At 42.6% G+C, this 80,965-nt stretch carries 82 protein-coding genes, 2 pseudogenes and 2 riboswitches (1 of these 86 cut by a window edge); of the genes and pseudogenes, 59 read left to right on the forward strand and 25 right to left on the reverse strand.

Going from position 1 to position 80,965, the window contains the following annotated elements:
* The 5 genes from H9630_RS05110 to H9630_RS05130 all read right to left on the reverse strand — a co-directional run.
* Positions 1-49, reverse strand: the beginning of a protein-coding gene (locus H9630_RS05110; RefSeq protein WP_191714379.1) for a DinB family protein. 455 nt of this gene lie to the left of the window's left edge; only the first 49 of its 504 coding nucleotides appear in the window; the start codon lies at positions 47-49; its stop codon lies beyond the left edge, outside the window.
* 164 nt (positions 50-213) lie between these two features.
* Positions 214-969: an energy-coupling factor transporter transmembrane component T family protein gene (locus H9630_RS05115; protein ID WP_191714380.1), complete on the reverse strand. Its 756-nt coding sequence runs from the start codon at positions 967-969 to the stop codon at positions 214-216.
* A complete protein-coding gene (locus H9630_RS05120) occupies positions 950-2,380 on the reverse strand; it encodes an ABC transporter ATP-binding protein (protein WP_191714381.1) in 1,431 nt (476 codons plus the stop codon). Before H9630_RS05120 ends, H9630_RS05115 begins: the two co-directional genes overlap by 20 nt.
* Entirely contained in the window at positions 2,373-2,954 is a 582-nt protein-coding gene (locus H9630_RS05125) for an ECF transporter S component (protein ID WP_191714382.1), read from the reverse strand. The genes H9630_RS05120 and H9630_RS05125 overlap by 8 nt, the downstream gene beginning before the upstream one ends.
* 1 nt (position 2,955) lies before the next feature.
* A complete protein-coding gene (locus H9630_RS05130) occupies positions 2,956-3,546 on the reverse strand; it encodes a YkoF family thiamine/hydroxymethylpyrimidine-binding protein (protein WP_191714383.1) in 591 nt (196 codons plus the stop codon).
* A gap of 88 nt (positions 3,547-3,634) precedes the next feature.
* Positions 3,635-3,740: riboswitch (TPP riboswitch) on the reverse strand.
* 374 nt (positions 3,741-4,114) lie between these two features.
* Between H9630_RS05130 and H9630_RS05135 the strand changes: the two genes are divergently transcribed.
* Complete coding sequence (locus H9630_RS05135; RefSeq protein ID WP_191714384.1) at positions 4,115-4,831, forward strand: vWA domain-containing protein; 717 nt, start codon at positions 4,115-4,117, stop codon at positions 4,829-4,831.
* Between the two features lie 62 nt (positions 4,832-4,893).
* Here the strand turns inward: H9630_RS05135 and H9630_RS05140 are convergent, their stop codons facing one another.
* The gene (locus H9630_RS05140) at positions 4,894-6,096 is read right to left on the reverse strand and encodes an MFS transporter (protein ID WP_191714385.1); all 1,203 of its coding nucleotides are present in this window, start codon (positions 6,094-6,096) and stop codon (positions 4,894-4,896) included.
* Positions 6,097-6,188: 92 nt separating this feature from the next.
* Positions 6,189-6,288: riboswitch (purine riboswitch) on the reverse strand.
* 271 nt (positions 6,289-6,559) lie between these two features.
* Here H9630_RS05140 and H9630_RS05145 point away from each other — a divergent pair.
* Both H9630_RS05145 and H9630_RS05150 read left to right on the forward strand, forming a co-directional pair.
* Complete coding sequence (locus H9630_RS05145; RefSeq protein WP_301610405.1) at positions 6,560-7,861, forward strand: M48 family metallopeptidase; 1,302 nt, start codon at positions 6,560-6,562, stop codon at positions 7,859-7,861.
* A gap of 96 nt (positions 7,862-7,957) precedes the next feature.
* Complete coding sequence (locus H9630_RS05150) at positions 7,958-8,317, forward strand: hypothetical protein (RefSeq protein WP_191714386.1); 360 nt, start codon at positions 7,958-7,960, stop codon at positions 8,315-8,317.
* An 84-nt stretch (positions 8,318-8,401) separates the two neighbouring features.
* On the opposite strand, the gene H9630_RS05155 is transcribed toward H9630_RS05150, so the two are convergent.
* Positions 8,402-9,097 (reverse strand): FadR/GntR family transcriptional regulator, encoded by a 696-nt coding sequence (locus H9630_RS05155; protein ID WP_191714387.1) that lies wholly within the window; start codon positions 9,095-9,097, stop codon positions 8,402-8,404.
* 189 nt (positions 9,098-9,286) lie between these two features.
* Between H9630_RS05155 and H9630_RS05160 the strand changes: the two genes are divergently transcribed.
* From H9630_RS05160 to H9630_RS05200, 9 genes are all read left to right on the forward strand, one after another.
* Positions 9,287-10,690 (forward strand): FAD-binding oxidoreductase, encoded by a 1,404-nt coding sequence (locus H9630_RS05160; RefSeq protein ID WP_191714388.1) that lies wholly within the window; start codon positions 9,287-9,289, stop codon positions 10,688-10,690.
* The gene (locus tag H9630_RS05165) at positions 10,687-11,670 is read left to right on the forward strand and encodes a bile acid:sodium symporter family protein (protein WP_191714389.1); all 984 of its coding nucleotides are present in this window, start codon (positions 10,687-10,689) and stop codon (positions 11,668-11,670) included. Before H9630_RS05160 ends, H9630_RS05165 begins: the two co-directional genes overlap by 4 nt.
* A gap of 284 nt (positions 11,671-11,954) precedes the next feature.
* Complete coding sequence (locus H9630_RS05170; protein WP_404825526.1) at positions 11,955-12,455, forward strand: hypothetical protein; 501 nt, start codon at positions 11,955-11,957, stop codon at positions 12,453-12,455.
* Position 12,456: 1 nt separating this feature from the next.
* Positions 12,457-14,646, forward strand: coding sequence for a DEAD/DEAH box helicase (locus H9630_RS05175; RefSeq protein WP_191714390.1), 2,190 nt, complete (start codon positions 12,457-12,459; stop codon positions 14,644-14,646).
* A gap of 639 nt (positions 14,647-15,285) precedes the next feature.
* Positions 15,286-15,987 carry a FadR/GntR family transcriptional regulator gene (locus tag H9630_RS05180; RefSeq protein WP_191714391.1) on the forward strand — a complete coding sequence of 234 codons (702 nt, stop codon included), beginning with the start codon at positions 15,286-15,288 and terminating at the stop codon, positions 15,985-15,987.
* A gap of 227 nt (positions 15,988-16,214) precedes the next feature.
* Positions 16,215-17,240, forward strand: coding sequence for a TRAP transporter substrate-binding protein DctP (gene dctP / locus H9630_RS05185; protein WP_191714392.1), 1,026 nt, complete (start codon positions 16,215-16,217; stop codon positions 17,238-17,240).
* Positions 17,241-17,281: 41 nt separating this feature from the next.
* Positions 17,282-17,812 carry a TRAP transporter small permease gene (locus H9630_RS05190; protein ID WP_191714393.1) on the forward strand — a complete coding sequence of 177 codons (531 nt, stop codon included), beginning with the start codon at positions 17,282-17,284 and terminating at the stop codon, positions 17,810-17,812.
* Positions 17,812-19,149 (forward strand): TRAP transporter large permease, encoded by a 1,338-nt coding sequence (locus H9630_RS05195; RefSeq protein ID WP_191714394.1) that lies wholly within the window; start codon positions 17,812-17,814, stop codon positions 19,147-19,149. The genes H9630_RS05190 and H9630_RS05195 overlap by 1 nt, the downstream gene beginning before the upstream one ends.
* Positions 19,150-19,177: 28 nt before the next feature.
* Positions 19,178-20,206, forward strand: coding sequence for an ornithine cyclodeaminase family protein (locus tag H9630_RS05200; RefSeq protein ID WP_191714395.1), 1,029 nt, complete (start codon positions 19,178-19,180; stop codon positions 20,204-20,206).
* 778 nt (positions 20,207-20,984) lie between these two features.
* Here H9630_RS05200 and H9630_RS05205 read toward each other — a convergent pair.
* Positions 20,985-23,189: a dynamin family protein gene (locus tag H9630_RS05205; RefSeq protein ID WP_191714396.1), complete on the reverse strand. Its 2,205-nt coding sequence runs from the start codon at positions 23,187-23,189 to the stop codon at positions 20,985-20,987.
* A gap of 174 nt (positions 23,190-23,363) precedes the next feature.
* On the opposite strand from H9630_RS05205, the gene H9630_RS05210 reads away from it, so the two are divergent.
* Both H9630_RS05210 and H9630_RS05215 read left to right on the forward strand, forming a co-directional pair.
* Positions 23,364-23,768, forward strand: coding sequence for a YkvA family protein (locus tag H9630_RS05210; RefSeq protein WP_191714397.1), 405 nt, complete (start codon positions 23,364-23,366; stop codon positions 23,766-23,768).
* A gap of 242 nt (positions 23,769-24,010) precedes the next feature.
* The gene (locus H9630_RS05215) at positions 24,011-24,301 is read left to right on the forward strand and encodes a hypothetical protein (protein WP_225218341.1); all 291 of its coding nucleotides are present in this window, start codon (positions 24,011-24,013) and stop codon (positions 24,299-24,301) included.
* 296 nt (positions 24,302-24,597) lie between these two features.
* On the opposite strand, the gene H9630_RS05220 is transcribed toward H9630_RS05215, so the two are convergent.
* Positions 24,598-25,239, reverse strand: a complete 642-nt coding sequence (locus tag H9630_RS05220; RefSeq protein WP_191714398.1) for a recombinase family protein — start codon at positions 25,237-25,239, stop codon at positions 24,598-24,600.
* A gap of 10 nt (positions 25,240-25,249) precedes the next feature.
* Here H9630_RS05220 and H9630_RS05225 point away from each other — a divergent pair, with 10 nt between their 5' ends.
* From H9630_RS05225 to H9630_RS05270, 10 genes are all read left to right on the forward strand, one after another.
* Positions 25,250-26,002 carry a hypothetical protein gene (locus H9630_RS05225; RefSeq protein WP_191714399.1) on the forward strand — a complete coding sequence of 251 codons (753 nt, stop codon included), beginning with the start codon at positions 25,250-25,252 and terminating at the stop codon, positions 26,000-26,002.
* Positions 26,003-26,083: 81 nt separating this feature from the next.
* Positions 26,084-26,893, forward strand: coding sequence for a M20/M25/M40 family metallo-hydrolase (locus H9630_RS05230; protein WP_191714400.1), 810 nt, complete (start codon positions 26,084-26,086; stop codon positions 26,891-26,893).
* A 581-nt stretch (positions 26,894-27,474) separates the two neighbouring features.
* On the forward strand, positions 27,475-29,478 hold the full coding sequence (locus H9630_RS05235; RefSeq protein WP_225218342.1) for an AAA family ATPase: 2,004 nt from the start codon (positions 27,475-27,477) through the stop codon (positions 29,476-29,478).
* Positions 29,475-30,506 carry a 5-methylcytosine-specific restriction endonuclease system specificity protein McrC gene (mcrC, locus tag H9630_RS05240; protein WP_191714401.1) on the forward strand — a complete coding sequence of 344 codons (1,032 nt, stop codon included), beginning with the start codon at positions 29,475-29,477 and terminating at the stop codon, positions 30,504-30,506. Before H9630_RS05235 ends, mcrC begins: the two co-directional genes overlap by 4 nt.
* Before the next feature lie 628 nt (positions 30,507-31,134).
* Positions 31,135-31,326, forward strand: coding sequence for a hypothetical protein (locus H9630_RS05245; RefSeq protein WP_191714402.1), 192 nt, complete (start codon positions 31,135-31,137; stop codon positions 31,324-31,326).
* Between the two features lie 31 nt (positions 31,327-31,357).
* Positions 31,358-32,119, forward strand: coding sequence for a uracil-DNA glycosylase family protein (locus H9630_RS05250; RefSeq protein WP_191714403.1), 762 nt, complete (start codon positions 31,358-31,360; stop codon positions 32,117-32,119).
* Between the two features lie 171 nt (positions 32,120-32,290).
* Positions 32,291-33,151, forward strand: coding sequence for a glycerophosphodiester phosphodiesterase (locus tag H9630_RS05255; RefSeq protein WP_191714404.1), 861 nt, complete (start codon positions 32,291-32,293; stop codon positions 33,149-33,151).
* Between the two features lie 323 nt (positions 33,152-33,474).
* Entirely contained in the window at positions 33,475-34,332 is an 858-nt protein-coding gene (locus H9630_RS05260) for an SRPBCC family protein (RefSeq protein WP_191714405.1), read from the forward strand.
* 185 nt (positions 34,333-34,517) lie between these two features.
* Positions 34,518-35,510 (forward strand): aldo/keto reductase, encoded by a 993-nt coding sequence (locus H9630_RS05265; RefSeq protein ID WP_191714406.1) that lies wholly within the window; start codon positions 34,518-34,520, stop codon positions 35,508-35,510.
* A gap of 563 nt (positions 35,511-36,073) precedes the next feature.
* Positions 36,074-37,216: an endo-1,4-beta-xylanase gene (locus H9630_RS05270; protein WP_191714407.1), complete on the forward strand. Its 1,143-nt coding sequence runs from the start codon at positions 36,074-36,076 to the stop codon at positions 37,214-37,216.
* 337 nt (positions 37,217-37,553) lie between these two features.
* On the opposite strand, the gene H9630_RS05275 is transcribed toward H9630_RS05270, so the two are convergent.
* Complete coding sequence (locus tag H9630_RS05275) at positions 37,554-37,760, reverse strand: hypothetical protein (protein ID WP_191714408.1); 207 nt, start codon at positions 37,758-37,760, stop codon at positions 37,554-37,556.
* 273 nt (positions 37,761-38,033) lie between these two features.
* Positions 38,034-38,711, reverse strand: coding sequence for an NAD(P)H-dependent oxidoreductase (locus H9630_RS05280; protein WP_191714409.1), 678 nt, complete (start codon positions 38,709-38,711; stop codon positions 38,034-38,036).
* A 296-nt stretch (positions 38,712-39,007) separates the two neighbouring features.
* Here H9630_RS05280 and H9630_RS05285 point away from each other — a divergent pair, with 296 nt between their 5' ends.
* From H9630_RS05285 to H9630_RS18800, 3 genes are all read left to right on the forward strand, one after another.
* Positions 39,008-40,372, forward strand: coding sequence for a PD40 domain-containing protein (locus H9630_RS05285; RefSeq protein ID WP_191714410.1), 1,365 nt, complete (start codon positions 39,008-39,010; stop codon positions 40,370-40,372).
* Between the two features lie 173 nt (positions 40,373-40,545).
* The gene (locus tag H9630_RS05290; protein ID WP_191714411.1) at positions 40,546-41,025 is read left to right on the forward strand and encodes a hypothetical protein; all 480 of its coding nucleotides are present in this window, start codon (positions 40,546-40,548) and stop codon (positions 41,023-41,025) included.
* A 300-nt stretch (positions 41,026-41,325) separates the two neighbouring features.
* The gene (locus H9630_RS18800) at positions 41,326-41,469 is read left to right on the forward strand and encodes a DUF3953 domain-containing protein (protein WP_225218402.1); all 144 of its coding nucleotides are present in this window, start codon (positions 41,326-41,328) and stop codon (positions 41,467-41,469) included.
* A gap of 84 nt (positions 41,470-41,553) precedes the next feature.
* Here H9630_RS18800 and H9630_RS05300 read toward each other — a convergent pair whose 3' ends face one another.
* Positions 41,554-41,721 carry a hypothetical protein gene (locus tag H9630_RS05300; protein ID WP_191714412.1) on the reverse strand — a complete coding sequence of 56 codons (168 nt, stop codon included), beginning with the start codon at positions 41,719-41,721 and terminating at the stop codon, positions 41,554-41,556.
* Between the two features lie 449 nt (positions 41,722-42,170).
* Here H9630_RS05300 and H9630_RS05305 point away from each other — a divergent pair, with 449 nt between their 5' ends.
* Positions 42,171-42,677 carry an SMI1/KNR4 family protein gene (locus H9630_RS05305; RefSeq protein WP_191714413.1) on the forward strand — a complete coding sequence of 169 codons (507 nt, stop codon included), beginning with the start codon at positions 42,171-42,173 and terminating at the stop codon, positions 42,675-42,677.
* A 55-nt stretch (positions 42,678-42,732) separates the two neighbouring features.
* Here the strand turns inward: H9630_RS05305 and H9630_RS05310 are convergent, their stop codons facing one another.
* The 3 genes from H9630_RS05310 to H9630_RS05320 all read right to left on the reverse strand — a co-directional run bounded on the left by H9630_RS05310 (position 42,733) and on the right by H9630_RS05320 (position 44,481).
* Positions 42,733-43,086: a hypothetical protein gene (locus H9630_RS05310; protein WP_225218404.1), complete on the reverse strand. Its 354-nt coding sequence runs from the start codon at positions 43,084-43,086 to the stop codon at positions 42,733-42,735.
* Positions 43,087-43,301: 215 nt separating this feature from the next.
* Positions 43,302-43,688, reverse strand: a complete 387-nt coding sequence (locus H9630_RS05315; RefSeq protein ID WP_191714415.1) for an RDD family protein — start codon at positions 43,686-43,688, stop codon at positions 43,302-43,304.
* Between the two features lie 100 nt (positions 43,689-43,788).
* Positions 43,789-44,481, reverse strand: coding sequence for an AIM24 family protein (locus tag H9630_RS05320; protein ID WP_191714416.1), 693 nt, complete (start codon positions 44,479-44,481; stop codon positions 43,789-43,791).
* Positions 44,482-44,720: 239 nt separating this feature from the next.
* Between H9630_RS05320 and H9630_RS18905 the strand changes: the two genes are divergently transcribed.
* From H9630_RS18905 to H9630_RS05330, 3 genes and pseudogenes are all read left to right on the forward strand, one after another.
* A complete protein-coding gene (locus H9630_RS18905) occupies positions 44,721-44,945 on the forward strand; it encodes an alpha/beta hydrolase family protein (RefSeq protein ID WP_318247979.1) in 225 nt (74 codons plus the stop codon).
* Positions 44,946-44,957: 12 nt separating this feature from the next.
* Positions 44,958-45,605, forward strand: a pseudogene (locus H9630_RS05325) (proline iminopeptidase-family hydrolase); the annotation flags it as partial.
* Between the two features lie 321 nt (positions 45,606-45,926).
* Complete coding sequence (locus tag H9630_RS05330) at positions 45,927-46,403, forward strand: cupin domain-containing protein (protein WP_191714417.1); 477 nt, start codon at positions 45,927-45,929, stop codon at positions 46,401-46,403.
* A 194-nt stretch (positions 46,404-46,597) separates the two neighbouring features.
* Here the strand turns inward: H9630_RS05330 and H9630_RS05335 are convergent, their stop codons facing one another.
* A complete protein-coding gene (locus H9630_RS05335; RefSeq protein ID WP_191714418.1) occupies positions 46,598-47,053 on the reverse strand; it encodes a GNAT family N-acetyltransferase in 456 nt (151 codons plus the stop codon).
* 215 nt (positions 47,054-47,268) lie between these two features.
* Between H9630_RS05335 and H9630_RS05340 the strand changes: the two genes are divergently transcribed.
* The 4 genes from H9630_RS05340 to H9630_RS05355 all read left to right on the forward strand — a co-directional run bounded on the left by H9630_RS05340 (position 47,269) and on the right by H9630_RS05355 (position 49,801).
* Entirely contained in the window at positions 47,269-48,051 is a 783-nt protein-coding gene (locus H9630_RS05340) for a DUF4240 domain-containing protein (RefSeq protein WP_191714419.1), read from the forward strand.
* Positions 48,052-48,698: 647 nt separating this feature from the next.
* Complete coding sequence (locus tag H9630_RS05345) at positions 48,699-49,100, forward strand: hypothetical protein (RefSeq protein ID WP_191714420.1); 402 nt, start codon at positions 48,699-48,701, stop codon at positions 49,098-49,100.
* 46 nt (positions 49,101-49,146) lie between these two features.
* The gene (locus H9630_RS05350; protein ID WP_191714421.1) at positions 49,147-49,509 is read left to right on the forward strand and encodes a hypothetical protein; all 363 of its coding nucleotides are present in this window, start codon (positions 49,147-49,149) and stop codon (positions 49,507-49,509) included.
* A 136-nt stretch (positions 49,510-49,645) separates the two neighbouring features.
* Positions 49,646-49,801 (forward strand): hypothetical protein, encoded by a 156-nt coding sequence (locus H9630_RS05355; RefSeq protein WP_191714422.1) that lies wholly within the window; start codon positions 49,646-49,648, stop codon positions 49,799-49,801.
* 99 nt (positions 49,802-49,900) lie between these two features.
* Here H9630_RS05355 and H9630_RS05360 read toward each other — a convergent pair whose 3' ends face one another.
* The gene (locus H9630_RS05360; protein ID WP_191714423.1) at positions 49,901-50,635 is read right to left on the reverse strand and encodes a Bax inhibitor-1/YccA family protein; all 735 of its coding nucleotides are present in this window, start codon (positions 50,633-50,635) and stop codon (positions 49,901-49,903) included.
* A gap of 137 nt (positions 50,636-50,772) precedes the next feature.
* The gene (locus H9630_RS05365; protein ID WP_191714424.1) at positions 50,773-51,096 is read right to left on the reverse strand and encodes a hypothetical protein; all 324 of its coding nucleotides are present in this window, start codon (positions 51,094-51,096) and stop codon (positions 50,773-50,775) included.
* A gap of 390 nt (positions 51,097-51,486) precedes the next feature.
* Here H9630_RS05365 and H9630_RS05370 point away from each other — a divergent pair, with 390 nt between their 5' ends.
* Positions 51,487-52,140, forward strand: coding sequence for a hypothetical protein (locus tag H9630_RS05370; RefSeq protein ID WP_191714425.1), 654 nt, complete (start codon positions 51,487-51,489; stop codon positions 52,138-52,140).
* Positions 52,141-52,271: 131 nt separating this feature from the next.
* Here H9630_RS05370 and H9630_RS05375 read toward each other — a convergent pair whose 3' ends face one another.
* Complete coding sequence (locus tag H9630_RS05375) at positions 52,272-53,027, reverse strand: SGNH/GDSL hydrolase family protein (RefSeq protein WP_191714426.1); 756 nt, start codon at positions 53,025-53,027, stop codon at positions 52,272-52,274.
* A 258-nt stretch (positions 53,028-53,285) separates the two neighbouring features.
* Here H9630_RS05375 and H9630_RS05380 point away from each other — a divergent pair, with 258 nt between their 5' ends.
* From H9630_RS05380 to H9630_RS05440, 12 genes are all read left to right on the forward strand, one after another.
* On the forward strand, positions 53,286-54,269 hold the full coding sequence (locus tag H9630_RS05380; RefSeq protein ID WP_191714427.1) for a ketoacyl-ACP synthase III: 984 nt from the start codon (positions 53,286-53,288) through the stop codon (positions 54,267-54,269).
* A gap of 385 nt (positions 54,270-54,654) precedes the next feature.
* Entirely contained in the window at positions 54,655-54,978 is a 324-nt protein-coding gene (locus H9630_RS05385; RefSeq protein WP_191714428.1) for an IDEAL domain-containing protein, read from the forward strand.
* A 186-nt stretch (positions 54,979-55,164) separates the two neighbouring features.
* On the forward strand, positions 55,165-55,536 hold the full coding sequence (locus H9630_RS05390; protein ID WP_191714429.1) for a hypothetical protein: 372 nt from the start codon (positions 55,165-55,167) through the stop codon (positions 55,534-55,536).
* A gap of 92 nt (positions 55,537-55,628) precedes the next feature.
* On the forward strand, positions 55,629-55,991 hold the full coding sequence (locus H9630_RS05395) for a DUF5412 domain-containing protein (protein ID WP_191714430.1): 363 nt from the start codon (positions 55,629-55,631) through the stop codon (positions 55,989-55,991).
* A 363-nt stretch (positions 55,992-56,354) separates the two neighbouring features.
* Positions 56,355-57,383, forward strand: coding sequence for an ABC transporter substrate-binding protein (locus H9630_RS05400; RefSeq protein ID WP_191714431.1), 1,029 nt, complete (start codon positions 56,355-56,357; stop codon positions 57,381-57,383).
* Between the two features lie 36 nt (positions 57,384-57,419).
* A complete protein-coding gene (locus H9630_RS05405) occupies positions 57,420-59,159 on the forward strand; it encodes an ABC transporter permease (protein WP_191714432.1) in 1,740 nt (579 codons plus the stop codon).
* Entirely contained in the window at positions 59,160-60,230 is a 1,071-nt protein-coding gene (locus H9630_RS05410; RefSeq protein ID WP_191714433.1) for an ABC transporter ATP-binding protein, read from the forward strand.
* A gap of 881 nt (positions 60,231-61,111) precedes the next feature.
* Positions 61,112-62,110 carry an ATP-binding cassette domain-containing protein gene (locus H9630_RS05420; RefSeq protein ID WP_191714434.1) on the forward strand — a complete coding sequence of 333 codons (999 nt, stop codon included), beginning with the start codon at positions 61,112-61,114 and terminating at the stop codon, positions 62,108-62,110.
* Positions 62,107-62,961, forward strand: coding sequence for an ABC transporter permease (locus H9630_RS05425; RefSeq protein WP_191714435.1), 855 nt, complete (start codon positions 62,107-62,109; stop codon positions 62,959-62,961). The genes H9630_RS05420 and H9630_RS05425 overlap by 4 nt, the downstream gene beginning before the upstream one ends.
* A gap of 112 nt (positions 62,962-63,073) precedes the next feature.
* Positions 63,074-63,616 carry an NADPH-dependent FMN reductase gene (locus H9630_RS05430; protein ID WP_191714436.1) on the forward strand — a complete coding sequence of 181 codons (543 nt, stop codon included), beginning with the start codon at positions 63,074-63,076 and terminating at the stop codon, positions 63,614-63,616.
* 22 nt (positions 63,617-63,638) lie between these two features.
* The gene (locus H9630_RS05435; protein ID WP_191714437.1) at positions 63,639-64,442 is read left to right on the forward strand and encodes a metallophosphoesterase; all 804 of its coding nucleotides are present in this window, start codon (positions 63,639-63,641) and stop codon (positions 64,440-64,442) included.
* Between the two features lie 81 nt (positions 64,443-64,523).
* Positions 64,524-65,075: a DUF488 domain-containing protein gene (locus tag H9630_RS05440; RefSeq protein ID WP_191714438.1), complete on the forward strand. Its 552-nt coding sequence runs from the start codon at positions 64,524-64,526 to the stop codon at positions 65,073-65,075.
* A 76-nt stretch (positions 65,076-65,151) separates the two neighbouring features.
* Here the strand turns inward: H9630_RS05440 and H9630_RS05445 are convergent, their stop codons facing one another.
* A complete protein-coding gene (locus tag H9630_RS05445; RefSeq protein WP_191714439.1) occupies positions 65,152-66,126 on the reverse strand; it encodes a proline dehydrogenase family protein in 975 nt (324 codons plus the stop codon).
* A 297-nt stretch (positions 66,127-66,423) separates the two neighbouring features.
* Between H9630_RS05445 and H9630_RS05450 the strand changes: the two genes are divergently transcribed.
* Positions 66,424-66,987: a GNAT family N-acetyltransferase gene (locus tag H9630_RS05450; protein WP_191714440.1), complete on the forward strand. Its 564-nt coding sequence runs from the start codon at positions 66,424-66,426 to the stop codon at positions 66,985-66,987.
* A gap of 11 nt (positions 66,988-66,998) precedes the next feature.
* Positions 66,999-67,706: a class I SAM-dependent methyltransferase gene (locus tag H9630_RS05455; protein WP_191714441.1), complete on the forward strand. Its 708-nt coding sequence runs from the start codon at positions 66,999-67,001 to the stop codon at positions 67,704-67,706.
* 52 nt (positions 67,707-67,758) lie between these two features.
* On the opposite strand, the gene H9630_RS05460 is transcribed toward H9630_RS05455, so the two are convergent.
* The 4 genes from H9630_RS05460 to fdhF form a co-directional block, all read right to left on the reverse strand.
* Positions 67,759-67,887: a YhfH family protein gene (locus H9630_RS05460; RefSeq protein ID WP_191714442.1), complete on the reverse strand. Its 129-nt coding sequence runs from the start codon at positions 67,885-67,887 to the stop codon at positions 67,759-67,761.
* Between the two features lie 78 nt (positions 67,888-67,965).
* A complete protein-coding gene (gene aceA, locus H9630_RS05465) occupies positions 67,966-69,258 on the reverse strand; it encodes an isocitrate lyase (protein ID WP_191714443.1) in 1,293 nt (430 codons plus the stop codon).
* A 717-nt stretch (positions 69,259-69,975) separates the two neighbouring features.
* Positions 69,976-70,455: a DUF1641 domain-containing protein gene (locus H9630_RS05470; protein WP_191714444.1), complete on the reverse strand. Its 480-nt coding sequence runs from the start codon at positions 70,453-70,455 to the stop codon at positions 69,976-69,978.
* A gap of 14 nt (positions 70,456-70,469) precedes the next feature.
* Positions 70,470-73,397, reverse strand: a complete 2,928-nt coding sequence (gene fdhF / locus H9630_RS05475; RefSeq protein ID WP_191714445.1) for a formate dehydrogenase subunit alpha — start codon at positions 73,395-73,397, stop codon at positions 70,470-70,472.
* A gap of 343 nt (positions 73,398-73,740) precedes the next feature.
* Between fdhF and H9630_RS05480 the strand changes: the two genes are divergently transcribed.
* The 9 genes from H9630_RS05480 (at position 73,741) to moaA (ending at position 80,756) form a co-directional block, all read left to right on the forward strand.
* A complete protein-coding gene (locus tag H9630_RS05480; RefSeq protein ID WP_191714446.1) occupies positions 73,741-74,124 on the forward strand; it encodes a DUF2294 domain-containing protein in 384 nt (127 codons plus the stop codon).
* A complete protein-coding gene (gene fdhD, locus H9630_RS05485) occupies positions 74,111-74,917 on the forward strand; it encodes a formate dehydrogenase accessory sulfurtransferase FdhD (protein WP_191714447.1) in 807 nt (268 codons plus the stop codon). The genes H9630_RS05480 and fdhD overlap by 14 nt, the downstream gene beginning before the upstream one ends.
* 258 nt (positions 74,918-75,175) lie before the next feature.
* Positions 75,176-76,459: an L-lactate MFS transporter gene (locus H9630_RS05490; protein ID WP_191714448.1), complete on the forward strand. Its 1,284-nt coding sequence runs from the start codon at positions 75,176-75,178 to the stop codon at positions 76,457-76,459.
* A gap of 296 nt (positions 76,460-76,755) precedes the next feature.
* Positions 76,756-78,000, forward strand: coding sequence for a molybdopterin molybdotransferase MoeA (locus H9630_RS05495; protein ID WP_191714449.1), 1,245 nt, complete (start codon positions 76,756-76,758; stop codon positions 77,998-78,000).
* Entirely contained in the window at positions 77,988-78,506 is a 519-nt protein-coding gene (gene mobB / locus H9630_RS05500; protein WP_191714450.1) for a molybdopterin-guanine dinucleotide biosynthesis protein B, read from the forward strand. The genes H9630_RS05495 and mobB overlap by 13 nt, the downstream gene beginning before the upstream one ends.
* Positions 78,493-78,933 carry a molybdenum cofactor biosynthesis protein MoaE gene (locus H9630_RS05505; RefSeq protein WP_191714451.1) on the forward strand — a complete coding sequence of 147 codons (441 nt, stop codon included), beginning with the start codon at positions 78,493-78,495 and terminating at the stop codon, positions 78,931-78,933. The genes mobB and H9630_RS05505 overlap by 14 nt, the downstream gene beginning before the upstream one ends.
* Positions 78,930-79,163 (forward strand): molybdopterin converting factor subunit 1, encoded by a 234-nt coding sequence (moaD, locus tag H9630_RS05510; RefSeq protein ID WP_191714452.1) that lies wholly within the window; start codon positions 78,930-78,932, stop codon positions 79,161-79,163. Before H9630_RS05505 ends, moaD begins: the two co-directional genes overlap by 4 nt.
* Entirely contained in the window at positions 79,160-79,750 is a 591-nt protein-coding gene (locus H9630_RS05515; protein ID WP_191714453.1) for a molybdenum cofactor guanylyltransferase, read from the forward strand. The genes moaD and H9630_RS05515 overlap by 4 nt, the downstream gene beginning before the upstream one ends.
* A complete protein-coding gene (moaA, locus tag H9630_RS05520) occupies positions 79,740-80,756 on the forward strand; it encodes a GTP 3',8-cyclase MoaA (RefSeq protein ID WP_191714454.1) in 1,017 nt (338 codons plus the stop codon). The genes H9630_RS05515 and moaA overlap by 11 nt, the downstream gene beginning before the upstream one ends.
* 113 nt (positions 80,757-80,869) lie before the next feature.
* Here moaA and H9630_RS05525 read toward each other — a convergent pair.
* A pseudogene (locus H9630_RS05525) lies at positions 80,870-80,965 on the reverse strand (citrate/2-methylcitrate synthase); the annotation flags it as partial.

The following is an 80,965-nucleotide window of genomic DNA, read 5'->3' on the forward strand; positions in this document are numbered from 1 at the left end:
CGGCTTCTTTTTGCCATTCATTGATGAAATCCGTTAATGTCACGTACATGCTGAATCCTTCCATTAGCGATAAATTAGCAATCACTGCTTCCACTTAAATTAACACAGCCGGCAGCGTAAGGGAAATAAGTTGCCGCCAAAGTGGTTGCAGTCAAAAAGTGTTTTAATGATGGATTCATAAAGGGATGTCCACTAGTAGAGAACGTGATTATCTCAGCTCAGCCAGCTGCCGCCAATGCAACTGGCGAGCAGAATGACCAAAAAAACTCCGGACATCCATATATCGGTGCGACCGATCCTGACCGGCCGATAATAGGCACTTCTTGGCTCTCCGGTGAAGCCTCTTGCTTCCATGGCAAATGCAGAACGTTCCGCTTTTCGGACAGCGCCTGCAAGCATTGGAATCAAGATGCGGCGCATCTCGAGCAAACGCTGCCAACTGTATTTTTTCATTTCGGCACCACGCAGTCGTTGTGCCTGCTGAATCTGGGTAAATTCGTCTTTCATGACCGGCAGAAACTGATAGCCGACCATGATGCCATATGCCATTTTAGGCGACAGCTTTAGCTGCTGCATCAGGCTCATGATGAATTTCACGGGATCGGTGGTGAATGCAAACAGCAACGACAAAGTGGAAAACGCCATCACACGTAAGGCCAATGACAGCGCACGAGCCCATTGTTCATCCGTCACGTCAATTCCGGCAAATGACCAGATGACAGTCCCGCCTGTGTCTGCACCGAATACCACAGTGGTCCATAAATAGCCGAAAGCGCCGATTGAAAAGGGCAGCATGAACAACAGCCAGAGTTTCCATTTTGTGCGGCTCATCGTCAGCTGCAGGAGGAGAATACCCAACCAAAACAGCAGCGGCGTCCAAGGGTTAAAGAAGAATGCCAGTGCGAGCATCGACACGGTAACAAGGACAAACTTGACGGACGGATTCATGTCATGCAAAAGATTCCGCAAGACGGGACACTCCTTTCGGCGCCAGCAAATGATGCTGTTCCAGCAGCTTATCATTTTGCCAAACATCTTTTGCAGCAAACTTGCCGGTCATTTCACCGTCTTTAATAAGCAGCACCGAATCAGCCAAGCTCGCCGCAAATTCCATGTCATGTGTAATGATCAGAAAAGTTGCCCCTTCTTTGGCGCGCTGGTCAATCAAAGCAAATAGCTCAAGCAACGCAGCTGTATCCTGTCCGGAGGTCGGTTCATCCATCAACAGCACTGGCCGTTTATCCGCGAGCATGGCAGCTATCGCTACGCGCCGTTTTTGCCCATGGCTGATGGCAAATGGATGGGCTTTCTGTATTTCCTCAAGACGCAGACTATCCATCAATTGGGTTAACTCGAACGGAGTGGAGGCCCCAGAAAAAGCGACTTCCTGTTGGACACTTTGGGTCAGAAACAGGTACTCCGGCGATTGAGGTACATAGCCGATGCCATCCGATTCAACCTTTCCGGTCGTCCGTTTGTAGATGCCGCACAGCGATTTTGCCAAAGTGGACTTGCCGCTGCCGTTCGGTCCGGCAATCACCACCACTTCGCCACGGCTGACGGAAAAAGACACCGGTGCAAGCAGTTGCCGATCTTTGATTGTGACAGAAAGCTTTTCTGTCTGTAAGGCCACTTCCGACTGGCAACTGGACTGCCGTTCAGGAAATGAAACCGGCAGCCGCGGTATGAATGGGTGGTCTGCGTCTATAGCGCCATTACAGCCCATTTGAATTTCTCGCCCGAAAAATGTGCCCCAGCTATCGAGACGATGCTCGACCGCAACAATAGTCAGGTTGGACTGCTGCTGAAGTTCTTCCAGCCATTCGACAAATTGTTTGGCAGTATAAGGGTCAAGGTGAGACAAAGGCTCATCAAGCAATAAAACCTCCGGATCCATGATCAATGCGCAAGCGGTTGCCACGCGCTGTTTCATTCCTCCGGATAGAGATTGGATAACGGAATGGCGCAGATGTGAAAGTCCAGTGACTTCCAAAACGGTGGTGATGCGCGGTTCCATCTCAGCAAGCGGTGCATGCAGGTTTTCCAGCGTGAATGCCAGTTCTTCTTCAACGGTCGGCATGCAGAACTGGGAATCAGGATCCTGGAAAACCGTCGCAATGCGGTGATTAATTTCACCTGGCGCATATTCATCCGCAGATTTCCCGAACAAACGGATTTCTCCGTCTACCAGACCATCGCAGTTATCGGGATAGAGGCGATTGAGCAAATACAATAAAGTGCTTTTTCCGCAGCCGCTTGGACCGGAGATGACCAGCCGTTCACCCTGCTCGACTGAAAAGGAAATGCTTGTTAAGGTTTTTTCGTCATCTTCCGGAAAGCGGAAAGAGAGGTCCGTTAAAGAGAAAATCTCTTCAGGCATTCACATCACCTTTTTTCGTGCGTGCAATTGCATAGCCGCGGAGCGAACCGGTCGCAAGCAAGGCATCGCCAATATACTTGCCGCCGATTCCAGCGATAACAGCACCGCTGAGGACACGGATGGTGAACATCAACGCAACGAATGACGGATCCAGTGCCGCATAGCCCGATACGAAATAACCGTAGACAAAGCTGAAGACGGCCGATCCAATACCTGCAAGCATAAGGACAAGGATATTGAAATGCTTATAGCCGGTCAATGCAAACGCGGCTTCAGCACCAAGCCCTTGGATAACGCCTGACAAGATCAGACGGGGACCGACGGCATTGCCGATCAGCACTTCAATGGCAGCAGCCATAGTTTCGGATAAAACCGCAGCACCCGGTCTGCGGATAATGTACATGCAAATGATCGAGACGATGAACCAGATGCCGAACATCCATTCATAGGCAAGGGGGCCAATCAGTGCTGCCCAAATGTTCGCGACGTGGAGAAACAGCAAGTAAACGATGCCAAAGACGACCGCAAACAGGGACATCAAGACGACTTCTTTTAATTTCCATGATTTCAGCATGTTACAGCCCTCCATGAGACGGACTGTTGATGCTCATCGATACCGTCATCACCAAATGGCGATGTTTATCGGAACGGGCGTTGGTGAAGGCCTCTTCGTAAAAAGCGAAGACATCATGGATGTCGCCGTGAATGCCGCTGGCGTAATGCATGGAATCGTTGAAGACGCCTTGTTTTTTGGCACGGTCGACTTCCTGGTAGATGACTGCCATGTAATCCGGATTGTTCATCGGATACAGCGCAAACTGGGAAGACACGTATTGCTTGGTGAAATCGGTATTCAACAATTCATCGTCTTTTTCCAAGTAGACGTCCCCTGATGAATCGCCTGGGCAGCCGATTGAGAAGGTGCCGGACAACGCGACATGCTCACCGGATTTTGCAGTATGCAAAGCTAATGCCTTCGCGACATTGAATACGTGATTCTGTTTGCCGCGAATGACTGTCGAAACGTCATCGGTGTGCATCCAGACGTTTGAAGTGTCCGTTTCGTTCAATGCTCCTTTAATGACTTTGATGAAATCGCCGGTCATCGGATGAAGCGAAAAGCGAAATCCGACAATTGGACTGGTACCGCATTGCAATGGTTCCATATCAACATTCCTCCTAAAAATTTGCACAAAAAAGACCGCATCCGTGAAGATGCAGCCATAATCTACAAATAACCAAAAGGAATTATTTCAGAAATGCGCCGCACTTCCTCACGCAGGTATTATCCTGATCGAGTTATAAGGGATCGAAGCTTGCGCTTGCATCTCAGCCATAATGGGCACCCCTAGTGCAGTAAACGGTATGCGGTTTTTGTGTTCGGGTTGTTCCCGATGGGTTTAGTGTAGAGGAAGTGGTGGAGGATGTAAAGGGGAGATTAGAAAGATGTACTCAGTAGTCATTTAGGTTGGGATTCTGAAATCGCTTCGGTCGCTTTGGGCATGGCTCACGCGTTGAACCAGGAAGAGCACCTGTTTCATCGCTCCGCCCATGGACGTACCGGCGCTTTGAGTGGTAAAGTCAGTTTTTTCGATTATCTAGAGTTATCTCCTCGCTTCTCGATATATATTTTAGTAAAAGAAATAAGTTTAGAAAAAATTTTTCCAATATTTTCTTCTTAAGTTTGCAGATTTTCGTTATACTGGAGTCATTATGACTGTAGGAGGGCATTTGATGAGTACCATTTCCCTTAAAAAGAAAACAGCGAGCATTGTGCTGGAGAAAAAACAATTGACCGGTGTTACGGCTAAAGTCGGCATTGTCTTGGATATTACAGGATCGATGCGAAAGCTGTATCGCGACGGCGTCGTGCAGGAAGTTGTGGAACGGGTGCTGGCAGTAGCGAGCCAATTTGACGATGATGGCGAGCTGGATGTCTGGGTGTATGACAACGAATTTTCCCGTTTGCCGGCAGCGACAGAAGAAATTTTCATGGGCTACGTAGAAAAAAACATCCTGTCCAATGACAGTGTCCACAAGTTCGGGCGAAACGACGAACCGAAAGTCATGAAAGATGTGATTCAGAAATACACGAAAGAAGAACCGAGCGATGTCCCGGTTTTTCTGGTCTTCATCAACGATGGCGGATGCAAAGCCGGCATTAAGAAATTCATTGTGGAATCGTCGACTCAGCCGATCTTTTGGCAATTTATCGGGATCGGGGATTCGAACTTTGATGTCTTGAGAAAACTGGATACGATGGAAGGCCGCTTCGTGGATAACGCGAATTTTTTCCATGTCTCGGACATCGACCAAGTGACGGATGAAGAACTGTACAATCAAATGCTGAATGAATTTCCCGAGTGGCTGAAAGAAGCGAAGGAGAAAGGCATCTTGCGCAAAAAGCGAAAATCGCCTTTGGACTTTATTTTCCCGAATCGAAACAAATGAGTGAAGCCAAAAAAAAACCCGATGAAATCTATTGATTTCATCGGAGATTTTAATTGTCTGTGTTAATTTTGCTCATAACCGGCATTGAATTTCCGGTTGTCAGCTTTTTGAACATCGCGGTTGATTGCCGGGCGCGTCAGCGAAAAGACGGCGCAGGCAAGGGCAATCAAGACGATTACAGCGCCAACCCAAGCGGTGCTTGAGACGGAGCCGGTTTGCGTCAAGGTGAAGCCGCCGATGGCAGAACCCAGCGCAATTCCGATCTGTAAGGCGGAGTTATTGAAGCTTTGCTGAATATCTGATGTGGCAGGGTCGGTTTCAATCAAATAGCTTTGTTGAGGCGGAGCCAAACTCCAGCTCAGTGCTGCCCAAATGACCATCACCGGCAGGAAAATAATCAGCGAGAACGTTGTCAGCGGAAGCAGGAATAAGACAACCGCAAACGCTGAAATAACGATGATGATGCTTTTCTTTGAGCCGATCGAATCGGACATGGTACCACCGATCGCACCGCCGCTCACAGCTGCGATTCCGAACAGCAAGTAGCAAAGGCTGACCCAGAACGAACTGAGCTGCAGGTTGGTCTCCAAAAATGGTGTGAAGTAGGCATAAACGGTATAATGTCCGGCAAGCATGAACATAGTCGCGAGATGAGCGGAGCCGATTTTAGCGCTCGCCACTGCTTTTAACTGCTGTTTGAGCGGGATGGCTGTGCCGCCAGGAATTGGCTGGATGTAATGGGCGATGAGCACCATCGAGCCGACGGACAATGCCGCGATGCCAAGGAAAATCACACGCCAGCCGAAGGCATCTGAAACGAGGATGCCGAGCGGAACCCCAAGAACGAGCGAAGAGCTGATGCCCATGAAAATCAGGCCGATTGCTTTTGCGCGGTAAGGCGGTTCAACGATTTTCGCCGCAATGGTCAACGACAAAACGACAATAAGTGCCGTACTTGCAGCGGTCAATACGCGCGCAATCATCATCCACGTAAAGTCTGGACTGAAAAACGTCAGGATATTTCCAAGGAAAAAGATGAACAAGGAAATCAAATAAACTTTCTTCCGTTCGAATCGGCTGGTCGCCACCAGCAAGACGGGTCCGGCAATGGCGTAGATTAATGCAAATAAGGTGATCAACTGCCCGGCTGAACTCAACGAGACGCCGAACTCTTCGGCGATTGTCGGCAAGATGCCTCCGACAATCAGTTCCACGAGTCCGACTGCAACTGTGGATAATGCTAGGATGTATACTTTCAAATTCATGGGTTCGTACGCTTCCTTTCAAAAATAAAATAGAATAAAAAAATGGCTTAAAGGTCCCATTCAGAAAACACAAAAAAATCCTGATTACAAAAAACGAACAGATCGTTTTCTGTAATCAGGATTTTGCGGTTCCTGGTAGAGACCCTTAAGCCATATTCTTAAGGTTATACAGACGCTTATGAAGTATTTACTTTGAAAATCTTACTACAGACTCCAAAATTCTGCAAGCTATCAGGATAGAAAATCAAATCACAGACAAAAAATACAAACGAAAATCGGTTCTGGCTTTCTGCAAATTTCAGCCAGTCGCTGGTCATTGAATGCAAAAGCGAGTATCAACGATTCGGAAGATTAGATGGCAATTTCACCAAAGAAATAAATTAGATAATTAATAAAATTCGCCGACCATAAATGGGTACGATGTGCTATTATATGTAAGATATTCCAAAATGAGAGGGAGTAAATGATGGACAAGAGCATGATTCAATCGAAAAGGGAAAACGTCTATTTTTTCATCAGTTTATTATTGAGCATTTTTATCTACGCGGCAGCCATTGTGTCCATTATCGGGATTGCAATTGCCATTACGATTTTCATCATCCTGCTTTTCACCAATGCCATCATGCTCGGTTCAATCCGCGGCAATGGCGTCCGGATTCACGAGCGGCAGTTTCCGGATGTCTATGAACGCGTTCAGGTGTTGGCAAAGGAAATGGAACTGAAGAAAGTACCGGATGTCTTTGTCATCCAATCTGAAGGGGCGCTGAATGCGTTCGCCACCCGTTTCTTCGGCCGCGATATGGTCGTTTTGTATTCGGAAGTGTTTGAAATGGCGCGCGAGCAGGGACAGGAAGAACTGGACTTTATCATTGCCCACGAACTGGCCCATGTGAAGCGCCGCCATATCTGGAAAAACCTCTTGATCTTGCCTGCTGGGTTTATTCCGTTTCTCAGCGAAGCGTACAGCCGGTCATGTGAATACACGTGTGACCGTCACGCGGCCTACACGATTCAAAATGCACCAGCCGCAAAACGCGCATTGACGCTTCTTGGAATCGGCAAAAAGACGTATTTGGAAGTGAACGAAGACGCATACCGCGAACAGATCGCTACGGAAACCAACGCCGTTGTCTGGTTGAGTGAAGTACTGTCGACGCATCCGCGTCTGCCAAAACGCATCCAATCCATCGAACAATTCGCTCAAGGAGATTCGAAGTTTTACGAACCGGACCACGGGAAAATCGTGCTTGGCGCGACATTGATGGTCGGAGTTATAGGAGCTGCCTATTTCCTGACCGTTGCTCTTTTTGCAGGAGGGGCATTGGCGTTTTCTCAGTTTTTGCCGGATGTAAATGAAACCTTTATTGAAGACGATTATTCGATTCAAGATGACTTTTCAATTGAAGGCGAGACGCCATTGATGGCTGCGGCATCGATGGGCGATCTCGCGGGTGTCCAAGAAGCGCTTGCGGATGGGGAAGATGTACTCGCCAAGGACTCTGAAGGCACAGATGCTTTGATGTACGCCGTCTATTCAGGTGACACGGCCATCATCAACGCTTTGATCGACGCAGGGGCTGATGTGAACTCGTCCGATAATTACTCAACGGCATTAGGTTCAGCCGTGATGTACGGGGAACATGAATCGGCCTTGCTGTTGCTTGAAAAAGGAGCTGACCCTGCCTTGCCGGGTCCTGATGGTCTGAGTGCGATGGACCATATGGGAGCAGAAAGTGAAGCGGAGTTAGTGGAGATGCTGGAATAAAGAAACCCGCCTTTGCGTGTCTCACGAAAAAGCGTCGATCACTTTAGTGGATCGGCGCTTTTTAGCTGAATCCAACTAGATCAAAGGAGTGTTCCGATGTTCACAGTTCAAAATCTATTCATCGCTGTTTGGGTGATCGGGGGCATCTTATCAGTCATCGGTAACTTTCGAAAAGGCATTATATGGGTCGTTCCCACCTTGGTTTTAACCTTATTCATGCTATTCGGTTTCTGGTACGACTCGCAAGGGGACAGCCATTTCGCGCCAATCACCATGTTGGTCATCCTGTCTGTCAGCTTGTTGGATGATGTCGTCTATTTCGCACTTGGCCGGATGCCTGCCGGGCTATTCAACCGGCCCGAGCCTGCAGAGCCGATTAAAGAATTGATCCGGAGGTTGCTGTCTTTTGCGGTAACCCTGGGACTCATTTTCCTCATCAGCTCATATTTAATGTAATTTCATCAAAAACGCCACCTTCGAAATCAAATGATTTCATAGAAGGTGGCGTTTTTTCGTAACTGGCCAATTGCCTACAATTATTTATGGAGTGTTGAACAATTCCATCCGAATCCGTGAGATATGCTTCTCCATCAGCTGCTTCGCTAAGTCGCTGTTGCCGTCGGCGATGGCAAGGTAGATTTCTTCGTGTTCTTTGAGTGTATCCTGATGCCGGTTTTTATCGGTGAACCGTTGGCTGCGGGTAGCCCTTATATTTTCTTCCATCCGTTTGGCGAGTGTTTCCATCAAATCGATCAAAAGTTGGTTCTTTGCAGCATAAGCGACCTGAAAGTGGAAATCCAAGTCTGCCTGGACGCCCATTTCCGGATCGTCTACGGCGTCAGCCATTTGCGACAGCACATGCCGAATGGCTTTTAGGTTCTGAGAAGTTGCCCGTTGTGCTGCCAGAGAAACCGCTTCCACTTCAAAAGCTCGGCGAAGTTCGAGCATGTCGTCGATCAATTGAGCTTGTGTCTCCTCTATGTGCGTGCGGAGTTCTTTGCCAAGCGTATCGCGTTTGGAAGCAGCGAGGAAACTTCCGCCCCCTTGGCGTATTTCGATAAATCCTTTGCTTTCCAGTCCCTTCAATGCTTCTCTCACTGAATTTCGGCTCACACCGAATAGGCTGGCGAGATCCCGTTCGGAAGGAAGCCGGTCACCGGGATGTAAATTTTGTTCCAAGCAGAGCATGTTTATCTGTTCGACAATCAATTCATAGGTTCGTTTCTTAGGATTCAAAAAGATTCTCTCCCCGCCAGCTTTTTTCTACTTTTCATCATCATACAGAATATTTTTGTAAATGTCTGAACATTTCGTTGTGATTTTCAGAGTATTATGTATAATTAGGTTAATTGGTTGGACCAATTCTTAAAGAAAGTATAAACCTTTCTTTTATTATACTGAATTTTACTAAAGGGGCGATACAGCATGGCAATCGACAATCAGGAAAAGATCCTTGAAAGCTTGAAGCAGCACTTGACACCAGAGCAGATCAGCGTTAATGAAACCGTTAAAGAATTGCATGGGAAAGATGAATCCTATCACAAAATGGAGTTGCCGGACATCGTCGTTTTCCCTGAAAACAAGGAGCAGGTTTCGGAGATTATGAAAATCTCGTCACAGTATCAGATTCCCGTCATCCCATTCGGACTTGGTTCCAGTTTAGAGGGCCATGTCATTCCGCAACGCGGAGGCATCACCATCGATTTTTCATTGATGAACAAAGTCTTGGAAGTTTTTGAAGAGGATTTTCTTGTGACTGTACAGCCGGGTGTAACACGGACCCAGCTCAATAAGGAACTGAAGAAATACGGCTTGTTTTTCACAGTAGATCCAGGAGCGGATGCGACGCTTGGCGGTATGGCCGCCACCAACGCCAGCGGCACCACATCAGTGAAGTACGGAGTTATGCGTGATCAAGTAAGGGATTTGGAAGTGGTATTGGCGGATGGAACCTTTATCCATACCGGCAACAAAGCAGCAAAATCTTCCTCAGGCCTTCACTTGAATGGATTGTTTGTCGGTTCAGAAGGGACGCTCGGCTGTTTTACTGAAATGACACTTCGTGTATACGGCATCCCGGAACACATCACAGCAGCCCGCGCGTCGTTCCCGACGGTTAAAGACGCCGTGGAAGCCGTCGTATCCATTTTACAGGCAGGCATCCCGATTGCCCGCGTCGAACTGGTGGATGAGCAATCCATGGTACAAGTCAACAAATACAACGAAACCGCTTATACAGAGGGGCCAACACTGTTTTTAGAGTTTCATGGAAATGAAGCGGGACTGCGTCAGGACGTGGAATTCATGCAGGAAATCGTCCAAGGGCATGCCTGCATCGAAGTGGCGTTTGAAACGGATACCGCAGCGCGCAACCGCTTATGGGAAGCACGCCATACCTTGGCTTATGCCTATATCCACGGGCATCCAGGCAAAAAAATGATGGTGACGGATGTCTGCCTGCCGATTTCTGAACTGGCAGGAGCGGTCAGCCATGCACGGGAAAATCTGATGGCACTTGAATTGCCAGGGGGCATCGTGGGGCACGTCGGCGACGGCAACTTCCATGCACTCATCATGATGGACATGGACAACCCGGAAGAAGTGGCCAAAGCGCAGGAATTCAATGAACGCATCGTCTTGTATGCACTTGAACGCGGCGGCACATGCACGGGAGAACACGGTGTCGGCATCGGCAAGAAAAAATACCAGCAACAAGAACACGGAGCTGCACTGGACGTCATGGCAAAAATCAAAGCAGCCCTGGATCCGAATAATTTGCTGAACCCTGGAAAAAATATCAATGTCGATCATAAGGAGCTGACCCAATGAAAGTTTTGCAGTCCATTAGTGCAGTCGCCGGAAAATACTTTGCCGTCTGGGTCGTCCTGATTGCGTTGCTGGCCTTTTTCTTCCCAGCCGCGTTCCTGGGCTTCGGCAGCTACATCACCATTTTGCTGGGAGTCGTTATGTTCGGAATGGGCTTGACGCTGAAGCCAGTCGATTTCAAAATCATCTTCAAAAGTCCGCTCCCTGTCGTCATCGGAGTAGCGGCACAATTTTTAATCATGCCGTTTGCAGCATTCGCCATCGCTTATGTATTGAAATTGCCGCCTGAACTGGCTGCGGGACTCGTGCTCCTCGGCTGCGTTCCTGGAGGGACGGCATCGAATGTTATGGTTTATCTTGCTAAAGGAAATCTGGCGTTGTCCGTTGCAATGACGTCATTATCGACTTTGATGGCACCCATCATGACGCCGCTGTTGTTATTGCTGCTGGCAGGCCAATGGCTTCCGGTAGATCCGGTATCGATGTTCCTGTCGATCGTTCAAGTGATCATCATTCCAATTGCGCTGGGCATTCTGGTTCAACGGTTTTTCCCGACAGCATTCGCCAAAAGCGTCACCATCGTACCGCTCATTTCCGTTGCAGCCATTTTAATCATTGTCTCTGCAGTTACAGCAGCCAATGCGCAAAATGTCATCAGTTCAGGATTCATCGTGTTCTTTGCAGTATTCCTGCATAACGGCTTCGGCTTATTGCTGGGCTATCTGACAGCGATGGCGATGGGGCTCAATGAAACAGACCGACGTGCCATTTCACTTGAAGTGGGCATGCAGAATTCCGGCTTGGGCGTCGCTTTAGCCACAGCCCATTTCAGCCCGCTCGCTGCACTTCCAAGTGTCTGGGGCGCAATCTGGCATAATATTTCCGGACCGATTCTTGCGACGATTTGGTCGAAGAAATCGGCTGATAAGAAGGAAGTAGTTGGGGTGGATAGAGGGGTAGAGGTTAAGCCTTGGAAGGTTTGAAAGAGTGTCGGTGAATCATTTATCATATATAGGAAACTATTAGCCGTCCATTTATGGGCGGTTTTTTTGTGGTTGATTTTGGCTAAAGATTAAGAAGGGTGCGTCAAGTCAAAGTTGGTTATTATTGTAATTACATCCTACTCTAGTAAAATGAAAGCTGAAGATAATTATAGATGCGAGCGGAACCATGTTAGGATAAAGAAATGAAGAAACAGAATATAAAACCAATAGGCGCGAGTTCTTAGCAGGCCATATAGAACAGCATATCTAAGTCAGATAGTATCATTTTAGATTTCTTTGCTGGTTCTGGAACAACTGGCCATGCAGTTATGGAAATAAATAAAGAAGATGATGGTCAACGTAACTTTATATTATGCACAAATAATGAAAATAATATTTGCAAAGAAGTCACATATGAGCGTTTAAGAATAATAAATGAAAATGAATTTAAAAATTTAAATTTAAAATACTATCAAATTGATTTTATCCCTACGCAAAACCGATTTTACTATGAATACGCAGATCAACTTCTTGAACGGGTACGCGAGCTGGTTGAATTGGAAAATGCAATTAACTTCACAGACAACAAGGAAATTGCAATCATTTTAAGTGATGAAGAATTAGAAGGATTTATGCAAAATCTTGAAGAAAATAAAGATTACAGAGTAGTATATTTAGGACATAACGTTCTTGCAACTGGTGAACAAGAAAAGGCATTGTTTGAAAATAAAATTAAAATCAACGTTATACCAGATTACTATTTTCAAGAGCTAAGGGGACTATGAGATGGCAAAGTTAGCTGATTTTCAGATAAAGGCGATAGCTAAACTAACAGAAAGCATGAATGACGAAAAGAAAGAAGTTGTATTAAAAAGCCCTACAGGCTCGGGCAAAACAATTATAATTACTCATTTTATGGACGAATACGGAAAAGGGCATTTTAACAATGTCTTTGTATGGTTAACTCCTGGAAAAGGAAATTTAGAAGAACAAAGCAAAGCCAAGATGGATGCTTATATTCATAACAGTTCAACAAAACTTTTATCAGATGTTATGACCTACGGATTTAAAGAAAATGATGCGTGTTTTATCAACTGGGAAAAGTTAACTAAAAAAGGAAATACAGCTCTAAAAGAATCCGAAAGAACTAATTTCTTAGAGCATATTGAACGTGCCCATAGAGAAGGGCTCGAATTTACAATCATTATCGATGAGTCTCATCAAAACGATACTGTAAGAGCTAGTGATCTAATTGAATTATTCAAACCTAAAAAGATAATAAGAACTTCTGCTACACCTAAAAATTATACTAACGCTACTTTGATTGAAGTATCGGAGTCTGATGTAATAGCAGAAGGACTAATTAAGAAAATGCTCATTATTAATGAGAATTTTGGTGGAAACCTTGAAATCGAAAGCCCAGTAAACTTTCTTTTAGATAAAGCTTTAGATAAATTAGATGAATTGAAGTCAGGTTTTGCTGAAAGAAAAGCAATTATAAATCCCTTAATGGTTGTGCAGCTTCCTAATAATAGTGACGCATTATTAGATGAAATTGAAAGATACTTAGCAACCAAACACATTACTTATGAAAATGGATTACTTGCAGTTTGGCTGAGTGATAAAAAACAAAATCTTGAAGAAATTGAAGAGTTAAATGCTAAGCCTACTATCGTGATTATTAAGCAGGCTATTGCTACAGGATGGGACTGCCCGCGAGCCCATATTCTTGTTAAATTAAGAGAAAACACTAGAGAGACATTTGAAATTCAAACTATTGGGCGCATACGGAGAATGCCCGAAGTAAAACATTACGAGAATGATTTATTAGATTCTTGTTATTTGTATACATTTGATGAAAGGTTTACAGAAGGAGTGAAATTGCATTTAGGAAAAGGTGCATTAGATGCTGCAAAATTATTTTTAAAAAATGAGCTCCGAAATATCACTTTAATTACTGAGCACAAAACTGGGGTAGGGGCGCCAAGAGATGCGTCGTTATCGTTAAAAACAATGGAAAATTATTTCAAGGATGAATATGAGTTGACGAAAAAAACAACTCATAATAAAAATAAAATGGAAGCTAAAGGATATAAATTTTCAGAGAATATAATTAAGCAAACTTTCACAGGTCAAGTGCATACTTTGACAGTGGAAGAGTTTGAAAATCTAGAAAAAATTAATTTAGTAGAACCATTAAACACGCATAGACACGGACGGGAGTACCATAATAGGGTAAGTACGTTAGGGGTTCAATTGAGTTTACCCTATGAACAAATGAATACTATTATTAGACGCCTATTTGATAAAAATGTTGAATATAAAAACAAACTTTTGAACTTAGAAACTAAAGAAGTTTATGCATTTGTAATAAATAACTTCTACAGATTAAAAGAAGATTTTAGATCAGCCATGTCTGGTGTTAATATACAAGTTGCGTTAGATCTTAAAGATATTACAGAAAGAGAAATAACTATTCCTAAAGAGTTTTTATTTACTTTTGATGGAAATAATAGAGTGCAACGAGAATACGAAAGTAGCGTATATAAAGGTTATTTATCTTCCGCAGAAATTCGGTCTGATTCCGAAAAAACATTTGAGAAATACTGTAATGATTCTAAAGAGGTTGAATGGGTATATAGAAATGGTGATAAAGGCAATGACTACCTTTCTATTGTTTATCAAGATAATTTCGGTAAACAAAAATCTTTTTATCCCGATTATATACTTTCGAAAAATGGTGAAATTTGGATTGTTGAAACAAAAGGTGGATTTAGCAGAAGTGGAAGTAGCGAAGATATTGATCGTTACTCACCAAAGAAATTTGAAGTGTTAAAAAGATACTTAACTAAACATAATTTAAAAGGAGGATTTGTTAGAAAAGATAAGAGCAACAATGAGTTGTTTATTTGTACTGAAAATTATAAAGATGATATTAAAGACGAATGTTGGACTATATTAAGTGAAATATTGTAGTTATCACTATAAATTCTTAGTTGACCATCAAGAATTATGTGTGCAAGCTGTCGAAGGTGAACAGTATTACTTCCTCGACGTCTCGCTCTTTCAAGGTCAAATGACTTCTTGCGAAATAAAACCATTGTATGGGGAAGAACTTTGAGTTGAAGATAAATTAATAAATAAATAATTTTAACCTATCAAAAACGATGGTTTTTGATAGTACCGAGAAGAAGATGGAAATATTTGTCGCTTTCGGAGCCGATTTGTATCTATTTTAAGTGCTATTTTGCATCGTATATATAATAAAACCTGATTTCCCTTTTGAGTACTAGGGAAATCAGGCTTTTGATGTTCAACAATCGCGCCGGTTATGGAAAACTCTGAGATTGAGCGAAATTAGAGAAATGTCACCGTGTTCATAAACACTTTACAGGCTCTGATGGGTTGATTTTTTGTCCAATAATTCCGGCACATTCTTCCGGTGATGTTTTTGTTGTGTCAACGCCACTTCTATTCTGCATTACACAACTCTCTTTTTTATTAATCTTGCGTACGGTCTTTCCGTTGGTTATGATTAATTGAAGAATATGGACGCAGCACAATCGGGAGAAATTTTATAGGACTTTGCTGAATTTCAATTCTTAGGGGGATAAAATGTATAAACTACCACCACGTAATTCAATCTATCAAGATGTATTGAATGAAATTATAAACTTGATTAAAAATGGGGAATGGACCGCAGGGGATCGAATACCCACTGAAACAGAACTGGCAAGAATATTTCAAGTAAGCAGGAATAGTATCAGGGAAGCCCTGAAGATTTTAGATCATCTGAACATAATTTCTTCTAAAGCTGGCAGTGGTACTCATGTGTCAGAAGAGTCCCATCAAAATATACAAAAGATGGAACTCATTCATACACTGCGGCAGAATAGTACTTACGAGTCCTTGATGGATACACGCTTGATCATTGAGCCGGAGCTTACTTATCGAGCTGCATTGAATGCTACGGAAGAAGATATTAAAAATTTGGAAGGCATCATTGAATTGAGTTTCAATCAAGTTAAGGATGGTACCTACTATACTCCAACAGTTGGCTTTTCATTTCACATGGAACTCGCAAAAATTGCTCATAATGAAATCTTGTGGAAGTTTTTGGAGTCAATCACGCTAGAACTTCTAGGACTTAGAAAAGTAATCATGAACAAACACGATCAACAGGATTTATTAGGTGAGATAGGAGAACATAAAATTATCTTTGATTTTATTAAAGCAGCTGATGCTGAAGGAGCAAAAAAGGCGATGTATAACCACTTGAAGAATGCTCAAAGCTATCTGACTGATACAGAAAAATAATCTTAATCCAATTTAGAGTTAAGCAGGTTCTATGATTAAATCATAGATCCTTTTATTTTGGGCAATTATTTTTGAAACATTTGATTGAATAAAATAAGTTTTCTAAATAATCATTGCAATCTGCTATTAAGGCATTATAATAAATTATAACGATTGTTTAATTGTAGGACAATTGAACAATATTGATGTAAGCGTTTTATTTTCACGGAAAAGGGAGGAGAAATGTTATGCAAAAGAAATGGCTTTTAAGTTTGGTGCTGGTTTTGACGCTATCGATCTTGGCAGCTTGTGGTTCAGGAAGTTCAGCAGGAGGAGATGGGGGCGAAGAAGTTACATGGAAGTTGAACCATATTCGACCTGCTGATACTCGGACAGATAAAAGTGCAAATGAATTTGTAACGAATGTCTTGGATGAAACTGAGGGTAGAGTAAATATTGAGATTTATGATAACTCTCAACTGGGCGACTACCAACTTGTTCAGGAAAGTGTTTCAACAGGTGAGATAGAAATGCAGTTAGCTACATTGGGAACGAACGTGGATCCGTCGCTTCAGGTAGCGATTGCTCCTTACCTTGTGACCAACTGGGAAGAAGCGAAGCAACTTTATAACTCTGAAGATGGAATGCTGAACAACTATCTATCAGAACAACTAGAGAAACAAAACATTAAACTATTAGCTGTTTATCCTCAATATTTCGGTTCTGTATTTTTAGCAAAAGAAGCATTAGATCCTAAAAACCCTAACGTCAGTAAAGACATGAAAATTCGGGTTCCTGCGATGAAGTCTTTCGAGGAGTTTGGGAAGGGTATCGGATTTGTTGTCACGCCACTTCCGGCATCGGAAATGTTTACATCACTTCAAACAGGTGTTGTAGATGGAGTTCTAGGTGGTGGAACGGAACTATATTACAACCAATTAAGTGAACTAGGCGAATACATTTTGCCGATCAATACACATTTCGAAGCGCATTATCTGACAGTGAACAAAGACAAATTCGAAAGTTTGAATGGAGAAGATCAAGAAGCAATCTTGAATGTGGCCAAAGAATTTGAAACAGCAGCCTTTGCTCAAGCAGAAGAAGAGCAGAATAAATATAACGAGCTCATTGAAGAAGAGGGCGTAGAAGTCATCGAATTAACAGACGAAGAAGTTAAAGTATTTGCTGATAAAGTGCGTAAAGATGTATGGCCAATTATTGAAAGTGAATATGGAGAGATTTTCGACGATGTTAAAAAGGAACTAGGAATCTAAAACTAAAAGTTTCTTCAAAGTACAGTTAAGGAAGTGAAGTTTTGAATAAGGGAAATTCGATTTATAAAGGACTGACTTCTAAACTGATATTTATCCAACAAGGTCTGGGCGTTTTTATGATGGTTATGCTTCTCCTCTTAGTGTTTGTCCAAGTCATATTAAGAGCATTCAATGCTCCATTAATGGGCATCGAGGAATTGCTTATTCTTCCGACGATTTGGCTTTATATGCTTGGGTCAGCTAATGCGTCACAAGAAAGATCTCAAATCTCTGTCGATATTCTAGAGGTCTTCATGAAAAACCAAACCGTATTAACAATCATTCATGTGATAAAAAATATTGTCAGTTTGATTATCGGAATTGTATTAACGTACTGGATGTTTAATTTCCTGATGTATTCGTTCGATCTATGGAAACTCAGTCCTCTACTGTCCATGCCGATGTTCTTTATTGAATCAGCTTTGTTTGTGGGGTTGGCTTTAATGACACTGTATACTTTTGTTGATTTGATATTGAGTTTGCGTGATGCAAAAAACTATTTTGGAAATTCTAGAAAGGGGGGGGGGATTTAATGCTTCTATTCATTTTGAACATATTATTACTGCTCGTTCTATTGATTTTAGGAACTCCCCTTCCATTTGCTTTTGGCGGCGCGGTAATCTTTATGATTGTTTTTGCGGACCTCCCGATTATCACGATAACTTTGTGGGGATTCAACCAGATTATCAGCCCTTCCTTATTGGCAGTGCCACTTTTCATTTTGTTTGGTTCTATCGTGAGTGTCAGTGGAATAGCAGACCGTTTACTCCAGTTTGCTAATTTATTCATAGGGAAAATCAAAGGCGCAATAGGAGCGGTTGTAGTTCTGACTTCCGGATTTTTGGGTGCCATCTCCGGAAGTTCGTTTACAGGAATCGCTTCAGTAGGGCAAATAATGATTCCCCGTATGATCCGCCAAGGATACTCTCGAGGATACTCTACAGCACTTGTAAGTGTATCTTCCGTTTTGGGTGCTCTTATTCCCCCGAGTGTCATGATTATCATCTATGGCTGGGCGACAGGAACATCTGTCTTAGGCTCTTTTTTAGCAACCATTGGACCCGGTGTATTACTGATAGTGCTTTTTATCACGATACATATGATTTATACAAAAAAATATTTTTCACAGGGGCATAAGTATAACGAAAGCATTGATGATATCGATGCATCCAAGCAAATGAATTATAAGTTCTTGGGTGAAGCGAACAGCAAATCGAGAATCTTTTTAGCTGCTTTGCCTTCACTGCTTTTACCGGTTGTAATTTTGGGAGGCATATACGGTGGGTATTTCACGCCAACTGAAGCAGCAGCTGTTGCGAGTGTCTTAGGCATCTTTATAGGTATCGCACTTTACCGGGAATTGAAATTTAAAAACCTCATCGGCTTATTTAAAGAATCTACATCTTCTGTCGGCTCAATTATGACGATGATCTTTTTTTCATTGTTACTGGCACAAACCTATGTGCATATGAGAATTCCACAGACGCTAGTGGAGGTATTTGTTGATATCACAGAGAGTAAAATTGTTGTCTTAATAATCGTTACGATTTTCTTGCTATTTGTGGGGATGATTGTAAACGATACCACAGCTATTATTTTGACGGCACCATTACTACTTCCGTTAGTCGTCAGTTATGGAGTGGATCCGATTCACTTCGCTGCCATTATGGCTGTAAACCTCGCGATGGGTGGCATTACTCCACCTTATGCAAGCGTTCTCTATTTTGGCATGAGAGTCGGAAATGCGAAATTCAGTGAAGTGGTAAGACCTACAATTATGTTTATCGTCTTTGGATTTATTCCGGTTATTTTACTTACTGTATTCTTTGAACCTTTATCGATGGCGATACCTAGATGGTTTGGATATTAATAAGCATTATTAGAAGGGAACGATAAAATTGGAACAGACACTATTATTGAATCAAGAAGAGATCAAAGAGCTTGTTACGATGAAAGATGTAGTAAAACTGGTGGACAAAACGTTTCAGGACATGGGAAACGAAAAAACTGTCAACCCTACAAAAGTTTTGTTGGACCTTGGTGAAACAGCAGCATATCCACCATATGAAGGTTTTATGAATGCAATGCCAGCATACATCGGATGGCAAGATATCGCCGGCATTAAGTGGGCTGGTGGACTGTTAGGGAAACGAAAAGAACTGGGTCTGCCATATATCACTTCTATGATCCTGTTGATCAATCCCCAAATCGGGAATTTTGTCAGTGTAATGGATGGAGCATATATCACGAATTTCCGGACAGGGGCTCAGACCGCAAATGCACTGAAGTACATCAAGCGTGGTCAGAAGAGCATCAAAGTTGGGCTTTACGGAGCGGGAATGCAGGGAAGAACACAGACCATGGCACTGTCAGAAGTCTTCGATATCGAAGAACTGATCGTTTACGATATTTATAGGGAAGTGGCAGAGAAATTCAAAGAATCGATGGAGTCTTATGTAAGAGGAAATATCAAGATTGCTAAAGAACCGAGTGAAGTAGCTCAAAATGTGGATGCAATTATTTGTGTCACGCAATCGAAAGATAGCTTCCTCAAGGATGAGTGGGTACAGCCAGGGACGGTTGTTTTCCCTATGGGCTCTTACCAAGAAGTCGAAAACGAATTCATTTTGAATGCTGATCATATTGTTGTCGATCACGTCGAGCAATGTTTACACCGCGGCGTCTTGAAAGACTTGAACGAACAGGGGAAAGTAACTAAGGAACATATCGACGCGACGATTGGAGAGCTTGCCATCGGCGTGAAGACCATTGAAGATTTCCGAAACAAGCGGGTTATTTGTATACCGATTGGTACTGGCGCAATGGATATCAGCGTAGCCAAATTTGCTATGGATGAAGCGAAGAAGAGGAAGATGGGTAAACCGTTCGACTTTTTAGGAACGGGCGAAATAGCCACCCCTCTATAAAAAACAAAAATAATATTGCCAAATCCGAAAATTAAACTTTCTCGAACAGCCAGCGCTGTCAATCCGTACGGAGCGGCCAGTTGGCGGGCAAGGTAGAATCGGATTGAAGTGATGGGCGGATGCCGCTCCTTGCAGGAGACAACCAGTCTTTTGCGTAGGATGAATTTGTGAAGATGCTCTATCCTTTTGAAGAGACTAAATGGAAGACAGTGAACAGAAAAAAGATCAGAAAACACTAATTTCACTGTTTCTGATCCAGTGAATGATAGGGATCGACGCTATGGGTCCGTTTCCGTTCCATCTGAGGCGGTCTTTGCATCCACACTAAGCGAAAAAGCGAGCAATCGCTAACCGCAAAGACTTTCGATCGTAAGCGTTCCACCATTTCGGCCGTCTCTCCATAAAGATCTGCTGGTGACAGTCGGACTGATAACAGAAGAATTTCCGAGCCCGTACATGCAGGGAAACAGGCATTTAACGAAGCAATATTTAACGTAGCAAACTGTCAATAATTTCTTAAACATCTCAAAAAGTTCAGTATGAGCTTAATTTAATATGATACGGCAACATATGAATAAATTTTAATATTTTATGAATCTATATACAATAGTCCAATAAAATTTCAAATAAATCAAAAACGATGATTTTTGAAAAGGCAGAGAAGAAGGTCCAAGACCTCTTTTCTGCCTTTTTATTTGTCTCATAACTATTTTCAAAATCAGTTTTTCATAAACGGTGTGAAGAATGATTTTAACAGCATTCGCCAGTAATTCTTAGGTTAAATTGAGATTTTTAATAATTCCTCAGTGGTTTTAATTAGTTTTTTTAGATCTTTAATCACCAAATCCATGTCTACACCATTCAATTCCAATAATTTTTGTTCATTAATAAGTTGGCTATAGAGAGAATCTTTCAAAGTTTTACTACCAACTTTAAAGCCAAGTATTGTCTCTTTCCAATATTCACTTAATACTTCTTCGTATTTTGAAACTGCATTTGCTTTTTCAAACTGCTTATTTGTAGCTTTAGCTAAGCTTTTTTTCCATCCTACTCCTGAAATGGAGTAAGTAATTATTGCGCCAGTTATCGCCAAACCTATTACTAGGGTAACCGGCCCTCCTATGGCTGAAATTGCAGTTACAGCAGCAGCTCCTCCACCTACGCTGATTCCCATGGCAGAGAGAACTCCAACAGCCTTAGTCACCAATATATATCCCCCCAAATTTCCTAGGGTCGACATATAAAAAGTTAATCCCCCATATGTTGCTGCGCCAGCTAAACCGGAAAAGAAAAGATTCTTAAGATTGTTTTTGTGTTGATTCTCCATTTCAACTGAAGTCTTAACTGTTTTTATTCTAAGATTTAGCGCATTGAAATATTCTTCTGTAAGCAAAAGAACTTTTTTATTTGATTCATCGATAACGTCTTTTAATATCTGGTGAAGTTTATTGTTAACGAACATTATAAATTTTTCTTTGTCTGCTTTCTTATTTTCTAGATCCATAGCATTGATCTGGTCAATTAAGGAGTCTTGATTCATGAACTCATTGATGTTTTTATTTAACTTTAAATGAGTCAGCTCACTCAAGTCATTCACTTGTTCAAGAACTTTATTCATTTGGTCATTAATTAATTTATTGTCATCTCTTAAAGATTCTTCTATTTCTTTAACATGGGCTAGTGCTTCTTTTTTATCGATTTTTTCTCTTTCAATTTCTTCAATTTGGGCTTCTGCTAATTTCGAAAATTCAGTGGCACTGTTTGTAATAAGTTTTTTAGTCTTTAGAGTTATCGTATCGCTAAAGTTCTCAAGAAATGACTTAAAGTCTTCCTCAAATTCGGCTCTCTTTTCTTTAGAATCCTTTGAAAATGTGAACATTCGCTCTCTCACTAATTTATTGTTATTCAAAGGGTTTGAATTCTCGATTCTACTTTCCCAATAACCTTCCGGCAAAATAGAATTAAATCTATCTGCTCCAGCTTCTAAAATTACATTAGTTTCACTAACGTCTTTCACAATTTGTGCTTGAGATGCTACAACATAAAGATTATTTAATGGCGAAAGATTACTACTTTCATCTGTATTGATTGGCGGAATAGAATCTATTACATCTTTAAGATAGGAAAGTTCATTTCCACGCAAAAATCCATTTGTTAAAGAAAGATAGATAACTATATCTGCAATATTTTTGCTTTTCAACGCCTGCATATCATCTTCAATACGATCCCCAGTTCCATAACCTGGTACATCTATTAAGTCGCATAATTCTAGAATTGGGCTATCTAAGTACAAAATAGCTATTGAAGAATCTGAAATAACCTTCTTCCGAGTTCCATATTCCTCTAAGATTTCGTATCCCCCAACTTTAAGAATTTTTGGTTCAATTTCGCTCACAATATCAAATAAGTCTATATTTGTTTCAAAATTTTCGCTTTTCAAAATAACGGTCGTTTTTTCTTCCATATAAGTCGGTCTCTCTTTAATATGCTTAATTAAGATAGGAATGGATGTAGTTGGAGTCCAACTAGCTGGCAATCTCTCTTGGCCCAATAAAGTGTTTATCATTGAACTTTTCCCCACATCTGAACTCCCTAAGAAAACCACGCGAGGCTTTCTCACCAGTGTGTTTAAGGCCGTTTTTAATAAAGACAACTGATCAAAAATTTCAATTTTATAATCGACTTGATTATTTTCAGCAAGGGCATTATCAATGATTGCTGAGGTTTTATTTTTTAATGAAATAACCTCATTCAGTGATTTGTTAAATTGTAATGGTTCTATTACGCTGTTTTGTATATTTAACAAATTATCTATTGGATAACCAGTAGTTTGAGAGATTTTCATTAAGTTCTCTATTGATATTTGGTCGGGTGCCTTTTCCATTCTAGATACAGCATCTTGCCTAAGATCGACTAGTTCAGCAAATTCGGCTTGACTGAGCTTTAGTATTTCTTCTCTAAAATACTTTAAATTTAATAACACTTGGTCACCTCATTCTATTAGATTCTATAATCATATTATCATAATAAATGATTAGTGCATAACCATATATTATAATTATTTTTTGTTATGCGAAAACGCATAAATAGTATTTGACATTTTTTTAAATTATGTTTATGATGGATTTATCAAAAAAAACTAAAGGTGGAATTGATTATGACAACGTTTGAGGGATTTAAAGATGATGAAAAGTTCGAGAAATCCATAAAGAGTTCAGCTAAGCACTTTAATGCAAATGCTTTCTTTTCTAAAATTAGTAAGTCCGTTAAATATCTAAGTACAGAAACTATTTATTACTCCTTCTTATTATTTGAAGTATTTCAAAGTCGCAAAGTATCTCAAGCAGATGCGCTTATTATCGTTGGTGCACTAGGTTATTTAATACTCCCAGTGGATCTCATCCCAGATTTTATCCCCGTAGTCGGTTTTGCGGATGATACAGCCTTAATATTAAAAGCTGTATCGAAAATTCATTCTTCTATAGATGAAGAAGTAAAATTTCTTGCAACTGAAAGGATGAGAAAATTAGGCATTTTCAGAAAAGATTTTAATGAATTATGAAGTTCGAGTTCAAAAATAAAGACAATAATCTTGATGTAAAGGCAGCCAGAAGAGAAAAACGTGCATTAACAGTTTTTATTTTGTAAGGTTCCCTAATAAGAAAAACCTTGAGTACTATAAATAAGATAGCGAAAGAATGGAGGTGAAAGAATGAATAGCGAAGTTTTAAAATCAGTCGTAGTAGAATTTATTAAGTCTATGCAAAATATTACTGAAAAAATGGAAGAGAAGAGGTGACAGTAATGAAAAGTGAAAAACAAAATAATTTTTTAGATAAAGGTTTAAGTTTAGTTCAAAAATATACGTTAGAAAAAGCAGGGGTAGTAATAGGTGCAGGTACAGGCGGTGCTGTTGGCGGCTTCTCAGGTGCAAGTTTAGGAACAGGAATTGGTATGGTCGTAGCTGGCCCATTAGGTGCTGGAATCGGTTTTGGTGTTGGTTCTTTTCTTGGGACAGGAACAGGGGTTGCTGCAGGAGCAGTAAGTGGTAAAAAAATGACTGAAGTTTTTAATAACCAGTTAAAGGAGATCTGAAAATGAAGGAAATGTTTATTAAAGCAGCTGTAGCAGGAGGAAAAGAATTCTTAGATTTGATTCCTAGAATTTTGAATTCATCTAAAAAAAACTGACTTCAGCTCGAACGAAGTCAGTTTTTTGGCCTTTACATAATCTGATGTTCTAATTAATTTTGTAGGAAGAACCTCGTATAATGAGATAGTTTAGTTAATAGAAAGCTATCAGCGTTGTAGAGGTTCGAGGGTTCGTTATATTAATAATTAACTCTCTATAAAATGAGGATGAAAATGTTCTTTTGTTTTCATTGTAAATAATTATTTTTGAGAAGTTTCTTCTATATATATAGTGGAAGCAACTTCTTCTTCGAGTGCTCTTACCAATTTATAAAAACTAGTCTTTTTAACTCCGGCCTCCTGCATCGCCTGGACCGCTGTTAGCTCTTTAACTTTCCATCTTCTATAAACATCTTTAAATTCCTCAGATACAAAAACGGTTGGTCTGCCAAACTGGATGCCATTCTGTAACGCCAGATCAATTCCTTCACGCTGTCGTTTCCGGATGCGTTCCCGTTCCTCTTCTGCCATCCACGAAAGAATCTGCAAAACCAAGTCCGCAATAAATGTTCCCATACTGTCTTTGTATTGTGTTGTATCGAGTAACGGCATATCCAGCACGACAATATCTGCTTCGATGTTTTTCGTCAGGTCATTCCATTCCTGAAGAATCTCTTCTTTGTTTCGGCCAAATCGATCCAACGAGTGGATGTACAAAATGTCTCCTTTTCGGATAATCCGTTTCAGTAATTGATAGTTTGCGCGTTCAAAGTTTTTCCCACTTTGCTTGTCTAAATAAATGTCTCGTTCAGTGATGCCCATTTTCCGCATGGCTTCCAATTGACGACCTTCGTTTTGATCTTTGCTGCTGACACGTATGTAGCCAAATTTACGATTTTCCATAATAAAAGCATTGTCCTTTGATCCAACAAACCCGATTGCTCCATATCGATTGGGTTTTTTATCTTATGAGCAACAGGAATACGCTAAAGCTCTTCAGTACTTTCAGATTTCAATAAATAATATAGATTTAAACAAAAATCTGGCGATGAGTCTTAACGAGCAACAGCTTAAGCGTGCTCATCTTTATTTGACGAATAGTGCGTTAAATGTTGCTCATCGAGCTCGAGCCACACTAGAAAAGCTTCGGGATGCCGAAATAGAGCAGGTGCCTGGATATGAATTTTCAGGCCTCTTTTCAGTGATGAACAATAATGACAATTACTTATGGAACCATGCTTTTTGTAAGAAAACGATTGAAGGCAGGACCACTTGTTCAAAACAAGATTGTGAGGACATATCGATGAATAACCCAAGAGACACGATTATCCTATACTTTGGCGATGTGGAAACCAGTTTGAACTATAATGGACAAGCGGTTTCCTTGAGTAAAGCATTGAGCGATTTGTTGCGTTACTTACTGAATGAAAGCTCAGAAAGTAAGCCTGCTAAAGCGGGGGATGTGAAGCGGTTTTTTGGAAATTTAAGTCTAGATGATGAATTGAAATGGGAGACCTACAGAAGGGCCATCAGTCGCTTAAGGGTGGCTCTGAAAAATGTTTCAATTCCTGAAGTGATTGCTACTGTACCAAATGGTCAAGCTTACTATTATGATGGTTCCAAACCATATATAGTTCTCTACCGTATAGATGAAGAAATTGAATAACCCTTTCTTTTACTGGTTGTGACAATCGTGTCACAGCTTTTTTTGTATGATATAGACAAGAAAAGAAGGGGAGAGGATATTATGGAAAACTGGAACAGCTTTTTGAAAGAACTGGAAGAGTGTCTGGCAATAGATGAGGAGAGCGGTTATGAAGAAACAATTCGTCAGCACGTTGTGGATAGACTAGGTCCTCATTTAGATAACATCACAGTAGACAGGAAAGGAAATGTACTTGCACAGAAAAGCTGCGGAACTGGGGATGGTCCTGTAATCTTATTGAATGCTCATCTGGATAAAGTATATGGATTTGATGAAGGACGAAAAATTTTAAAACAGGGGAAGATTTGGTCAAGCACAGAAGGCATATTAGGAGCGGATGATCGGGCGGGTGTGACGATTTTACTGGAATTAGCAAGGAGAATGGATGAACTCAATTTTAACGGCAAAGTGAAATTCATTTTCACAGTGGAAGAAGAAATCGGACTCATTGGAGCAAGAAATATAGACGCATATTTTCTGAGCGATGTGGATGCTGCTTTTGTAGCGGATCGTCGTGGGGCTGGCGACATAATCACCTCTAGAGGGAGTGGACTGAAATTATGCGACGAAGCGTATGGTAATTGGATAGAAGAAATTGCAACAGGTGCAGGATTGAATGACTGGAAATGTCGGCCAGGAGGCAGCAGTGATACGAAGATATGGGCATCTCATGGAATACAGAGTGTGAATTTGTCTGTAGGTTATCAAAATGAGCATACTTCAGAGGAGTATCTGGACACGGAGGCTTGTTACGAAGCGTTTAAGCTGCTGAGTACAGTCTTAAAGAATGGAGAGAAGCTAAGGAATATACTTCAAATTATAGAAAACAAAGAAGTAATAAATGAACAATGAGGTAAAATGAAGTACTTGTATAGTATTTATAGCATTCTAAATTTTTCTAAATAATAAGGCCGGAGAAAAAGAACACCTTTATCTCCGGCCTTTTACATAAGAAACTATTCGTAAGAGAAGGTAGTTTTGAAAAAAATCTTACTAAGAATTTTTATAGCTTGTTAGCTCACCTCTTAAAAAAATGATTTCTGTTCATCTATTTGTTTGTATGATTTCTATCGAGCAAGGAGCATTCAATCGATGAATAATTATAAGATAAGAAATCCTCTGAATAATTGTCGTGGTTCAAGATAGGGAAATCTGTTCTATAAGTAATTGCTAAAGTCTTTATTAACCTTCAAATTATAAGCATTTTTTATCCTTCTCCTATATAAGTGTTTATAAAATTCTGTTAAAGTTATTTTGAAAAGATAATTTAGAAATAACTGTAAATCATAAGGAGATGTTCAATAATGAGCAATAGCTATTTAAAAACTGAATTCCAAAATTGGATGAGCCTACAAAAGAAATCAAACAATGAACCTTATAAAAATAATACGATTAATGCTTATACTAATTCGATAAGTAGAAGTAGTAAAAAATTGGACCTCCCAGACATTCCGACTACAGATTTGTTCGAAATTACTTCTTTTGAAGAATTCACCACCATACATAACCGGATCCTTTCAGCCCCTAATTTCCGCGAAGTGGATTTAAGTGCTGGCAACAAAGCATATTCTAACGGCATGATACTGTATGCTAAATTCTTAAAGGAACGTGAAGAGCCGTCTACATGGATATTTCAAGGAAATCCTAAATATTACGATGTTGTAGGTGCAGTCAACGATCTTGACCAGATTACATGGGCGGTGAATCAATACCCTAAACAGATAAAAGAAGGTGATGAGGCTTATATTTGGCTGTCAGGGACCGGAGGTGGAATTATTGCTACAGGGACAGTTCTTAACGATCCGGAAACAAGAGAGCCGCTGGATGATCCGTACAGACGCAGTGATCAATTAAATAACGAATCCTATTTGGCAGTAGACATCAAAATTGAGAAAAAATTGACGGATGAGATTATTGAACGAACGTTATTGTTGGCAGATGAACGAACGAAGAAGATGGAAATTTTAGGATATGCAGGAGCAACTAACTTCAGGGTGAAAAGAGAAGCGAACAAAGTGATTAAAAATATAATTGCTGGAAAGTATGAGCATATTCCTGCAACGGACTCTTCCGTAGAAAAAGTGAAGGAAGAAAAGCGCTATTGGATCTATGCGCCGGGTGAAGGGTCACGGTTCTGGAAAGAGTTTTACGCGAAAGGCATTATGGGAATCGGTTGGGAAGAGTTGGGTGATTTGAAGCCTTATGCTACGAAAAACTCGATGAAGGAAAAAATGAAACAAGTGTATGGAGATGAATTTTCCTATAAAAACGCAGGTCATGCGACTTGGCAATTTGCGAACGAAATGAAGATGGGTGATGTAGTCTTTGTAAAGAAAGGTCTATCTAAAATAATTGGGCGAGGGATTGTAGCTACTGACTATTTTTATGATTCGTCCCGTGGGGAATACAATAATATCCGCAAAGTAAAGTGGACACATGAAGGCGAATGGGATCATGAAGGACAGATTGTATTAAAGACACTGACGGATATAACCCCTTATACGGATTATCATAAAAAGCTGGAAAGAATGTTTGATGAGGTTTCCGGAAATAATAACGCGACAGATGAAGAAGTTGAAATACTCTATAGCGAATACACAGAAAAAGATTTTTTATCTGATGTGTATATTAGCGAAGAAAAGTACCGGACATTAAAAAATCTTCTCATTCGAAAGAAGAATATAATACTGCTTGGGGCACCAGGAGTAGGGAAGACGTATGCAGCGGAACGTCTGGCTTATTCGATGATGGGCAAGAAAGACAAGAGTCGTGTACAAGTCGTTCAGTTCCACCAAAGTTATAGCTATGAAGATTTCATTATGGGTTATCGCCCGAGTGAAAACGGCTTTTCTATAGTGAAGGGTCCGTTTTATGAATTCTGCAAAAAAGCGGAACCGGATGACCGGCCGTACTTTTTCATCATTGATGAGATCAACAGGGGTAATTTAAGTAAGATTTTCGGAGAGCTATTGATGTTGATTGAAAATGATAAGCGGGGCAAAGAATTGCGTTTATTGTATGAGGATGAGCAGTTTTCAGTGCCCGAAAACGTCTTTATTATCGGCATGATGAACACAGCCGATCGAAGCCTTGCGATGATTGATTATGCGCTCCGCCGCCGGTTCGCGTTTTTCGAATTCGAACCAGCGTTTGAAAGTTTAGGTTTTAAAGAATATCAAAATGAGGTTGGGAATGAAAAATTTGACAGTTTAATTCAAACCGTGATTGCCATGAACATTGAAATTGCTGACGATGCCGCTCTTGGTTCTGGCTTCCGGATCGGACATAGTTATTTCTCATCTCTTACTGAAATCGATGAACATTGGCTGAAGGAAGTCGTGGAATATGAATTGATTCCCTTAATTACAGAATACTGGTTTGATGAGCCTTCCCAAATCTCGCTATGGAGCAAGAAGCTGCGAGGCGCTATCCAGTGATTCAAATTAAGAATATCTACTATATGCTTTCGTATGCTTACCGGATCTTGCGAGAAGAAGGCTATAAAAGTGTGGAAGGCGAAGATTTCAGTAATATTCACGATCTATTTGCTGCTATTCTAGTACAAGGTGTGGCAAACCAGTGCAAGCGCGGACTTCATAAAGACTATGTCAGTCAAACTCAAACGCTGAAGAGCCTGCGTGGCAAGATTGATTTGACCACTTCGCTGAAAGAGAGCACGCTGGTGAAGAAAAGCATGGTCTGCCATTATGATGAGTTCTCCGAGAATATCTTGCACAATCAAATCATCAAAACAACGATGAACTTGCTGGTCGGGAATAAAAAAGTCAAAGTCGAACACCGAAAAGAACTTCGGAAATTGTTTCTTTATTTCCAAAACGTAGATATGATTGAGCCACATTCAATTGAATGGAAGGCCGTCTCCTATCATCGAAACAACGCGACCTATCAGATGCTGATTAACATTTGTCAGCTGGTGATTAATGGACTGCTGATGAATCCTGAAAATGGCGATTTCAAAATGAAGGAGTATCTGGACGATCAGCAGATGCACCAGCTATATGAGAAGTTCTTGCTAAATTATTTCAAGAAAGAATTTCCCGAGTACTCAGCGAGTGCTGCTTATATTGACTGGAACATCGATGATGGGGGGAAAGAATTTCTTCCGGCGATGAAGACGGACATCACTTTATCGAAGGGTGGGAAAACTTTAATCATCGATGCCAAGTATTACGGCAGCTCTATGCAGTTCAACTCGCTATATAATAGCCGAACGTTGATCTCAGCGAATCTGTATCAAATGTTTGCTTATGTGAAGAACAGAGACCAATCAGGAAGTGGCGATGTTTCGGGGTTAATCCTTTATGCTAAGACTGACGAAGAGATTACACCAGACCAGGATTATCGGATGAGCGGCAATCGGATGGTTGTTAGGACTCTGAATTTGGGTGCAGAATGGTCAGAGATAGTGGGGGAATTGAATAGGATTCCGTTGCTTATGAATTAATGGAATGTTGACAAGAAGCCTATATGGGAGTTTTATGACACCAATTCGAAGATTGGCTATAGCGTACGATTTGCTTATCCACCGAGATTTAGCATAAAAAATAGGACATGAACACGGTTTCCAAATGGTGATGGAATTCGTCTTCATGTCCCTTATTGTATAATTAAATTATGATTTATTATGCGGCTGGAGTCATGAGAGATAATTGAAGATGGATATTGACGAGGATAAGCAATTATTTAGACTACAGCAATTTAAAAGAAGCAGCTAGGCGATATTTTAGAACCAGCTAGGTCGAAGACTGGAACTATATAAGACATAACTTCTTAAAGACCTTGAACGAGAGATCGGATTATCATTACTTAATCAGGAAAAGGAAACAAGAAACTACCTTGCATACTGCTTTCTCCCTAAAAAACAGTATGCTATACTATGGATATAAAAAAGACCGAGTGCTGTTACACTCGGTCAATGCAGTACATGCCGCAAAAGAGCGGCCGGCCAAATCATGAGAATGTTTATCTTAAAGAGTAATCGCCCACAATCCTGCCAGGGAAAGAGCGGTTACTTTTTTTGTTGATGGTAATTGCGATGATTGCTACTACTGCTGTTAAGGCCGCAATGAGGAATGTACCAAATCATATTCATAGCATCGTTAGTTGCCGACTGGTCGAGCATTGATAAGGTTCATGAAGCGACCTATAAACTGATCAACAGCAAGAAGTTCGAAGACAATATCAGTAAGATCAATGAGAGCATTGAAGCTGCAGCTAAAGAACTGGGTTATCAAATTAAAGAGTACAATATGGCAAATGGCTAACAATTAATTCAATAAAAGGAGCATTACATCCATGGCAATCGCAAAATACGCAAAGTTTCAGCAGTACAAAAAATTGATTCAATCCATGCCATCGACCTATACAGAAGAGGCATTGATCGACGAGAAATTTCTTCTTGAACGAGACGATAAGAAAAAGCTGGAGATTTACTACGCTCCTTTTGAATATGTAAACGAAGGGGCGAAAGTCGTCATTGTCGGCATTACGCCTGGCATGCATCAGATGAAAAAGTCCTTTTCTACTGTAATTGAGGCGGCTCGAATAGAAAGTGATAACGAAGAAATTCTTCGCCAAGTGAAGAATAACTCCAGTTTTGAAGGAACTATGAGAAAGAACCTGGTCAAGATGTTGGATGAACTCGGCTTAAATGAGCATCTTGGGTTATTCTCAAGCATTGAGTTGTTTGAAGAGTCTAGCCACCTGGTTCATACGACTTCGGTTCTCGCTTATCCTGTATTTTATAACGGAAAAAATTACAGCGGATCGACACCGAACCTGCTGAAAAATGATATGTTGAAGAAATACATTACGGAAAAATTTGCGACAGAATTGGAAAACCTGCAGGATGCGTTAATCATTCCATTAGGCGTCAACGTTTCGAATGCTCTGCAATATCTGTCGGAACAAGGGCTGGTTGCACCGGGCAATATCCTTTCAGGCTTCCCGCATCCATCGGGCGGCAATGGCCATCGCCATAGACAGTTTGCCGAAAACAAAGCTGTTATGGAAGAAAAGCTGAACAATCATTTTATTCGTGTAAAAGCAGTGAAATAGCCAGCTGAACTATTTATAGGTAAAAGGAAAAGGACTTATGCAAGTCCTTTTTTTCGGCTAAAAAATATTTCCGTTAATTTACATTTACTTAACCTTTCTTAATGCTCTATTCATACCTGCAATACATTCACTGCTTATGCTTGAGTTATCCAATACATAAGGAGTGGTTGAATGAAACGAATCGTTACCCTATTGGCAGCAAGCTTGGCGTTGACAGCATTTACAGGATCAGCACTTGGTGCCGAACAGGGAGAAGCAGGCAAGGTGTTAACCAAACAGCAGCAGCAAAAGATGGTGAATATTGCGCATCGTGGAGCTTCGGGACATGCACCTGAGAATACGATGGAAGCATTTCAAAAAGGCGTTGAAATGAAATCGGACTATATTGAAATTGATGTCCAAATGACAAAGGATGGAGAGCTCATCGTCATTCACGATACGACAGTGGATCGTACAACCAATGGAACGGGCAAAGTCGGCGACTTAACGTTGGAGGAATTTGAGCAGTTGGATGCCGGCAGCTGGTTCAGTGAAGCTTATGCGGGTGAAGAGGTTCCGACTTTTGAAGAAGTGTTGGATGCATTCCGCGGGAAAACGGGCATTTTAATCGAATTGAAGGCACCGGAACTTTATCCGGGAGTGGAAGAGAAAATTGCGGATGCATTGATCGAACGAAATATGAGTAAGCCGAATAACAACAAAATCATCATCCAATCCTTCAATCACGAATCCATGAAAAAATCGAAAGAGCTGTTGCCGAATCTCTCCCATGGCGTTTTGACAGGAGGCAGTTGGGCGAATGTAACCGAAGAGCAATTAGCTCAATTTGCGGCTTACGCTGATTACTTTAATCCAACAATGAACATCGTCACGCACGAATTGGTGAGTGATGTCCATGAAGCGGGGATGGATATTTTTCCGTACACTTCAAGAACGCAAGAACAAGCATGGCGGCTATTCGATTTGAATGTCGATGGAATCATTACTGATTTTCCGGAGCATGTTTATTCTCATCCCGTGAAAAACTCATAATTTAATAAATACACAAAGCACCCCAATCCATAAGAAGCTCAGCTGCCACTTTGAACTTCTTCGACTGGGGTGTTTATTATTCTCGTTAAAGCTTTTCCTTGTTTTCGCATTTCCCTTAAAGAAGTAAGCATGTGAATGATCTTCTCATATTTTATAAATTAGATATGTGTTTTTGAGATAGTAGTCTGTAAATTGTGAATTCTTAGATGTATAATTGAGTATACAGAATGAAATCGGATAATCGTTCAATAGACGATTAAAAATTACTAAAAATGATGTTGTATAAAATCCAGAGGGGGAACTTTGAAAGAAGGGAGAAAATCATGATTAAAATCCGGCTTGAAAGAGATTTTAATGTCGCTCCAGAATTGCTTTGGGAACTTGTGGTTGATCCGGATCATTATCGTTTTTGGACAGAAGCCTTCTCTGAAGGCTCCACCTTTTACGGGGAATGGACAAAGGGCAGCAAGATTCGTTTTGTGGGGGAAGATGAAAATGGGCTGGAAAGTGGAATGATATCGGAAATTGCAGAAAGCCGATGGCCAGAGTTTATTTCAATCAAGCATGTGGGCTTGGTGATGGGGGGCGTCGATGACTATGATTCTCCTACGGCTCGGGAATGGACGCCAGGCCTCGAGAATTATACATTCACCTCAAAGGAAGACGGCACGTGTACTTTTGAAGTAGAACAGGATGTCCCGGAAGAAGAGGCTGAAGAGTTTAAAGCTAACTGGGAAAGTTCTTTTGACCGCATGGCGATTCGGCTCCAAACCAGTGGAGATGTAGGAAAAGTGATCACCCTTCGTGAAAAGTCGAGCCAACGTCCCGAGGAGATTTGGGAAAAGCTTGTCACGCCTGAAAAAGTAAAGTCGTGGAATTACGCCAGCGATGATTGGCATTGTCCGAACGCTGAAAATACATTAGCGATTGGAGGCGAATTCCACTACGAAATGGCTGCTAAGGACGGCAGTGAATCTTTTGATTTTGGGGGCACCTACACAGAAATTGAACCTCCCAAAAAATTGTATTTTGCGTTGGGTGACGGGCGCAAGGTACGGATCGATATCTTTGAGAAGCCTGATGGCTGTTTGATTGAAGAACGCTTTGAAGCCGAACAGCAAAACAATTTGCATCTTCAGCGCCAAGGATGGCAAAGCATTCTGAAAAACTTAGCCGGCTAATGTAAAGCAGATGCACCTTAAAAAAGATCAGTTAACTTTTGGAATGGACCTTGTAAAGCGAAAGCTTACAGGGTCCATTTTAACTGGTGAATTGCTATAGCATTGTCCCAGTTTATCCAATTTCCAGACGGGTAGATACTTATAGATGCATTCACAAAATCTATCTACTAAAGAGGTGCTCACTCATGAAAAACGAAATCATCATAAAAAACAAATTGGGTTTAGGTACAGCGCCGCTCGGCAATATGTTCAGAGCGGTACCGGAAGATGAAGCGATGAAGACAATCCAGTCCGCCTGGGAAGAAGGCATCCGGTATTTTGATACGGCGCCGTTTTACGGAGCTGGATTAGCTGAACTTAGACTTGGAGAAGTGTTGTCTTCCTATAAACGGGATGACTTCCTGTTGAGTTCAAAAGTCGGCCGGATTATACTTGACGAAGAGGAAGAAAAAGAAGGGCTGTTCGAACATGGCCGCAAGAACAAAATACAAACGGATTATACAGAACAAGGGACGCTCCGGTCGATTGAAGACAGCTTGAAACGCCTGAAAACAGATCGCTTGGACATGGTCTTTGTGCATGACCTGTCACCGGATTTTCTTGGGGATGAATGGATTACAAAATTTGACGAAGCACGAAAAGGTGCCTTTAAAGTGCTGGACCGCCTCAGAGATGAAGGGGTCATCAAGGCATGGGGACTCGGTGTCAACACGACAACACCGATCGAAGTGGCGCTTGAGTTGGAGGGGGCCCATCCGGATTTGAGCTTGTCCGCAACGCAGTACACACTGCTTCAGCATGAACGTGCACTTGAGCGAATGATGCGGCTGGCGCTTGAAAAAGAAGGCGGACTTGTCATCGGATCGGCCTTCAACTCCGGTGCCTTGCTCGGAGGAGACTATTTTGATTACCAGGAAATTTCGCCTGACATCCAGAAGAGAGTCAACCACTTTAATGATGTGGCCAATAATCATAATGTGAACTTAAAAGATGCAGCACTTCAATTTTCGACAGCGCATCCGGCAGTGAAGGCAGTAGTAACAGGTTCAACACGGCCAGATCGCATCAAAGAAGACCTGCAAGCGATGAAGGCGGAGATTCCAGCTGCTTTTTGGGAAGAACTTATGGAAACGGGACTCGTTTCTTCTAAAGCGGTTTTGCCGGGAAGTAAGATGTAAATTAAGTGGATGTAGCAGTAGCAAAAAGGTTTCGGTTTAAAAGCCGGAACTTTTTTTTGTGCTTATTTTTAAATTTGTACGCCATATTATTTTTCGGGAAGAGGGAAATTGCGCTTTTTAGAATTTACTATCTAAGAAATAAAATGAATTAAAGGCCGTACTCGGTAAATGAGTACGGCCTTTAATTGAATTTAAATAGGATATTTCTCTAGTTAAGATAGATTCAGATCAAAGATAATGTCAATCACTAGTGGAGAAGAAGAATCTTTAAACAAGCCTGTTTTCCACTCTTGGTATTTTCGTACTATTCAGTCTATATTTTCAGGAGTTTAAATTTAATGTTTCTGTTACTATATAACTCTTTTGAGAATTATGGCTAAAAACTTAGTTTATATAACGTACAAACTAACTGAATATTGCTATAATCATTTTGGGCTTGCAAAGCGGAATATGAAAACGCTTTCTTATAAGTGCTTTGCAGACTTAAAACTTCAGACAGGAGGTAGGATTGGAGATTTCTGATGACCTTTTTTAAAAATTTAATTTTAAAAGGAGAGAAAGAAATGCTGAAAGTTCTACGTAAACCGATGATCACTGGCTTGGCTTTAGCCCTTTTATTACCTGCAGGATTGAACAGTTCCGCTAATGCTGAAGATTCCCTCAAGGCTTTGGACGTTGATCCGATTTATGAACGATACGCCGATTCCTTTGCAATTGGAGCTGCGGTCGAACCTTTTCAGCTTGAAGGTGAAAGCGGGGAAGTGCTGAAGCATCATTACAACAGCATTGTGGCTGAAAACGTCATGAAGCCGATTTCGATTCAACCTGAAGAAGGTAAATTCAACTTTGAAGAAGCAGATAAAATCGTCAAATTCGCGAAAGAAAATAATATGGAGCTTCGTTTCCATACACTGATCTGGCATAGCCAAGTTCCTGAATGGTTCTTCCTGGATGAGAAAGGCAAGCCGATGGTTGATGAAACGGATGTGAAGAAACGTGAGAAAAATAAAAAAATCGTTCTTAAGCGTGTAGAAAAGCACGTGAAAGAAATCGTTAAACGCTATAAAAATGATATCGATTCGTGGGATGTGGTCAATGAAACCATTGATGATGGCGGCGGCCTTCGAGAATCTCAATGGTACCAATTGACAGGAACGGATTATATCAAAGTCGCTTTTGAGACTGCCAGAAGATTTGCCGGCAAAGACGCTAAACTTTATATCAACGATTACAATACTGAAGTAGAACCGAAACGGACAGATTTGTATAACCTGGTGAAAGACTTGTTGGCAGATGGAGTGCCGATCGATGGCGTAGGGCATCAGGGACACATTCAATTAGGCTGGCCTTCCCTTCAGGAAACTGAGGATTCCATCAATATGTTTGCGAGCCTCGGACTGGACAATCAAATCACGGAATTGGATATCAGCCTTTACGGCTGGCCGCCAAGACCGGCTTATCCGACTTACGAAGACATTCCAGAAGAACGTTTCCAAGCGCAGGCAGAACGCTACAATGACTTGTTCGAACTTTATGAAAAACTGGATGACAAAATCAGCAGTGTCACATTCTGGGGCATCGCTGATAATCACACGTGGTTGAATGATCGTGCTGAAGAATACAATGACGGCGTCGGAGTGGACGCACCATTTGTTTTTGGACGCGATTATAAAGTGAAACCCGCTTACTGGGCTATTATGGATTAATAAAAAATTGGCTATTTGAGATTTATAACTGTTTCTAATTTTGAACTGCCTTTCCGTTGTTTAGTACTACAAACAACGGAAAGGCAGTTTTTTATAATATAAAAAATGGGATGCTAAATAGAGGGATACACACCAAGCGGAGTGAAAAGAATGATACAAATTCGACAGCCTATATCAAATCGTTGGAATTGAGAATGGTCAAGCTGAAGCAACAATAAGATATTCTCATTCACACCTAATCAATTATGAACTCCTTAATGGCATTAATCAGTAACCATTCTGCATTGTACTACGGACAGTTTTATATGGTCGGAATAGCAGAGGTCTAGCAGCTAGTTTATTGCTGATCTTTTATGTCCCTTGATTTCCTTTTTGTGTATAAAACATAAATAGCATTCAGAATGAACAATACTATAGCGGATGTTAAGAAGCCGAGTATTCCAGGTACATTAGGACCAGTTATTAAATAGAAAATAGTAGCTAAAACAAAAGCTGTAAAACCAGCCATACTAAGTTTCCATTGAGAATTTTCTATTTTCTCCATACCAGTGCTCACCCTTTCTTATGCAAATAATAGTTCTCTCACAAATGAAGAGCTTTCAATCGTTGAGATAGACCAGTTTCGGACAATACAGATTATTATTAAAATTATTTATTTCAATAGTACCAAACTAATAATTTATAACAAACTCTAAGTGATTATTGTAATTAAACATTTTACGTATCATTGAGTCTACAGGAAGCAAATAATATCCTCGGTCAATAAAAAAGAACTGTAGCATGGTGACTGCAGTTCTCATGGAATGTTCAATGATCATTAATTAATCCACTGCACAATTTCTTTCATGTCTTTTCTTACTCTCGGGAATTTAGGCTCGTCTTCCCGGTAACCAAACGCAACCATAGCCGATACAGCTAAATGGCCATCCTCCAATAAGTTTTCTTCCTCCAGAAGCTTTTGTACTTTATCGTAATGAAACCCTTCAATTGGACAAGAGTCAATTCCTAGGAAAGCGGCGACAGTCATCATGTTGGCAAAAGGAATATAGGTTGATTTTCCAGCCCAATCCAACATTGTACGCTCGTTTACCAGGAGATTTTGTTGGTTTTCTTGGAATTCTTTATACGCTTCTTTGATTTGATCATACATTTCAGCAGGAAGCCCGGCATTAAGCGATTGATTTTTCGCATATTCGGAGTCGTACTTGGTATCCTTGATGGTTCTTGCAAGAATGATCACGAAATGACTTGCGGTGGGAAGAGTGCCTCGTGCACCTGGAGTAATTTCTTTCAGCTTTTCTCTGAATTCCTGGTTTTGAATAATGAGGAATTTCCAAGGCTCATAGCCAACTGAACTTGGCGAAAGTCGGGCTGCCTCCAAGATTAGATTAAAGTCTTCTTCTGAGATTTTTTTTGATGGGTCAAAGGATTTTATAGCCCGTCTAAATTGAAACGCATCCAGAATTTCTTGTCTTTTTATTACTTTTTGTGTCATGTTCAAAAACTTCCTTCTTCGTTGTATTTAGGCAAGCTAGCTTTTATCAGACTTCACATCAATAAAAAATAGGTTGATATTTCCCTTGTTTTGATGAGCTTAGCCTAGTCATCCAGTAATTAAGTATAAAAAATGGAAATGTAACATCTTACACTTAATCAACTGGCGTTGTACGTTAGACACTATAGGAAAGTTCAGTTGTTATCAAACATCGTGTTTATGCATTTTTATGTGAATCTGTTAATATCATCAATTGAACTTTTATTTGAAAGTTTCGTCTTTACTAAAAGGATGAAATGCCAGGAGCGGGAAGTGAACTAATGAAAAATCATCGGAATTTATTGATATCCATAGGCATCGTGGCTGTTCTTTTTGTGGCGGCCATTATCTACACTCTTGTGAGTAACCAAGATCCGTATAAATTTCATTCGGGATTGGGCTCCGGTCTTTCTGTCTCTCCAGATGATGAAACGATTTTGTTTTCCTATTATGACCAAGGAGCAGAAGCAATATTCAAAGGCCGCTTGTCAGACGGGGAAGTAGAGAAAGTGACAGAACCGGTAGACGAGGACCATCGCATGCCGCAATTCTCCCCTAATGGAGAAGACATTCTCTATTTGTCTGCTGGGAATGAAGGTGTTCAGTCTCTTCAGTATATGCGTATTGAATCTGGAAGTGAGCCTTTACAATTAACTGGAATGGATGTGCATGTATCCACCGCTGCTTTTTCACCGGACGGGAAAACCATATATTATGTAGCGATTCCAGCAGAGGATTTTTTAAAGCCAGAAGGTGAAAAGGAAAACGGAGCTGACTTGTTTTCTGTAAATACCGCGTATGGAGAATTTCTTAAATTAACGGATAAAGACGCTTTTGACATGTCTAAACTCTCGGTTTCAGCCGACGGAACCACTCTTTATTACACGGAATTTGACGGGATTCAACAGCTGATAGCCTATTCACTCGATGAGAAGGTTGAAAGTCCTTATTTGCCTCAGTTTCTTAAAGAGGACCTATATGAACCTTATTTCTCGGAAAATCAAGAGTTGTTGGCTTATACTGCTGCATCGGAAGAATCCAAAAAGTCCGGCTCGTTATTTGAATACGAACTTTTTTTGATGGAGACTTCAAACGGAGAAAAGAGGACACTTACGGACTTTCATGCATCAGTGACATCGCCATCGTTTTTTCATCATGAAAACCGGATCGCCTTCTTAATGCAACCGAATTGGCCAGATCAGCCGGAGGTTTATGAAGCAATGGCCGTTGATTTTGACAGCGGTGAGATAGCGCCGCTGACTTTGGAATTTCCTGAATCGAATAACACGTTTCAGCCAGCCGCTATCGCACGATTATTCGTAAACCCGCTAACGGTACCGGGACTTTATATTCTGTTGTTCGGTTTGTTGAGCGTTTACTTTCATTCGGCATTAGACAAAAGATATCTGCCAACTAAAATAAGTGCGGTTCTTACGGCCATTGTTTTCATAGTCAGTTGTTTAATCCTCTTTATGAACCCGTGGGCTGCTATCGGACTATTTGGATTAGCTGCAGTTTTGGCCTTCTGTACAGCACTCGTCTTCACTTTTGCATATGTTTATACTGGATTAACAAGTTCAGAGGATGGGGATAATGAAAAAAGTGAAATCTTGAAGCGGTGAAATCAGGGGCGGGATATCAAAAACTACGGAGAAGCATATTTTAAAAGTTCACTGTCTACCGAAGCTGCCCTTAATCATTGGATGTTATAGCAAGTAAAAAGGAAATGGTATATTACAAAAAAATCCTTTTATGGTAAAGTGAATAGATCCTGTACTAGAAGCGGAGGAGTGACATGACAACTTTAGTCAAGCGGCTCGTGGTTTCAACTTTCGTTGTGCTGCTTGTTTTGCTAAGTGCCTGCACAAATGCCGATACTCAAAAAACACTGATGATTGACCATCCAAATGGTTATGAGGGAGTTCTGGTCTCCGGTGCTACTTCATTAATTGAAACGAGTGGTTACGAAGAGGTACTGGTCAGTGGAGGAGACAAAGCGAATGAGTTGATTGATGCATTGAACGGAAGTGAACTTGTCGAAGCAAGTGAAGATGAACTTGAAAGCAGAACAGCTGACCTGGAAGCACCAGGAAGTTACCGAATGCTGCTTTACAACAAACCAAGCGTCAACAGTACTAGCGAGGATATTTATCCGATCCTATTCTATAAAGATGGAACGATTCAAGTGAACCAAGAAGGAACCTCTTATTTTATCGCCGAACCACCCAAAGATTTGCTGACTAAATTGAAGTCGGATTGGGATATTGTTTTTTAAGAGTAAAAGATTTTTGCAACCAAAATATTCACAGCCCCTTTTTAGTCGGCGTGCCTCCAGATGGGAGGTGCTGTTCATTTAGGGGAAGGGGCATGGATGTATAAGAATATACATAACTTATCTAAGCTCTATAGATGGTTCTAATTCCATCGGTTAAATCAGAAAATTATACATAAAATTTTCCGAAGGAAGGAGGGGGTACCTATTCTAAAAATAAGCAGAATCATCTTCCAAATTGTTGGAGTCGGATTAGCAGCTTATGTGCTATGGAGCCAAAACTTCGAGTTGATGCCATATGTAATGCTGACGTTGGGAATTTTGATGTTGGCAGCGGGATTTGAAAGAATTCAAAAGGATAAAAAAGAGTTTTTTGGATACATGTTTGTCGTGATTTCTTTATTTATTTTCTTTGTATCGGCCCAAGGATTCAACGTAAACTATTAAGAATTTCTCTACAGCAAGAAAGACGCGGGTTGGTGTTCTTTATTTCTAAATTTTAATTTGAAAAGTTTCTTTCGACTATGATCTTTAATTAAAAAAGGTATAAGTGATTAGAGTGAAAATATCTCTGGATACCAAATAGAGAAGCGTTACAACTACAGAAACCGGAACCGCAAACGAAATCAGTTTTGGAAATGAAACTTCGTTGAATTTTGTTTTGATTCTTTCAACGGCAGATGAATATTTGTTCTTCATCCTATCACCTCCAATCTGCATTCATATGTCTAAGTTTTGATGGTAACTACCGGTAATCTTTTAGTTGTTGTTAAGAGAAGAAAAGAAAGGAAGATTATTTTGCTTAAGAGAATGTACTCCGTTCTGTCGGCAATTTGTTTCGCTTTAATAATCTTACCGCTTGCACTTCCTTCTTCTCCAGGAGGCTTTGATCCACTAGTCTTCATCCTAGAGATAAATTTCTACTTGCCGCTGGTATTAAGTGTGGCAGGGATTATACTGGGACTAATCGGACTTAAAGGAAACGTGAGGCTCTACTTGGTTTCGTTTAATGCTTGCGGTCTTGCAATATATATCTTCCTTACTTTTATAGCTTTTTTTGGTTTCAAAGAACCTTAATCTGTCAATAAAATTTACTTATTATCAGTAAAATTTGGTTCTAAAAAAAGTTATAAGAGGGGGAATATATAGTGTCAAAAATTAAAATTACTATAGAAGCTTTAAAAAGCCGATTGGATTCGAACGGCCTTCTGGAAGTTCAACAGGAAGAGGGCTATGTAGACAAAATGAAAGTGGTTTTCAATCCGCCAGCAACCAAAGAGGAACTACAGAAATTGACGTTTGCTGTACCAAAAGACTATGAAGAATTTCTACGGCTGCACAATGGTGGGCTTCTGATTACCCATCCTGAATATGGTGGGGGATTTGAACTTTTTACTGTAGATGAAGTTTTAGAACACAGAGCTATCCCTGGCTATGACTATCCTGATAACTGGTTTCCAATAGCTTATGGATATGATGGCTGTTATTTGATCGTGACGGACAAAATGGTAGGCAATGGCTATCTTTACGTAATGGATACCGGCTACAACTTCGAAGATAATATGTTTATCGGTATGACCTTTGAGGACTGGCTTGAGAAAATTATCATTGCACAAGGAACAAAATTCTGGGAATGGGGATTCATCATTCCGTAACCAATGGATCAAATAGACTCTGAACGACTACCGGTAGTTAAATTAAAACTGAGATTTATTTTAATCTTTGTTGGGATAAGTAGTTGAAATCAGCTTCTTCTAAAAGAGGAAGCTTTTTATCGGTATGTACTTTGACTAATAATTGTTGAACATATTCCTGTATGGCAAGCATATGATAAGGGAAATCAAAGTGGAATTCCTCTTCTACTGGCAAGACCTCCATGACATACGAACAATTGTATTTCATCCCTAGAAGGTCATCATTAAAACTTAAGACGTCCTCATAAGAAGATGCAGACAACTCAAAATCAGAAACTAAATAGATGGAAATTTTATTGCCTTCTTTCGAATTTGCTGATTTTCTTTCATCAATGTATAACAAAAAAGCTGTTCTTTCAGTGTGATTCATTTCAATCTGAAAGAATTCTACTTCGTTCAATCTGAGCAGCCTAATAAATCTGGTATGTAATACTCTCAATTTGCCGCCAACTCCTTCTTATTAACCTGATCAACTTTTTATATAAGTTTTTATAAAATGGATTTAAATTTTCAATTAAAAGATGCTGTCCCTAAAAGTCATTGTTCAAGACTTTTTTGGGACAGCTCTTTTTGTGTTGAGTCATTTCAAACTTCTTTAACCACGGTTTCTGCGTATACATCATGAGGAAATTTTGCTCCGGTAGTATTGTATTTTTTCGGGTTTTTTAAATAGATCAGTGAACTTAAGGTATCCCGGTGAACCATTCGTTTCACAATCTGTTTCGGTGTCAGTTCTTCACCGGATTCACTCAGAATTTGGATGCCCGCTGCTTTTTGTCCAATGGTTTGTCCGCTTTTCCGCATCTGTACATATTCCAACCCATATAGGACCACTGCCGGTGCAACTACCGTTTGGAAAAAACTATTTTTCACTTTCTTTTTTACTGCCTGTTCTACAGCCGCAGAAACTGCTGTGGAAATTGCTGTATCAATCAAAATGCCTTTTACTCTCTTTTTCATTAGCTTGTCCATTCAATTCATCCTTTCTTATCTTACTTTATCGGATTCTTTAATCAGTAATTCCAGTAGAGAAAAAGTTAACCCGCATTTTCGAATGAGAGATAGTGGGGAATCATCCTTGCGGCATTGTATAAACTTCCTCAAAAGGCTGCACCACAACAAAACCATTACCCGAAAACTTCATCTGAACGGATTCACCGCTGCCTCTGCCAAACAGGCTTTTCAGCTGAATGTCTGTGACAAATTCAGGTTCTAGGTTCCCTGACCACGCAACTGTGGCATTCGGATCTGTGAATACGGGTCTGTCAGGCGTCACGAGCAAGGTGAGCGGCTCGTAGTGGGAGGTGAAAGCGACAAGTCCTTTGCCTTCCAGCCGTACATTGAAGAGCCCACCAGCCATCATTCCAGCGACGCGGCGCATGAGTTTGATGTCCCAATCCAGGCCGTCTTGAAAAGCGAGCAGATCATTTCCGTTGATGAAGATGCTTTCGCCTTCCAAATCCAATATGGTGATTTTTTTGCCTCGATCGGCTAGATAAAGTTTGCCGTTCCCGTTCGCCTTCATTAGCTGTGCACCTTCTCCAGTGAAAGCTTTTTTAACGAATTTACCTAGCCCATGTTCAAGCATGCCTTCGCGTTCGAATTTGATGTTTCCTTCATAAGAAATCATTGATCCTGCTTTTGCCCAGACCAGCCCGTTCAGGTTCACTTCCAATAACCGATCCGTCTCCAGCTCAAAAAATTCACGAGCGCTTTCATCTTGCTGTGTGGTTTGTACAAATTGATGGATGGAGTACTTCGACATGACAATTTCTCCTTTCAGTGATTACTAGTATGTACGTTTGAGAAAGAAAATGGTTCCAACGTGAAGAGTGATTGATAGGAATGCTTGAACATATGATGTGAGTTATGCAACAGAATCTAATATCTTAGAAGCCGAATTTGGGCGTCACGGCTCGTTGTTGCTTTTATAAATAAAGGACTTTGTTCGTCTGGAAAAGAATTAGTAGTAGATCAGTAAACCAGAAGAGGAGGTCTGAATAGATGGAAAACGTTAAAGAAGGATTTATCCCGGTTACGGGAGGGAATGTCTGGTACCAGATCAGCGGCAATGGCCCTGGCATCCCGTTATTAGTACTTCACGGTGGACCGGGATCGAAAAGCAGTGACAGTGATCCGCTCCGGCAATTGGGGACAGACCGTCCGATAATCCATTATGATCAGCTGGGATGCGGCAAATCGGATCGCCCTGATGACATGGCTTTATAGACGGTAGAGCGCTATGTGGAAGAGTTGGAACAAGTCATCCAGGAACTTGAACTGAAAGAGTTTCATATACTGGGTCATTCCTGGGGAACCATGCTTTTGGCTGCTTTTTTGTTCAAAAAGCCGAAAGGGGTCCGAAGCGTTATTTTTTCTGGCCCGGCACTAGATGCGCAAAGATGGGAACGGGACCAGCGGGATTATTTAAAGCAATTTCCAAAAGAAGTCCAGGAGACAATTGAAATATGCGAACGAAAACAAACGACCGATTCTCCAGAATACAAGCAGGCGGTAAAGGCATTTTATAAACGCCATATGTGCCGCGTTGAACCCTGGCCAAAAGAGATGGAAGAAGACATGAAAGAGTTAAACCATCAAATTTACAACTTCATGTGGGGAGCGTCTGAGTTCACAGTTACCGGAACGTTAAAAAACTTCGACGCGACTGGGCGCCTGAAGGAGATTGAAATGCCGGCTTTGTTCACATGCGGCTGGTTTGATGAAGCGACGCCTGAAGCAACGGAGCATTATGCCGGGCTGGTTCAAGATGGGGAATTCCATGTGTTTGAAAACAGTTCCCATATGCCGGGAATAGAAGAACCGGAAGCCTATGTAGAGACTGTCCGCGAGTGGCTGAACCGTCAGGAATTGCGGCCGGGAGCGTAAAGAAAAAATCACCCAGCAGAGAGATTCCTGTTGGGTGATTTTTGAATTTACAGACTCACAGACCCTTGCTGGATGCTAGATTTTTGTGAAAAACCGGCGTATAATTCGAGGTGAAAAATAGCTTATACATAGAAGTGGTTGCCGGATTTTACTGGTTGAAAGATACTCTTATTTTTTATTCGTATGATTTGCCGCAGGATCCATGGCTTCGTAGTAGCGGAATCGCCATATGCTTTATGTCCATGGAAAAAGTTCCTTGGTTGGTAATGTGCAGAACTTGCCGCATGCTTTATTTTCCCCTAAAACCGGGAGGTAATGAAAGTGGTACAGCAAATGAATAATGCTTTTTCGTTTGCGCATGGAGAAGGTGATGCCTATTGGTTCAATGGTACTTTGATGGAAGTAAAAGCAACAGGTCAAGAAACAAATGGCGTTTTCAGTTTGATTGAAGGGCTGCTTCCGCCTGGATATGAAACGCCGTTGCATGTCAAAAGCAAGGAAGAAGACATGTATTATGTCCTGGAAGGCGAATTGACATTCACAGTTGGAGACAAAATAATCCAGGGAAAAGCAGGAACGTTCATATTTGTTCCGCGCCACATCAAGCATAAATTCAAAGTGGAAGGGTCTTCCCCCGCGAAAGTGCTGTTCATGTTTACGCCTGCTGGGGTGGAACAGTTTTTCATCGAAATGGGCGTACCGGCCGATAACTATGAATTGCCATCGGGACCGGTAAATTTTGATATGGATAAATTTATGGCAACCGCTCAAAAATACGGCATTGAAGTTATAGGATAAAACAAGGCAAGGCGGTAAGTTCTGCACATTGTCTATAAAGAGAATAGCTTGTGAAATCAAGTAAATATAACCAGTTTTTACGACAGTAACGATCTGGTGCTGAAGATTCGTGAAGTTGGTTCTGATCGTAAAAAATGCATACTGGATAACTCGTTGTTGAAATGAAAAAGGACCTCGAAGGGTCCTTTTTCATTTCAACGGATGATCGTTTTGACAACTGACATTTCTTTGCCAAACCGGACACCCTCATCTACAAATCCTAAACTGGCGTATAGACTATGTGCGCCTTGATTTGCAGGATGGTAACCGACGGCAATCTTTTGCGCCTGCAAGGAACTTACCATGTGGTCAATCATTAAACTGCTTGCCGTTTTGCCGATTCCTTTGTATTGAAACTGCTTATCGATCATAATGCGATAAATCCAATAAGCATCCAGTTCTTCTGGAACGGAATTGTACATCAGAAAGCCAACCATGGTATCGCCATCATAGATAGCTAAGGGCTTTAGTGTGGGCTCGAACTTTGATTGCACAATAGAGACTGCATTGGGCTCCATGAATTGCTTTTGCTCTTCTGCTACTTTCAATTCGCAACAGGTATACCAATTTTCTGCGTCCAGTTGTTTAAGGCTGATAGTTGAGATGCTCATTATTTTCCCCTTTCGGAAAGACGGCAATCGCTTTTTTCTTTACTCAGGAATACAGATATGCATTCATTTTATAGAATACTGCCGGTATCTATTCAAACGAGAGGAAATTGCGTATGGATCTATTATAGCATGCAGACGTTTTTCAACTCTGTCGTTTATTGCCTTATTTCAATGTGCTATGCTGATGTCAATATGAACAAAAGTGAGGGACTCGAGTGGAAAAATCATTGGTCTGCATTACAGCTTACTCCAATAAATTCTGGAAAATAAAAGCTCAAGGCAATTTCTTTATCGTTTCTTATGGAAGAATCGGGACCCGTGGCTCGATCAATACAAAAGAATTTCCTTCAGAAACGCTATGTCTGAAAGAAGCGAACAGACTGATCGAATCGAAGCTTAAAAAAGGCTACCGGGAAAGCGAACAACAGGCAGAAGAAGTTTTGGAGGGTTCAATGACAGAAGACCAATTTTGGACCCTGTTGGAAACAGCTCACCGTAAAGGGGATGACCCGGAAGAACAGATCGAGTGGCTCATTGGAAAATTGGCCAAAAAACCGGTACATGAGATTGTCGGCTTTGATTTCCATTTTAATCAGCAATATGCTAAATCCTACACATCTGATTTATGGGCAGCAGCCTTTATCATTATGGGAGGCTGCTCTGATGATTCCTTTGATTATTTCCGTGCATGGCTGATGTTTCTTGGAAAAGAACCGTATGAGGGAGCTCTTCAAAATCCCGAAAGCATCCTTCCTTACTTGGAAAGGATGGAAGAGGATGTGCCGGAATTTGAAGATTTCCTGTACTGCGCCAGTGCGGCGTTTGAGGAAAAAACCGGAATGGATCAAGACGAATACCTCGATTTGTATTGGAAGGTGTCGGGAGACGTATACGTGCAGCCCGAAATGGAGTTTGATTGGAGAGAAGATGACGGGGAAGGTTTGTTCAAAAAATTTCCGTTGTTGTGGAATGCCTATGGAGAAACTCCTTTAGGTTAAAGAATAGAAGTGATTAAAAACCTTTTCTCGCATTCTAAACGACAAGATTTGGCGGCTAAACAGCATAACCAGCTGCTTGAATTGGAAGAAAGAGGGCAAATTTTAAGAAAAAATTTAGCTTTTTACTTATTTTAGTAAAACATTCTAGAAAGAGTGGTCTTATTGCCAGAAAGCACTCCTGTTTTTAAATGATAACCCGATGGCTCAATAAGAAGCAGAGAAGATGCAGAAATTAATGCGTCTTCTTTTCTTGTTGATTTAAAAAATCCTTATGGATAAAGGATTTTCGATTCAACAAGATGAGGTGGCTTGGTTAGTGGAACGGAAAATGTAGATAAATGAACGGATGAAAAACATGATCCATTTTTATTGAAATACAATTACAGAAAATAAAGAAAGTATATAAAAAAAGCTTTAATGTTTTCTGAATTAAAAGAATTTTCTATAATACTTTACATATTTTATGCTATAGACTAGTCTTAATGTATCGGTAAGGCAAATAAATAACAGGAAATAAGGTGATATTTAGGCAGAAAGTACAATGTTAAATTATACAAAATAATATCAAATTATCTGAATAATGATATTTTTATATTTCAATTTAAGAGTTACGAAAGCATCATAGGGGATGTAAAGGAGTAGTTAGTATGATTATAACAGAGGAACTGGCTGGAACAGCAGAAGCGGTAAGTAAAATTTTGGGTAGCGAAGTGGAGTGCCAAGATGGAACTTACCAACTGAAAACTAAACGGTCGGTTTACGTGAAAAATAGCAAAGTATTGGATGTCAGTTTGTCCTTGGATTTGGATATTTCATTCAGCTTAAGTGATGAAGGACCGGATGGCAGTAACGAAGCGCGTGTTTGTCTGATGCCGGAAGAACTCGCGGCTTTTACGCAAGCGCTGATTGCACATCCCTTATATTTCCCCATCAGCTATTCGCAGCACATGACAATGGAATGCGGAATGTATTGTATCCGCTTGACTTCACAAGAGCCTCCGGAAGTATTTGCGGAACGCCTTGTTGCTGCACTTGATGCACTGGGATAAAAAAGCATTTGCACAGATAAAAATGGATTAAAGGGGAGAAATGGTCATGGAACAGATCGAACAATTTCCTGAACAATCGGTTGGTTATTTTTTTCTGAAATCCAAAGATGTGCACGATGAAAACGGTTGTTCTTTCATTACATTCTTTGCCCGTTTGGCGAAAGAAATCAGATACGAGAAAGAAGGGAAGATACAGGAACAGGTACAGACAGTATGGGTGGATATAGAGGAAGTCATGCTGGAAAAAGCATCACCGAAAGCAAAAGCATTGCCGAATGGCATGCAGCGCTATGAACTCACACCAACTGTCTTCCATAGCCTATATCAAGTATCCCAGCAATGCCCTGAAGAGTTATTTACCATCACACCTTATCACCGGGAATCCAGCAGTGAGAGATATATCCCATGAGTTTAAACGGGGAAACCTCACAGCGGTTAGTATTTTATTTTAGCTTATCCGTAGTCGGATAATGCCCTTTTTGCCCCGTATTAAACAGCTTTGCACGCAATTATTATGTGGAACCATACCAAGGAGGATGAATAGGATGACTGTAATGATGAAGGAAGTAAAAAGAATGGGTAACCCAACTAAATCGTATTTGGAAATTTACAAGGAACATGTAAAGGGCTATAAGGAATACAAAATGCAGAAAGCCGTTCAATCTTCCAAAAAAGAATTGGCTAAAACCGCTTCAAATTAATTCAAGTTCAGCATGTGCATGCAAAAAATACAACCTGAAACCAGACCGGTTTCGGGTTGTATTTGTGTATGAAAAAAACGCCCCGAAGGACGTTTTCTATTATCTGCTTCGTATTTTGGACAGCAAGCGCAGTATTTCCAAGTACAGCCAGACCAATGTCACAAGCAAACCGAAAGCACCATACCATTCAAAATATTTCGGAACCCCTTTATCAGCTGCATTTTCGATAAAGTCAAAATCCAACACCAGGTTCAGCGCGGCGATGATGACGATGACCACGCTGATCGCAATGCCGAGCGGCGTCGCTTCGTGGAGATGAGGGATTTGAAAACCGAAAAACCCGCCGATGAACGAAATCAGGTAAACCAGGAAAATGGCGCCCGTGGCAGCGGCAATGCCGAGGCGGAAATTCTGTGTCACTTTGATGAGTCCCGATTTATAAACAAGCAATAAACTGAACAGCACTCCAATTGTGATCAGGACAGCCTGGAAGACGATGCCGCCGTATTGAGCTTCGTATTGGGCAGACACTGCCCCCAGGAATAATCCTTCCAGCAAAGCGTAAACAGGTGCTGTAAAAGGAGAGATTTTAGGTATGAAGATTGTCACCAATCCAACGATCAAGCCACCGATGGCTCCAACCAGAATCAACGGCAATACACTGTTCGGGCTATTGACGAACTGATTCCAGGAATAGACGAACGTTACCAGCAACAGCAATAATAAAATGAATGTTTTATTGACCGTTCCTTGAATGGTCATTTTTCGGCCAATGTTCGTGTCGTTGAAATTATCGAACGAATCGGCTTTTAAACTCGGGTTTCCACTTCTCAACTCTCTCACCTCGCATATTTTTCGTAGCAGCATTTATTATATCCTTTTCATAAACAGAAATACACGATAAAGAGAAGCGCTAATCAATGATAATTTCTTCAACGCCTCTAACCGTTAAATGGGATAAAACCGATTAGTCAGGCTATAAAATATTCCCGATATGTGAAGAAGGTGAATCCTACTACAAAAATCAAGTACAGGATTGAGCCGATGAAAATATAGGATTTTTCCGGCACATAAGCTTTCTGTTCCATTCGAATGCCCGTTTGCCCTTGAATCGACATGTCCAACCGGCGGCTGGCCATGCCTCCTTTGGATTTGAAAAAATAAATGAGGGCAAGCGCCAGTCCTGCGAAGGGGATAGCCACATCCAGGAAAGCGACGTCAAGCGCAATAGCTGCCAGCCAATTGCCGCCAGCAATCACAAAGATGGTGAAAAAGATGATCAGCGTATTTTTCATGTGTACCTCCAATTTGTATTTTTTGAAATAAATGTTAATCTGCTGCTGATTATTATACGGTGAAAAAGAAAGAAGGTTTCAATAATTTTGGGATTACTTATATAGGAATAGAAAATGGGGTTCTTGTAAAGTAATTCCCGATTTAATCGGAGCAAACTTCACAATATAGGATCAGCAGAAGCAGTAAAGTATTTATTTTATTCTGATAATAGAGAATCTTTTATTGGATATATGTGGTAAAGTAAGAAGGCGACAGCTGACAATGAAATGGTAAATTAAAACTGATTAAGGCTGTAAAGTTGAATGTAATTTGATGTGAATGATATTACTTTCAATTTTCTCAATAGAAACTAGTAGAAGATTTAATATAGTAAGGAGAGGAACTTCACGATGATACAAAGTAAACTCGCACTCATTGGTTCATTTGTTATTTTATGTATCTGCATGTCTTTGTATTTTCCATTTCCGAATAATGTCATGTTGAATGCTCGTACTACGTTTATGTCGTTTCCAATTCGTGACCAAGCTGGATATATTCCACTTGGGATAATGGGGGCCATTTTGTTTATAATCGCTTTAATTTTGTTGTTCAAGGGATTAAAGAAATATCACTTCCGAACAATACTAGTTGTGTTGCTCATATATGCATTTTTGCCGAAACTTTTAATTACGGCTTACCAAGAAACAGTTGCAAGCGGGATTACAGCAATATCATACGATAGCAATGGCAAGTGCAATTTTGAGTCGGTGGGGCAAAAGATAGCGAATGGGGAATGTGAGCTTGTATTGCATAATCGAAGTAATGAAGCTGTGTCATTTGAATTGGAATTTATCGATTCATTTTTTATTGAAGACGGTGTACGAATGGAGTCTCTAATGAATTTAGCGGGTCCGTATAGTATTACAATAGAAGCAAATCGCAAAGAGCCTATTCGATTCAAGGAGTTGCTCGACTTATCAGATGTGCCGAAACATATCGAATCTGGAGAATCATCCGGGATTCATTTTAAGTTGACTGACGGTGAGAAAACACGTACTTTGTAGCAGGCTATAAAAAGTTATAACCTGTTGAAATGGCCAAACTAGCGAGAAATTTATTTCAATGATTCCGTAAATAAAATTCACCCTAAAAAGCAGCAGCCCTTTATCCATGAGGGCTGCTGCTTTTCATTGCATCAATTTTCAACGAAATCAAAACAAAACGCTTCCAAACCGATTTCAGCGAGCACTTCCTGGCCGGCGGCTGTTGGATGGATGTCTTGCGGAAGGACGTATTCCGCCTGATTATTCCCAAAAGCATGATATGCATCAGCCAACTCTACATCATGGAAAGAATTCGCTATTTCAGCGAAAGCAGCATTGATCTGCGGCAAGTATTGATCGGATACCTGGTGCAGCGGATCGGCCACTTGGAACGGGTTATAAATAGTGTACAGAACAATTGGTGCATCTGTCAGCGAGCGTATTTCGTGAATGCTTGCTGCAAGATTGTCAAAAGCATCACTGTTGGCGAGCTTTTGTTGAATGAGTGTTAGAAACAACTCGGAATTTCCGCCACTTTCAGCATTGGCGGCTCTTAAAATTTCCAGAAAATCGTTGCTTCCGATGTTCAAAGTGACGTAGTCAGCGTGATGGACGGCTTTTCGAAATTTCTTATTGCTATCCAAAGCAGTAAGCAAGTCGTCTGTCTGCCATCCCGGAACTCCTAAAATGCGCACCCGCAAATCTGCGTCATCGCCGATAAGATAGGGAAAGGCGACTTCGGCAGGACGATCATTGGTTTCCCCAAGATTGTAGCCGAAAGGAATGGAATCTCCTAGAGCGACAAGAGACTCCTTGCCGTGACCATGATGGCTATCGGCTAAAGCTGTAGGGGTCCCAAGAGCCAAAGCGATTAAAGCAGCAACAAAAATTTTTATCATTTTACTCATAAGGCACCTCCTTTCTTGTTTTTTCGTTCATTATAAACCCGGAAATCTGAATTGTCTGTATTTTTTAATAAAATTTTGTTGGAAAAGATGGAAATTTAAGCACTCACTTTGAATTGCTTTAAATAAGTCAACATAATACTTGCAACTGATGGAATAGAGCTTTCTTGTAATTTAATCGTGAATAAGACCTTATATTAGTACCTAATACTAATAGTTGATGTTAGAATGAGGCGAGGACATCATAAAGGGGCGATTTAAATGAGTATTTCCAAAGCAAGAATTACAGCCATCGGATCATATGTACCTGAGAAGAGGTTGACGAATCACCGGTTAGAAGAATTAGTGGAAACAAACGATGAATGGATTGTCCAACGGACTGGAATAAAGGAACGCCGAATTGCTGCTGATAATGAATTTACCAGTGATATCAGCATCAAAGCAGTTGAAAATTTAAAAGAACGTTATGGAAAATCGCTTGATGACGTCGATATGATTATTGTCTGCACCATGACTCCTGATTTTAAGACGCCGAGTGTGTCTGCTCTCGTGCAGGCAAAGCTGGGGATAAGAAATACCGGCGCCATCGACTTGAATGCAGCTTGCTCCGGATTTGCATACGGACTTCACATGGCCAACGGTTTGATCACGGCTGGACTGAACAAAAAGATTTTAGTGATTGGTGCAGAGACCTTCTCTAAGATCCTCGACTACAGCGATCGTTCGACTTGTATCTTATTTGGAGATGGCGGCGGGGCAGTGCTTGTGGAATTTGATGAAGAAAAGCCGAGCTTTATCGCTTCCCATATGGGAACAAACGGGGAACTGGCCAACAATCTCTACTGTACGGATCTTTCCACCCAGATGTTTGGCAACGAATTGGCGGTAAATGGATTCGTGAATCAAAATGGACGCGAAGTCTACAAATGGGCAGTCAACACCGTTCCTAAAGGGATGAACGCCTTGATGGAAAAAGCACAATTTGAGACAGAGCAAGTGGATTGGTTCGTGCCGCATAGCGCCAATCTCCGCATCATCGAGTCTATCTGCAGCAGAAATGGACTTCCGTTGGAACGGACGATTTACAGTCTGGAGTATTACGGCAACACTTCTGCAGCGTCAATTCCATTGTCTTTGGATAAAGGCTTGCAGGAAGGGAAGATCAAGCCAGATGATAAACTGCTGCTATACGGATTTGGCGGTGGTTTGACGCATGCTGGCATGCTGATCAACTGGTCGATTTAAGTTGAAGGGTTATTAATAAAACGTCATCTTTGAATTCAAAGGTGACGTTTTTATTTTTTTCAAATAGAGCAGAGGTGTCAGGCACCCAAACAATTTTAGGCAATAAATTTTCTCAATTAATGCGAATTTTAGTTATCTCGAAGCTGAGGCATATAAATTGTATTTGCCGTTCTGGAACCGTAGAATTGGGTTTAGCACCAAAGTTCCGCTGAAGTATTCAATGGTAGATTTCAACAACTCGAGCGGATGGCCGAAACGATGCACAGTTTGAAAATCTACGGATTATGTTTGCTTATGGCTCTTTAGGGAAACAAAAGAGTAAACCGTAGGACTGATTTAATTCACTATCAATGATTGATAAATAAAGTAAAGAAGGTGCATAGATATGGGTACGAATAAAACGATTCTAAAAACAAGTGATTGGGTAAAAGGCAAATCCCGCCACGACGAGCTGATTATCGGTTTCATCGATTCCATGAATGTCCTTAAGGAAGCAGTAAACGTTACAGTGGTGGAAAGCGACAACGAAGAAATGATCGGCTTGACCATTCCGATGTCGGTGCACCAAGTAGAAATTATTCCAGAATCCGATACCAAAGATGCCGCGCAATTGGGCTTCCTGATCGATTTAGCATTGGCTACTGACGACAAAGAGTGGTTCCAGGAACTCTCTGCACAATTAAATGCCAAAAAAGAAACAGTGAATTAAGATAAACTCAATGACATCAATAGGAATAGCACCTACTCCTCAAGGGTTCAAAAACCTGCAATTGTGGATTTAGGTGTTATTTTTTATTTGTCTTTTACTAGAAAGGAAACTTCTATCAATGAAAGATATTAGCTTTGAAACTTTATTGTCTACTATTTGTCTAATCGTCTATCAGGGGGTGGATTGATGAAGGGATTATTACTATCGTTCATTTTTAGCATTCTATTTTTGGTCGGGTGTACATCAGAAAACATTAAAAAAGTGGATGTTCATGAAATGGAAAGCTTTTTAGTTACTAAAGAAGATTCGTTGGTTACATATACAGATTCTGAAGCGAACCGAACAATTGTGAAAGCGTTCAAAAAAGCCAAAAAAAAGCCAGGCATAGTCGATATGGCAGATCCAGAATATCAAGTCGATTTTGGAGAGAATTCCTATTATCTTTGGGTAGATGAAAGGCAAGGGACAATAATGGATCTCGATGACACACATACCATCTATAGTCTTTCGGAAAAGTCGTCAAAAGCGGTCTATAAAATAATAGAGGAAGCCCGATAAAACGATTAACGCTCTTACCTCATTATAGAAATTGTAACGGTGGGATTCGAACTTGTGCGGTTGATTAGCGTTATATTTTAGAGGTGATGGGTATGGTGAAAAAGGTATGGATTGTTTTTGGAAGTTTTGCAGTCCTCATTGCATTGGCGGCATATGGTGTCCACTGGGCATTCTTTGATATTCAACGCGTGCCCGAAGGTGAGTATCTGACGGAATCAGTATCGCCTGATGGCCGCTATACAGTGCGTGCGTATAAGACAAATGGCGGCGCTACAGTAGCCTATTCTATTAGAGGCGAATTGGTGTTTAACACTGAAGACAGCAAAACAAAGAACATATACTGGAATTACAAGGAAGACATAGCTGTGATAAATTGGATTGACGACGACACCGTGGACATTAATGGGCACCTCTTGGATGTTCCGGAAGAAAAGTTTGATTTTAGAAATGAATAATAGCATGCCTTTAGCAATTTATAAGGACTTGCAAAAGACTATCAGCTCCGATTTAAAATTGAGGACTTTTAAAATCCTTTTCATATTTCCTTTCACACTGAAAGCATTTTGTTATGCAAACAGAATGTTCCCTCGACTTATATTTGACCTGATCCGCCCGGCAATTTATAGTTGCTATATAAGGCAATAACTAGCAGATATCTTTAACACGCCTAATCAGCTATCTTAAGAAAATCAATTTATTGGAACGAAATAATATTTCTTAATACCAACTTAACAATAGCTTCACAAAACAACTCTATACTTATCGAGAGTCGTACATATCTACTGGAAATCATAATTATCATTCGAGGGGGAAATGACATGAAAAAAATCTTTTTTGGTTCAGCGATATTGTGCTCGGCCGCCTTATTAGCAGCATGCGGAAATGAAGAAGGTGGGACTACGACCGAACCTGCAGAAGGCGGAGCGGGCGTTTCCGGTACCTTGGATTTTTACACTTCACAGCCTGATGCGGATGCACAAGCATTAGTGGATGCTTTTAAAGAGCAGAATCCGGAAGTCGACATCAGCATTTTCCGTTCCGGTACTGAAGAAGTTGTATCGAAAATACAGGCAGAAAACCAGGGCGGCAATATCCAGGCAGATGTGCTGCTGGTTGCCGATTCCGTGACTTTCGAAAATTTTAAAGCAGAAGAGTTGCTGCTTGCTTATGAATCGCCTGAAGCGGAATCCATCGATGAAGCTTTTGTCGATCCGGATGGCATGTATGCAGGGACAAAAGTGATGGCGACCGGTTTGATCGTCAACACCAATGAAGTGACCGAACTTCCTGACAGCTGGAACGCGTTGACGGAGCCGGCAACGAAAGGGCAGGCAGTTATGCCGAGTCCACTATATTCAGGTGCAGCAGCCTATAACCTGGGCGTCATGACGCGACAGGACGGCCTGGGCTGGGAATATTACGAAGCGCTTCGTGCCAATGACATCACCATTACCCAAGGAAATGGAGCAGTATTGGAAAGCGTTGCCACTGGGGATCAGAATTACGGCATCATCGTAGATTATTTGGCGGCTCGCGCCAAAAATGAAGGATCTCCTGTAGAGTTGATTTACCCGTCAGAAGGCGTTCCGGTGATCACTGAGCCGGTGGGCATTATGGCAAACACGGAAAACGAAGAAGCGTCCAAAGCGTTTGTTGATTTCATCCTTTCAGAAGAAGGGCAAACTTTGGCGTCTGAACAAGGCTATACGCCTATCCGCGAAGGCATCGAAGCGCCTGAAGGCTTGAAGACATTGGATGAAATGACCATCCTGGATGCCGAAGCGGTTGAACTATTGGAAACGCGTGATGAAGACAAAGCGAAATTCGGAGAGATTTTCGGCCAGTAAACGACTGCGTGAATTTCGATGTGAGGAGTTACGGATATGACAGTGAAACAGCCAATGGTAGAAGAGAGAAAGAAGAGGGATTCCTCTTTTTCTCTCTTTTTTCAAAAAAAGAATTTGTATAAAATAATCGGCCTGTTGGCCATTTTCGTGTTTTTCCTATTGCCGGTGCTGCGGCTCGTCTGGCTGAGCTTTGTAGAAGACGGCTCAGTGACATGGCAATATTACACCGAAGTCTTAGGGGAGCCTGCAACCTGGAAAACGGTGCAGAACACGTTGATCATTGTAGCAGGCTCGACGGTTCTGGCTTTAGTGCTGGGGGTCTTGTTTTCCTGGATTGTAGCTTATGTCCAACTGAGTGGAAAAAGGGCGATGCAACTTTTTATCTTCCTGCCTTTCATCATCCCTTCCTATATTACGACTCTTGCCTGGACACAATTTTTCAGCGCATCGGGTCCAGTGAATGCAGTTCTGTCGTGGCTGCCGGGAAGTTTGGAAGCCCCAAACCTATACAGCATCGGAGGGATCATCCTGCTCCTTGGGATTTCTCATTATCCGCTGGTGTATTTGTTTACGGTCAATGTGTTCCGGAAAATTCCGCGTGAACTAGAAGAGGCAGCTGCGACTAGCGGCTTGTCGAAAAAACGGGCGTTCCGCAAAGTGGTGCTTCCGCTGGCGCTGCCCGGAATTGCTAGCGGCGGACTCATCGCCTTTTTATCGAATTTGGATAACTTCGGGATTCCGGCGTTTCTCGGGACACCCGCCAATATTCGCGTCTTGAGCACTTATATTTATGAACAAGTGGTCGGATTCGGGCCTTCGGCATTCTCGCGCGCCGCTGTGTTGTCTGTCATTCTTGGCGTTATCGCATTGCTCGGGACTGTCTTGCAGTGGTTCTTGCTGCGCCGCAGCCGCGTCAATGAGACAAACAGAAGCGATTCCACGCCGCGCATTTATTTATCGGCCGGCAAGCAAAAGCTGTTGGAAGCATCCTTATGGATTTTCCTGCTGGTGACGAGTCTGATGCCGCTGATTACAATGGGCGCATTGTCGCTGATTTCCGCTTATGGGGTTCCGTTCAATCTGGAGAATTTGTCCTTGCGAAATTATGAATATGTCTTTTTGACCGATTCCAAACCTTTATCGGCATTGACCAACAGCCTGCAGTTGGCCTTTTTCACGATGCTGATTTGTTTGGTGCTTGGTACTGCGATGGCGTATCTGCGCTTCAAGTACCCGGACTGGAGCACGAAAGCGGCAGAGCTGTTCATGACCATTCCGTTTGCGCTGCCAGGTACAGTGTTTGCCCTGTGCATGATCTTCATGTGGCTGGAGCCGGTGCCAGGTTGGAATCCGGGCATCTACGGCACGGTGTGGATTTTGTTCATCGCTTACGTTGCTCGGTTTTTTGTGCTTCAAGTTAGAGGAAGCTATACGGCATTCCTGCAGATCGATCCATCGATGGAAGAAGCTGCACGGACTTCAGGAGCTGCCGGCTGGGTAAAATGGCGACGGATTTTATTGCCATTGCTGTTTCCTGGCATTCTCAGCGGGGCGCTGCTCGTATTTTTGATGGCGCTCACGGAGTTGACGGTATCCAGTCTATTGTGGTCTTCCGGCTCCGAAACGATCGGCGTCGTAATTTTCGGATATGAACAGGCCGGTTATTCGACATACTCAACAGCCTTTTCGACCGTACTGGTGCTCGGCATACTGATGGGTGGCGCACTGTTTATGTCGGTTGGCAAATTATGGGATAGAAAGGTGCTGAAAAAATAAATGATCAAAGTGGATAATGTATCTAAAAATTATGGTTCATTCACCGCCTTGCATTCGATCGATCTTGAAATTGGAGATGGTGAATTTATTGCGGTGCTCGGGCCCTCGGGTTGCGGAAAAACGACTTTATTGAAGTTATTGGCAGGTTTTATGGGACCAACAGAAGGGACCATTTCCATGGACGACACCTTATTGGCATCGGCTAAGCGCGTCCTACCGCCCGAAAAACGCAACATCGGCATGGTATTCCAATCATTTGCTTTGTGGCCGCATATGACGGTCGCCGAGCACATCAAATTTCCGCTGAGCTACCACCCGAATAAAATCAAAGAAGGCAAAAAAGAGTTGCAGGAGCGCATCAATGAAGTACTGAAACTGGTCGGTCTGAATGCGATGGCTGACCGTTACCCCTCAGAACTGTCAGGTGGCCAGAAGCAGCGCGTGGCACTCGCGCGGGCCATAGCGCCTTTGCCGAATCTATTGCTGATGGATGAACCGTTGAGTGCGCTTGACGTCGAGCTGCGGATGGAAATGCGCAAGGAAATTCAAAAGTTGCATAGGGAGACAAAAGCATCCATCGTCTTTGTCACACATGATCAAGGAGAAGCTTTAGCCATCGCTGACAAAATCGTTGTCATGAACCAGGGGCGGATTGAACAGATTGCGCCACCTGAAATTCTTTACACACGTCCGGAAACGGAATTTGTGGCCACTTTTGTCGGCAAATGCAACCTGGTGAAAGGTCAGTGGCAGAATGCAGGATTTGTTCCGGCCATCGATTCGAAAAATGTTTGGCCAGACCTTGGAGTGGCGGAGAGCTTTAAGGGAAATGGCATTTATCCGGTGCGCCCGGAGCAGTTCCAACTGACGGCAGCAGAACAAGATGGTGTGCAGGGGATCGTTTCTTTTGTCCAGTACCAAGGGCACGAAATCCATTATACGGTGGAAGTCGGTGAAGAAACCTGGACCATTCACGAATCGGTATTTGCATCACGTTTTCAGCCAGGAGATTTTGTCGGCATTTCGTTAAAGAATGCCCCGGTCCAGCAAAAATCTTTAATTACGCGCTGACTTATTTTGGAGCTGAAGTAACCGCTGTCTGCAGTGCGAGAAATGTAGAATTGGTAAAGTCTTTGGGAGCAGATCGAGTTATCGACTGCAACATTCAAAATTTTACTGATTCAAGTGAAACATGCGGTATCATCTTCGATACGATAGGCAAATCAAAGTTTTCGCAATGTAGAAGCACTCTTAAAGAAAAAGGCATCTATCTTTCGTCAGCTGCACGAATGTCCGATTTTGCCCTAATGATTTCGACATCAGCCATGAACAATAAGAGGCTGATAGGCGGCCTAGCACCGATGAGAAAAAAAGATTTGCTCTTTCTGAAGAATTGATTGAAACTTGAAAGATTAAATCAATCATCGATTGAAGCTATCCTTTAGAAAGAATGGCAGAAGCTCATGCGTATGTAGAAAAAGGAAAGAAGAAGTGTGGTAATAACTTTTGAACGTTTTGAACCATTTTAGCCTTACTAGCTATTAATAGAAACCAAAGATCCTATATCGATTTAGAAGCTGAGGAAGCCCAATTCGTGTTTGAACACGATTGGCTTCCTCAGCTTTTTTGCACTGAACAATTAAAAGAAAAGCTATAATTAATTTTTTAAATAAAACTGAGTATTCAATCTTTTAATAAGAACAAACGTTTGGTATAATGAGACGTAGTTAAGGAATGCGATATTTTTAATCAGTAAAAAACCGGTAGTATAATTTTAGATATAAGTACACTCAACTATTACCTGCCATTTCACCTGACAGCCATCTGCCTCTATATTCCAATCAGTCTAACAAGAAATGTAAAGTATTTTCTAGACTTATCTATTGTTGGTGAAGCCTGGAGATTATGATCATTGTTGATCTACCCATCAAATCATAGAAAAGGTGAGGAGTATGTGGGAAGGCGAAAACATTCTACAGAACAATGACTTGGCTATTGAGGCGCAGGGTTTGGTAAAAGTATTCGGGAAAGAGCGTGCAGTCGATGGCGTCGACCTGGCCATTCAGAAAGGAACAGTTTATGGTTTTTTAGGTCCGAATGGAGCAGGCAAAACGACGACTATCCGAATGTTGGCAACGCTCCTTCCTGCAGATGCAGGTAAAGCCCGTATTTTTGGCCATGACTTGGTTTCAGACAGTGCGGCGATCAGGCGCCGAATCAGTCTGACGGGCCAATACGCGTCGATTGACGAGGATTTGACGGGCGTTGAAAACCTGATGCTGATCGCTCGGCTGATGGGGTATACACGGGGGCAAGCTAGAAGCCGGGCAATGGAATTATTGGAAGCTTTCGGATTGGAACGTGCCGCAAAACGCCAGGTGAAAAAGTATTCAGGTGGTATGCGTCGTCGCATCGATATTGCAGCGAGCATCGTAGTGACGCCGGATCTGCTGTTTTTGGATGAACCGACTACAGGACTCGACCCACGCAGCCGCAATCAAGTCTGGGATATCATCCGCGCACTGGTTCGGGCTGGGACGACGGTTTTGCTGACGACGCAGTACCTAGAAGAAGCAGATCAATTGGCAGACCGGATCGGGGTTATCCACAACGGCAAAATTATTGCTGAAGGGACCAGCAATGAGCTGAAGGCATCGGTCGGAAGAGGGACATTAAATGTCCAGTTGGTTAATGCTGAAGACCAGTGGCGTGCACAGGCCATACTGGAAGAAAAGCTGGATGCTGCAGTTCATCTTGGAGCTGATTCCACGTCTTTGACGGCGCAGGCTGATGATTCTGCACGCGTCGCGGAAGCATTAGCTGAATTTGCCGAACAGCGTATCGATGTCAGTGATTTTTCTTTAGGACGCCCCAGCCTTGATGAAGTGTTTTTAACGTTGACAGGTAAGTCTGCAGATCAGCAACATGCTTCTGAGGAGGAGACCTTATGACTGTCCAACTTCAAACAAAAAATTCGATCGGCACAGATTCAAGCATAGACGAGCGTTTGCATCAAGCCATCGCTTCAGGCAAACGCCCAGAGCCGCCGAATGCTTTCGCTTCGACAATGGCGTTTGCTTCGCGCGCCTTGCTGCGGATCAAGCACGTTCCTGAACAGATGTTTGACGTTACCGTTTTTCCGATTATTTTTCTGCTGATGTTTACGTATTTATTTGGTGGAGCCATTGCCGGATCGACCCGTGACTATTTGCAATTCCTTCTGCCCGGCATTTTGGTGATGACAGTTGCCCAAATTACAATGTATACGGGCATAGATTTGAATAACGATATACGAAAAGGGATCTTTGACCGGTTCCGGACCTTGCCGATTTGGCTGCCTTCTGCGTTGATCGGCGCCTTGTTGGTTGATGTCATCCGCTATTCGATGGCTTCTGTCATCATGATCCTTCTAGGGTTGATGCTCGGTTTTCGGCCGGAAGGCGGCCTGATGGGTGTGGCATTTGCCATTGGGCTGGTGCTAATTTTCTCTTTCAGTTTGTCATGGATTTGGACAACTTTCGGGTTGATTGTCCGTTCCGAAAAATCGTTGATGATGATTAGTTTTTTGGTGCTCATGCCGTTGACTTTTGTCAGTAATGTTTTTGTAGAGCCTGAAACCTTGCCGACTTGGCTACAGGGATTCGTAAACAGCAACCCGATTTCCATTTTAGCAACAGCGGTACGTGGATTCATGCATGGAACAGGAACTTGGCAGCAGGTGGCCGGTGTTCTGGTGGTGTCGGCTATCATGACAGCTATTTTTGCCCCGCTCACGATGTATCTATATCGAAATAAGAAATGACACGGAAGCAACACCTGATTATGGAATGCTTTTTCTCTGCCGGTATTGACAGAATAGTCTATACTAAAGGCTGATACGGAGATTTATAAAAGCCGATGAGGAGGAAAAGTAAATGAAAGTTGCAGTAATCGTAGGAAGCGTACGAAAAGATTCATTCAACCGGAAATTAGCGGAGTTTGTAAAAAAACGTTACAACAACAGATTTGACATGGAGATTCTGGATTTGAGTGTCCTGCCTTTGTACAGCCAAGACATTGAAAATAATGAACCGCAGGAAATCACTAATTTCAAGAAGTCGGTCAAAGAAGCGGATGCGGTTCTTTGGGTGACTCCGGAATACAACTCAACCATTCCTGGTGTCCTAGGAAATGCCATCGACTGGCTGTCACGTGTTGATAAAGTGATGATCGGCAAGCCATCCTGGATCATGGGTGCTTCCATGGGAAATTTGGGAACTGTTAAAGCGCAGATGCATTTACGCGATATTCTTTTTGCGCCAGGGCTGCAATCTCCAGTGCTGATCGGCAATGAAATCTATGTCGGGGCGGTCCATACGAAAATGGATGAAGCAGGGAATATCACAGATGAAGCGACTGTGGCTTTTCTGGATACTGTAGTAGATAATTTCGAACAGTGGATGAAATGCTTTAATTAGTCGGCTGTAGGGGGAATGACAAGTGAAGATCGCCATCTTATCTGATATACACGAAGGCTTGAACCGCAAAAGATCTGGCACTGATGTTTTCGGTTTGCTGCAGGAATGGCTGGCCACACATAAGCCGGATGTTTTTATCATCAGTGGCGATATGGCTTCAGGCCCTGAAAAGAGCCTAGCTCTTTTAAATCGATTGCAAAGCGGCTTTCCAAAAACTCAGATTCTTTATGTCCATGGCAACCACGATGTATACCATGAGAATGCCACTGCTGCATATAATATGCTTCTGCAGTTTGCTGGCAATCTCGGCAATGGTCCGGTTCACTTGAACGAAGAGTGGGTCGTAATCGGAGATGGCGGATGGTATGACTATACATTCGGTATCGAAGAGTATACCGCTGAACAGTTTTCTGCCGGGCAATTCAACGATTTCACATGGCCGGATAAAATCCATGCCCATTGGCCGGAGAATGATGTGGCAATCACAGAAAGGTATTTGGCGAAGCTGGAGAATTGGCTCATGGCCAATCAGGAAAAGAACATCATTCTGGTCAGTCATTTTGTGCCGTTAGCCCATTTTGTCCAAGTTAAAAACGACCCTGCCTGGGATTTCTTCAATGCCATGATGGGAAGTAAAGGCATTGGGGAACTGGCTGAAAAATACGGCGTGAAAAAATTGATTTTCGGCCATATTCATACGCGGTATCATGAAGAATACAAAGGCATCGATTGCATCTGCAATCCCCTTGGCTACTATCCGCACGAATGGAAAAACGATTCTGCTGAGGAGGAAATCAATTCAGCGATAAATGTCATCGAAATCTGATGAAGTCTTTGTCCATGTTTACTCCGCTCTTCTCAAAGGAATAGGATAAGCAATACCTAATTGGAGAGGCGGATCAGATTAATGGATATCTACACAATCGGACATTCCAGCCATTCAAAAGAGTTTTTTGACGAGATGCTAAAATCTCGATCTATCGAACTTTTAGCAGATGTTCGGGCATTCCCGGGAAGCCGCAAGTGGCCACAATTCTCAAAAGACGAATTTCCAGTCTGGCTTGAAGCAGAAGGATTCGCATACGAACACTTCCCGAAGCTCGGTGGCAGGCGACGAAAGTCGAAAGACATGGAAGAAGATCGGAATGCAGGCTGGCGCAACCAGTCTTTTCATAACTATGCGGATTACACACTGACAGAAGAATTCCAAGAGGGCATAAAAGAATTATTGCAGAAAGCGGCTGTCAAACGGACGGCGTATTGTTGTTCAGAGCGCCATCCTGCGCGTTGCCACCGTCTGCTGATCAGCAATTATCTGACCGCAAACGGCCATCGCGTCTTGCACATCATCGATGGAAAAAAAGGGGCGGTCGATATTGTTGAGCATGAAGTGGGCATGTGGGGAGCCAAGGCTGTGGTGGATGCCAAAGGTATAGTAACTTATCCAAAAGAGGAATAAACCACAACCAAAAAACCTGCAGACCTTGTGAAGGATCTGCAGGTTTTCTTCTGTCCTGATGGTGGTCTTGATCGTTTTAGAATCTTTTGCTTGTCAGACGGCCAAGTAAAAAGGCTCCAGCAACCACCCCAATGGCAGCATTGGTCTTTTTGGTGAATACCTGCTTCACGACCAGGTTTAAATTCTGTGGGCGCTCTGCCAGTCTTCGCATAAAGTAGCCATACCAGTCTGTACCGAAAGGAATGTACGTGCAGAAATTGTAGCCTTGTTCCGCCAGTTCCAGCTGCATTTCCTTGCGGAAACCATAAAGCATCTGGAATTCGAATTTTTCTTTCGGAATGCTATGGTCAATCACGAATTGTTTTACGTGGTTGATGACATTGTGGTCATGTGTCGCAATGGAAGTGAATTTGCCGTTCAATAGATGATACTCGATCAACTCAATAAAATTGGCATCAATTTCTTCTTTGGTTTGATAGGCAACTGCTTCTGGTTCTTTGTAAGCGCCTTTGACAATGCGCAGGCGGTACTTGCTGTATTTTTGAATGTCTTCCTCGGCTCTGAAGAAATAGGATTGAATCACAGTCCCGATATTGTCATAGTCCTTCGATAATTCCTCCAACAAGTCGAACGATGGCTGCAGGCGCGCATAATTTTCCATATCAAAATTAATGAAAATGTCATAAGCGGACGCTTTTTCGACGATTTCCTTGATATTTTCAAGACAGAAATCGTAATCGATGTCCAACCCAAGCTGTGAAGGTTTTAAGGAAATATGGGCATCCACTTGATGTGCATGGATAGCATCCACAACACCCAAGATTTGTTTTTTTGCGTGTAAAGCTTCTGCTTTGTCGTGGACAAATTCACCCAGATTATCGATGGTGCAGCTGATTCCTTGTGCATTCAGTTCTTTGATGCTGCCCATGGCTTCTTCGATATTGGTTCCAGCGACAACACTATGTGCCCCCAGCTTAAATCCGTAATTTTGTGCTGCTTTATTTAAAAGTTGGTTTTCTGAAAGATGCATAAAGAAATTTTTAACGATCATTTTTATTGCCCCAATCTTCTCTGTATTTTTTACGGAACAAATTAGTGGAAGGAAATCTAAATTATATTTAAAAAAACATCTAGGAGCAAAATAATTTTGCGCTAATAACTATCCCTATCTATAATAATGCAAAATTATGATGCATTTTGCAATCTTTATTTTTTCTATTTTGATATTTATTGAATTTTTCAATCAATAAAGGGACAAATAGTGAAAATTGCAGTGTGCACTTTCAGAAGTAATGGACTTTGGTAAACTGGAATTAGAAGAAAAATCAATAATCAAAGGAGGGTGCGAATGGAAACTGACTATCTCTTTGAAACTCAGCGGCTTGGTTTCAGAAGTTGGAAAACGCAGGATCGGGAACCGTTTGCAGCTATGGCGGCAGATCAAGAAGTGATGCGCTATTTTCCAAAAACCCTGATGAAAGATGAAGCGGACCTTTTAATTGACCGCTTTAACGCACATTTTGAGGATAAAGGGTATACCATGTGGGCCGTGGAACGCAAAGAAGACAGGGCGTTCATTGGATTTATTGGTCTGTTGGAAATCACCATGCCCATCGAAGGACAAGGGGCAGCGGAAATTGGCTGGCGTTTGGACAAGCGCTATTGGAAACAAGGCTATGCGCTTGAAGGGGCGAAAGGCTGTCTAGCGTATGCATTCGGTCCTTTGGATATGGCAGAGGTCTATTCCTTTACTTCAACGACCAATCTCCCTTCGGAAACTGTTATGAAAAGGATCGGTATGAAAAAAGTAGGCGAATTTGAACATCCGAAACTGGATTCCAGCAGTCCGCTGAAGAAACATGTGCTATATAAAATCCATAGGCTGGATGCCGTAAAAGAATATGAAGAATGATGAGGTGCAACATGAAAAAGCATGTGTTGGAGAATTTCAATGAATTGGCAGGCATCTATGAGAAAATGAGAGATGCGAATAATCTTTATAATACGCAATACGAACGGCCAGCGATGATGCAGCACATTCCTTTCACTATGGAGGGGATGAGAGGACTCGATGCGGGCTGTTCGGCAGGCTGGTATTCCAAACAATTGGCCGATCGAGGGGCACAAGTGACAGCCGTAGACTTGAGTCCCGAAATGGTCAATGCTACACAAAAGCTGCTTGGCGAAAAAGTGGAAGCCCTGTGCTTGGATTTGGAAGAACCTTTGCCTTTTGACGACCATCGTTTCGATTTTATTGTAAGTTCCTTGACCTTGCATTACTTGAAGGATTGGCAAGGGGTTTTTTCGGAGTTCAGCCGCGTACTGAAGCCAGGAGGGAGTTTTCTGCTGTCGATCCATCATCCTTTGACGGATCTGCAGCTGTTGGACGATGCTCATTATTTTTCGACTGAATTGATTGTCGACCAATGGAATAAGGCAGGAAAAATTTACAATATGCCATTTTATCGCCGGCCGTTAAGTGAAATCCTTAATACGCTGCTAAGCTTTTTTTCAATCGAGCAAGTGATAGAGCCAAAACCAACAGCACAATTTAAGGAATTGGCACCTGAACAATATGAACGATTGTTGAAGAGCCCAAATTTCCTGATTTTGAAAGTCCGAAAAAAATAAAAAACAAAACAATCCCCCCACTCGGTACAACCAAGTGGGGGGAATTCATGTTCTATTCGTCTTTATTGCACATGCAACGTTCACATTCGTAGATGATGGACTGGTGCTGCTCCTTGATTTCGCATCCGCACTCGCGGCATTCTTTCATTGAGCGTGTCTCATATGTTTTAGTCGTTTTCATAATGATCTCCTCCAATAGGTTAATTTGGTTTGAATGCCGTGGCGTTGGAAAGGATGCTAATCAGTAGACATGTGTTGCTTACTTAGTTGTTGTGAATTGAGCGGTTTCAGTCGAGCCCTTCATAGCAGTTGTCGAGCTTGTACCGCCCGAAACGATCTGTGAAATCTCATCGAAGTAGCTTGTACCAACTTCACGCTGGTGGCGTGTCGCTGTGTAGCCTTTCGATTCGTTAGCGAATTCAGCTTGCTGCAGCTTCGAGTATGCCGCCATGCCGTTGTCTTTGTAATCGTGAGCAAGTTCGAACATACTGTGGTTCAATGAGTGGAAGCCAGCCAATGTAACGAACTGGAACTTGTAACCCATCTTGCCAAGTTCAACCTGGTATTTCGCGATTGTTTCTTCATCAAGCTTCGCTTTCCAGTTGAATGAAGGTGAACAGTTATAGGCAAGCAATTTGCCAGGGAATTCAGCATGGATGGCATCAGCAAATTGTTGAGCTTCTTCCAGGTTCGGGTGGGACGTTTCACACCACACAAGATCCGCATAAGGTGCATATGCCAGGCCGCGTGCGATAGCTTGGTCAATTCCTGCGTTCGTACGGTAGAAGCCTTCAGGTGTGCGTTCGCCTGTGATGAAAGCATGGTCGCGTGGATCGATGTCGCTTGTGATCAAATCAGCTGCATCTGCATCCGTACGGGCGATGATGAGGGTCGGTACGCCGAGTACATCAGCTGCCAATCGGGCTGCAGTCAGGTTTCTTACTGCATTTTGAGTTGGAAGCAATACTTTGCCTCCCAAATGTCCGCATTTTTTCTCGGAAGCCAATTGATCTTCAAAGTGGACGCCTGCAGCTCCTGCTTCGATCATCGCTTTCATCAATTCGTAGACATTCAGCGGTCCGCCAAAGCCGGCCTCTGCATCTGCTACGATTGGTGCGAACCAGTCAAAGCCTTCTGTGCCTTCAACGCCATCGATTTGATCTGCACGTTGAAGTGCCTGGTTAATTTTCTTCACTACATCAGGTACTGAATTGACCGGGTACAAACTTTGGTCAGGGTACATCTGGCCTGCAGAGTTTGCATCCGCAGCTACTTGCCAGCCGCTCAGGTAAATTGCTTTTAATCCTGCTTTAACTTGTTGAACTGCCTGGTTGCCAGTTAATGCGCCGAGTGCATTCACAAAATCTTCTTCGTGAATCGAGCGGAACAAGCGTTCAGCACCTTTTCTCGCCAATGTATGTTCAATCTGGATAGAACCGCGAAGCTTTACGACTTCCTCAGCTGTGTACATACGTTCAATGCCGTTCCAGCGTTCGTCTTGTTCCCAGCTCTTATTCAGTTCCTCGATTTGTTGTTGTTTGTTTGCGACCATGTCATCCATCCCTTTCTGATTTGAGAATCAACAATCTGTGTTAGTACAGTTTGTTTTCTTGTTAATTAATATATAACAGAAAGAGATGGTTGTCTTCAAAATTGGACAAAAGCGATTATTTACCGATAAGGGACGACTATTCGCGATGAAGAAGAGAGAGTATTCTGATATCCTGTTTCAATACAGTTTTAGGAGAAGTATGAGGAAAGGGGAAGGTGAGGACGATGGAAGCGAATAGGAGGATGCAGACTGGCGATGGATGCAAAAAGTACTGTTGAAGAAGCAGTGATTTTGGACAAACCGTTTAGAAAAACATACCGTCTCTACATAATAACCATTCAATCATGCAATCTTTGAATTTGATTCCTTTTATATATAGAAGGAACAGAAAAAATTTAAGAGGAAAACTATGCTTAAAACCTTGCCACAGCTAATTTGAAAAGAGGGACCCAAGGCACTCTCAAAGCAGTTTCTTCTATATAATAGAAGCTCTTATGGAATGACGATAAAAATTGACAAGTGCACACACGTTCAGAAGGCATACAGAAAAGGGAAAGGATGATCTATTACATCCATCATTAGGCTGAATCCATAAAAGCAATAGAACAGGATTTTCGTTCATCGAAAGTGGTTCTTGCCCGCGATAAAGTAAAAAAACAGCTGCAGCTAGGAAGAAAGCTGCGGCTGTTTCTATAAGGGAATATTTTTAAAAGCTTATTAGCGGTCCAATCCTTTTCCCATCCCCTTCAGGAAGTTAAGGCCGAACTTGATGGTGCGGTTGATGTCAGGGTCTCTGAATGCTTTTACCAGCTGGAGCACCCCAAGTTTTTTGCCATTATTATTTTGAGTTTCCGCTTCTTTTAAGCCATTGACGACACTCGAAGCCAGCTTGCCTGTTGAAGCCGGATCAATCGCTGTCAGTGCGCCTGCTGCACTCATCATATTATTGATGAGGTTGGTCACCGGTTCACGTGTTGCCTGGCCCATGACCACTTCGGCAATGCCTTCTTTCGCTTTGACCATCGCGAGGACAGCATCCAAGACACCTGCATCATCCAAATCACCAGTAATGGCCAATAATTTATTAAGCGCCTGATCCTGTTCGGCAATCAGCGTTTCCAATTCGTAGAGTTTTTGCTGACGGATTTCGTCAGCGGTCCATTCCTTCTTCTTGATCTGCGTTATTGGGCTTGCCATTGGACATCACCTTTCTATCGTTGATCTGTCAGGTGCACATAACCTTCACGTGCCCATTTGCGTTCCACTTCGATGCCGGATACTGGCGTCCGTTTCTTGTCCCGCGGATTTGATTTTGGCAGCGGGCGTTTGACATGGTCTTTCAGCACTTCCATCCGGACCTTGGTCTGTTTATAGGCCGGCGTATTGGTACGCTGATCGACAGCCGGTCCAGTCAGGAAATTGATGGCCGTTTCTTTGTTTGTTGAATTCATCGGCATGAACAATTCATTGCCTTTTACTCGCCCTGTAACGATGACGGGCAATTTCAATGCGCCGTAAGGGGAGACGAGGCGGACAGTTGATCCATCTTCCAGTCCACGTTCTTTAGCCAGCTGCGGAGACACTTCAACGAAAGTTTCCGGCAGTTTGGAAATGATCCCTCTTGATTTATCGGTCATATTGCCTTCATGGAAATGCTCCAGCAAACGGCCATTATTGATATGCAGATCGTACTCGACCGGGAACACTACTGGTTCTACCCAATCGGACAATGCAAAACGCGCTTTTTTGTCCGGGAAATTAAAGCCATCGGCATAAAGGAGTGGGGTGCTTTCTCCTTCAAGGCTGCCCCAAAGGAAGCTGTTCCAACCTTCCATGTTCGTGTAATCGGCTTTTGCGAACAATGGAGACAGACTCGCCATTTCTGCAAAAATTTCACTTGGGTGGCTGTAGTTCCAGCCTGCACCAAGGCGGTTGGCGATTTCCTGGACGATCCACCAATCCGCTTTCGATTGGCCGAGTTCAGGAAGTGCTTTATACAGACGCTGAACGCGGCGTTCTGTATTGGTGAAAGTACCGTCTTTTTCAAGTGACGGGGCTGCCGGAAGGATGACATCTGCGTATTGGGCGGTCCGTGAGAAGAAAATGTCCTGTACGACGAAAAAGTCAAGTTTCGCAAGAACTTCATCTACGTGGTTGGCGTTCGAATCGACCAATGCCATATCTTCACCGACAACATACATGGCCTTCATGATGCCTTCGTCAACAGCCTGCAGCATTTGGATATTATCCATACCCGGCTTGTCGTCGATTTTCACTCCATAAGCCCGTTCAAATTTTTGGCGGGCAGCGTCATCTGTAACATGCTGGTAGCCCGGAAGCCAGCCTGGCAATGAGCCCATGTCGCAAGCTCCTTGAACATTGTTGTGGCCGCGCAGCGGGTATGCGCCAGCTCCTGGCCGGCGATAGTTTCCAGTCGCCAGCAAGAGGTTGGAAATTGCAGCGGACGTGTCAGAACCACCGGTATTTTGCGTGACTCCCATGCCCCAAAGGATGCAAGTGCCGTCAGCATCACGGATCATTTCAGCTGTGCGGATCAAGGTTTCCTTGGAAACGCCACTGCGTTGCTCGGCATAGTCCAATGTGTACTGGTCCAGCACTTCTTTAAAATCATTGAAATAATTGACGTTGTCATCGATGAATTGCTGATCATGCCAGCCTTGGTCGATCATGTATTTCGTTACAGCCATCAGCCATACCTGGTCCGTGCCTTGTTTCGGCGTAATGAAGATATCCGAGCGTTCGGCCATTTCATTTTTGCGCATATCGGCAACAATCAATTTCTGGCCATGCAATTTGTGCGCGCGTTTGACGCGAGTCGCTAATACGGGATGGCCTTCTGCCGGGTTGGCGCCAACAATGATGACGAGTCCCGCGCTGGCGATGTCTTTGATGGTTCCGGCATCTCCGCCCATTCCGACTGTACGGAACAAACCGTCTGTCGCAGGGGATTGGCAATAGCGTGAGCAGTTATCGACGTTATTCGTTTCAAATACCTGGCGGCTCAGCTTCTGTAAGATGTAATTGTCTTCATTGGTGATTTTCGAAGACGAGATGACACCGATTGAATCTTTGCCGTTTTGTTCTTTGATCGTTTTGAATTTCGAAGCGACTAAATCAAGCGCTTCTTCCCAAGTAGCTTCGACAAACTCACCGTTTTTGCGGATGAGGGGAGTGGTGATGCGTTCTTCGCTATTGACGAAGTCCCAACCAAATTTGCCTTTTACGCAAGTGGAGATGGCATTGGCCGGCGCTTCGGAAACAGGCTGGATCTTCAGGATTTCACGGTCTTTAGTCCAGATTTCAAATGAACAGCCGACACCGCAGAATGTACAGACTGTTTTGGTTTTTTTCGTCCGTGTTTCACGCATCGTTGCTTCTGCATCCGATACGGCCATGATGCCGCTATAGCCCGGTTCAACGTCTTTCACCAAATCAATCATCGGCTTCAGGATTTTCTCCGGAATGGCGGTCATGAAACCTGCTTCACCAAGCATCGATGTTTCCATCAAGGCATTGCACGGACAGGCAGTAACACATTGGCCACAGCTGACGCAGGAAGAATCGTTGATTTTGGCGCCGCCGTCCCACAGGACAATCGGCCGGTCGCGTGACCAGTCCATCGTCAAAGTTTCATTGACCTGGAGGTTCTGGCAGACCTCGACACATTGGCCGCAGGCGATACATTGGTTCGGATCATACCGGTAGAACGGATTGGTTAAATCAACTTCATCGACTGTACACTTCGGTTCGAACGGGTATTTTTGGTGTTCAATTTCCATCATGTCGACAGTGTTGTGGACTTTGCAGTTGCCATTGTTATTGTCGCAGACTGTGCAGTACAGCAAGTGATTCTCAAGAATCCGGTCCATGGCTTCGGTTTGCGCTTCCTTGGCGCGCGGGGAAGCCAATTGGACTTCCATACCGGCAGTTGCTGGAGTTGAACAGGCACGAACAAGCTTTCCGTCAACTTCAACGATACATGTGTCACAGGTTTCGATCGGGTCGACTTCAGGCATATAACAGATTTGCGGATGAAGAATCTTTTCTTCGTTGAGCACCTGTAAAATGGTTTTTCCCTGCTCGAACTCGACAGGGGAACCGTTAATCTTAATGGACATGCCAAAACCTCCTTCTTATGATATGCAGCATCCAGCTTTTACAACGGACGTTTGACCTGCCAGCCTCCTCGGCATAGGGGAATCAAACTGTCCGCAAAAAAGGGATAAAAAAATTCCACCATGAAAAACACACTTGACAAGTGCATCTGTTTCATAGTGGAATAGTGTCTTAACAGGACTTGTTAAATGACCAATCCAAATATATAGGGTAAAGTGAAAGCGCTGTTGCATTAAAATACAGCAACACCAACATATGCTATTATTATATACAGTAAAAATGAGATGCACAACTAAAATTGGTACTAGTCAAAAAATTACAAGTCCGAAAGAGGAGAGGATCTACATGTCCAGACAGATCCATGAATTCAATGACATCATTCGAAAGTTGCGGAAAAACCTTTTTGGAAAAGGTCCCGAACGCATACAGACTGTCTTTGTTAATGATATGGCCATCGCGACTTTATATGGGAATTTGAGCCCCTCAGAACAATTCATTGCCAGAACACCGGAAGGCAGAGAAATGGTCCACACTGCGCGCACCCGGATGATCCAAAGTGTCTATGCCACATCAGCACCGGAAGGCATGGAGGAATTGGTCGGGGCCAAATTCGTCCATCTATTCTCAGACATCAAAGTTGAAGACGACATCGCCGTATCTGTATTTCTGTTTGACCGGCCGATTGACCAAAATGGACAGCCAGGAGGCAAAACCGATGCAACAAGATAAAGCACGAAAAATCCTGCGCTACGAAAAAGGCGGGTTTATCGAAAAAGAAGACCGTGTTGTTGTCGAACAACCGGCTACCATTAAAATAAACGGCAAAGAGTTTATCACTATCGTCTGTTCACCTGAGCATATGGAAGAAATGGCCATCGGTTTTTTGGTATCTGAGCGCATCATCCCCAATTACCGGGACATCCAGGAAATCCGGGTGGAAGAAAAAACGGGAACGGTCCACATAACCGCTGAGAAAGTCTATCCATTTTTTGAGCAGCTCCAGAACAAGCGGTTCATCAGTTCCTGCTGCGGCATGAGCCGACAGGGATTTGTCTTTGCGCATGATGCTATGATTGCTAAAAAAATGTCCGATGTCAGCGTAACGCTAACCCCGGAAAATTGCTTTCAGCTTATGGAGGGGATGGCGGCTTCAGCTGAAATGTTCAAGCAGACAGGCGGCGTCCATAATGCGGCGCTTTGTGACGCGAACGGCATCATCGTTTCGCGCATGGATATCGGCAGACATAATGCACTCGATAAAATCTACGGCTATTGCCTGGTGAACAATATTGACGTCCGCGACAAAGTCATCGTCTTCAGCGGGCGGATTTCATCAGAGATTTTGCTGAAGGTAGCGAAGATCGGCTGTGAAATTGTCCTGTCGAAATCCGCACCAACAGAATTGGCATTGACTTTGGCAGACGATTTGGGCATCACCGCTGTCGGCTTTATTCGCGGTGGATCGTTCAATCTGTATACGCACCCTGAACGGATTGTCAGTAAAGAAACTTCTGCAACTTAGTAAAAAAATAGAGTGACAAAAAAAGGGAAGGGTGCTATGCTTCTAATCGTCTAAATATTTCGGTTATTAAACAGAGGCAGTTCTGAGCTGTATATTCCACCCATCGCGGTGTTTAGTGTGATTTTACTTCTTTCCAGTTTAGTATTTCCTGCCTGCCTAGTCGAAATACAAATGACCGCAATTCCTAAAACCGATGATTTTCATTGTTGAAAATCATTTTTATATAAACACAAGCAATTGACCAGGAGGTTAGGGAAGATGAAAAAGAAGCCGAAAAACAGATGGTTGATCGCATTATCTGCAGTAGGAATACATATTTCGATCGGCTCTGTTTATGCATGGAGCAATTTTACCAATCCATTGATTGACCAGTTTGGGTGGTCCACCAGCCAAGTGCAGCTGACATTCAGCATCGCCATCCTGTTCCTGGGATTATCCGCAGCCTTTTTCGGCAGTTTTGTAGAAAAGTACGGCCCAAGAAAAGCGGGCTTGGTGGCAGCCTTTTTCTTCGGTGCCGGCATCATTGGCTCGGGCTTTGCTGTAAGCGCTTCCTCGCTGCCGATGCTCTATGTGTTTTATGGAGCGCTTGGAGGAATCGGGCTTGGCATCGGTTATATCGCGCCGGTTTCTACATTGGTCAAATGGTTCCCGGACCGCCGTGGTTTGGCTACGGGCCTTGCCATCATGGGCTTTGGATTTGCCGCAGCCATCAGCAGCCCCATTATGGAAATGCTCATCACTTCAGTTGGAGTGGAACAGACTTTTTATATTTTAGGGGCAGCCTATTTGATCATCATGACCCTGTCATCCCTGTATCTTGAAAAGCCGGAAGAAGGCTGGATGCCTGCAGGCTTTGAAGAAAAAATAAATACCGGCAAAGCTGAACGGAAAATCGACTTGTCCCAGTTGACGGCCAACGAGGCAGTAAAGACAAAGCGCTTTTATTACTTATGGTTTATGCTATTCATCAACGTCACATGCGGAATCGCGATTTTATCGGCGGCCAAACCGATGGCAATTGACAGCATCGGCATGACTACCGTCCAGGCAGCGGCTTTGGTTGGTGTCCTTGGAATTTTCAACGGCCTCGGACGTTTGGGCTGGGCGGCAATCTCCGATTACATCGGCCGACCGAATACGTATACGGCATTTTTCGTTATACAAATTGCGTTATTTGCATTATTGCCATTCACTACCAACGCGATTTTCTTCCAGATCATGCTGGCAATCATCTATACATGCTACGGCGGTGGATTTGCATCGATCCCAGCATACATCGCGGATATTTTCGGTACGAAACAATTGGGAGCAATCCATGGGTATATTTTGACTGCGTGGGCAGCAGCCGGCCTCGCAGGACCTTTGTTCGCCGCTTTCATGAAGGATAAGACGGGAAGCTATGAAAGCAGCCTGTTGTTCTTCGCCGGCCTGTTCGTAGTGGCTTTGATCATTTCACTGGTCATTCGTTTGGATATCCGGAGAATCCGTGCCAAAAATGGAGAAATAGCTGTAGCGCCAACTGCAGAAACCGTCAGCGATTGACAACAGGAAAATCGCTGGGTGTCATTTGCAGATATCAAACATGACAAGAAAGAAAGGAATAATGAATCGCCTTTTGAAACTATGCAAAAAAGGATGCATTCCCAGAAACAACCTTGAACTCATCATTTGCCAAGGTTGTTTTTGTGTTATTTGAAAAGGCCAGTTTGACAGGCTCCCGGCCTTTGTATAAGTTTAATACGTATAGGTCCATCCTGAATAGAAAACAACAAACCTTGAAGAACTCACCATACATACTGAAATACTGCTAGCATTTTTAGATTAGGAGCTGAAGAACAATGGTTGAAAAACGTATGCCAATCCCCGTATCAGAAGCACTCGAACGGGTTTTGGGCGAAGCGTCTTTAATCGGAGACGAAAAGGTGGAGCTGGAAGAAAGCTACGGCCGCATTCTGGCTGAACCGATTGTTGCTTCCAGTGATGTGCCGCCGTTCAACCGGTCACCTTATGATGGGTATGCCATCCGTTCAGTGGATTCTGCCGGAGCATCAGGCACCAATCGGATTTCATTCCGCGTCATTGACCATATTGGAGCGGGAGAAGTGTCGGCTAAAAGACTTTCAGCCAATGAAGCAATCCGCATTATGACGGGAGCCCAGCTTCCGGAAGGGGCTGACGCCGTTGTGATGTTTGAACAGACGGTCGAAACTGAACAAGGCATCACAATTCGAAAACCGTTTGAGGCACTCGAAAACGTCTCTTTGCAGGGAGAAGATGTCCAGAAAGGCGAAGTGGTCATCGATTGCGGAAGTTTGATCAATCCAGGCACAATCGCGTTGCTGGCGACTTTCGGCTATTCGCAAGTCGCGGTAGCGAAACAACCGGTTGTTGGAATCCTTTCAACCGGAACCGAATTGCTGGGGGTCGATGACGAATTAGTGCCGGGCAAAATACGCAACAGCAACGGACCGATGATTGTTGCCCAACTGAAGCGAATGGGTTTCCGCTGCAAGATGTACGGCATGTCGATTGACCAATTGGATGAAAGTTACGAAGTGGTCAAAAAAGCTGCGGACGAAACCGATTGCCTGATTACGACTGGCGGCGTTTCCGTCGGAGATTTTGATTTTCTGCCGGCGATCTATGAACGGCTCGGGGCTGAAGTATTGTTCAACAAAGTAGCCATGCGCCCCGGCAGTGTGACAACTGTTGCCGTCGCAAATGGCCGCTATTTGTTTGGATTGTCCGGAAACCCTTCTGCTTGCTTTACCGGATTCGAGTTGTTCGTGCGGCCCGCCCTGCTGAAGATGATGGGAGCGGGAAAACTATATTTGCCGCAGACAAAAGCGGTTTTAGGAGAAGATTTCACAAAAGCCAATCCATTTACACGTTTCATCCGCGCTTCTTACGACGGCGAAACAGTGTCACCGGCTGGATTCAATAAATCGAATGCGGTATCATCGATCGCACGAGGCAATGCGTTGATTGTGTTGCCTGGAGGCAGCCGCGGATTCCACAGGAGCGACACGGTTGATGTCCTCCTTCTCGGCATGGAAGAAGGGGCAAGCAAATGGCGGCTCTAAAGGTATTGCAAGTTGTCGGCTTCAAAAACAGCGGCAAAACAACACTGGCCTTAAATTTGCTGGAACAGGCTAAAAATAAAGGAAAGACGGTTGCGTTCATTAAGCACCATGGCCATGGTGGCCCGCTTGAACTGCCGAAAGCAGATACCGACAGCATGCGTTTGTTGGGAAGCGGCGCTGATTGTTCCATTGCATATGGGGATGGCATCATACAAATGCATCAGCAAAAACAAACAGCAACAGTAGAAGAACTAGTTGACTATGCTTCTTTAGGGAATCCGGATTTGATTTTGGTGGAAGGCTTTAAAGAAGCGCCTTTTGAAAAAATTGTTTTGCTGCGTTCAGTTGAAGATAGCCTGGAGCTTCAAAAGCTGCAAAATATCGTCTTGGCAATTGCACCGGAAGAATTGCAGCTGGACAATATCCGGTTGATTCTTCAGAATGACAGTAAGCTATTACAGAATTGGTTTGCGAATTGGATGGTGATAGATAATGAAGGCATTTGAAATTGTAACAGAAGCGATCAACCCTCAAATTTACGCAGATTTTGTCTTGCGCCCGGAAGCGGGAGCAGTTACTTTATTCACTGGACATGTTCGTGAGTGGACAAAAGGGGTACGGACAATGTATCTCTCTTACGAAGCTTACGTGCCGATGGCAGAGAAAAAGCTGGCGCAGATCGGCGAAGAAATTGAACAGCGCTGGGAAGGGACGAAAGTGGCGATTGCCCACCGGATCGGCGAGCTGCAGATCAGTGACATTGCGGTTGTTATTGCGGTTTCATCGCCGCACCGGAAAACAGCCTATGAAGCGAATGAATACGCGATTGAACGGATAAAAGAAATTGTACCGATCTGGAAAAAAGAAATTTGGGAAGACGGCGAAGAATGGATCGGCGACCAGAAGAAAAAACCGGAAGGGGAATTGACATGATCCAATTGCATTATTTTGCAGGACTCCGTGAACAGACCGGTGTTTCTGAAGAACAAGTCGATATGGCCGGTCGGACTGTAGAAGACTTATGGCAATGGGCGACTGAGAAATACCCGGATTTTGTTTCCGGGGCAGCACGTGTGGCTGTCAATGAAGAATATGCGCTGCCGACGGATGTGCTGGAAACAGGAGATGTTGTGGCTTTTATCCCACCGGTAAGCGGAGGATGACAGTTCTTGTTGGAATCCTGTTGGCAGGCGGCCTGTCACGGCGGTACGGTTCCCCAAAGGCGTTTGCGGAACTAGAAGGAGAGTTGTTTTATGAAAGAGCTTATAACGCATTAGCGGCTGTTTGTGATGATGTGGTCATCATTTCCAGACCTGAATTGATGGAACGCTTTTCATCCGATGCTGAAGTCGTTACCGATCTCGACTGGATTGAAGGACAAGGGCCGCTGGCGGGCATCCTGTCAGGGATGGTTGCCAAGAGAGCAGATAAATATTTCGTGTTGCCTTGTGATATGCCGTATGTAGGGCCTGCAGAAACAGCCAGGCTGTTGGATCTTGCAGACAACGCGTCAGACATTACAGCCTTATGGAACACAGTTGGAAAAATCCCGTTGTTCAGTATTTGGGATAAACGGGTAAAAGAACAGCTGCAGCAAGAGCTGGAGGCTGGACAATTCCGCGTCATGAAGTTTATGGAGAAAGTGGCTACCGAGTGGATCGATTCATCAGAAATCCATGAAGAGCCGCTTGTTTTCCGTAATGTGAACCAACCCGACGATCAAATGAGGGGGTGGCAAAATGGCCATTAAACCAGTACAGGACCAATTTCATCGCCCGATACGGGATTTGCGGATTTCGGTTACCGACCGCTGCAATTTCCGCTGTTCGTATTGCATGCCAAAAGAAGTTTTCGGAGATGATTATGCATTCTTGCCGAAGCAGGAATTATTGTCATTTGAAGAAATCCATCGCCTGACTAAAGTATTTGTGGCGATGGGTGTCAAAAAAATCCGGCTGACAGGCGGAGAACCCTTGATGCGCAGAGGGTTGCCTGAGCTTATTAAAAAAATCCTTTCGGTTGAAGGGGTGGAAGACATCGGCTTAACGACAAATGGCATGTTTCTTGGCAATCAAGCACAGGCCCTTTATGATGCAGGATTGCGCCGATTGAACATCAGCCTTGATGCCTTGGATCCTGAGCTGTTTGGAAAATTAAACGGCCGAGGTGTCGAACCTTCTCATATATTGAAGCAAATTGATTTTGCACAACAAGTCGGTTTTGAAATTAAAGTCAATATGGTGGTCCAAAAAGATGTTAATGAACAAGAAATTTTGCCGATGACGGCTTATTTTAAAGTCCGGGGCATTACATTGCGCTTTATCGAATTCATGGATGTCGGCAACGACAATGGCTGGAGCTTTAAAAAAGTAGTGACCAAAAAACAGATTCTCGACAAACTGCAGACCGTCTATAAACTGGAACCTGTCGACAAAGATTATTATGGTGAAGTTGCGAAGCGTTACCGTTTTGAAGAAGGGGATGCCCAAGTCGGATTTATTACATCCGTTTCGGAATCTTTCTGTTCATCTTGTACGCGCGCACGCCTGTCATCTGACGGTAAATTTTACACCTGCCTGTTCGCAACCGGCCATTTTGATATTCGGGAATTGATTCGGAGTGGATTGACCGATGAGGAACTATTGGAAAAAATCTCAGCTGTCTGGGAACGTCGGGATGACCGCTACTCGGATGAACGCACTGAATTCACCGCAAAAAACCGCAATAAAATCGGCATGTCCTATATCGGCGGATAACAGGGGCAAATGAAAAAGGCGATTCCTGTAAACACAGGAATCGCCTTTTTCATTTGCTTATCTAGATGAGTCGATATGGTCCAAACCGTAAATGGAAAGGATAAATATTTCTCTTAGCGTTCTTCAACCGGCACATACGTCTGCATGCCAGGCCCGATGTATTCCGCACGCGGGCGGATCAGGCGGTTGTTCGAATACTGCTCAAGGAT

This window comes from Planococcus wigleyi (assembly GCF_014836985.1).
Classification (GTDB): Bacteria; Bacillota; Bacilli; order Bacillales_A; family Planococcaceae; genus Planococcus; species Planococcus notacanthi.

What these genes read in the sequence shown, in the direction of transcription:
- H9630_RS05120 (WP_191714381.1), bottom strand. Translation starts at nt 2,380, where the DNA reads ATGCCTGAAGAGATTTTCTCTTTAACGGACCTCTCTTTCCGCTTTCCG.
- H9630_RS05125 (WP_191714382.1), bottom strand. Translation starts at nt 2,954, where the DNA reads ATGCTGAAATCATGGAAATTAAAAGAAGTCGTCTTGATGTCCCTGTTT.
- H9630_RS05130 (WP_191714383.1), bottom strand. Translation starts at nt 3,546, where the DNA reads ATGGAACCATTGCAATGCGGTACCAGTCCAATTGTCGGATTTCGCTTT.
- H9630_RS05135 (WP_191714384.1), top strand. Translation starts at nt 4,115, where the DNA reads ATGAGTACCATTTCCCTTAAAAAGAAAACAGCGAGCATTGTGCTGGAG.
- H9630_RS05140 (WP_191714385.1), bottom strand. Translation starts at nt 6,096, where the DNA reads ATGAATTTGAAAGTATACATCCTAGCATTATCCACAGTTGCAGTCGGA.
- H9630_RS05145 (WP_301610405.1), top strand. Translation starts at nt 6,560, where the DNA reads ATGATGGACAAGAGCATGATTCAATCGAAAAGGGAAAACGTCTATTTT.
- H9630_RS05150 (WP_191714386.1), top strand. Translation starts at nt 7,958, where the DNA reads ATGTTCACAGTTCAAAATCTATTCATCGCTGTTTGGGTGATCGGGGGC.
- H9630_RS05160 (WP_191714388.1), top strand. Translation starts at nt 9,287, where the DNA reads ATGGCAATCGACAATCAGGAAAAGATCCTTGAAAGCTTGAAGCAGCAC.
- H9630_RS05165 (WP_191714389.1), top strand. Translation starts at nt 10,687, where the DNA reads ATGAAAGTTTTGCAGTCCATTAGTGCAGTCGCCGGAAAATACTTTGCC.
- H9630_RS05175 (WP_191714390.1), top strand. Translation starts at nt 12,457, where the DNA reads ATGGCAAAGTTAGCTGATTTTCAGATAAAGGCGATAGCTAAACTAACA.
- H9630_RS05180 (WP_191714391.1), top strand. Translation starts at nt 15,286, where the DNA reads ATGTATAAACTACCACCACGTAATTCAATCTATCAAGATGTATTGAAT.
- dctP (WP_191714392.1), top strand. Translation starts at nt 16,215, where the DNA reads ATGCAAAAGAAATGGCTTTTAAGTTTGGTGCTGGTTTTGACGCTATCG.
- H9630_RS05195 (WP_191714394.1), top strand. Translation starts at nt 17,812, where the DNA reads ATGCTTCTATTCATTTTGAACATATTATTACTGCTCGTTCTATTGATT.
- H9630_RS05210 (WP_191714397.1), top strand. Translation starts at nt 23,364, where the DNA reads ATGACAACGTTTGAGGGATTTAAAGATGATGAAAAGTTCGAGAAATCC.
- H9630_RS05215 (WP_225218341.1), top strand. Translation starts at nt 24,011, where the DNA reads ATGAAAAGTGAAAAACAAAATAATTTTTTAGATAAAGGTTTAAGTTTA.
- H9630_RS05220 (WP_191714398.1), bottom strand. Translation starts at nt 25,239, where the DNA reads ATGGAAAATCGTAAATTTGGCTACATACGTGTCAGCAGCAAAGATCAA.
- H9630_RS05230 (WP_191714400.1), top strand. Translation starts at nt 26,084, where the DNA reads ATGGAAAACTGGAACAGCTTTTTGAAAGAACTGGAAGAGTGTCTGGCA.
- H9630_RS05245 (WP_191714402.1), top strand. Translation starts at nt 31,135, where the DNA reads ATGTACCAAATCATATTCATAGCATCGTTAGTTGCCGACTGGTCGAGC.
- H9630_RS05250 (WP_191714403.1), top strand. Translation starts at nt 31,358, where the DNA reads ATGGCAATCGCAAAATACGCAAAGTTTCAGCAGTACAAAAAATTGATT.
- H9630_RS05255 (WP_191714404.1), top strand. Translation starts at nt 32,291, where the DNA reads ATGAAACGAATCGTTACCCTATTGGCAGCAAGCTTGGCGTTGACAGCA.
- H9630_RS05260 (WP_191714405.1), top strand. Translation starts at nt 33,475, where the DNA reads ATGATTAAAATCCGGCTTGAAAGAGATTTTAATGTCGCTCCAGAATTG.
- H9630_RS05265 (WP_191714406.1), top strand. Translation starts at nt 34,518, where the DNA reads ATGAAAAACGAAATCATCATAAAAAACAAATTGGGTTTAGGTACAGCG.
- H9630_RS05270 (WP_191714407.1), top strand. Translation starts at nt 36,074, where the DNA reads ATGCTGAAAGTTCTACGTAAACCGATGATCACTGGCTTGGCTTTAGCC.
- H9630_RS05275 (WP_191714408.1), bottom strand. Translation starts at nt 37,760, where the DNA reads ATGGAGAAAATAGAAAATTCTCAATGGAAACTTAGTATGGCTGGTTTT.
- H9630_RS05280 (WP_191714409.1), bottom strand. Translation starts at nt 38,711, where the DNA reads ATGACACAAAAAGTAATAAAAAGACAAGAAATTCTGGATGCGTTTCAA.
- H9630_RS05285 (WP_191714410.1), top strand. Translation starts at nt 39,008, where the DNA reads ATGCCAGGAGCGGGAAGTGAACTAATGAAAAATCATCGGAATTTATTG.
- H9630_RS05290 (WP_191714411.1), top strand. Translation starts at nt 40,546, where the DNA reads ATGACAACTTTAGTCAAGCGGCTCGTGGTTTCAACTTTCGTTGTGCTG.
- H9630_RS18800 (WP_225218402.1), top strand. Translation starts at nt 41,326, where the DNA reads ATGCTGACGTTGGGAATTTTGATGTTGGCAGCGGGATTTGAAAGAATT.
- H9630_RS05300 (WP_191714412.1), bottom strand. Translation starts at nt 41,721, where the DNA reads ATGAAGAACAAATATTCATCTGCCGTTGAAAGAATCAAAACAAAATTC.
- H9630_RS05310 (WP_225218404.1), bottom strand. Translation starts at nt 43,086, where the DNA reads ATGAATCACACTGAAAGAACAGCTTTTTTGTTATACATTGATGAAAGA.
- H9630_RS05315 (WP_191714415.1), bottom strand. Translation starts at nt 43,688, where the DNA reads ATGGACAAGCTAATGAAAAAGAGAGTAAAAGGCATTTTGATTGATACA.
- H9630_RS05320 (WP_191714416.1), bottom strand. Translation starts at nt 44,481, where the DNA reads ATGTCGAAGTACTCCATCCATCAATTTGTACAAACCACACAGCAAGAT.
- H9630_RS18905 (WP_318247979.1), top strand. Translation starts at nt 44,721, where the DNA reads ATGGAAAACGTTAAAGAAGGATTTATCCCGGTTACGGGAGGGAATGTC.
- H9630_RS05335 (WP_191714418.1), bottom strand. Translation starts at nt 47,053, where the DNA reads ATGAGCATCTCAACTATCAGCCTTAAACAACTGGACGCAGAAAATTGG.
- H9630_RS05345 (WP_191714420.1), top strand. Translation starts at nt 48,699, where the DNA reads ATGATTATAACAGAGGAACTGGCTGGAACAGCAGAAGCGGTAAGTAAA.
- H9630_RS05350 (WP_191714421.1), top strand. Translation starts at nt 49,147, where the DNA reads ATGGAACAGATCGAACAATTTCCTGAACAATCGGTTGGTTATTTTTTT.
- H9630_RS05355 (WP_191714422.1), top strand. Translation starts at nt 49,646, where the DNA reads ATGACTGTAATGATGAAGGAAGTAAAAAGAATGGGTAACCCAACTAAA.
- H9630_RS05365 (WP_191714424.1), bottom strand. Translation starts at nt 51,096, where the DNA reads ATGAAAAATACGCTGATCATCTTTTTCACCATCTTTGTGATTGCTGGC.
- H9630_RS05370 (WP_191714425.1), top strand. Translation starts at nt 51,487, where the DNA reads ATGATACAAAGTAAACTCGCACTCATTGGTTCATTTGTTATTTTATGT.
- H9630_RS05375 (WP_191714426.1), bottom strand. Translation starts at nt 53,027, where the DNA reads ATGAGTAAAATGATAAAAATTTTTGTTGCTGCTTTAATCGCTTTGGCT.
- H9630_RS05380 (WP_191714427.1), top strand. Translation starts at nt 53,286, where the DNA reads ATGAGTATTTCCAAAGCAAGAATTACAGCCATCGGATCATATGTACCT.
- H9630_RS05385 (WP_191714428.1), top strand. Translation starts at nt 54,655, where the DNA reads ATGGGTACGAATAAAACGATTCTAAAAACAAGTGATTGGGTAAAAGGC.
- H9630_RS05390 (WP_191714429.1), top strand. Translation starts at nt 55,165, where the DNA reads ATGAAGGGATTATTACTATCGTTCATTTTTAGCATTCTATTTTTGGTC.
- H9630_RS05395 (WP_191714430.1), top strand. Translation starts at nt 55,629, where the DNA reads ATGGTGAAAAAGGTATGGATTGTTTTTGGAAGTTTTGCAGTCCTCATT.
- H9630_RS05400 (WP_191714431.1), top strand. Translation starts at nt 56,355, where the DNA reads ATGAAAAAAATCTTTTTTGGTTCAGCGATATTGTGCTCGGCCGCCTTA.
- H9630_RS05405 (WP_191714432.1), top strand. Translation starts at nt 57,420, where the DNA reads ATGACAGTGAAACAGCCAATGGTAGAAGAGAGAAAGAAGAGGGATTCC.
- H9630_RS05410 (WP_191714433.1), top strand. Translation starts at nt 59,160, where the DNA reads ATGATCAAAGTGGATAATGTATCTAAAAATTATGGTTCATTCACCGCC.
- H9630_RS05420 (WP_191714434.1), top strand. Translation starts at nt 61,112, where the DNA reads ATGTGGGAAGGCGAAAACATTCTACAGAACAATGACTTGGCTATTGAG.
- H9630_RS05425 (WP_191714435.1), top strand. Translation starts at nt 62,107, where the DNA reads ATGACTGTCCAACTTCAAACAAAAAATTCGATCGGCACAGATTCAAGC.
- H9630_RS05430 (WP_191714436.1), top strand. Translation starts at nt 63,074, where the DNA reads ATGAAAGTTGCAGTAATCGTAGGAAGCGTACGAAAAGATTCATTCAAC.
- H9630_RS05440 (WP_191714438.1), top strand. Translation starts at nt 64,524, where the DNA reads ATGGATATCTACACAATCGGACATTCCAGCCATTCAAAAGAGTTTTTT.
- H9630_RS05445 (WP_191714439.1), bottom strand. Translation starts at nt 66,126, where the DNA reads ATGATCGTTAAAAATTTCTTTATGCATCTTTCAGAAAACCAACTTTTA.
- H9630_RS05450 (WP_191714440.1), top strand. Translation starts at nt 66,424, where the DNA reads ATGGAAACTGACTATCTCTTTGAAACTCAGCGGCTTGGTTTCAGAAGT.
- H9630_RS05455 (WP_191714441.1), top strand. Translation starts at nt 66,999, where the DNA reads ATGAAAAAGCATGTGTTGGAGAATTTCAATGAATTGGCAGGCATCTAT.
- H9630_RS05460 (WP_191714442.1), bottom strand. Translation starts at nt 67,887, where the DNA reads ATGAAAACGACTAAAACATATGAGACACGCTCAATGAAAGAATGCCGC.
- aceA (WP_191714443.1), bottom strand. Translation starts at nt 69,258, where the DNA reads ATGGTCGCAAACAAACAACAACAAATCGAGGAACTGAATAAGAGCTGG.
- H9630_RS05470 (WP_191714444.1), bottom strand. Translation starts at nt 70,455, where the DNA reads ATGGCAAGCCCAATAACGCAGATCAAGAAGAAGGAATGGACCGCTGAC.
- fdhF (WP_191714445.1), bottom strand. Translation starts at nt 73,397, where the DNA reads ATGTCCATTAAGATTAACGGTTCCCCTGTCGAGTTCGAGCAGGGAAAA.
- H9630_RS05480 (WP_191714446.1), top strand. Translation starts at nt 73,741, where the DNA reads ATGTCCAGACAGATCCATGAATTCAATGACATCATTCGAAAGTTGCGG.
- fdhD (WP_191714447.1), top strand. Translation starts at nt 74,111, where the DNA reads ATGCAACAAGATAAAGCACGAAAAATCCTGCGCTACGAAAAAGGCGGG.
- H9630_RS05490 (WP_191714448.1), top strand. Translation starts at nt 75,176, where the DNA reads ATGAAAAAGAAGCCGAAAAACAGATGGTTGATCGCATTATCTGCAGTA.
- H9630_RS05495 (WP_191714449.1), top strand. Translation starts at nt 76,756, where the DNA reads ATGGTTGAAAAACGTATGCCAATCCCCGTATCAGAAGCACTCGAACGG.
- mobB (WP_191714450.1), top strand. Translation starts at nt 77,988, where the DNA reads ATGGCGGCTCTAAAGGTATTGCAAGTTGTCGGCTTCAAAAACAGCGGC.
- H9630_RS05505 (WP_191714451.1), top strand. Translation starts at nt 78,493, where the DNA reads ATGAAGGCATTTGAAATTGTAACAGAAGCGATCAACCCTCAAATTTAC.
- moaD (WP_191714452.1), top strand. Translation starts at nt 78,930, where the DNA reads ATGATCCAATTGCATTATTTTGCAGGACTCCGTGAACAGACCGGTGTT.
- H9630_RS05515 (WP_191714453.1), top strand. Translation starts at nt 79,160, where the DNA reads ATGACAGTTCTTGTTGGAATCCTGTTGGCAGGCGGCCTGTCACGGCGG.
- moaA (WP_191714454.1), top strand. Translation starts at nt 79,740, where the DNA reads ATGGCCATTAAACCAGTACAGGACCAATTTCATCGCCCGATACGGGAT.